Here is a 113947-nt window from a genome sequence, read left to right as displayed (position 1 = left end):
GCCGTTCGCGAGCGTCGTGGTATTGACGGTGTAGGGAGCGGTCGCGGTCTTGCCCGCAGCCATGAGACGAGCCTCGGGCGCGCTGCGCACGCCCGCGTAGGTCGGCGCACCGCCTAGCGACGCCCAGGCCGGCGACGCCGCGAGCAGCGATCCCGCGATAAGACAAGTAAGATTTTTCTTCATGTCGTAGTCCTTATTATTTATGGAAGCGCACGACGTCGCGCTCTGACCGTCAAGCGTCAAGAGTCTATGTCAAGCTGACGGACGGCCTACATGCAGAAAGTCGAAATTGCTTTTTGATATGTTTGGGTATGACGCGTCGTGCGGACCCGCATAGCCAGGTCAGCAGACAGCGGGGACTTCGCTATCCAATTGTTACAGGCAGGCGGCGCGCGTTTGCGCAAACAGGGACCGCGAAGCGAGCCGTTGCGCGCCGTTCACAACGCGGGCGGCCTTTGGCGCCTCGATCACGGCAAAACCTGTAACAACTCGAAAAATCGGTGCAACGCGCGTAATTGCATTGATCACGCCAATGTCATAGCGTTTCATAATTGGCGGGCCTGCGCCGTTGCCCCTGCCCGCCCGTTTCCGGAGATCCTGTGTGAGAAGGTCCAAACTGTTACTCGGCGCCGTTGCGACCGCGCTCGCCGGCGCGACGGGCGCGGCGCACGCGGCGCATGTCGGCGTGTTCGTCAGCGGCGGCGTACCCTACTACTACCCGGTTGCGCCCGCGCCCTACTACTACGGGCCGCCGCCCGTCATCGTCGCGCCGCCCGCGCCGCAGGCGCCCGACTATATCGAGCAGGGAGACCCGCAAGGCGGCGTGCCCGCAATGGACCCGCAAGGCCCCGATATGGCGGACAACCAGCAGGAAAACAGCGACACCTGGTTCTACTGCGACGCCACGAAAACCTACTATCCATATGTGAAGCAATGCACGTCGGGCTGGCGCGCGGTTCCCGCCCAGCCGGCGCCCTCGAACTGAACACCTTGACGATATCGAGCCGCACATGAAATACACCTATCTCACGCTACTCGCCGCGGCAGGGCTGCTGAGCGCGTGCGCCGTGGTCCCCACCGGGCCGAGCGTGATGGCGCTGCCGGGCACGGGCAAGACCTTCGACCAGTTCCGCGCCGACGACTTCAACTGCCGCCAGTTCGCCTTCCAGCAAGTGGGCGGCGTCTCCACCAACCAGGCGGCCACGGCCTCCGGCGTAGGCAGCGCCGTGGTCGGCACGGCGCTTGGCGCCGCCGCGGGCGCGGCATTCGGCGGCGGCCAGGGCGCGGCCATCGGCGCGGGCGCGGGCCTGCTCGCGGGCAGCGCGGTCGGCATGGGCAATGCACAGGGGTCGTCGTGGGACGTGCAACGCCGTTACGACTACGCTTATCTGCAATGCATGTATGCATCGGGCAACCGCATTCCCGCGCCCGGCAACATGGTGATGACGCAACCCCAGCAATTCCAGAGCGCGCCGCAGCAGCGCTTTTTGCCGCCGCCCCCACCAGGGTCGCCCCCGCCGCCGCCGAGCGGGTATTGACGCTGTAAAGGAAAACGCGAGGCAAGCGCGCATGCGCCGGCCTCGCGTTTCGTGCAGCGGGCAAACTCACGCGCGCCACGCTTGCCGCGAGCGCGCGTTTTACTTTGCATTCCGAATATTATTTCGCGGGTAAGTCGAGCGTCTTGCCGTTCCACACCACGCGGCGCATTTCCCCCGTTTGCGTATCGATGAGCGTCATCTGCTGGGCGGCATGCACGGCATCGAGCTTGCCGCCGCCGTCGGGTTTCGACTTCGTTTCGAGCAACGGCTGCAACACCGGCGCGAGCGATTTGAGCAACTGCACCGACAACGCGCTCGTGAACGTGTAGCGCGCCGCATACGGCTCATGCACCCAGGCCGTGAGCGTGCCGTAGAAGCGGTCGCCGATCACGAACACGAAGGTCGCGCTGCGGTTCACCTTGCGCGACTCGATGAGCCGCGCGCCCGGCGCATACACATTGAAGCGCTGGTCGCCGGTGCCGGTCTTGCCGTACACGGGCAGCGTCTTGCCGTCGGGCAGCGTCAAGCCTTCAGCGAGCCGCTTGGCCGTGCCGCCCTCCACCACGGATGTCAGCAACTCGCGCACCACCTGTGAAATCTCCGGCGAGACCAGCGGCTGCGGCGGCGTGGCCGCGTGCACGAAGCGGGTTTCGTACGGCGTGCCGCGCGCGAATTCGAGCGAGTCGAAACTATGCGTCGGCAGCTTTTCGCCGTTGCTGGAGATCAGGCCGATGAGCTGCGCCAACGCCGCCGGCCGGTCGCCCGATGCGCCGATCGCCGCGCCATACGAAGGCGTGATGCTGTCGAACGGATAGCCGAGCGCGCGCCATGACTTGCCGATTGCGTCGTACGCGCGCAACTCGATCATGTGGCGAATGCGCCGGTTCTGCGTGGCGTGGTACTTCGTCTTGAACAGCCACTTGTAGGTGTAAAGGCGCGTATCGTGGCTCTCCTGCTGAACTTGTGCGAGCGTCGCATCCGGGTGCGCGCGCAAATAATTCAGGAGCCACAGTTCGAGCGGATGAATGCCCGCGATATAGCCGCGATCATTGAGGTCGAATTTGTCGATCGCGTACTTGTCGTAATAGTGCGCGAGGTCTTCGTCGTCGAGCCACTGGAATTTCGTGTTCTTCAGTTGCGCGCGCATCTGTGCGTTGAACCACGGCTGCGTGCCGCCAGGGTTCACACTGCGCAACACGGTGGCGATGCGCGCCGGACCCTTGCGCGTGTGCTGCAACAGGGTCGCCAGCGCGTCGTCGTTGCTCTTGCCTGCGTAGCGCGTATAGAAGCGCTTCATGTAGACCTGGCTTTCTCCGTCGGCGAACTGCGTGAGGAAGCGGCTGCGCACGGCGGGGTCGTCGAGCCACTGCGCGGGCGGGCCCGAAGTCTGGATCATTTCGTAGTGCACGATATCGCGCATGAGCCGCACGAACACGAGGTTCACCGAGTGCTGGAACGCGCGGTGCACGGTGAGGATCTGCGCGTTGTCGCTCGACTCGAAATTGTTGAAGCTCTGCGCGCCGCCGCCCGTATAGAAGGTCTCGCCAGGGCTGGCCGAATACTTGCGCTCCACGGCCGCTTCGAGCATCGAGGGCAGCGAGCGGTCCGATGTCTTCGAGAGATAGTCGATCGCCCAGCGCGTGAGCGCATCGCTCGGATCGACCTGCGGCAGCGCGGCGCGCAGCGTCTTCGCGTCCTCGTCGGCGTACTTGTCGTGCAGCGCGGTCACGATCTGGAGATACGTCACGAGCGTGCGCAGCTTGGCCGTCGAGCCGAGGTTCAGCCGCGCGCCCGAGTTGATGTCGAACGGCTCGTTCACGCTATCCGTCTGCACGCGCACGAGGTTCTCGCCGTCGCTGCGCTCGAACAGCGTGAAGCTGTAGGCGATCTTCGACGGGTCGTCGGCGGGGCGCAGCATTTCGAAGCCCACGAGGCCCGCCTGGCGCGCGCCGTCCTTCGTCGCGGCGTCGGCAAGACGGTCGCTCACGGCCTGCTGCACGCTGTCGTTCAGCGTCGCCGTGGCGGAGAGATCGAGACGATCGAGGTCGTAGAGCGTCTTCAGACCGAGCGCCTGCATGAGTTGCGTGCGCAACGTCAGCACCGCCTTGCGCTCAACATACGAAACCGGCGCACGCGGTTGCGGCTTCGAGCGGTCGAGCGTGAGTTGCGCGGAGAGCGCGGCGTCGCGCAGCGCGGGAGGAATCACGCCGCCCGCGCCGAGCAGGCGCACGTAGCTGTCGGTGAGCTTCGCCAGCGCCTCGTTGTTCTTTTGCAGGAAGTACGAAGGCGCGCGCTGCGCGATCAGCAGCGAGAGCACCTGGCGGAATGCGAGCGCCTGCTCGTCGAGCGTGCCCTCCGAAATCGGCGCGCGCAGGATGCGGTTGACTTCGCGGAAGTCGCGCCCGTACCAGGCGGCGAGCCCGTCACCGAGACCGTTGACTTCGCCCACACCCGGCTTGGCCGAAAGCGGCACCGAGTTCAGGTAGTGCACGAGAATCTGCTGGCGCGCGGGCATGGTCTGCGGGCCGTCCAGATAGGCGCGCACCGAGGCCGACGCGATCTGGCGCAGCTTCTCCGGCGGCGTGGCGGTGCGCCCGCCCGCGGAGTGGCGGAACTTCTCGATTTGCGTGGCGAGTGTGCTGCCGCCCGGCGTCTGCTGATGGCGGTCGACGATGCGCACGCCCTGGTCGACGAGCGCGCGGCTAAAGCGGCCCCAGTCGATGGCGGGGTTGCGGTTCGGCTGGTCTTCGGCGAGCAGGTATTTGTCTTCGATGAAAAGCAGCGAATTGCGCACGACCGCCGGCACGGCGTCGAAATTCTCGTAGGCGCGCTGCGGATAGCGCGTATGGAACAGCATCGCGCCGGTCGAATCGCGCAGCACGATGCCGGCCTGATCCTTTTCTTCGTAAGGCAGGAAAAGCCCCTGGTCGGCCACGGCGATCATGCGATCCGAATCGCGCGCCTGGGCGGCGATCGTGAAACCGCGTTGGGCAAGCCGGCTCTCGAATACGGGCAATTGCGCGTAACCGAGCCGCACGTCATACGGGCCGTTCGTGGTGGGAAAACGGATGCTGTGGCTCGGTCCGCTCTCGACGGTGTAGCCGATGTCGCGCGTGAGTTCGGAGAGGTAGCGCGCCTGGAGGCGCGACGTGTCGATCTCGATCTGGACAATGCGCGCGACGATGATGAGGGCGGCCAGAAACGCGACGACGAATCCCCACTTGACCCACCGCAAGAGTGAGCCAGCGCCAGTGGCGCGGAGAGGAAAGCGTACCGACGGGCGGTTCATGCGTATTCTCCTGACGTCACGTCAGACTTCGAGACGGCACCCCTAAGATAGTCTATCTCGCTCCGTAAGTTCTTGCGTGCCGGTATGACGGGCGGCGCACGCACGTCGCACTGCCGCAACACCTATGCCTGGCGCGTGACAGTTTGACGTCGGGGACGTGGCACGCGAGATGCTCCCGATATAATGATCGGCTTCCCGTAGCCTTCGTACGAGATCAGAGAAATATGAAGAAGCTCGCCGTACCCCTTGCCCTCTCGCTCAGCCTCGGCGCGTGCGCGTGGTTCCAGAGCAATCCGGATGCAGGCCAGCCGGTCATCGATTCCACGACTAACCGGTCGGTTCAGGACGTGATCTCCTGCCTGACCGTGGAAGCGACGCACCACGGCGCCAGCTTCTCGACCTCGCCGCTGCCGCAAGGCCAGATGCTCGAGTTCGGCGACTCGAACGTGATCAAGATCCGCGCCGACAACGGCACGACCACCTACCGCTATTACGCGGGCAAGCGCCACGCCTCGAACCTGTGGATCGAGGGGGCGAGCAAAACCTGCGCGCCCTGAAATTTTGACGCCGGGCTTTCAGCGCGGCGCGGCGCGCCTGGTTCGATTACATCTTCTTACGTGACGTTACGCGCTGTAGCGCCGTGACACATTTTGGCGGGCGGTTTTAAGAATCGCTTAAGTCTTCGTCAGCATCATGCGCTGACCGAAAAGAAACGAACGCAGCAGGAGGTCCCGTGAACCAGCAAGAACCGCAGAACCAGGCAACGAGCGCCGCTACGCCGGCAGCGAAGCCCGCACGCCGCACGCTGCTGCGCCGGCTGCTGAGCCACCACGAGCTCGCCACGCTCCTGTTGCTGCTGCACGCGCCGATCGACGCGCAAGCGAAACCCGAGATTCCGATGCTACAGGAAGCGGGCCTCGTCGAGCCGGTCATGGACGACGCCGGCGCATCGCGTATCCGCCTCACTTCGGAAGGCAACGCGATCCTGCAAGGGCTCGGCCTCGCGCGCTGACGCGCCCTGCACCGCCCCGGCACACATTACGCAAAAGGGCGGCGGCACGCTTGACGTGCCGCCGCCCTTTTTGTTTGCTTGTTGTGTGCCTCAAGCTGCGCGAGCCGCGCTTGCCTGAACCCGGATCAGGCCGGCTCCAGTTCCTCGCCTTCGCTTGCGAGCGCCGCTGCCTCGTCTTGCAGGCGCAGCAGCCGGTAGCCGCTCTTGTATACCGGTTGCAGCCGGAAACCGTTCGGCTCGTCGATCTCGAGCAACAGGCGCAGGCGCGACACATGGCTGTCGATCGTGCGCGTGAGCGTGTGCAACTCGCGGCCCCACACCATCGCATAAATGTGGTCGCGCGAGAGCACCCGCCCGATGTTCGCGAAAAACAGCGAAGCAAGCCGGTATTGCGTGCTGGACAGCAGCACGGGCTTGCCGTGTACGCTGACCGCCTGGCGCCGCATGTCGAAGTGGTACGGCCCGGCGTGGATCGTGGTGTTGTCGTAGCGGTCGGGGAACGCGCGGCGCAGGAGCGCGTTCACGCGCGCGCGCAGCACGGAAGGACAAACCGGCAGGCACACATAGTCGTCGGCGCCGACCGAGAACGCGCGCACCACGCTCTCGTCCGACATGTCCTCCGAAACGAACAGCACCGGAATCTGGCTGCCGTTCACGGCGCGCAACGTTTTCACCAGTTCCGAGCCCGCCAGCCGCGAACCCTGCCAGTCGAGCACGAGCATGTCCACGGTCGATGCGGCGAGCGTCCGGGCAAGCATGAGCGGCTCGCTGAACGGCATGCACGCGTGGCCGCATTGCGTCAGAACCCGCTCGATTTGCTGGCGGTGTACAGCGTCGCGCTGAAAAATCGCGATACGCATGATGAAGTCCTCTCATGGATCGAAAATCAAGCCGGGCAATTCTGTGGATATGTGCAAAGGCTGCCCATCGGACGAGTCCGAATTGCACCCAGACTCGCCCTCACCCGGCTGATTTCCGACAACGATCGGCACACGCCCTGACGGCCGCCTACCCCGGCGTGCCTGGCCCCCTGCAAGCTTCCTGTAGAATTGCGCGCTGGCCTGAACTCGTCGGCGCGTCCGCCCACCCGTACGGACGCGCTGTTGCCGTGCCCCACCCTCGCGCCCACTTTCCGACGACCGCCGCCCCCGCGCCACGCGCGCACCAGGCAAATTCGGCCATCACGGACGTCCACACGCGTTCCTTACAACGTCGTACATAACAAACACCCTGGTTTTTCGGAAATGCAAGCAACAGACATCGACGTGCGCGCGCCAGCCGCCACGCGCGCGCTCACACGCAGCGACTACAAGACGCTGGCGCTCGCGGCGCTCGGCGGGGCCCTGGAGTTCTACGACTTCATCATCTTCGTGTTCTTCGCGCCGGCCATCGGCCAGTTGTTCTTCCCCGCAACGATTCCCGACTGGCTGCGTCAGCTCCAGACGTTCGGCATCTTCGCGGCGGGCTACCTCGCGCGCCCGCTCGGCGGCATCGTCATGGCGCACTTCGGCGACCTGCTCGGCCGCAAGCGCATGTTCACGCTCTCCGTGCTGCTGATGGCGCTGCCCACGCTCGCCATGGGCTGCCTGCCCACCTATGCGACGATCGGCGTGCTCGCGCCGGTGCTGCTCCTCACGCTGCGCGTGCTGCAAGGCGCGGCCGTGGGCGGCGAGGTGCCGGGCGCGTGGGTGTTCGTCTCCGAGCACGTGCCGCGCCGCCACATCGGCTATGCGTGCGGCACGCTCACGGCGGGCCTCACGTTCGGCATCCTGCTCGGCTCGCTGATCGCCGCGGCGGTCAACCATCACTACGCGCCGGGCGACATCGCCGCGTATGCCTGGCGCATTCCGTTCCTGATCGGCGGGCTGTTCGGCATGTTCTCGGTGTACCTGCGCCAGTGGCTGCACGAAACGCCGGTATTCGCGGAGATGCAGGCGCGCAAGTCGCTCGCCGACGAAATTCCGCTCAAGGCCGTGCTGCGCGACCACGGCCGCGCCGTGATCGTCTCGATGCTGCTCACGTGGATGCTGTCGGCCGCCATCGTCGTCGTGATCCTGATGACGCCGCCGCTCCTGCAAAAGCAGTTCCATCTCGACGCCACCACGTCGCTGCTCGCCAACTGCGTGGCGACGCTCTTCCTCACGGTCGGTTGCGTCACCGCGGGCGCGCTCGCGGACCGCTTCGGCGCGCGCCGCGTGCTCGCCATTGGCGGCATTGCGCTGGCCATCTCGTACTACACGCTGTTCCGCCAGATCGCCGTGGACAGCTCGCTGCTCATGCCGCTCTACGCGGTGGCCGGGCTGCTGGTCGGGACTATCGGCGCGGTGCCTTATGTGATGGTGAACGCGTTCCCGCCCGTGGTGCGCTTCTCGGGCATCTCGTTCTCGTACAACGTGGCGTATGCCGTGTTCGGCGGCCTCACGCCGATCGTCGTCGCGCTCATGATGAAGTCCGCGCCGCTCGCGCCCGCGTACTACGTCGCCGCGATCTGCGTGCTCGGCGCGATCACGACGCTGTTCTTCAAAGACCCGCAGCGCGACGAGTAAGCACGTACTCCGTGCGCCTTCAGTGCGCACTGAAGGCGCACGGGACGGCCCCGCCGTTCCGGCGCCATTTTTCCGGCGGCTTCGACGATTCACCCCAGGCCGAAACGTCGCAGCCGGCATGCGCCCTACGATGGGTGCATGAATACCTCACACCCCACCCCCGCCCCCGTCCACTTCACGCCCGCCCTCACGCGCATCGTCGCGACAGTCAGCGTGGGCTTCGTGGTCACGCAGCTCGACGTCACCATCGTCAATATCGCGCTCGCGCGCATCGCTACCGACCTCCACACGAGGGTCGCGGGCCTGCAATGGATCGTCGACGCCTACACGCTCGCCTTCGCGGTGCTGATGCTCTCGGGCGGCGTGCTCGGCGAGCGTTACGGCGCGCGCCGCCTCTATGCCGCCGGGCTCGTGGTGTTCGCGCTCGCCTCGCTCGCGTGCGGCCTTGCCGCCAATGCGGCGATGCTGGTCGCCGCCCGCGCGCTGCAAGGCGCGGGCGCGGCGGCCATGCTGCCGAACTCGCTTGCGCTGCTCAACGAGGCGTGCCGCCATGACCGGGCGCTGCGGGCACGCGCCGTGGGCTTCTGGACCGCCGCGGGCGCCATTTCGATCGCCGCCGGGCCGGTGGCGGGCGGCCTGCTGATCGCGGCTTTCGGCTGGCGCAGCATTTTTCTCGTGAACCTGCCGCTGTGCGCGGCCGGCCTCGCGGCCACGCTCGCCTGGATTCCGGCGCCGCGCCGCCATGCACGTGAACCCGGCGCGGCGGCCACGGCAGGGGTAGCGGCGGCCGCGCGCAGCCTCGACGTGCGCGGCCAGGTGCTCGCCGTGGTGGCGCTCACGGCGTTCACGGGCGCGGTGATCGAATGGCGTCCGCTCGGCTTCATGCACTGGGCGGTGGCGGGCGGCTTCGCGCTCGCGTTCGCCGCGGGCTTCGCCTTCGTTTCGCTCGAAGCGCGCGTGCGCGATCCGATGCTGCCGCTCGCCATGCTGCGCAACCGCACGTTCAGCGCGGCGGTGCTGTTCGGCATCTGCGTGAATCTCACCTATTACGGCACCGTGTTCGTGCTCGCGCTCTACCTGCAACACGCGCGCGGCGAGACGCCGTTGCAGGCGGGGCTCGCGTTCGTGCCGCTGACCGGCGGCTTCCTGCTGTCGAACATCGTGAGCGGGCATGTGGTGGCGCATTACGGCACGCGCCGGCCGATGGTCGTCGGCGCGCTCCTCGCCGGGGCCGGTTACGCGTTGCTAACGACGGTGGACGCCGCGACGCCGCTCGCCTTCGTGCTCCTCGCCTTCCTGCTGATTCCCTCGGGCATGGGGCTGGCCGTCCCGGCGATGACGACAGCGGTGCTCTCCTCGGTCGAACCGGCGCGCGCGGGCACGGCCTCGGCGCTGCTCAATACGGCGCGTCAGGCGGGCGGTGCGGTGGGTGTGGCGGCGTTCGGCGCGCTCGCGGGCGGCGCGTTCGCGGCGCAGGTGGTGGCCGGCCTGCGAGCGGAGGCCGCGATCTCGACGGCGCTCCTGCTCACGGCGGCGGGGCTGGCGTGGTTCGTGAGGACCGCTGCGGCGCACGCGGGGGCGCGCCCGGCTGCGGCGCCGCGCCTGAACGAGTCGCGCTGACGCCCTGCAAGGCGGCTACAGCGACGCCTCCTGAATCGCGCCGGAGTCGATCGCGCGTTCGATCAGCCCTTCGTTCTGCGCCTTGCGAATGGCGTGCGCGATGAGCTGGTCCGGCTCCTCCAGCTCGGCCTTGAGTGCGCCGAGCAGGCCGGTGGCGTCGAGGATCACGAGCGTCTTGGCCGTATCCGCATAACTGATGAACACGCGCCGCGTGCCGTCTTCGGCGAGGCTCGCGCAGAATTGCTCCGGCTTGCCCGCCACGTTGTAATCGAAGTTCTGTATCAAGGCCTGCTCCCTGGTCGTCCGGTTGCCCGGTGGTTGTGCCGTTTTGCCCGCTGCCGTGGGCGCCTAGCCGCGCAGGCCGCCGCGCGGCGCGCGCAAGCCATCGACAGAAGCACGTCCCGCGCCCGTTACGGTGAGCAGCAGGAAACCACCCGCGATCGCCACGTTCTTCCAGAAGTGCACCACTGCGTCCTGTTGCAACGCGGCTTGCGTCATGTTCCAGAAGTCATGTCCGAATATCGCCGTAACGACAGCGTACACGGCAAGCAGGAAGGCCACAGCGCGCGTGCGCATGCCCAGCACGAGCGCAATGCCGCCGAGCAGTTCGATGACCGTCGCCACGATCGCCGCATACGAGGCATAGGGCACGCCCTTCGAATGAAGGTAGCCGACGAACCCCGCATACCCCAGCAGCTTCATGGCCCCACCCCAAAGGAACAGGATGGCAAGGGCGACACGGGCGATGAAGATGATGAGGGAATCGGCGGGACGGGTCATGAAGGGCTCCGGTATGCAATATCGGAATGACCGTGGCGCTTGCGCTCAGTTCCCCCAACCTTCCCACAACATGAAACGGAGACAGCAGGCAAACCCCGATGGACGAACGCGGGCCGCGCACGATAGCGCCAACGGCTACGTGCGAATGCCACTCGGGACCACTCGGAAATTGATTCGGAATGCTATGGAATGGGAGCAGCGAGCCGGGCGGCGAAACCGTTGCGCGAGCGATCCGGCGAGGAGCCTGCGCGCACGCCGTCGCCGCTCTGGCACGCTCAATGCTTGTGACGCATGCCGTGCGGACGATGGGCGTCGAGCCAGCGCGTGAAGCGCTCCTCGAGCAAGCCCCTGCTGCGGCGCGACACGGCCCACATGGCCGCGCACACCAGCACCATCACGGCTGGTCCGAGCAGGTAAGCAGCAACGGTTTCCCTCATGGCGGTCTCCTCTGCGCGACGCCACAGCCACAGTACGTGAGACTTTTCATTCTAGGCGATCGCACGGTCCAGCGTATACGTCCTCCATAAATGCCGCAGGGGCTTGTTACGGAGGTTTTCATATATTCGATAACGGCCGCGCGCGGCGCGGACTTTACCTCAGACGTAATGGTCTTGCGCGCGCGTTTCGCTAGAATCGGCGGCATGAACACGCTCGCCTCCACACTGCCGGCCACCGCGGCCGGCGCCGCGCGCCGCAGCGTCGGCGAGATGCTGCGCGACTGGCGCATGCGCCGCCGCATGAGCCAGTTGCTGCTCGCCACGGAAGCGGAGATTTCGACCCGCCATCTGAGCTTCGTCGAATCGGGCCGCGCGCTGCCGAGCCGCGAAATGGTCATGCATCTCGCGGAGCAGCTCGACGTGCCGCTGCGCGAGCGCAACGCGCTGCTCATGGCGGCGGGCTATGCGCCGCTCTACCGCGAGCGCGCCCTGGACGACCCGCAGCTTGCCGCCGCGCGCGAGGCCGTCGATCTCGTGCTGCGCGGGCACGAGCCCTATCCCGCCGTGGCGGTGGACCGCCACTGGAACATCGTCGCCGCGAACGGCGCGCTCGCCCCCCTTATCGGCGATGCGTCGCCCGCCCTGCTCGACGCGCCGATCAACGCGCTGCGGCTTTCGCTGCATCCCGCAGGCATCGCGCCGCGCATCGTCAACTGGCACGCGTGGCGCGCGCATCTGCTCACGCGCCTGCAACGCCAGATCGATGCGAGCGGCGACCCCGCGCTTGCCGCCCTGCACGAAGAACTCGCGGCCTACCCGACGCCGCCCGGCGTGGCGGCCGCGAGCATCGAGCCGCTCACGCATCACATCGCCGTGCCGCTGCGCGTGCGCACGGCGCTAGGCGAGCTGGCGTTCTACAGCACGACCACCGTATTCGGCACGCCCGTCGACATCACGCTCTCCGAGCTCGCGATCGAAGCGTTCTTCCCCGCCGACCCGCAAACGGCGCAGGCGTTGCGCGACGCCATGCGCTGATGCGCAGGCGGTCGCTTTCCTCGCAACTTCAAGCGCGTGCCGCCAGCCACGGCCGAATCCAGCCAAGGCCCGCAGACGTATCGGCGCGCGGCCGGTATTCGCAGCCGATCCAGCCGTCGTAGCCCAGTTCGTCGATGCGCGCGAGCAACCACGGGTAATTGAGCTCGCCGCTGTCGGGTTCGTGGCGCTCGGGCACGCCCGCGATCTGAATGTGACCGATGCCCGCCATGTCGCGCGCGAGTTTCACGGCGAGATCGCCCTCGACGATCTGGCAGTGGTAGCAATCGAACTGCACGCGCAAATTCGGCGCGCCCACTTCCGCGCAGATCGCGTGCGCGTCGTCCTGACGGTTGAGCAGGTAGCCGGGCATGTCGCGTGTATTGATCGGCTCGATCAGCACGTCGATGCCGTCGGCCGCAGCCACGCGTGCCGCGTAGCCAAGACGCTCCAGGTACAGATCGCGCTGCGCCGCGCGCGACGCCTCATGCGCGACGAGTCCCGCCATCACGTGAATCTTGCGGTTGCCAAGGACGCGCGCATAGTCGAGCGCGGTGTCGATGCTGCGGCGAAACTCGTCCTCGCGCCCCGGCAGCGAAGCGATGCCGCGCTCGCCCGCCGCCCAGTTTCCCGGCGGCGCGTTGAAGAGCGCCTGGACGAGCGACGCGCCGTCGAGCCGCGCCTTGATTTGCGCGGCCGGATGTTCATACGGAAACAGATACTCCACGGCTTCGAAGCCGTCGCGCGCCGCGGCGGCGAAGCGGTCGAGAAACGCGTGCTCGTTGTACATCATCGAGAGATTGGCGGCAAAGCGCGGCATCGAAGTCACTCCAGTGGTTTGCATGACGGCTGATGCCGGTATTGTCGGGCAAAGCGGGGGCGCGCGTGAAGTTGGCCTCAGCCGTTGGCAGCCGGCCGATCTCGGGAATATGTCCACGTCATGAAATGAAACTGGAATAAAGATTCTGGATTCATGCGCACGCAACAATCGCCCCATTCATCCCAATCCAATTCTTGCCCTGGCGTATAACGCGCCTCATTTCCCGATGACAACCTCCACGTTTGATGCCGATTTACCACATGCTTCGAACTCCATATTTAAATCCCGGAAACACACAGCCTCACGATTCACTGCGTTTTCCCCAGAAATCCCACAACTTTCTTGCACTTGATGAAAAATTTGAAACACCATTCGTTTTCAAACATATTCATCGTTATTGTGCATATTGCATATCCGACATTTTGCCAACTTCCTGTCAATGATTTCTGGAATTCGTTATATCCATTCATATACGTCGAAATAGATTTCATTCATCCCCTTTACATCTTCTCAATCCTTCTCCTAAATTACGGTAGTCCCCGACGTACAAGCTGGAGATGACATGAGCCATTTTCTGGATCGTCTGCGTTACTTCACGGCGGCACGCACGCAATTCGCCGATGGTCACGGCGCCGTCACAGACGAAGACCGAAAATGGGAGGAGGCGTACCGCACGCGCTGGCAGCACGACAAGATCGTGCGCTCCACGCACGGCGTGAATTGCACGGGCTCGTGCTCGTGGAAGATCTACGTGAAGGGCGGTATTGTCGCGTGGGAAACGCAGCAGACCGACTACCCGCGCACGCGCCCCGACATGCCCAACCACGAACCGCGCGGCTGCTCGCGCGGCGCGTCCTATTCGTGGTACCTGTACAGCGCCAATCGGCTCAAGTACCCGCTCGTGCGCAGCGCGCTCGTGAAGTTGTGGCGCGAAAAGCGCCGCACGCTCGACCCCGTTGCCGCGTGGGCGGCCATTGTCGACGACGATGCCGCGCGCAAAAGTTATCAAACGCGACGCGGTCTGGGCGGCTTCGTGCGCGCGGACTGGAGCGAAGTGCTCGAAATCGCCGCCGCGGCAAACGTGCATACCATCAAACGCCACGGTCCAGACCGCGTGATCGGCTTCTCGCCCATTCCCGCCATGTCGATGGTGTCGTATGCGGCCGGCTCGCGCTATCTCTCGCTCATCGGCGGCGTGTGCCTCTCGTTCTACGACTGGTACTGCGACCTGCCTCCCGCTTCGCCGCAAACGTGGGGCGAGCAGACCGACGTGCCCGAGTCCGCCGACTGGTACAACTCCTCGTTCATCGTGATGTGGGGGTCGAACGTGCCGCAAACGCGCACGCCCGATGCGCACTTCATGGTGGAAGCGCGCTATCGCGGCGCGAAGATCGTTTCGATCTTCCCCGACTACGCCGAAGGCGCGAAGTTCGGCGACATCTGGCTGCATCCCAAGCAGGGCACCGACGCGGCGCTCGCGCTCGCCATGGGCCATGTGATCCTCAAGGAGTATCACCTCGCGGGCAAAAGCGCTTATTTCGCCGACTATTGCAGCCGATTCACCGACATGTCCTGCCTCGTCACGCTCGTCGAGCGCGACGGCCAGTACGTGCCCGACCGCTATCTGCGCGCCTCCGACTTCGACGGCGCGCTCGCGCAGGACAACAACCCCGAGTGGAAGACCGTAGTGATCGACAGCGCGACGAATGAATTCGCGGTGCCGCTCGGCTCGGTCGGCTTTCGCTGGGGCCAGCAGGAAGGCGCCGATCGCGGCAAGTGGAATCTGCGCGAGGAAGGCGTCAACGGCGCGCCGCTCAAGCCCGCGCTCTCGCTCGTCGAAAAGCACGACGATGTGGTGGACGTGCTGTTCCCCTACTTCGGCAACGTCGCGCATCCACATTTCCCGCACACCTCGCACGGGCCGGTGCTGAACCGTCGCATTGGCGTGCGGCGTGTCGCGACGGCCGCCGGCGAGCGGCTCGTGGCCACCGTCTACGATCTTTTCGTGGCGAACTACGGGCTCGACCAGGGCCTGGGCGGCAAGGACATCGCGCACAGCTACGACGACGACGTGCCCTACACGCCCGCGTGGCAGGAAGCGATCACGGGCGTGAAGCGCGCGGACGTCATCAACGTCGCGCGCCAGTTCGCCGAGAACGCCGACAAGACCGAAGGCCGCTCGATGGTCATCATCGGCGCGGGCATCAATCACTGGTTCCACATGGACATGGCGTACCGCGCCATCATCAACATGCTCGTGATGTGCGGCTGCATCGGCAAGTCCGGCGGCGGCTGGTCGCATTACGTGGGCCAGGAAAAATTGCGTCCGCAAACGGGCTGGACCGCGCTTGCTTTCGCGCTCGACTGGAGCCGGCCGCCGCGCCAGATGAACGCCACGTCGTTCTTCTACGCGCACACCGACCAGTGGCGCTACGATCCGATGAACCCAACGGATCTGCTTTCGCCGCTCGCGAACAAGGCCGACTTTCACGGCGCGCCGATCGACTACAACGTGCGCGCCGAGCGCATGGGCTGGCTGCCTTCGGCCCCGCAGCTCGCGAGCAATCCGCTGGAACTGGGCCGCTCGCTCGAAGACCCCGCGAAAGCCGGTGCCGAAGTGGCGCGACGCGTGAAGGACGGCAGCCTCAAGCTCGCCTGCGAAGACCCCGATAATCCCGCCGTATTCCCGCGCAATCTGTTCGTGTGGCGCTCGAACCTGCTCGGCTCGTCGGGCAAGGGGCATGAGTACTTCCTCAAGCATCTGCTCGGCACAACGAACGGTGTGCAAGGCGAGGAAGTGGTGAAAGACGGTGTACCGCGTCCCGAGGAAGTCGTCTGGCACGAAGAGGCGCCGCAAGGCAAGCTCGACCTGCTCTGCACGCTCGACTTCCGCATGTCGACGACGTGCATGTACTCGGACATCGTGCTGCCCACGGCCACGTGGTACGAGAAGGACGACATGAACACGTCCGACATGCACCCGTTCATTCACCCGCTTTCCGCCGCCGTGGACCCCGCGTGGCAAGCGCGCAGCGACTGGGACATTTTCAAGGCCATCGCGAAGCGCTTTTCCGAATTGAGCGTGGGCCATCTCGGCGTGGAGCGCGACGTGGTGCTCGCGCCCATTGCGCACGACGCGGCGGGCGAACTCGCCCAGCCCTTCGGCGTGGACGACTGGAAGCGCGGCGAATGCGAGCCGGTTCCGGGCAAGACCATGCCGGGCGTGGTGACGCTCGAGCGCAATTACCCCGAGACGTATCACCGTTTCACCTCGCTTGGGCCGCTCATGGACAAGCTCGGCAACGGCGGCAAGGGCATTAGCTGGAATACCGAGGACGAAGTCCACGAACTCGGCGCGCTGAACTATCGCGATCAGGCGGAAGACGCCGGCGACGCGAAGGGCCGCCCGCGCATCGAGACCGCGATCGATGCCGCCGAAACGATCCTCTCGCTCGCACCCGAAACCAACGGCGCGGTCGCGAAGAAGGCGTGGGAAGCGCTCTCGAAGTTCACGGGCATCGAACACGCGCATCTCGCCGACGCGCGCGCCGACGAAAAGATCCGCTTCCGCGATATCCAGGCGCAGCCGCGCAAGATCATTTCGTCGCCCACGTGGAGCGGCATCGAGTCGGAACACGTGTCGTACAACGCGGGCTACACGAACGTGCACGAGCTGATCCCCTGGCGCACGTTGAGCGGCCGCCAGCAGCTCTACCAGGACCACGCGTGGATGCGCGCGTTCGGCGAGGCGCTGTGCGTCTACAAGCCGCCTATCGACACCGGCAGCTACGAGAAGATGGCCGGTTCGCGCTCGAACGGCAATCCCGAGCTGGCGCTGAACTTCATCACGCCGCACCAGAAGTGGGGCATTCACAGCACCTACACCGACAATCTGCTGATGCTCACGCTTTCGCGCGGCGGCCCGATCGTGTGGATCTCGGAGAAGGACGCGGCACAGATCGGCGTGGTCGACAACGACTGGATCGAATGCTTCAACGCGAACGGCGCACTCTGCGCGCGCGCCGTGGTGAGCCAGCGCATTCCGCGCGGCATGGTCATGATGTACCACGCCCAGGAAAAAATCGTGAATACGCCGGGGTCCGAAATAACGGGCACACGCGGCGGCATTCACAACTCGGTCACGCGCATTTCGCTCAAGCCCACGCACATGATCGGCGGCTACGCGCAACTCGCTTATGGCTTCAACTACTACGGCACGGTCGGCTCGAACCGCGATGAGTTCCTCATCGTGCGCAAGATGAAGAACGTCGACTGGCTCGACGCCGAGGAAACACCCGTTGGCCCCCTGCCTGCCGCCGTCAGCGCGGCCGTTCGCGAAGGAGAAGGCTCATGAAAGTGCGTGCGCAGATCGCGATGGTCCTGAACCTCGACAAGTGCATTGGCTGCCATACGTGTTCGGTGACCTGCAAGAACGTGTGGACGAGCCGCGAAGGCATGGAATACGCGTGGTTCAACAATGTGGAAACCAAGCCCGGCATCGGCTACCCGAAGGAATGGGAGAACCAGGAGCGCTGGCGCGGCGGCTGGGTACGCAAGGCCGACGGCCAGATCGAGCCGCGCCTGGGCGGCAAGTGGCGGCTGCTCGCGCAAATTTTCGCCAACCCGCATCTGCCCGAAATCGACGACTACTACGAGCCTTTCACCTTCGATTACGCGCATTTGCAGGAAGCGGGCAACACGAAGGCCACGCCCGTTGCACGGCCGCGCTCGCTCATCAGCGGCCAGCGCATGGAGAAGATCGAGTGGGGGCCGAACTGGGAAGAGATTCTGGGCGGCGAGTTCGAAAAGCGTTCGAAGGACTATAACTTCGAGAACGTGCAGAAGGATATCTACGGGCAGTTCGAGAACACCTTCATGATGTATCTGCCGCGCCTGTGCGAGCACTGCCTGAACCCCGCCTGCGTGGCCGCCTGCCCTTCCGGTTCGATCTACAAGCGCGAGGAAGACGGCATCGTGCTGATCGATCAGGACAAGTGCCGCGGCTGGCGCATGTGCGTTTCGGGCTGCCCGTACAAGAAGATCTACTTCAACTGGCATAGCGGCAAGGCAGAAAAGTGCATCTTCTGCTATCCGCGTATCGAGGCGGGGCAACCCACGGTGTGCTCGGAAACATGCGTCGGGCGCATCCGTTATCTCGGCGTGCTGCTCTACGATGCCGACCGCATTCGCGACGCAGCAAGCGTGGCCGACGAGAAGGACCTCTACCAGGCGCAGCTCGACGTGTTCCTCGACCCGTTCGACCCGGCCGTGATCGAGCAGGCCGCGCGCGACGGCGTTCCGCAAGCGTGGATCGACGGCGCACAACGCTCGCCCGTCTACAAGATGGCGATCGACTGGCGCATTGCCTTCCCGCTGCACCCCGAGTACCGCACGCTGCCGATGGTCTGGTACGTGCCGCCGCTCTCGCCCATCAATTCGGCCGCCAACAGCGGCGAGCTGGGCATGAACGGGTGGCTGCCCGACGTGCACTCGCTGCGCATTCCGCTTCGCTACCTCGCGAACCTGCTCACGGCCGGCGACGAAAAGCCCGTGCAGCTCGCGCTGGAACGCATGCTCGCCATGCGCGCTTTCATGCGCGCGCGCAACGTGGACCGCGTGGACGCTCCGCAGGTGCTCACGCAGGTCGGGCTCTCGCTGGCCCAGGTGGAAGAGATGTATCGCTATCTCGCGATCGCGAACTACGAGGACCGTTTCGTGATTCCCACCACGCACCGCGAGTACGCGGAGAACGCCTTCGACCTGCGCTCGTCGTGCGGCTTCTCGTTCGGCAACGGCTGTTCGGACGGCAAATCGGAGGCAAGCCTGTTCGCGCCGAAAAGCGGACATCGCCAGATTCCCATTCAGGAGATCTGACCATGTTCGCGGCTCGTCCCCAGCCCATGACCTACCGGCTCGTTGCGTCGCTGCTCGAGTATCCCGATGTGCCGCTCGTCGAAGCGGTGCATGAACTGCGCGCGATCGTGCGCAGCGAGCGTGCGTTCGGCGCCGAGGCGCGCGAGAGGCTCGAACGCTTCATCGACTATCTCGGCTCGCGCGATCTGCTCGCGCTGCAAGAGAACTACGTTGCCTTGTTCGATCGCGGCCGCGCGACTTCGCTGCATCTGTTCGAGCACGTGCACGGCGAATCGCGCGATCGCGGCCAGGCGATGATCGACCTCGTTCAGACCTACGAGAAGCACGGCATGCTGCTCCAGCCGGGCCAGTTGCCCGACTATCTGCCCGTGTTCCTCGAATACCTCTCGATTCTGGAGCCGAACGAGGCGCGCGCACTGCTGGCCGAAACCACGGCGATTCTCCAGTCGATCACGGCCGAGCTGAGCCGCCGCAACAGCCATTACGCGTACGTGATCGGCGCGCTGCTGCCGCTCGCGGGCGCGGGCGGCGCCGACCTGCCCGACGCCGCGCACGACGACGACGCGGGCAAGCCGCACGACAAGGACCACCTGCAAGCGCTCGACGCGGCCTGGGCCGACGAACCGGTGCAATTCATGGGCGCGGAACGGCCTGCGGTTGCGCCTGTGGAGTTTCACCCGCGCCGCGCGCCGCGCTAGACAGCCGCCACCTGCAACACGCGATCCGGATACACCGTTCGAACGCCGTTGGCAAAAAAGCAAGCAAGGAGCCGTCATGGGCAACTACCTCCATCAGTTTCTGTTCGGCATCTATCCGTATATCTGCCTGGCCGTCTTGCTGTTCGGCTCGCTCGTGCGCTTCGACCGCGAGCAGTACACGTGGAAGAGCGACTCGTCGCAATTGCTGCGGCGCGGCTCGCTGCGCCTTGGCAGCAACCTGTTCCACTGGGGCATTCTGGTCGTGGTGATGGGCCACTTCGTCGGCTTTCTCGCACCGCACTGGCTGGTCGCGCCTTTCATCTCCGCCACCGTGCACCAGTTGCTCGCGATGGTGGCGGGCGGCGTGGCGGGCAGCTTCGCGATTGTCGGCCTCACGATCCTGATCGCGCGGCGGCTGGGCGACACGCGTATCCGCGTGAACAGCAAGACGTCGGATATCGTCATCGTGTTCATGCTGTGGGCGCAGCTCGCGCTCGGGCTCGCCACCGTGGTGCTCTCCGCGCGCCACATGGACGGCATGATGTTCGAACAGCTCACTGACTACGTGAAAGGCGTGGTGACCTTCCGGCCCAACATCGCGGGCCTGCTCGACGGCGTGCCGCTCGTGTACCAGACGCACATCGCGCTGGGCTTCACCATCTTCCTCGTTTCGCCGTTCACGCGCATGGTCCATATCTGGAGCGGCATCGCTTCGGTTTTCTATCTGATCCGCCCGTACCAGCTCGTGCGCAAGCGCTAATCCTCCCTCCACCGGAACCAGGAGCGCAATCGATGACGAACGCGGCCCCGCATGACCTTGCCCTCGACCAGCCCGCGCGTGTAAACGACGTCGAGATCGGCCTCGCGGCGATCGAGACCGAGCGCGGCAATCACACCGACGACCCTGACCCCGCGCTCGCCGCACGGCGCGCGCTCGTCGTGCACGAGCTGTTGCGCCAGCGCGCCACGGCGCTCGGCCTGATCGCGCCGGACGCCGAGCTCGACGACGCCGTGCTCGACACGCTGCTGGCGCGCGAACTGCGCGTGCCCGAGCCCACGCCCGAGGACTGCGAACGCTACTACGCGCAACACGCCAAACGTTTCGTTCGCAACGAACTGGTGTACGCGAGCCACATTCTCTTCGCCATCACCGAGCGTGTGCCGCTCGCGCTGCTGCGCCAGAAGGCGGAGGAAACGCTGCGCGAACTCCAGCAAACGCCCGACACCTTCGAGGCGCTGGCGCGGCAGTTCTCGAACTGCCCTTCGGCGGGCGTGGGCGGCAGCCTCGGCCAGCTCGCGCGCGGCGACACCGTGCCCGAGTTCGAAGCGGCGCTGTTCGACGCCACCGACATCGGCATCGTGCCGCGCCTCGTGCGCACGCGCTACGGCTTTCATCTCGTGCGCGTGGACCGGCGCGTGCCGGGCGACCCCGTAGCGTATAGCGAGGTGTCCAGCGACATCGCGCGCTTTCTCAGCGAGCGCGTGCGCCACAAGGCCATTCAGCAGTACGTATCGATACTCGCATCCGAAGCGACGCTCGAAAACGCGGCACTGGAAGCCGCAACGAGTCCCCTCGTCCAGTGACGTCGACGTGCACCCCCACGCGATGGAGGCAACATGAATCTGCGTAGCGAATCGGCGCGCCCCGTGACGGGCGCCGCGCAACCGGAGAAGGTCGGCGCGAAGGCCTGGTCCGTCCTGCTCGTGAGCACGCTCGCGTTTCTCGTATGTTTCGTGGTGTGGATGATGTTCGGCGTGCTCGGCGTGCAGTTGCGCGAGGAACTCCAGCTCAACAGCACCGAGTTCGGCCTGCTTACCGCCACGCCCGTGCTCACCGGCGCGATCATGCGTTTGCCGCTCGGCGCGTGGACCGACCGCTTCGGCGGGCGCATCGTCATGACCACGCTGCTCGTGGTGTGCGCGGTGCCCGTGTATATCGTCAGCTACGCGAGCGAGCTGTGGCAGTTCCTGCTCATCGGCCTCTTTCTCGGCTGCGTGGGCGCGTCGTTCGCGGTGGGCACGCCTTACGTCGCGCGCTTTTTCCCGCCCAGCCAGCGCGGCTTCGCCATGGGTTTCTTCGGCGCGGGCACGGTGGGCGCGGCCGTCAACCTGTTCGTCACGCCGCAGCTCGAAAATCTCTACGGATGGCGCTTCGTGCCGCGCGTCTACGCCGTCGCCCTGCTCGTGACCGCCGTCATTTTCTGGTTAGGCTCGGCGCGCGACCCCGGCGCGGGCAAGTCGGGCGGCTCGCTGCTGGACACATTCAAGGTGCTGGCCGACCCGCGCGTGTGGCGCCTGTGCCAGTATTACTCGATCACCTTCGGCGGCTTCACCGCCCTCTCGCTGTGGATTCCGCAATACCTGAAGGCCGAGTACGGCATGTCGCTCGTCATGGCTTCGGCCTTCGCCGCGGGCTTCTCGCTGCCAGGCTCGATCCTGCGGGCGGTCGGCGGCGTACTCGCCGACAAGCTGGGCGCGCATACGGTCACCTGGTGGGGCCTGTGGGTGGCGTGGATCTGCCTGTTCATCCTCTCGTACCCGCCCACGGACTTCGTGATCCACACGATCGATGGTCAGGCGGCGCTCCACATCAACATGCCGCTGTTCGGCTTCGTCGCGGTGGCCTTCGTGCTGGGCGCGGTGTTCGCGTTCGGCATGGCCTCGACGTTCAAGTACGTGGCCGACGACTTTCCCACCAACATGGGCGTCGTGACCGGCATTGTCGGCCTGGCGGGCGGCCTCGGCGGCTTTCTGCTGCCGATCCTGTTCGGCATGCTGCTCGACTGGCTCAAGATCCGTTCGAGCTGCTTCATGCTGCTCTACGGCATTGTCTGGGTCTCGCTGATCCTGCTCTACATCTCCGAGGTCAAGCGCACGCCGATTCTCGGCCAGAGCAGCGCCTGACACGCACGCGAGCCTTCGCCTCAGGCGGCGGCCGCTGCCGCCTGAGGCTCGGGCGCCGTTACGACGAGCACGCTGCACGACACCCGGTCGAGCAGCAGGCGGTCGTCGCGCCCGTCCCACCAACGCTTGAACGGCCCGCGCCGGTGGTGGCCCAGCACGATCAGGTCGGGCATGAGCTCGGCGCAGTAGCTCGCAATCACGTCGATAGGCCGACCCACCACGAAGTGCCCGGTCGCCGCGAGCCCCTTTTCCTGGAGGCACGCCACCCCGTCGCGCAGGATTTCGCGCGCCGCCTCCTCGGCGGCCTCGAACGGCACCGCCGAGGCGATATCCGTGCCCCATTGCAGCGGCGCCTGGTCGAGCACCGCGAGCAGGTGCGTCTGGGCGTGGCACTCGCGCGCGAGGTCGGCGCCCTCGCGCAACGCGCGCCGTCCTTCGCGCGTCGCGTCGTAGCACAGCAGAATGCGTTTAAACGAGGCCATGAGCTTTCTCCCTCGCGGTTCACCCCGGAATGATGCTTTCATTATGCCAGTTATATCATGTTGTGATATAACTGGCATATGGGCTTTCGCCAGATCGTCTTTAAGGAGGCGCCATGATCATCGACAATGATTTCGAGATCGCCTACCTGCTGGTCGCCTTCGCCCTGCTCGGGGCCATCCTGGTGGGCGCCCTCGTCAGCGCGATCCACCTCGACAAATGGCATCCACGGCTCGTCGGCGCGCTGGTCGGCCTGCTGCTGGGCGCCGCTCTCATCGAAGCGGTGCCGCTGCTCACCTGAATGAACGGATACCTCGCCGATTCATCTGAGCCACCGCACCGCTTTCGTCTCTTCTTTACCGGCTTTCTCGCCGGAGCCCAATTTGTAACCAAAGACGCTTTGATGCGTCCGTTTAATAAATATTTCCTCGTGCAAATCCCGGCTTTACTCACTGAGCATATCCCGCGATAGCACGCACTCGCGCTGGTTACACCTTAGTTACACATTCGGCTGTTACAATTGTTTTGGGGTCGAATCGGCTGTTACATATTAATCCTCATCTGAATTAATCCCCAGACACGTATTTTTTACCTGTCAACGTAATTCCTTTCAAAACGTTTATTCCTGCAAGCCCCCCTGCACGGCGCCCGCACATTCGTTGCGCATGCACCGGATGCCGGGACCGAGAGCCCAAGCACCAAGGCCTTCAGACCGAATTGCCGGGGCTGGGCGGGCGTTGCGGCAGATTGCCGCAAGCACGGCTTCAAATAGCAGAAAAAATTACCGAAAATAATTTACAACAGTTGATTATTTTTTGATCCGAGGGATTGATTTCTGAGATAAGCCCTCATACAATTCCCTCCAAGGTTGTTACGAGATGTAACAACCTGTATCAAAGAGTCAGGCCCAGCCAATGAGCTAGGGCCGGCCACAAGACCAGAAAAGATACACGGCGAAAAAGCCGGGGGGTTAAATTCGGGGCTTCGGAAACTAGAGAAATGGACCGCAGCAGCGAGACGCTGGATTCTATCCGCGAAATTAATTTGTCGTATCTGATGCTCGCACAGCGCATGCTGCGCGAGGACAAGCCGGTCGGCATGTTCCGACTGGGACTGTCGTCGGAATTGGCCGATCTGCTTGGCGGACTGTCGCTCGCGCAGATCGTCAGGTTGGCCTCTTCCGACCAGCTTCTCTGTTTTTTCCGCTTCGACGATCATGCGATGTTGTCCGCGCTCACGCAGACATCCAAACATGCCGACGTGGCGGCCACTCACGCGGCCATCCTGCTTGCAGGACAGCCGGCCGGCCAATTCGCCTGAGGGTGACGTCCATGACAACGCGGCGCAGCCTCACCGAAGACGCCCAGGAAGTGTTCCGCGCGATCGCGTTGATCGAGCTGGGCGCGCGCATGCAGGTGCTGGAAAGCGAACTCACGCTCTCGCGTGACCGCATGATCCGCCTGTATCGCGAGATTCGCGGCGTGTCGCCGCCCAAGGGTATGTTGCCGTTTTCGGCGGACTGGTACATGACGTGGCTGGCCAACATCCACGCCTCGCTGTTCTATAACACGTACCTGTTCCTGAAGAATGAAGCGCGTTGCTCGCATCTCGACGCGCTCACCAAGGGGTTCCGGCTGTATCTGGAACACTGCCGCCACAGCGGGGCCGAGCCGGTGCTCGACCTCACGCGTGCGTGGACCTTGGTGCGCTTTTTTGATGCCGATATTCTGCAGTTGACGCCTTGCTGCCGTTGCGGCGGTAAATTCGTCGCGCATCGCCACGACCTTCAGCACAACGTCGTGTGCGGCGCATGCCAGCCTCCATCGCGAGCCGGCAAGACGAAAAAGGCGGCTGCAGCGCGACGGGGCGCCGAGCAGACCGAGAGCGACCTTCCGGCAGTGGTAACGTCGGATGGCATTGCCGAGGCTGCATAAGCGTAGGAGAGCCAGATCCGGATCAACCGGACTCGAGACCAAGACGCGAAACCGTCCGGTGCCTGAGCGCACCGGACGGCGAAGCGCATTCTACTTGCCGCCACGTCAGGGCGCGCGCCAGCACCCCTCCCTCTTCTAGTTCCCGGCGAACGTCTGCCAGACGAGCCACAGGTTCGCAGCCGAGATCACCACGAACAGGAACCACGCGATCAGCCGTGTGGGCAGCCGGTTCACGAACTCGCCCATCAGTGCACGATCGTTCGTCATGCGAATGAGCGGCCAAAGCGCGAACGGCAGTTGCAGGCTCAGCACCACCTGGCTTGCCACCAGCAGCTTGCCCACCGCGCCGTTACCCAGCAGCGCCACGCCCGCCACCGCCGGGATCAGCGCGAGCACGCGCGTGATGAGCCGCCGCTGGTAGCACGGAATCTTCATGCGCAGGAAGCCTTCCATGATGACCTGGCCCGCCACGGTGCCCGTAAACGTCGAGCTCTGCCCGGAGGCGAGCAGCGTCACCGCGAACAGCACCGCCGCCAGGCCCGTGCCGACGATCGGCGCGAGCAGCTTGTAGGCTTCTTCGATATCGGTGACCTGGGTGTGCCCGTTGGCGTGGAACGCCGCCGCGGCCAGGATCAGGATGGCCGCGTTGATGAGCAGCGCGAGCAGGAGCGAGACGATCGTGTCCAGGCGCGAAAGGCTGATGGCTTGCGCGAGGCTCTGGCGGTCGCGCTTGACGGCGCGCGTCTGCACGATCGACGAATGCAGGTAGAGGTTATGCGGCATGACCGTCGCGCCGAGAATGCCGATCGCGAGATAAAGCGGCTCCGCCGAGGCAATGGCGTGCCACGACGGCACCGCGCCCGCGAACACGGCGGGCCAGTGCGGCTTCACGAGCGCGAGCTGGATCACGTAGCCCAGGCCGATGGTGGCGATGAGCCCGGCCATGATCGCTTCGAGCGAGCGGAAGTTCTTGCCCTTCAGGCCGAGCACGATGAGTGTGTCGAACGCGGTGAGCACCACGCCCACCATCAGCGAGCAGCCCAGCAACAGGTGGAATGCGAGCGCGCCGCCCAGCACCTCGGCGAGATCGCAGGCGATGATCGAAAGCTCGGCGAGCGCCCACTGGCCGAGCGCCACGGGTTTCGAGTAGCGCTCGCGCGAAAGCTCCGCGAGATCGCGCTGCGTGACGATGCCCAGGCGCATGGAGAGGCATTGCAACGCGATGGCCGCGAGGCTGGAGAGCACGACCACGAACAGCAGGCTGTAACCGTAGCGCGAGCCCGCCTCGATGTCGGTGGCCCAGTTGCCGGGGTCCATATAGCCGATCGACACCAGCAGGCCGGGGCCCGCGAACTGCCAGAACTTCTTCCAGAATGGCGCGCGCGGCGAAACCTCGATGCTGCCCTGCACTTCGGAAGGGCAAAACGGCGCCGTCGCCGTGGTCGGTAGTCGGAACTCCAACGGTTCGATCCTCAAGGGTTGACGTCAACGGTTGACGTGACGCGGCGCAACACGCCGCGATCGGGCCCTCAAGTGTACAGCGTCGGCTGCGGCAGTTCCTGCAAGAGCGTGTGGCGGCCCACGTCGCGCACGCGGTAGTCGAGCGGATCGTGCAGCGTGTGCACGCGCGCGTTGCGCCAGAAGCGGTCGAGCGCGAGCGCCGCGCCCGTGGCGCGCGCGCCGCACGCTTCGAACAACTGCTCGCCGGTTTCCAGCGCGGCGCGATGCGCAACGATCTTCGCCTCCGAAATCGCGAGCGAGACTTCCGCGCGCGTGGCCGCGCCCAGCGCCTCGCCCTCTAGCCACGCGGCATCGAGCAGCGCGCCTGCGCGGTCGGCAAGCACGGCCGCCGCGAGCGACTGCACGCGCATCTCGCCGAAGCGCTGCTGCAAATACGGGTCGTCGGCCACATGCTGCACGCCCGCGTTGATCCACGGCCGCCCGTTCGCGAGCACATAAGCGCGCGCTTCTTCGAGCGCGCCTTCCGCGAGACCCACAAACAGGTTCGTGAGCACCCCTTGCGAAACGAGCGTGCGCAGCGTGGCGCGCGGCGTGTCGGGCCGCTGGAGCACCTCGGCGGCGCGCACTTCGACGTTCTCGAACGACACCGTGCCGCTATCGGTCTGCCGCTGGCCGATCGGGTCCCAGTCGTCGTGCACGGTGATGCCCGCGCGCGTGGTGGGCACGACCGCGAACACCGGGTTGCCGGTGGCGGGATCGTGCGCGCTCACGGTCATCATCTGCGAGCCGTAGGTGCCCGAGCAGAATCCCTTCTTGCCGTGCAGACGCCAGCCGCCCGCGCCATCGGACTGCGCAACGAGCCGCGTGTCGAGCGGATTCACGGCGTTGCCCCACCACCAGCGGTGCTCGACCGTGCCTTGCAGCCAGTTCGCGCGCTGCGCCGGGCTGCCCCACAATTCGACGCTCGCCACTTGCAGGCACTGGAAGCCGAGCAGATGCGCAAGCGCGCTGTCGACGCGCGCGAGCTTGCGGATGATCGTGTAGACGTCGCTCCAGCACAGGCCGGCACTGGCCGTGTCGCCTGATTGCGCACCGGACGCCGCACCAAACTGCCCGCCGAACTCGCGCGGAACTGCAATGGTGAGCAGTCCGGCGTCGGCGATGCGCTGCTTTTCGGCCGCCGCGTGGCCGCCGGCCAGGTCGCGTTGCGGGGCGCTCGCGCGCAGCGCTTCCAGCAGCGCGGCAAGACGCGCCTCCTCCTGTTCCCGACCGCGCGGCCGCAGTGTTTCGTTCATACCCGTTTTTCCCGAAAGTGATGCCCAAAAAGCGAAGCGCGCAGCGATGGACTGCGCGCGTCATGTCGAACGGTTGCGCCCGTCAGGTTCGCCGCAAGAGACGCCGCACGAGCAGGTCGCCCACGAATTGCACGGCCGCCACGATTGCGATCAGCAAGACGATCACGGTCACCATGACCGTCGTGTCGAAGCGCTGGTAGCCGTAGCGTATCGCGAGATCGCCCAGGCCGCCCGCTCCGACGGCGCCCGCCATGGCCGAGGAGCCGATCATCGCCACCACGGTGATGGTGAAGCCACCCAGCATACCGGGCAGCGCCTCGGGCAACAACACGTGCCAGACGATGTGCCGGCGCTGCGCGCCCATGGCCTGGGCGGCTTCGATCAGACCGCGATCCACTTCGCGCAGGCTCACTTCGGCCACACGCGCGAAGAACGGAATCGCGGCGATGGAAAGCGGCACCACGGCCGCCCACACGCCGATGGTCGTGCCGACCAGAAAACGCGTGAGCGGCAGCAGCGCAACCAGCAAAATGATGAAAGGCGTGGAGCGGAACGCGTTGACGAGCGCACCGAGCGTCGTGTTGAGCGCGGGCCGCTCGAAAATGCCGCCGCGCGCGGTCGTGACCAGCAGCAGCGCGAGCGGAATACCGATCAGGAGTGCGAAGATCGCCGATACGCCGACCATCAGCACCGTGTCGCGAATGCCTTCGAGCAGTTCGGAAATCCACACATCAGACATAGCCCAGCACCTCCACGCGGCTCGCGTAACGGCGCGCCTGAACGGCCAGCGTGGCCGCCTCGTCGGCGCTCGCCACCGGCGCCGACACGATGAGCCGCCCTTGCGCACGCCCCTGGATGCGTTCGATGCCGCCGTGCACGAAGCGCACGCCCTGTGCGCCGAACGCCTGCGCCAGCGTGGCGATCTCGGGCTCCTCGTCGGACTCGCCGGTGAAGCGCACGTCGAACAACGCGTGCGCACCGGCTTGCGGTGTCGCGCGCAGTCGCGCGGCCAGGTCGTCGGGAAGCTCGTGGCCCGGCGTATGCAAGAGCGCACGCGTCGCCTCGTGCTGAGGATTGCCGAACACGCGCCACACGGGCCCCTGCTCGACCACTTCGCCACGCTCGATCACGGCAACCGTGTCGCACACGTCGCGGATCACTTCCATCTCGTGCGTGATGAGCACGATGGTGACGCCCAGGCGCCGGTTGATGTCGCGCAGCAACGCGAGAATGGCGCGCGTGGTTTCGGGGTCGAGCGCCGAGGTCGCCTCGTCGCAGAGCAGGATATCGGGCTCGTGCACGAGCGCGCGCGCAATGCCCACGCGCTGCTTCTGACCGCCCGAGAGTCGCGCGGGCCACGCATCGCGGCGCTCGCTCAAGCCCACGAGGTCGAGCAGCGTGTTCACGCGCGTTTCGATGGTCGCCTTCGGCACGCCCGCGATCTTGAGCGGCAGCGCGATGTTGTCGTACACCGTTTTCGCGGAAAGCAGGTTGAAGTGCTGGAACACCATGCCGATACGCCGCCGCAGCGTGACGAGCCCGCGCTCGTCGAGCGCGCCCACGTCCACGCCGTTCACGCGCACGCTGCCGGTCGTGGGCTTTTCCAGCCCGTTCACGAGCCGCAGCAGCGTGGACTTGCCCGCGCCGCTACGCCCGATGATGCCGAACACCTCGCCGCGCGCCACCTGAAGATCGACGCCGGAAAGCGCCGCGTGCGCAGCTTTCGACTGTGCACTCGCATAGACCTTGCCGACCTGCCCGAACACCACGGCGGGCTGCGAGTCCTGCGCGTTGCGCGCCGCATCGCCCGCCGCCGGGCCCGCCTCGATGAAGCGCGCCGTCCCGAACCATTTCATCATCGCTGCTCCTCGTGCGTGAATCGCGTGCGCGTCACCCGTTACCACGCGACCGCGTAAAGATTGCCGAAGGCCTTGTCGAGTTCCTTGCGCACGGCCGGCGAATGCTGATAGATGTCGATGAACTTGCGGATGCGCGGATCGTTCACGCTTTCGGGGCGCACGACGAACTGGATCGCGAACGCCTTGTTCTCCACGCCGTCGAAAAGCAGCGCGCTATTGGGATCGGTGGTGCCCGCGAGCTTGATGAAGCTCGGGTAGCCCTGCGCGAGATCGACGTCGTCGAGCGAGCGCGCGAGTTGCGACGCTTCGAGCTGCACGATCTTGAGATGCTTGGGGTTGGACACGATGTCGAGCGTCGTCGCGCGATAATCGACGCCCGGCTTGAGCTTGATGAGGCCCGCGCGTTGCAGCAGCAGGAGACCGCGCCCGCCGTTCACCGGATCGTTGGCGATGGCGACGGTCGCGCCATCCTTCAGGTCTTCGAAACGTTTTACCTTCTTCGAATACAGGCCGATCTTCATGATCGTGCCCGGCGCGATGGCGACGAACTTGTAGCCGCCCTGCTTCTCGGCGTTTTCCAGAAACGGCGTGTGCTGGAAGTAGTTGACGTCGATGTCCTTGTTCGCGAGCGCGGCGTTGGGCGTATTCCAGTCGGTGAATTCGATGATCTTTACGTCCACGCCCTGGGCCTTCGCCTCGCGCGCGGCTTCCTGGAGCGCGGGCGTTTGCGGCGTGGTGGCAATGCCGATCTTGAGCGTGGGCGTGTCCGCGTGCGCATTGAGCGTTGCCGCCGCGAGCGTCACGGCCACCGCCGTCAGCACGCCGAAACGTTGGAGAAGGGAATGGCGCCACACGGCGCGCACGGCACGTTTCATCGCGGTCCTCGAATGGAAGTTGCACTTCGTTCAGTGAGGAGCGACGCGATGAGGCCAACGGAAAGAACGCCCGCGCGCGGGACGCGCGCCGCCCATCGCGTTTGCTCCAGATGGGTCCAAGCGATGATAGGGGCGCGGCGGCGCGGGGTCTACGAACGGATTGCGCAAAGGAAATCGCCGCCCGCGATATATACGCGGGCGGCGAACGTGCTTCGGTTTTGCGGATTGACCCGGCTCTCGGCGCTCGGCTCAGCGCGCGGCGAGCGGCGCCGGCGGCGGTGCCGGGTCTCCCGGCGTGGCGTCGCCGGGCTTCGCGTCGCCCCAGCCCCCGCCCAGCGCGCGGATCAGGTTCACGGTCGCCACGGCCTGCGAGCCTTGCAGGTGGCTCGCCTGCAACTGCGACACGAGCACCGTGCGCTCGCTGTCGATCACGTTCAGGTAGCTCACCTCGCCTTCCTCGTACTGCGTGCGCGAAAGGTGCGCCGACTGCTGCGAAGCGCCCACCGCGTCGTTCTGTTCGCGGATCTGGTCGTCGAGCAGGTGCAGGTCGGAGAGATTGTCCTCGACCTCGCGGAACGCCACGAGCACCTGCTGGCGATACTGCGCCACGTCCTCGTCGTACTTCGCGCGCGCCTGAGCGAGATTGGCCTTGCGGCGGCCGCCGTCGAACAGCGGCAGCGTGAGCGCCGTGCCCGCGAGCGGCCCGAGCAGGAAGGCCCGGCTCGACCACATGAACAGGTCGCCAAGCGTAGCCGACTCATAGCCGAACGCCCCCGTGATGTCGAGCTTCGGGAAGAACGCCGACTTCGCAAGGCCCACGCGCGCGTTCGCGGCCGCCATCGCGCGCTCGGCGGCGGCAATGTCGGGGCGGCGCTCCAGCAGCGTGGAAGGCAGGCCCGGCGGCACCTGCACGAGCACCGGCGCAAGCGGCGTTTCCGGGAACGTGAAGTCGGCGGGCGCCTTGCCCAGCAGGATCGCGAGACTGTGCTCCGAGGCCGCGCGCTGGCGTGCGACGCCTACGGCGTCGGCGCGCGCGCTCGCCAGTTCATTGCGCGCCTGCGCGACGTCGAGCGCGCTGATGTCGCCCTCCTTGAAACGCCGCTCGACGAGCTTGAGCGCGTCTGCGCGCAGCGTCACCGTGCGGCGGTACAGATCGACGTCGGAGTCGAACTGGCGCAACTGGAAGTAGTTCTGCGCGACATCGGCCTGCAAGGCGAGTTGCACCGAACGGAACAGCGCTTCGCTCTGCTGCGCATCTGCCTGCGTGGCGTGCACGTTCGAACTCACGCGGCCGAACAGATCGACCTCGTAGCTCGCCGTGGCCTGCGCGCGCCACAGCGTTTGCGCGGGCACGTTGTAGTTCTGCGGCTGATACTGCGAAGCCGGCGAGGCGCGCTCGTAGGTCGGGCCGAAGCCCGCGTCGATCGACGGGAACCACGAGGCGCGCGCAGCCTGGGTCACGGCGCGCGCCTGCTGCACGCGCGCGGCTGCCGCCTTGAGGTCCTGGTTCGCGTCGAAGGCCTGCTGCTCGAGCTTGTCGAGCGTCGGATCGCCGAACACCGTCCACCATTCGCCGCGATGGGCGTCGTCGGCGGGCTGCGCGGGCGTCCACGTGCCCACGTCGTGCGGGTTCGCGCTCTGCGTCTGCTGCGGCGTTTCCTTGTACGCGGCGGGCACGCCCGCGTCGGGCGCCTTGTAGGTCGGCTCGACCGAGCACGCTGCAAGCCACGCGAACAGCGCCACGCTCGCCGCGATCCGTGCGAGACGCCAGCCTCCCGGCGTCTCGCTCGCGCTCTGGCGCAAGATGGATTCGTTAGTCATATTAATCATTCTCCCTTGGCGCCTCAGGCGTCCACCATCGACTGCGGCTTGTGCGCATTGTCCTTCTGCGCCACATGAATCTTGCCGCCCGCGAGCGTGCGCAGCACCACATAGAACACCGGCGTGAGCAACAGGCCGAAGGCGGTCACGCCCAGCATGCCGAAGAACACGGCCACGCCCATGGCATGACGCATTTCCGAACCTGCGCCGCTGGAGATCACGAGCGGCACCACGCCCATGATGAACGCGATGGACGTCATCAGGATCGGGCGCAAACGCAGGCGGCTTGCCTCGATGGCGGCGGAAAGCGGCGTGTGGCCGTCGTGCTCCAGCTCACGCGCGAACTCCACGATCAGAATGGCGTTCTTCGAAGCGAGGCCCACGAGCACCATCAGGCCGATCTGCGTGAAGATGTTGTTGTCGCCCTGCGTGAGCCACACACCGGTCAGCGCGCACAACACGCTCATCGGCACGATCAGGATCACCGCGAGCGGCAGCGTCAAGCTCTCGTACAGTGCGGCGAGCACGAGGAACACGAGCAGCACGCTGATCGGGAACACCCACACGCCCGCATTGCCCGCCAGCACCTGCTGGTACGTGAGGTCGGTCCATTCGAACTTCACGCCGCGCGGCAGCACTTCGGCCGCGATGCGCTCGGCCGCCGCCTGCGCCTGACCCGACGAGTAACCGGGCGCCGGGCCGCCGTTGATGTCGGCCGCGGTGTAGCCGTTGTAGCGCACCACCATTTCGGGGCCGTACGTGGGCGTGACCGTGACGAGCGACGAGAGCGGCACCATTTCGCCCGCGGCGTTGCGCGTCTTCAGTTGCAGAATGTCGTCGGCCTTCTGGCGGAACGGCGCATCGGCCTGCACGCGCACCTGGTACACGCGCCCGAAGCGGTTGAAGTCGTTCACGTAGAGCGAGCCGAGATAAATCTGCATCGTGTCGAACACATCCGTGACCGGCACGCCAAGCTGCTTGGCCTTCGTGCGGTCGAGATCGACATTCAGTTGCGGAACGTTGATCTGATAGTTCGTGAACGTCGGGCCCAGCTCCGGCGTTTGCGACGCGCGCTTGACGAAGTCCTGCGTTGCGCGGTTGAGCGCCTCATAACCCAGTGCGCCATGATCCTCCAGTTGCAGCTTGAAACCGCCGAGCGTGCCGAGGCCGAGCACCGGCGGCGGCGGGAACACGGCGACGAACGAGTCCTTGATGCCCGCGTACTGCTGGTTCAGCGCACCCGCGATCGCGCCGGCCGAAAGCGCCTTGCCCTTACGGTCCTTGAACGGCTTGAGCGTGACGAACACGATGCCCGCGCTCGAACTGTTGGTGAAGCCGTTCACCGAAAGGCCCGGGAACGCCACGGCGCTTTCCACGCCGGGCTGCTTGAGCGCAATGGCGCTCATGTCGCGAATCACGTTTTCGGTACGGTCGAGCGAAGCGCCGTTGGGCAGTTGCGCGAACGCGATCAGATACTCCTTGTCCTGCGCGGGCACGAAGCCGCCCGGCACCAGGCGCGCCATCAGTACCGTCGCGCCGATCAGCACCACATACACCGCGAGCATCGCGCCCTTGTGGCGCAGCACGCCGTTCACGCCGCGGCCATAGCTTTCCGAGCCGCGATGGAACACCTGGTTAAAGCGCCGGAAGAAGCCGCCGAGCACGCGGTTCATCACGCGCGTGAGCCAGTCTTCCTTCGCACCGTGGCCGCGCAGCAGCAGCGCCGAAAGCGCGGGCGAAAGCGTGAGCGAGTTGAACGCCGAGATCACCGTGGAAATGGCGATGGTCATGGCGAACTGCTTGTAGAACTGGCCCGTGAGACCGCTCATGAACGCGAGCGGCACGAACACGGCCACGAGCGTGAGCGCAATGGCGATAATCGGCCCGCTCACCTCCTGCATCGCCTTATAAGTCGCGTCGCGCGCGGATAACCCGCTTTCGATATTGCGCTCCACGTTCTCCACCACCACGATCGCGTCGTCCACCACGATGCCGATGGCGAGCACCATGCCGAACAGCGATAGCGCGTTGATCGAGAAACCGAACGCAAGCAAGAGCGAGAACGTCCCGACGATCGACACCGGCACCGCGATCAAGGGAATGATCGAGGCGCGCCACGTTTGCAGGAACACGATCACCACGATCACCACGAGCGCGATGGCTTCCAGCAGCGTATGCACGACGGCCTCGATACTGGAGCGCACGAACTGCGTGGGGTCGTAGACGATGCGGTAGTCCACGCCCGCCGGCATGTCCTGCTTGAGGTCCTTCATCGCCGCGCGCACCTGGTCGGAAATCGCGAGCGAGTTCGCGCCCGGCGCCTGGTTGATGGCGAGCGCCACGGCGGGCTTGTTGTCCAGGAGCGAGCGCAGGCCGTATTCCGAAGCCGCGAGCTCGATGCGCGCGATGTCGCGCAGATACGTCACGCCGCCATCGGGGTTCGTCTTGATGATGATGTTGCCGAACTCGCTTTCGGTACGCAGACGGCCGCGCGCGTTCACGTTGAGCTGGAACGGCGTGCCCGGCACGCTGGGCGACGCGCCGATCACACCGGCCGCCACCTGCACGTTCTGCTCGCGAATCGCATTGACCACGTCGTTGGCGGTGAGATCGCGCTGCGCCACCTTCTGCGGATCGAGCCAGATACGCATGGCATAGTCGCCCGAACCCCACAGTTGCACCTCGCCCACGCCCTGGATATTCGAAAGACGATCCTTCACGTTGAGCAGCGCGTAGTTGCGCAGGTACGTCATGTCGTACTGGTTGTTCGGCGAGATCAAGTGCACCACCATCGTGAGCGTGGGCGAGCTCTTGATGGTCGTGATGCCCAGGCGCTGCACGTCTTCCGGCAGGCGCGGCAGCGCCTGGTTCACGCGGTTCTGCACGAGCTGCGTGGCCTTGTCCGGATCGGTGCCGAGGCGGAACGTGACCGTGAGCGTGAGATTGCCGTCGCTATTGGCCTGCGACTGCATGTACAGCATGTTCTCCACGCCGTTGATCTGCTCTTCGAGCGGCGCGGCCACCGCTTCGGCGATCACCTTGGGATTCGCACCCGGATACTGCGCGTGCACGACCACCGAAGGCGGCACGACTTCGGGGTACTCGGAGATCGGCAACTGGAACAGCGCGATCACGCCGGCCAGCAGGATCAGCACGGACAGCACGCCCGCGAAGATCGGCCGGTCGATGAAGAATTTCGATATGTTCATGGGTTGCTCGTGTTCTTGAGGCTCTTAAGCGATTAGGGTTCCTTATCGTCTGGGGGACGCACCGTGATGCCAGGTGCGCCCGCCGTTCGTCAGGACGTCGTCTTCGCTGCCTTCGCGGCGGGGTTTGCCGCCGGGTTTTCTGCTGTCTTCGCCGCTGCATTCGCCGCCGCGTTCGCCGCATCGGCGTCGGGGTCGCCGTTCATCGGCACCATATGCGAGCGCACCGCCTCGCCGGGGCGCACACGCTGCGTGCCGTTCACGACCACGTGATCGCCCGCCTTCAGGCCGCCGAGAATCACGCGCAGGTTGCCCTGCTGGCCGCCCGTCTGCACGTTGCGGTACGAGACCTTGCCGCCGCCGTCCACGACGTACACGAACTTCTTGTCCTGATCGGTGCCGATGGCGGCGTCGTCGACCAGCAGCGCCGGGTGCGGGGCGCTGCCGCCCACCTTGATGCGTGCGTAGAGGCCCGGCACGAGCGCGCCGTCGGCGTTGTCGAAGCGCGCACGCACGCGGATCGTGCCCGACGAGGTGTCGAGGCGGTTATCCACCGACTCGATCGTGCCCTGGCGCGAGTAACCCGTTTCGTTCGCAAGACCCAGTTCGACCGGCACCTTCGAGCCATCCTTCATGCGGCTGATGTAGTCGAGATAGGTTTGCTCGTCGGCGTCGAACTCGGCGTAGATGGGCGAAACGGACACGAGCGTGGTGAGCGGCGCGGCGCTCGCCCCGGCCGACACGACGTTGCCCACGGTGATCTCGGCGCGCGACACGCGCCCCGCCACCGGCGCGACGATGCGCGTGTAGCCCAGGTTGATCTGCGCGGCTTCGAGCGCGGCCTGCGCGGCCTTGAGATTCGCGCTCGCCTCACGCGAGGCGTTCTGCTTCTCGTCGTAGTCACGCTTGGCGATGGCGTTGTCGCCAATGAGGCGCTGCGCGCGCTCCCAGTCGCTTTGCGCGTAGCCCGTGCGCGCCTGCGCGGCGGCAAGCTGCGCGGCAGCCTGATCGACGGCGGCCTGGTACGGGCGCGGATCGATCACGAACAGCGTATCGCCCTTGTTCACGAGCGCGCCGTCGCGGAAGTTCACCGAGACGATCGTGCCCGAAACCTGCGGACGTATCTCCACTTTCTCGACCGCGGCCATGCGGCCGGAATAACTCTGCCAGTCGGTAATCGTGCGATTGACCACGGCGGCGACATCGACTTCCGGCGCGGGCGGCGCTTCAGCGGCCACCGCGGGGTGCGAGTCGAGGCGGATCGCGCCGAGCGTGCCCAGCCCCGCGATGACCAGCACGCCGACTACCGCGAGCGCCATGCGCGAACGGGATTGCGAAAAAAGTGACATGTCGGACTCCAGAAATAATGGTTGGTTGTTCTTGACTGGTTCGGCAGCACCGCGGCTTCAGCGCTTCCCCTGCTTGTGCGCGTTGCCCGCTACACCGTGCCCGCGTCGAAGCAGCATTGGAAAAACCGGACGGCTTCGCTCAAGGCGGCCGGATGCGCGGCGAGATTCGCGTGCGAGACGCTCGGGTAACGCACCACCTGCGTGCGCACGCCAGCGTCGATCAGGCGGCTCGCGTACTTCTCTGCCTCGATGTGCAGCACGTCGTTCTGCGCGGTCACGATGAGCGTGGGCGGCAGACCGGCGAGGCGCAGCGATTCGAGCGGCGCCGCATACGGATGCAGGCGTTGCGACGCTTCGGGCAGGTACGCGCGATAACAGGCCGCGCACTCGCTCGCGGTGATGTCGGAGCCGAGGCGCGCCGCATCGCCAAGACGCGTGAGGCTCGGGTCCAGCATCGGCGCGAACAGCGCCTGCGCGGCGAGCCGCACATCGCCGCGATCGCGTCCCATGAAGGCGAGCACGTTGGCGATCTGGCCGCCCGCGTCATGGCCCGCCGCAATCAGCCGTTTCGGCGTGCCGCCAAACGCGCGGGCCCGCGTGAGCGCCCAGAGCGCCGCGCGGTGCGCGTCTTCGGGCGCGGCGGGAAACGGAAACTGCGGCGCGAGCGAATAACCCACGCTCACGACCAGCGCAGGTAAGCGTTCTGCGAGAAAACGCCCCGCCGTTTCCGCTTCTTCAATCGACCCTCGCACGAAACCGCCGCCGTGGAAATACAGCAGCACCGGCAGGCCGTTTGCGCCCTCGGGGCGGTACACGCGCAACGCAATCGGCTGGGCGTAGCCTTCGATCGTCACATCGGTCGTGACCAGCGTGCGCGCCGTGCCGGTTCTGGCCGGCGCGGCCGTGGGCACGGCCGCGGGCGCATCGGCAAACGGCATTTCCACGGCGGAGATCCACGACGTCGGGCGTTTAAAGGCATCCATGTCAAATCGGCGCAATGCGCGAGAGTAGATTCGAATGGAGCGAATTGTGGGTTCGGCAGACTTGCAAATAAATGCCTATAATCCGGCAACACAATTCGGCGCACCTGAACAATCTGTCTCCTCTTTGTGCGCGGGCGTTTGCTTCAAACGCCGCGCGCCGTGCGGCCGAAGCTTTTTGGAGAGTGGCAATGGACCGCCTTCAGGCCATGCAGGTGTTCACCCGCGTCGTCGATACGAACAGCTTCACGCGAGCCGCCGAAACGCTCGACATGCCGCGTGCTTCGGTCACGACGATCATCCAGAATCTCGAAGCGTTTCTCGGCGTGCGCCTCATGCACCGCACGACGCGGCGCCTCTCGCTCACGCCCGACGGCGCGGCGTATTACGAGCGCTGCGTGCGCATTCTCGCGGACGTGGAGGAAACCGAAACCACATTCCAGGATCGCAACCGCAAGCCGCACGGCAAACTGCGCATCGACATGCCCGGCTCGATCGGGCGGCTCATCGTGATTCCGTCGCTGTGCGAATTCCACCAGCGCTATCCCGACATCGACCTGCAACTCGGCTTGAGCGACCGTCCCGTCGATCTGCTCCAGGAAGGCGTGGATTGCGTGGTGCGTGTGGGTGCGCTTCAGGATTCGTCGCTCGTCGCGCGGCGCATCGGGATTTTCGAAGGCGTGTCGTGCGCGGCGCCCTCGTATCTGGAGCGCCACGGCACGCCGCAAACGCTCGAAGAACTGGCCGAGCATCGCGCCGTGAATTACTTCTCGTCGCGCACGGGGCGTGTGATCGACTGGGCATTTCTCGTCGACGGCAAGGAAGTGGAGATCAAGCTCAAGAGCATGGTCTCGGTCAATGATGCGGACGCCTACGTGACCTGCGGCATCGAAGGCTTTGGCCTGATTCAGGGGCCGCGCTACATGGTGCTGCCGCATCTGCGCTCGGGCGCGCTCGTCGAGGTGCTGCCCGATTACAAGCCGCTGCCGATGCCGATTTCGGCCGTCTACCCGCACAGCCGTCATCTGTCACCCAAAGTGCGCGTGTTCGTGGACTGGATTGCCGAAGTGTTCGACCGCTGCCCGCTCCTGAGCGGCCGCGCCTCGCTCGACAAGACGTGCACGATGCGCACGATCGAAGAGCGCGAAAACGCGCCGGCGCTCGAAACGCCGGTGATTTCGGAATGGGCCGCATAGGCCGGGCCGCATAGCGCGCGCCCTCAAAGCCGCGTCCGCAAAGGCTTTCGCGGGCGCGGCGCGGCGATTGTTCCGGATTTTCGACAATTGCTTTCGCAATAAGACCGTTTATCGCAAACGGCTGCGCAACTACATTTGCTCCTGTCGCCGCAACCTACGTGGCAACCGTACACAGGAGCAGATCATGAAACGCACTCTCGCAACCGCCCTTACAGCCACGCTGGTTCTTTCGCTCGCCGCAAGCGCCTCGGCTTTCGCACAATCGTCCAGCGCCGCGCCGAAAACGCGCGCCGAAGTGAAGGCCGAACTCGTCGCCGCGTATCGCGACGGCACGCTGCCCTCGCTGAACAAGACGAGCTACCCCGAGCAAAGCCTGATTGGTCGCACGCAAGCGCAACGCATCGCGCTTCAGGAAAGCCGCGCCAATAACGCCGCACACGTCGCGCAAGCCGGCGAATAAGCTCGGCAGCGCATTGATATCGATGGCAAGACGATAAACGTAGGAGTCCGATATGAAGCCGACCGTACCGTCCGAACTCGACGACTGGGACAACACCACGCCTGTGTGGGCGCCGTTCCGGCATTGAAGCAAAAAGGCCCGGCGGTCTCGCGACCGCCGGCCTCATGCATTACCGGTTCACGAAATCCGGCTCGAAAAACACCCAGCGCACCAGCGGAAAGCGCGCCTGCAAAGCGGCTTCGATTTCGTTGATCGCTTCGACCATCGTGCGGCTATGCTCGTAGTCGAGCATTTCGCACTGCACCGCGACCATCACCTCTTTACCCCATTGCAGGGTAATGAGGCTGATGATGCTGCGAATCTCCGGCCGCGCGCGCAGGAACAGTTCGATATCGCGGCGCATTTCAGGGCTTGCCGACTCGCCCACGATCATCGACTTCACTTCTCGTGCGATGAACCACGCGATCAGCATGAGCAGCACGCCCACGCCGATCGAGCCGCACGCGTCCCAGACCGGATTGCCGGTGATGACGGTGAGCAGCACCGCGGAGAATGCGATGGCGAGGCCCGCGAGCGCGGCGATGTCCTCGCCCGCCACGACGAGCAAATCCGAATCGCGCGTCTCGCGCGCCCAGCGCCACAGCGACTTTTTCGGCGAGCCCTTGCGGATCTCGCGCATCGCGCCGTAAAGCGAAAACGCTTCGAGCGCCACGGAAATGCCGAGCACGACCAGCGCGACATACACGTATTGCAGCGGCTCGCGAGCAATCAACCGGTGCACGCCCTCGTACACCGAAAACGCGCCACCCACGAAAAAGAGCAGCAGCGCCACGAGCAGCGAATAGAAGTTGATCGCGCGGCCCGTGCCCATGGGGTGCAAGGGCGTGGGGGGCTCGCGCGACTGGCGCAGGCCGAGCAACAGCAGCAGTTGATTACCGCAGTCGGCCGTGGAGTGAATCGCCTCCGCGAACATCGATCCCGAACCCGTGAACCCGGCGGCTGCGAACTTGCAGACCGCAATGCCGAAGTTCGCAGCGAGCGCGTAGAAGATGGCTTTCGGCGATTCTCCGCTCATAGCGCCTCGACGCGTGCCGGGCCTTCGCTCAACTCGCCGATCACGCGTGCGTCGCTGAATCCGTCCGCGCGGAAGATCGCCAGCACGTCGTCCACGCTCTCCGGTGCGCACGCCACGAGCAGACCGCCCGAGGTTTGCGGGTCGGTGAGCAGCGTGCGCGCGCTTTCGGGCAGGCCGGGCGCGAGCGTGACGGACTCGCCATACGAGGCCCAGTTGCGGCCCGACGCGCCCGTGAACACGCCCTCTTCCACGAACTTCTGAACGCCCGGCAGCCACGGCAGGTCCGCATACTGCACGCGCGCCGTGAGATTCGCGCCGCGCGCGATTTCGAGCGTGTGGCCAAGCAGGCCGAAGCCGGTCACGTCGGTCATGGCGTGCACGCCCGGCAATTCCGCGAGCGTGGCGCCCGGCTTGTTGAGCATCGTGGCGGCGCTCACCATCGCCTTGTAGCCCGCGTCGCCGAGGATCTCCTTCTTGAGCGCGGCCGAGAGCACACCCACGCCAAGCGGCTTGCCGAGCACGAGCACGTCGCCCGCGCGCGCCGACGCGTTGCGCTTCACGCGCTCCGGATGCACCACGCCCAGCGCCGCGAGGCCGTAGATGGGCTCCACGGAGTCGATCGAATGCCCGCCCGCCACCGGAATGCCCGCCGCCGCGCATACGTCCTCGCCGCCGCGCAGCACCTGCGCGATCACGTCGTGCGGCAGCACGTTGATGGGCATGCCCACCAGCGCGAGCGCGAGGATCGGCTTGCCGCCCATCGCGTAGACGTCCGAGAGCGCGTTGGTCGCGGCGATGCGGCCGAAGTCGTACGGGTCGTCGACGATCGGCATGAAGAAGTCCGTGGTCGCGACAATGGCCTGCTCGTCGTTGAGCTTGTAGACGGCGGCGTCGTCGGCGGTCTCGGTGCCGACCAGCAGGTTCGGAAACACGGTGGTGAGCGGCGTGCTGCGCGCGAGCAATGCCGAAAGCACGCCCGGCGCGATCTTGCAGCCGCAGCCGCCGCCGTGCGAAAGGCTCGTGAGGCGCGGCACGGCGGCGCCGATGGCGGGTTTGTCGTTCATGTCGGGGAATCGTCCTGAAAGTGCCGGATTAATCCCCACATTATGGGGCAATCGCCGCGAGGACGATGCGGGTTGCGCGCGCTCAGGCGCGCCCGGCGGCCGCGTGGGCGGTGACGTCGCCGGCGTGGAGCGCATCGGCCAGCCAGTGCGGATCGTCGTGCGGCAGGTCGTGCCCGGCCCACGGGTGCGCCACGTGCGGCGCGCCCCACGCCTGCGCGAGCCGCGCCGAGCAAACGGGATTCACGAGCCGGTCGCCGCGCGACGACACCACGAGCACCGCGCAGCGCGGTATGCCGCGCGCCTTGAAGCGCGCCGCGGCGGCCAGTTGGCGCATCGCGTTCGCGCGGCTCACGGGCGCGCTCGCGCGAATCGCGCGCCAGGCGTCGAGGTCGGCGGCGAGCGTGTCGCGCCGCGCGCACGTGAGGCCGTGGATCAGCGCTTCGGCCATGCCATCGGCGTCGCGGCCGTCCCAATGGCGCGCCGCGCGCGCGAGCGCGGGCCACGCCGAGGGCCGCAGCCGTTCATGCACGCGGCTGTACGGCCGCATGCTCGTGTTCACGAGCACGAGACGCGCGATCTCATCGGGATAGCGCAGCGCCCATGCCGTCGCCACCATGCCGCCCAGCGACATCGCCAGCACGCGGTATGGCGCGCGTGCACCGCGCCGCCGCGCTTCGTCGCGCAACGCGTCCACGTAGGCGTCGACGGCAAGCGGCGAGCGTACGTGCGCGGCCGCGCCGTTGCCGGGCAGGTCGATGGCCAGCGCGCCCTCGCGTGCGGCGAGCAGCGCGGCGAACGCGCCCCAGTGGCGCGACTCGCGCGTGAGGCCGCGCAGCAGGAGCCAGGGGCCGCTCATCCACCGGACCCTTGATACCAGTGGCTAATCGCGCTTTGCAACACCTGCTCGCGCGTCACGCCCTCGGGCAGCCAGCGCGGCGCGGAATACGCCGCGCGCGTGAGGAATTCGAACAGGTTCGCGTGGCGCCGCAAGACGCGCGCCGTGCGATGCGCCATCAGCGGATTGAACATGCCCTGGCGCGAGAAGATCTGGCGCGGGTTCTTCTTGATCCACAGCCACGAGCCGAGTTCGAGCGTGAGCGGCAAAAAGATGTTGCTCGCGGGCGCATGGTCGTATGCGCAGTCCCACAAGTCGCCGTGCAGCAGGTATTGATGGCTCTGCGGCTCGAACGTGTAGCCGTGATGGGGATGCGCGCGCTCGAACATCGTCTTGAGCACGTACATCTCGGGCAAATGACGCATGAGGCGGCGCGTGCGCGCATACGGAAACCAGATGCTGTCGCTCCAGCCGTAGCCCGAATGGCAGTCGAGCGCGAATGACAGCGGACGGCGCGTGAGTTCTTCGTCGACGATCTTCAGAAGCGCCTTCGCCTCGATCTCCATGGGCGCCCCGCGCCTGCCGCGATACCACGGCAGCCATGAGCCCACGCGCTGGCCGCCCGCAAGAAAGGGCACGTGTTCGTCGGCGTCCTGCGGCGCGTTGCGCATGAGGTCCACGCCGTTCGGATTCGCGCGGGTGGCCAGCCACATGCCGCCGGGATTGAGGATGGGCACGAACACGATGCGCACGGATTCGAGCTGGCTCATCAATAACTCGTCCCACGCGAGCCGCCCCACCAGCGCACGCATATAGTCGAGCACGAGCTGCGAGCCGATGCGCTCCAGCCCGTGAATGCCGCCGAAGAAGCCAATGGCGGGCGCCGCCGGATCGCGCGAGCCGATGGACGCCACATAGAGCGCGAACGTGCGGCCGCGCACCTCGACTTCGCCTTCGCTGCGAATGTCGAACCAGCGTGCGCCCGCATCGAGGATCGTCTTGAGGTCCTCGAATTCCGCAAAACTGTCGGGTAGAAAGCTCAGTGCCTGCATGGCGCCGGGTTTCGTTACTTGTTCGGATCGGGACCGTTGTGTGCGGCCGCATTGTCTACAACAGCATGAGTTTCGGCGCGTGTGTCAGCAATAAGTCAGCGAAACCAGGGACACCACACGCACTGCCGACAATATAGCCGCTTCCTCTGACATTAAGCATGACAGATGTTTTCCGTCATGTGTCTGTCACATCGTGCGCCTCAATTCCTCCGACCAAAAAATATAAGACGTGTAGTCGTCTAGACGTCGCGACACCTTCACTCAACCGTCACAGTCGCTTCCTAGAATGAGCCCTCGACTTCACCCGCGACGGATTGTTATGGAAGCCATACGCATCGAACGCCTATCGAAAAGTTTCGAGAGCGGCCGCAAGGCGCTCGACGAAATCAACCTGCGCATCGGCGAGGGCGAAATGGTCGCGCTGATCGGCGCATCGGGCTCGGGCAAATCGACCTTGCTGCGCCAGATCGCAGGCTTCACGGCCTCCGATCCGCAGCCGTCGCGCATCGACATTCTCGGCCGCCCGATCCAGCAGGACGGTCGCATCGTGCGCGAGGTGCGCCGCATTCGCCGCGACATCGGCTTCGTGTTCCAGCAATTCAATCTCGTGCATCGGCTCACCGTGGAAACCAATGTGCTGATCGGCGCGCTTTCGCGTTTGCCGCTGTGGCGCAGGCTCACGGGCCGCTTTCCGCGCGCGGAGCGCGAACTCATGCTGGCCGCCCTCGGCGAAGTGGGCATCGCGCACAAGGCTGCGGAACGCGCCTCGAATCTCTCGGGTGGCCAGCAGCAGCGCGCGGCGCTTGCACGCGCGCTCGTGCAACGCGCGCGCCTCATTCTCGCCGACGAGCCGATTGCTTCGCTCGACCCCGAATCATCGCGCCGCGTGATGGACATGCTGCGCATGCTCAACCGCGATCACAGTCTCACGGTGGTGGTCTCGCTGCATCAGGTGGATATCGCCATGCAGTATTGCCCGCGCACCGTTGCGTTGCGCGAAGGGCGCGTCGTGTACGACGGTCCTTCTGCGGCGCTCACGCCCGCGTTGCTGCAACAGCTTTATGGCAGCGCCGCGCGCGAATTGCTCGAACCCGATGCGGCGCCGTCCGCCGTACAGCGCTTTGGCGCACAACCCCGCGCGGCCTGACCCGGCCACGCATTCTCAACCCTTGACGTTCCTCTCTCCACGGACCGCTCCCATGAAACTGCTCCGCTCCATGCTCTCCTGGTGCGCCGCCGGCGCCGTCGCGTTTGCCTCGCTCGGCAGCGCGGCCGCCCATGCGGAAGACCTCAATTTCGGCATCATTTCGACGGATTCGTCGGCGGTACTCAAGCAGCGCTGGCAGCCGTTCATCGACGACCTGAACAAGCAGACCGGCCTCTCCGTGAAGGCGTTCTTCGCCACCGACTACTCGGGCATCATCGAGGCAATGCGCTTCAACAAGGTGCAGATCGGCTACTTCGGCAATGCTTCGGCCATGGAAGCCGTGGACCGCTCGAACGGCGAGATCTTCGCGAAAGTGCTTTACGCGAACGGCGACGCGGGCTACAAGTCGGTGCTCATCACCAACGTGAACAGCCGCGTGAAGACGATCGACGATGTATTCAAGAATACTAAGGATCTCACGCTCGGCTGGGGCGACCCCAATTCCACCTCGGGCACGCTCATTCCGGGCTACTACCTGTTCGCGCAGCACGGCGTTTCGGTGAACGGCTCGAACTTCAAGACGGTGCTGCCGTCGAGCCATGAAGCGAACCTGCTCGCCGTGGTCAACAACAAGGTGGACATCGCCACCAACAACACCATCGAACTCGCCACGCTCCAGCAGAAGCACCCGGATCGCTTCGCGCAGGTGCGCGTGCTGTGGACCTCGCCGATCATTCCGTCCGATCCGCTCGTGTACCGCAAGGACCTGCCTGAAGCCACCAAGCAGAAGCTGCGCGACTTCTTCTACCATTACGCCAAGACCGACCCGCGCGAGAAGAAGATCATGGCCGACATCACGGGCTATGCCGGCTTCGCGCCCGCCAGCGACGCGCAGTTGCAGCCGATCCGCCAGGTCGCGCTGTTCCAGCAGAAGGAAAAGATCGCCGCCGACACGCATCTCTCCGACGACGACCGCAAGAGCCAGATCGCGGCCATCGACGCGAAGATCGGCGCACTCGCCGCACCCGCGAAGCAGTAATGGGCGCGATGGATTTCGACAGCTCACGCGTCGCGGCGCACGGCACCGAGGCGCAATCCGCCACCGCCGCTGCGGCTCCCAGCCCGGCGGCGAGACCCACGGGCAAGCGCAGCTGGTCCTCGCTCGTGCTCTGGGCCATCGTGTTCGCGCTGCTCGGCGTGGCGTGGCGCGGCGCCGACATGCGCCCGCTCGACCTCTTCGCCGACTCGGCGAACATGGGCACGTTCGCGCGCGGCTTCTTTCCGCCCGACTTCACGGAATGGCGCACCTACGTGGGCGAAATGTGGGTGACGCTGGCCGTGGCGCTGTGGGGCACGGCGCTCGCCATCGTCTGCGCGGTGCCGTTCGGCCTGATGTCGGCGCACAATCTCGCACCCAACTGGGTCCTCCAGCCGGTGCGCCGGTTGATGGACGCCTGCCGCGCCATCAACGAGATGGTGTTCGCGATGCTGTTCATCGTGGCCGTGGGGCTCGGACCGTTCGCGGGCGTGCTGGCGTTGTGGGTCCACACCACGGGTGTGCTCGCGAAACTCTTCGCCGAAGCCGTGGAGGCCATCGACCCGCGCCCCGTGGAAGGCGTGCGCGCCACGGGCGCCTCGCCGCTCGACGAGATCATTTATGGCGTGCTGCCCCAGGTCATGCCGCTGTGGATCTCGTACGCGCTCTACCGGTTCGAGTCGAACGTGCGCTCGGCGATGGTGGTGGGCATGGTGGGCGCGGGCGGCATCGGCGTGGTGTTGTATGAGGAAATTCGTTCGTTCGACTATCCGCAAACCTGCGCCGTGCTCATCATGGTGATCGCCGTGGTCACGGTCATCGACCTGATTTCCGCGCGACTGCGCGCACGCGTGATCTGACGCACTCCCCCAAAGCCCGCGCGAGCCTCCACAGAATCACAATACGGGCTCGCGCCCGTTTTACTTTCTTTCTGGCGGACGTGCGCGTTCGCTGGAATAATCACACGATTGCGGCCGCAACGGCCCGCGCCTCCAACAAGTCGATTCGATTCGCAATCCCAATGGCCAGTTTCGTCGTCCTGCTGGTCCTGCTCTCGGCACTCATGCACGCGAGCTGGAACGCCTTCCTCCATCTTTCGGGCGACCGGCTCTGGCTGCTCGGCATGTTCTCGGTTCCGTACATCGTCGTGAGCGCGATCGGCGTGTGCGTGCTGCCGCTGCCCGCGCAGGCAAGCTGGCCGTATATCGCGGCTTCGGCGGTGCTGGAGTTCGCGTACTGCTTCACGCTGATTCGCGCTTATCGCAGCGGCGACTTCGGGCAGATCTACCCCATCGCGCGCGGGCTCTCGCCGCTGCTCGTGTTCGTGGGCGCGCTCGTGTTCGCGCATGAGGAACTGCATGGGCTCGCGGCCGCGGGCGTCACGCTCGTCTCGCTCGGCATCATGTCGCTCGCATTCCGGCGCGGCATGCGCTTTTCCGGCGAGAGCGTGCCCTATGCGCTGCTCACGGGCCTCTTCATCGCGATGTACTCGATCATCGACGGCCTCGGCGCGCGCCTCGCCGGCAACGCGCTCAGCTACATCATGTGGGTGTATCTGCTCTGGAACGTGCCGCAGTTTTTCGTGGTCTGCAAGCTGCGCGGCGGCGTGGCGCGGATGTTCACGTCAAAGGCCGAGGTCGCACGCGGCATGCTCGCGGGCGTGCTCGCGCTCACGGCGTATTGCCTCGTGATCGAAGCGTTCCGCTTTCTGCCTATCGCGATGGTTTCCGCGTTGCGCGAGCTCTCGTCGATCTTCGCCGTGCTGATCGGCTGGCTGTTCATGAACGAGAAGCTCACGGCGCGGCGCATGGTGGCGTGTGCGCTCGTCACGTGCGGCGCGGTGCTGATCCGGCTCTAGGCATAGAAGCGCTCACGCGAACGCGGGCAAGGTCGTATCGATCGCTTCGGCCAGCGTCTCGAACGCCGGCGCGATCTCCTCGTCGGGCACGCACGCGTAGCCGATCAGCAAACCCGAGGCCGCGCGCTCGCGCGCCGAGTAGTACCCCGAAAGCGGCCGCACGACGATATTGCGCGCGAGCGCGGCTTCGGCCACGGCGCGGTCGTCGCTGCCCTCGGGCAACTGCATGACGACGTGCAGGCCCGCGTCGCCGCCCATGGCGGGCAAGGCGTCGCCGTAGCGGCGCGACACAGCGTCGAGCAGCACCTGGCGGCGCTGGCCGTAGAGCGCGCGCATCTTGCGGATATGCGACGTGAAATGCCCCTCGGCGATGAATTCGGCGAGCACGGCCTGCTGGATCAACTGCCCCTCGCGATACAGCTCGGCGCTCGCGGTCGCGAAGCTTTCCGCGAGTGCTTGCGGCGCGACGAGATAGCCCACGCGCAAGCCGGGAAACAACGTCTTGCCGAAGCTCCCCACGTAGATCACCTGCCCCGCCGTATCGAGCCCCTGCAACGACGCGAGCGGGCGGCTGCCGTAACGGAACTCGCTGTCGTAATCGTCCTCGATGATCCAGCACTGATGCTGGCGCGCGTACTCCAGCAGCATGCGGCGGCGCGCGAGGCTCATCACCATGCCAAGCGGGTACTGATGCGAGGGCGTGACGAGCATGAGCTTGGGCGGCGGCGCGGCAAAGTCGGCGGGCGAGGGATTGAGACCTTCGCTGTCCACGGCGATGGGCCGCGCGCTGAGGCCCGAAACGTGCAGCACGCTGCGCACGCCCCAGTAGCACGGGTCTTCGGTCCAGATGGTGTCGCCGGGGTCGGAGAGCAGGCGCACGGCCAGGTCCACCGACTGGTGGATGCCCGTCGTGATGATGATCTGTTCGGGCGAGCAGCGCACCGAGCGCGAGGTGCGCAGATAGTCGGCGAGCACGTGGCGCAGGAGCGCGAGGCCGCCGCCAGGCGCGTAGGTCAGCAGGTCCGGACGCAGGCTGCGCCAGTACTTGTTGTGCAGGCGCGTCCAGATGCGCGCGGGGAAGCGCGAGACGTCGGGCACGCCGGGCATGAACGCGCCGCCCTGGCGCTTGGAAACGCCCGCGCCGGCAACCAGGCGCGCGCCGCGGGTGGAGAGCGCCCGAGCCGCCGCGCGCGGCGGCTGGGCGCCAACTGCGCCCACTGCCGGGCCGCCCGCCGCGATAGCGTGCACTCCCGTACCGCCCAAACTTGGGCTGTTAGTTGCGATCGCATTTTCGACGGCGACGGCTCCTGAATTACTCGCCTTTTTCACCGTTTCCATGGAGCCAATTTCCGCTGCCCCGACGATCTCGTCAGGCGACGTATCGGCCACGAAGGTGCCGCGCCCCGTTGCCGACGTCACATAGCCTTCGAGCACCAATTGTTCGTAGACCTGCGTCACGGTATTGCGCGCAATGCCAAGCTCCGCCGCCAGCAGCCGCGACGACGGCACCCGTGCGCCCGCCGGCAGCTCCCGGGAGAGGATCGCCTGCTGGAGCAGCTTGTGCAGTTGACGGTAGACCGGCTGGGCGCTTCCGCGATCGAGCCGTTGGGCCAGCCAGTCGGACAGGACACTCGCGCGCATCGAAATTGGCTCCTAAAGATTGCACTGAATGGCTCTGAAATTTAGAGCCAAACGTGAGTATAGTCGCGGCATGGACCTGATGTCTGGTCCGCCTGCCAACCTCAGAACTGACACTGATTCCGAAGGAGATGAACGTGAGCAAGAACGCCGATCTGCAAAGCCGCAAGAACGCCATTACCCCGCGTGGCGTGGGCGTGATGTGCGACTTCTACGCCGAGCGCGCCGAGAACGCCGAGCTGTGGGACGTGGAAGGCCGCCGCTTCATCGACTTCGCGGCCGGTATCGCCGTGTGCAACACGGGCCACCGCCATCCGAAGATCGTCGCCGCCATCAAGGCGCAGCTCGACCAGTTCACGCACACGGCCTACCAGATCGTCCCCTACGAGTCGTATGTCTCGCTGGCCGAGAAGGTCGCCCAGCGCGCGCCGGGCAGCTTCGCGAAGAAGGCCGCCTTCTTCACAACGGGCGCCGAAGCCGTTGAAAACGCCGTCAAGATCGCTCGCGCCCACACGGGCCGTCCGGGCGTGATTGCCTTCGCGGGCGGCTTCCACGGCCGCACGATGATGGGCATGGCGCTCACGGGCAAGGTTGCCCCGTACAAGCTCGCGTTCGGCCCGTTCCCGGCCGACGTGTACCACGCGCCGTACCCCAACTCGGTGCACGGCATCAGCACGGCTGATTCGCTCAAGCACATCGAGATGCTGTTCAAGGCCGACATCGATCCGAAGCGCGTTGCCGCGATCATCTTCGAACCGGTTCAGGGCGAAGGCGGCTTCTACCAGGCGCCGGCTGACTTCGTGCGCGGCCTGCGCAAGATCTGCGACACGCACGGCATCCTGCTGATCGCCGACGAAGTGCAAACGGGCTTCGCGCGCACCGGCAAGCTGTTCGCGATGGAACACTACGACGTCACGCCCGACCTCATGACGATCGCCAAGAGCCTGGCGGGCGGCATGCCCCTCTCGGGCGTGGTGGGCCGCGCGGAAGTGATGGACGCGGCAGCGCCTGGCGGTCTCGGCGGCACGTACGCCGGCAACCCGCTGGCCGTCGCTTCGGCGCACGCGGTGATCGAGATCATCGAAGAAGAAAAGCTGTGCGAGCGCGGCACGAAGCTCGGCGACAAGCTCAAGGCCAAGCTCAACGCGCTCAAGGCCGACGTGCCGCAAATCGCCGACGTGCGCGGCCCCGGCGCGATGAACGCCGTTGAGTTCTGCAAGCCGGGCACGAGCGATGCCGACGCCGACTTCACCAAGCGCGTGCAAACGGCAGCCCTGAATCGCGGCCTGCTGCTGCTCGTGTGCGGCGTGTACTCGAACGTCGTGCGCTTCCTGTTCCCGCTCACGATTCAGGACAACGTGTTCGACGAAGCGCTCGCGATTCTCGAAGAGTCGATCAAGGAAGCAGTGGGCGTGCCGGCGTAAGCCTTCACACAGACTGGCTCGCGTGCAGCGAGCCATCCTCGAAACGGCACACCGGCGCTTGCCGCTGTGCCGTTCGTCGTTCTAAACGATTCGAATTGAGTCCGGAGTTCCAGCATGAACCTGAAAGACGCATCGCTGCTGCAACACAACGCCTATATCAACGGCGAATGGCAAGGCGCTGAAGACGGCGCCACGCTCGAAGTGAACAACCCCGCCACCGGCGCGCTGATCGGCACGGTGCCGCGCATGGGCGCGGCCGAAACGCGTCGCGCGATCGCCGCCGCGAACGCCGCATGGCCCGCATGGCGCGCCAGGACCGCGAAGGAGCGCAGCGTCATCCTGCGCAAGTGGCACGACCTGATGATGGAAAACGCCGACGACCTCGCGCTCATCCTCACCACCGAGCAAGGCAAGCCGCTCGCGGAAGCCAAGGGCGAGATCGGCTACGCGGCGTCGTTCCTCGAATGGTTCGCGGAAGAAGGCAAGCGCATTTACGGCGACACGATTCCGACCGTCGCCAATGACAAGCGCATTGTCGTGACGAAGGAACCCGTGGGCGTGTGCGCCGCGATCACGCCGTGGAATTTCCCGGCCGCGATGATCACCCGCAAGGTCGGCCCCGCACTCGCGGCCGGCTGCCCGATCGTGCTCAAGCCTGCCGAAGCCACGCCGTTCTCGGCGCTCGCGCTGGCCGTGCTGGCCGAGCGCGCGGGCGTGCCGCGCGGCATCTTCAGCGTCGTGACCGGCGACCCGAAGGCGATTGGCGGCGAACTCACGGGCAACCCGACCGTGCGCAAGCTCTCGTTCACGGGCTCGACGCCGGTGGGCCGCCTGCTCATGAGCCAGTGCGCATCGACGGTCAAGAAGGTGTCGCTGGAACTGGGCGGCAACGCACCGTTCATCGTGTTCGAAGACGCCGATCTCGACGCAGCCGTAGCCGGCGCGATCGCTTCGAAGTATCGCAACAGCGGTCAGACCTGCGTGTGCACGAACCGCTTCTACGTGCACGACGCCGTGTACGACGCGTTCGCCGCGAAGCTGCGCGATGCGGTCGAAAAGCTCAAGGTCGGTCTCGGCACCGAGTCGGGCGTGACGCAAGGCCCGCTCATCAACGAAGCGGCCGTGCTGAAGGTGGAATCGCATATCGAAGACGCGCTCGCGAAGGGCGCGCAGGTGATCACGGGCGGCAAGCGCCACGCGCTCGGCCACGGCTTTTTCGAGCCGACCGTTCTGACCGGCGTCACGCCCGCGATGAAGGTCGCGCGCGACGAAACGTTCGGCCCGCTCGCGCCGCTGTTCCGCTTCTCGTCGGATGAGGAAGTGATCAGGATGGCGAACGATACCGAATTCGGTCTCGCCGCCTACTTCTACAGCCGCGATATCGGCCGCGTGTGGCGCGTGGCGGAAGCGCTCGAATACGGCATGGTGGGCATCAACACCGGCCTGATCTCGAACGAAGTCGCACCGTTCGGCGGCGTGAAGCAGTCGGGCCTCGGCCGCGAAGGTTCGCACTACGGCGTGGATGACTACGTCGTCATCAAGTACATGTGCATGGCAGGCATGTAAGCCAGACGAACGACGGGCGCCTGAAAAGGCGCCCGTTCGGGAAACGCTGTGAGCCGGCGCCTCGCGACTTCGTTGCGACGCGCCGGCTTTTTTGTGCGCGCTTACTGCGTGGCGCCAACCGGCGTCACCTGCGTTGCATAAGCGGAAACGAACACGGCGTGAATCGTGTCGCCGACCTTCAGATGCTTCAGATCGACGTCCGGCGTGGCCTGGAGCGTAACGGTCTGATACGCGCCGCGCAGCGTGACTTCACGCTTCTTCGCGTTGATGTGCTGCACGGTCGCCTGCACTTCGACCTGGCGCGCGGCGTCATAACCCGACGACGCCGGCAGATACACATTGGTATCGACACGCTTGCGAATGCCCTTGTCCTTGCCCGTGACCTTGTCGGCCGTGACGAGCAACGCGTTCTTGTAGAGCACGTCCACGGTGTCGCCCACGTTGAGCTGGTCGAAGTTGCCGACCTGCTGGCTGAGCGCGATATCGACGTCGTTGCCGCGCGGACCGCGCAGCGTGACCACGCGCGCGGCGCGATCGATGCCGACGATCTTCGCCTGAATATGCACCGGTTGCGCGTTGGCGACGATATCCTGTGCGGCGCTTGCAAGCGCCGATTGTGCTTGCGGCGCCGAAGCGGCCTGGTCGTTTTGCGCCAGCGCCGCCTGCGAAATGCCAACGCCCACCACCCATGCCGCTGCCAGAATCGCTGCCTTCCTCATTCACATTCTCCCGGTCTAGAGTTTCGAATTTGCTTTTGATGCATGGCATCGGCGTATCGTGCCTGTCACGCCGAAGTGCGACCGATTCTACGCGCGGCTTTTAAAAACAGGGCGCTAACTGGCCGGAGTCCGATCAAGTTATTCAGGGTGAATCACGCGAATTTCAGTGGGATTTGCTGGGCCGCAAATTCGCGTTCGATATTGAATTGAAACAAATCGCGAGTTTGTTGCGTTGCACGAAATACTGATTTCATGCGTCCCTTTGCGGTGAGGGGCGCACGCTGTCAGTACCACGCGTTCGACGGCCGTTGTGCGAGGCCTGGCGACGTGACGGCGCCAACGTCACTCGGCGTGGTGCCGCCTGCCCGTTCGCGGCGTTTTCGCCGGCGGATTTTTGCATGGAAATGTCCCGTGCTTCTCAGTGCTATATCGATGACGAATCAAGCATTAACGATATGAGCGTGCGTGCGAAATACACTCGCCAATGATTTTCAAAAGGCGGCGAAGGTGTATTGAGAATTATATGTATTTCAACCTTGATAGCAAAACGCAAGCACGGTGAAAGTCAGAACTCCTCATGGATTCCCGCCCGCCGGCGGCGACGCACGAGGACTTTCCGCAACAGCAGATACAGCACTTACACACGATTACACCTGTGCCATATCGAGCCGATGACGGCCCTCATACAATCGACGCATCGAAGGCGACTCTTTTGGGGAGACAACAATGAAAGCAGCACGAACGATGATTGTGGCGGCAGCGTGTTTGCTGGCGTACGCGACGGCGCCGGTTTATGCACACGGCGGCGGCGGGGGTAGCGGCGGCGGCAATGGCGGTGGCAACGGTGGCGGCGCCGGGATGGGCGCGGGCATGGGAGCCGGACACGCGGGCTTGGGCCATTCCGACGGCCAATCGCTGGGTCACATGAGCAGCGTGGGCTTCAGCAACACGAACAGCCACGTATCGGCGGACCGGGACAAGGGCCATGAGCGGGCGGCTGACCGCGCGGGACTGCACGCACGCGGCCACGGGCTTCACGCTGACGGGAAGTCAGCCAGCCACATGAGCGAGAAAGGATTGAGCAACACGAACAGCCACGTTGCCGCGGACCGCGACAAGGGCGTGGATCGCGCGGCGGACCGCGCGTCGTTGCAGGCGCAACCCCACATGGGTGTTCCGGGCTAACGGGAAAACGGGATAACGGCAGGGCTACGCGCCTGGGGTAAGCGCAATCAGGCGCGCTTCAGGACGTGCCCGCCCAAGAGACGCAAAACAAACGCAAAAAAAAGCCGCGAATCAAACGATTCGCGGCTTCCTCTATCGAAGCGAAACTAGCGCAAGCGGCGCTCAAACCCGCTCGATAGCAATCGCAATGCCCTGCCCCACCCCGATACACATCGTGCAAAGCGCGAAGCGACCTTGCGTGCGATGCAACTGATACATGGCGGTGGTCACGAGGCGTGCGCCGCTCATTCCGAGCGGGTGGCCCAGCGCAATCGCGCCGCCATTCGGATTGACGCGAGGATCGTCGTCGGCGACACCGAGCGCACGCAGCACGGCAAGACCTTGAGAAGCAAACGCTTCGTTAAGCTCGATAACGTCGAACTGGTCGATCGTCATGTTCAGTTGCGCGAGCAGCTTTTGCGTTGCCGGCGCAGGTCCGAAACCCATCACGCGCGGCGCAACACCGGCCGTCGCCATACCGAGCACACGCGCACGCGGCGTCAGCCCGAAGCGCTTGGCGTTTTCCGCATTGGCGAGCAGCAGGGCGCAAGCGCCGTCGTTCACACCCGAAGCATTGCCGGCCGTGACCGAACCGTCGGCGCGCACCACGCCCTTGAGGCGCGCGAGCGCTTCGAGGCTGGTTTCACGCGGATGCTCGTCGCGCGAAACGACAATCGGATCGCCCTTCTTCTGCGCGATCGTGACCGAAACGATTTCCTGCGCGAGCGTGCCGTCCGCTTGTGCGCGTGCCGCCTTCTGCTGGCTGCGCACCGCGAACGCGTCCTGATCAGCGCGGCTCACGTTATAGTCCACGGCGACGTTCTCGGCCGTTTCCGGCATCGAATCGACGCCATACTGCTGCTTCATGAGCGGATTGACGAAGCGCCAGCCGATGGTCGTGTCGTAAATCGCGGCGTCGCGCGCAAAGGCGCTAGCGGACTTGCCCATGACGAACGGCGCGCGGCTCATGCTTTCCACGCCACCCGCGATCATCAGCCCGGTTTCGCCGGACTTGAGCGCGCGCGCGGCGATGCCCACGGCGTCCATGCCGGAGCCGCACAGACGGTTCACGGTCGAGCCCGGCACGGCCTGCGGCAGGCCCGCCAGCAGCGACGACATGCGTGCGACGTTGCGGTTGTCTTCGCCGGCCTGGTTTGCGCAGCCGTAGATGACGTCGTCGATCGCCGTCCAGTCCACGTCCTTGTTGCGCTCCATCAGCGCCTTGAGGGGCACGGCCCCGAGGTCGTCGGCGCGAACCTGGGCAAGGGCGCCCGCGTAGCGGCCGATCGGCGTGCGAATCGCGTCGCAGATGAATGCTTCCGTCATGTGAGTCTCCAGATGATTGAGCTTGACGGACTGCGCGGGCGAAAAAAGGGCGATCGAACGCGCACGTCCTCGTGCGTTTTGTTCGACTGTCGAACCTATGATCGATAATCGAACATTTGGCGCCCATGATAGGCGTCGCGCGGGACGGGTGTCAAGCACGCGAAACTGGCGCCAGAAACGAAAAAGCCGCACGGAACACGAGTCCGTGCGGCCTTCAAACGCCAGGGAAAGCGCTTAACGCGACATCATGAGCATGCCGACGTTATGCATGACCCAGATCGTGCCGAAGATCAGGAACGCGGCGGCCAGCACCGTGTACGCGAGCGAGAGCACGTTCCAGCCCTGCCCCGGCGAGACGTTCAGGTGCAGGAAGAACACCAGGTGCACGACCACCTGCACGAACGCGAGCACCGCGATCACGATGATGGCCGTGGTGGCGTCGAGCGTGCCGTGCAGCACGACGCCAAACGCGCCTGCGGTCAGCAGCACCGCGAGGATGAAGCCCGCCACATAGCTGCCAAGGCTGCCGTGGGACTGAGCATGAGTATGTGCTTGAGCCATTTAGAGCACGCTCCCCAGATAGACAAAAGAAAACACGCAGATCCACACGACGTCCAGAAAGTGCCAGAACAGGCTCAGGCACGTGAGGCGGCGGACTTCCTGCTCGCCCAGTTGCGGCGCGCGAATCACCTGGATCATCATCACGAGCATCCACAGCAGGCCGAAGAACACGTGCAGGCCGTGCGTGGCGACGAGCGTGAAGAACGACGAGAGGAACGCGCTGCGCTGCGGACCGGCGCCGTCAGCGATCAGGTGCGAGAACTCGCGCAGTTCGAGCACGAGGAACGACGCACCCAGAACGAAGGTGACAGCCAGCCAGCCGAGCACGACACTGTTCTTGCGCTGGTGCGCGCCGAGCATCGCGAAGCCGTAGGTGATGCTCGAGAGCAGCAGCACCGCGGTTTCGAGCGCGACGCCCGGAATATCGAACAGGTCCTTGCCCGTCGGGCCGCCCGCGAACTGGTGGCCGAGCACGCCGAACGTGGCGAACAGCGCCGCGAACAGCAGGCAGTCGGTCATCAGGTAGACCCAGAAGCCGAATACCGAGTGCGACTCCGGGTGATCGTGATGATCGAGTTCGGCAAGGGTTGCCGCATTGGTTTTCTGTAACATCAGATTGCCTCCTCGGCGACCAGATCACGCTTGGCCACGGCAGCGCCGGCGCCAAAGCGCTTTTCCTCGATCTCGCGAACCTTCGCGGCCGGGATGTAATAACCGTCGTTGTTGCCGAAGCTCTTGATGATCACCGTCAGCACGACGCCGACGAAACCGAGCACGGCAAGCCACGTGATGTGCCACACGGCCGCAAAACCCAGCACGAGGCTGAACATGCCGATGATGAACCCCGCCGCCGTGTTGGACGGCATATGGATGTCGGTGTATTTCGCGGCGAGTCCCGGAGCACGGCCCGTTTCCTTCATGTGCGCGAAGGCGTCGATGTCGTCCACGTGCGGAATGACCGCGAAGTTATAGACTGCCGGCGGCGACGAAGTTGCCCATTCGAGCGTACGGCCGTCCCACGGGTCGCCCGTCACGTCCTTGCAGGCCGCCTTGTTGCGGTCCACGAAGGCCATCACCCACAGCAGCACCTGGAACACGATGCCGAGCGCGATGATCACGGCGCCCACTGCGGCGATCACGAAGTACGGATGCCATTCGGGCACGTCATAGTGGTTGGTGCGGCGCGTTGCGCCCATGAAGCCGAGCACGTAGAGCGGCACGAAGGCCACGTAGAAGCCGACGAACCAGCACCAGAACGACGCCTTGCCGAGCTTTTCGCTGGGCTTCAGGCCAAACACCTTCGGGAACCAGTATTGCAGGCCCGCGAGGTAGCCGAACACCACGCCGCCGATAATGGCGTTGTGGAAGTGAGCAATCAGGAACAGCGAGTTGTGCAGCACGAAGTCCGCGCCCGGAATAGCCAGCATCACGCCGGTCATGCCCGCGATCGAGAACGTCACCATGAAGCCCACGGTCCAGAGCACCGGTGCGGTGAAGTGGACACGGCCGCGATACATCGTGAACAGCCAGTTGAAGATCTTCACGCCGGTCGGAATGGCGATGACCATCGTCGCGATACCGAAGAACGCGTTGACGTCGGCGCCCGAGCCCATCGTGAAGAAGTGGTGGGCCCACACGAGGAACGCCAGCACCATGATCGCGCACGAGGCGTAGACCATCGTCTTGTAGCCGAACAGCGGCTTCTTGCAGAACGTGGCCATCACTTCCGAATAGATGCCGAACGCAGGCAGCACGAGGATGTACACCTCGGGGTGGCCCCACGCCCAGATCAGGTTCAGGTACAGCATGGCGTTGCCGCCGAGTTCATTCGTGAAGAAGTGCGTGCCGACGTAACGGTCGAGGCCGAGCAGCGCCACGGCGATCGTGAGGATCGGGAACGTGGCCATGATCAGCACGTTCGAGCACAGCGCCGTCCACGTGAACACGGGCATCTTCATGAGCGTCATGCCCGGCGCGCGCATCTTGATGATCGTGACGAAGAAGTTCACGCCTGTAATCAAGGTGCCGACGCCCGAGAGCTGGACCGCCCAGATGTAATAGTCCACCCCCACGTCCGGACTGAACTGCAACTCGGAGAGCGGCGGATACGCAAGCCAGCCCACCTTTGCGAATTCACCGATCACGAGCGACAGGTTGATGAGAATCGCGCTGATCGCCGTCATCCAGAACGAGAGCGAGTTCAGGAACGGGAACGCCACGTCGCGCGCGCCGATCTGGAGAGGCACCACGAGGTTGAAGAAGCCGACCATGAGCGCCATCGCCATGAAGAAGATCATGATGACGCCGTGCGCCGTGAAGATCTGGTCGAAGTGGTGCGGTGGCAGATAGCCCGGCGAATTGAACGCCATGGCCTGCTGGATACGCATCATGACCGCGTCGGCGAAGCCGCGCACGAGCATGAGCACCGCCACGATCATGTACATCACGCCAATGCGCTTGTGGTCCACGCTCGTGAGCCACTCGGTCCAGATGTACTTCCATTTGCCGGTCACGGTCACGAGACCGAGCACGCCGAGGACGAGCAGCGCCATGAACGCTGCCGCGCCCATGATGATGGGCTGATCGAACGGGATCGCCTCTAATGTGAGTTTTCCGAACATGCTGCTTACCCCTTGGTCACGCAGGACGGGTCAAAATTCGTCACGTGCCCGTTGTTGTACTTCGCGATGATGTTGTTGAAGAGCTTCGGGTCGACTGTCGAGAAGTACTGGACCGGCGCCTTCTCCTGCGGCTTCGAAACCGATGCGTACTCGTCCATCGAAAGCTGGGTGGACGACGTCTTCACCTTCTGCACCCAGGCGTCGAAGTCCTGCTGGCTCGTGGCGAGCGTGCGGAACTTCATGTCCGAGAAGCCCTTGCCGCTGTAGTTCGACGAGAGGCCGTCGAAATCGCCGGCTTCGTCGGCGATCAGGTGCAGGCGCGTTTGCATGCCCGCCATGGCGTAGACCTGGGTGCCCAGTTGCGGGATGAAGAACGAGTTCATCACCGAGTCCGACGTGATGCGGAAGTTGACCGGCGTGCCCACCGGCACGGCGAGCTGGTTCACCGAAGCGATGCCGAGGTCCGGGTAGATGAAGAGCCACTTCCAGTCGAGCGCGACCACTTCGACGTTGATGGGCTTCACGCTCGACTCCAGCGGCTTGTACGGATCGAGTTCGTGCGAGGTGCGCCACGTGAGGATGGCGAGGAACAGAATGATCGCGGCCGGAATGGCCCAGACCACCACTTCGATCGCCGTGGAGTGAGCCCACTTCGGCGCGTAGGTCGCGTTGCGGTTGGAAGCCCGGTAACGCCACGCGAACAGCAGCGTCAGGATGATGACGGGCACCACGACCAGCAGCATGGCCCACGTGGCCGTGAGGATGAGCGACTTCTCGGCCGCGCCCACGCTGCCCTTCGGGTCGAGCACGGCGAAATTGCCGCTGCACCCCGCAAGAGAAACGAGCAGCCCGCTGCCGAGGGGGATTAACCACCTTTTAAAGGCTTTTCTGTCTTTCATGTTTGCCTGTTCTTCCGTTGTCCACCAAAACGCGTAACACCCAACACATTTGCATCGCAAAATCGCCACGCAAAATGCACCCGTATCGTATGCAGCGCGATTTTACGGAAAGGAGTAATCGCGAAATTTGATCTTTGCTAAGGATTCGCGAGCGGGTCAAATCTCGCTCAGGCAAGCGCGGCGTAAAGCCGCAATTATCTTTCTAGAACCTTTCGGTTTTGCGGGCGCCCTGTGGGGCGCTGATTCCGGCCCGGCGGGACCTGCGCGCACGCGCGCTCAAAGGGCACGAAGGCGTGATTGGGTCAATTGCGAAATCTTCAGAAAGTGTTTCGATTCATTCGAATCCCTGTGCCGTTTTTTATTCGCAAATGAATGACACGGCGATCCGGATTGGAATCAATTCATTCAGATTTTCCGCCTATATATTTAGCGAGAATAAATTGATGGAAGTCAAATAAACGGAATCGAATGGGCATAATGCGCGCATTTGTCGCAAGCAGCAACAGACCGGTCGATCGTCGCGGGAAACGTCCGTCCCGCTCGTCCCCGTTGCCCCGCCCCCGGCGCGCCGCGTGTTGGCGAAACCGGTCGCTTGCGCTATCTTGACAGGTTCTCCAAGCGCCGCAGCCACACCGACCGCCACGCCCATGAATTCTGCTTCCAATGCCTCGCCCGACCGTTCCGCCGAACCGCCGGAGATCCCCGAAAAGCCGGGCGACTCCTATGTGCAGTCGTTCGCGCGCGGGCTTTCGGTGATCCGCGCGTTCAACGCCGAGCATCCCGAGCAGACCCTGACCGACGTCGCCGCCGCAACCGGCCTCACGCGCGCGGGCGCGCGCCGCATCCTGCTCACGCTCCAGACGCTCGGCTACGTCGAAGCCGAGGGCCGGCTTTTTCGCCTCACGCCGCGCATTCTCGATCTCGGCTTCGCCTACCTCACGTCGATGCCGTTCTGGAACCTCGCCGAACCGGTGATGGAGGAGCTCTCGCAGGAAGTGCACGAGAGCTGCTCGGCGGCCGTGCTCGATCGCACGGAGATCGTCTACGTGCTGCGCGTGCCCACGCACAAGATCATGACGATCAACCTCTCGATCGGCAGCCGCCTGCCCGCGTACTGCACCTCGATGGGGCGCGTGCTCCTCGCCTCGCTCGACGAAGGCGCGCTCGAGGAAACGCTCGGCTCCACGCCGCTCTACGCGCACACGCCGCGCACCGTCACCGATATCGGCGAGCTCAAGAAGATCATCGCACAGGTGCGCCAGCAAGGCTGGGCCATCGTCGATCAGGAACTGGAAGGCGGCCTCATCTCGATCTCCGCGCCCATTCGCAACCGCCACGGCCGCGTGATCGCCGCGATGAACATCAGCGGCAACGCGCAGCGCACCTCGGCCAAGCAGATGGTGAAGACCTTTCTCGAACCGCTTCAGCAAGCGGCCGCGCGCGTGTCGGGCATGGTCGCGCGGCGCACCTGAGCGCTCAGGCGACGTCGGCGAACACCTGCACGAGCCAGTCGGCGAAAGCGCGCACGCGCAGCGACAACTGGCGGTTCTGCGGATACAGCACCGAAACCGGCAAGGGCGGCGGCGGATGCGCCGGCAGCACGACGCACAGCTCGCCGCTCGCGAGATGCTCGCGCACGCGGTAGCGCGGCACCTGCACGATGCCCAGCCCCGCCAGCGCACCCGCCGTATAAAGCTCCGCGCCGTTGACGGCCACCGGCCCCGGCAGCGTCACACGGGCCACGCCCTCCGGCGTCGTGAATTCGAGCGGCAGCGCGCGGCCCGTGGCCGACGAGACATAATTCACGGCGCGATGCCCTGACCCGGACACGCTTGCTCCATTGTTCTCATGGTCCGCAACGCCCGCAGCCGCGCCGTCGAGCGCCTCGATCGTCGCCGGGTCGCCGTGCCGTTCGAGATAGGCGGGGCTCGCGCAAGTCACCTGCTCCAGCAGCGCCACGCGACGCGCGATCATCGAGGAGTCGGCCAGTTCGCCCGCGCGCAGCACGCAGTCCACGCCCTCGCGCACGAGGTCGACGAAATGATCGCCCGAGCCGATGAAGAGGTCGATGCGCGGATAACGCGCGAGAAAGTCGGGCAGGCGCGGCATCACGAAATACTGCGTGAGCGTGCCCTGCATGTTCACGCGCAGGCGCCCCTGCGGATCGGGGTCGCGAAAGGCCTCCTCGGTTTCCTCGAGGTCGGCGAGCAGGCGCGTGCAGCGCTGGTAATAGGCTTCGCCGTCGAGCGTCGGCTTCACCTGGCGTGTGGTGCGTTCGAGCAGGCGCACGCCGAGGCGTGCTTCGAGCCGCTTGATGGAGTTGGTGACCGTGGCGCGCGGCAGGTTCAGATCCTCGGCCGCCTGCGTGAAGCTGCGGCGGTCGACGATGCGCGTGAAAATCTGCATCTCCTGGAAACGGTCCAAGGGCATTCTCTATGAGTTCGCGAGTCGCCTTCATCTTCTCATGGCAACCGCCCTCGACCAAAAATCCCCCCTGCCTGCGCGAGCCCTTAAGCGGCTGTTAAGGCGAGGTTGCGGCGAAGTCGTACGCGCACCGCCCTGCGTTGGCGCTAGCCCGCAGCCACCTGCCTCACGAGTTCGACGAACGCCTCGCCCGCCTCCTCCAGCCGCCCCGAGTTGTCGATGCGCGAGAACGCCGCGCCCTGCGGCACTTCGAAGGGCGCGCGCCGCGCGAGGCGCGCCGCCACCTGCTCGGGCGTTTCGCGCGCCCGCGAGGCGAGGCGCGCGGCGAGCACGTGCTGTGCGGCCTCGACATGCACGAGCGTCATGCGCGCATAGCGCTCGAATGCCTCGCCCGCGTAGGCGCGCGAGCCATTCACCACCACGGTGCAGCCCAACGCCATCCACTGGTCGATCTCCACGCCCACGCCGTAGCGCAGCGCGTGGCTGCGCCATTGCAGCGCGAAGAGGCCGCGCTGCGAGCGCGCTTCGAATTCGGCCTCGTTGAGCGCGATGTGGTTCTCGCCGCCGCTGTCCTCGCGCGTGATGTAGCGATGCGCGAACACCACGCTTTCCCCGGCGAGACGCTCGCGCGCGTAGCGCAGCAGCGTGTCCTTGCCCGCACCCGAAGGCCCCATTACATAGATCAGGCCGCCCTTCATGCGCGCACCTGCGCGAACGCAAGACGGCGCCACAGCGCGAACGGCGCGCCCGGTTGCGGCTCGACGAAGAGGGCCGCGCCCTCCACGGGCAGCGCGCGCGCATCGCGCATCTGCGTGTTCCAGGCCTCGACGAGTTGCGCGCACGTTTGCACGTCGTTCAGCGAATCGGATAGCGTCATGTGAAAGCGGAATTCTTCGAACACGTACGGGTAGCCCCATTCTTCGACATAGGCGCGCTGACGCGGCGTGAGCGGCGCGTCCAGGCGCTTCGCAAGCTCGGCGGGCGTTTGTGGGGCGCGCAGCGAGCCGAGTGCGCGCAGGGCGCTCGCCGCGAGTTCGCGCAGCGCGGTTTCGCCGGCTTCGTCGGCCGGACGCAGCGCGACGAAGCGGCCGAGCGTCGCCGCCTCGACGTTGGCTTCGAAGCGCGCCTGCTCTTGCGCCCACTGCTGGGCGGCCGCGCACAGCGCTTCGGGGCTCACGCCTCGTGCGAGGCGAAACGGCGGCACGATCGTGCCGTGCCAGCCATATCGGCGGGGCGCGACGCTCAGGCCGGCGAGCGGTTGCGCGAGTCCCGCGATCCGCGGCGGCGCGAGCGTCTCGCCCGTTTCCGGATCGCGGCCAAGCCAGGCGCAGCCCGCCTGCCACCAGACCGACCCGCGCGGCGGCGCATAGTAAAGCGCGAAGCGCGTGGCTTCGCTCCAGTCCTGCTGCGGCACGCTCATAGGTCGTGCTCCACCATGAGCTGCACGCGATCGGCCGCGAAGTGGGTGACGCCGTACTTGATCGGCACGCCGTCGAGATCGACGTCGACGTTTTCCACCCACAGCACCGGCTGCTGCCGGTTGATGTTCAGGCGCCTCGCCACCTCGGCCTCGGGCAGCACGCTGCCGATACGGCTCCACTTGCGCAGATAATCCTTCACGCCGAATTCGGCGAGCGCCTTGGAGGTGCTGTCCACGCGCTCCATGACGGCGGGCAGGTCGGCGAAGCGTGCGGCCGGATACCAGCTGCGCGCGTAGGTGAGCGGCACGCCGTCCGACTCGTGCAGCGTTTCAAGCCGGTACACGAGCGCACCCGCGCGCAGGCCGAGCGCCTTGGCGACCGCGGGGTCCGCCTTCACGCGCGACGAGGCGAGCAGCTTGCCCGCCGCCGAATGCTGATGGCGCTTCAGGTTTTCGGTGAAGCGCGTGCGCTTGCCGATGGTGTAGTCGATCGCGCCGGGTTGCACGAAGGTGCCGCGCCCCTGCTCCACGCTCACGAGGCCGAGCGCCGCAAGGCCCAGCATCGCGCGCCGCACGGTATGGCGGTTCACGTCGAAACGGCGCGCGAGTTCGCCCTCGCTCGGCAGGCGGCCGTCCTCGCCGAAGCCCTTCGCCGCGATCTCGGCCGCGAGGATCTGCTCGATCTGCCGCCACACCGCCACGCCCGCGCCGCGTTCGAGCAGGCTGGCCGGCGCCTCGTCGTTCGATGTCATGGTGCTGTCATTCCTCTCGGTTCCAATAGCGTTTTGTGCATTGTAGTGCGCAGGGCGTGATGGAAATATGAAAACCTCGAATCCACCCGCGTGAAACAACTGTACCATTAAACGTCTAGACGTTTAGATGAATAGATGGTTCAATTGACCCGCTTCACAGAACCAGTTGCCATGTCCGCTCTCCCCTCGTTCACGACACAGGAACTCCGATGAACGCTTCCTCCACCTCGTCCTCCCCCGCCGCACGGCGCGCATGGATGGCGGTTCTCGCGCACACGCCGCGCGCCGAGCTCGAAGCGGCGCTGGGCGCGGCGCTCGCAGGCGTCCCCGCGCCCGCCTTCGACTGGCTGCGCCCGCCGCAAACCGGCCTTGCCATGGTGCGCGGGCGCATTGGCGGCACCGGCGACACCTTCAATCTGGGCGAGGCCACCGTCACGCGCGCCACGCTGCGCCTGCGCGCCTCGGGTGCCGTCGGCGCCGAAGCCGCACCCGCCTCGGAAGCCGCCGGGCGCGCCGATGCAAGCCTGCCCGGCCCGGTCGGCGTGGCCTGCCATCTGGGCCGCGACAAGCGCCGCGCCGAGCTGGCCGCGCTCGCCGACGCCCTGCTCCAGTTGCCCGCCCGCCACGAGCGGCTGCATGCGCAGTTGATCGAGCCGCTGGCCGCGCGCCTGGCCGCCCAACGCGACACGCGCCGCGCCAAAGCGGCCGGCACGCGGGTCGAGTTCTTCACGATGGTTCGAGGTGACGCATGAGCGACCAACGCAATGCCAACAACGGCGCCATGACGCCCGATTTGCTCGCGGCGCTCGCGCCCGGCTTCGGCGATCCCGTCCATGACACGCAGGCCGTGTTCCGCACGCTGCTAGACGCGCTCGCGCGCCCCGGCACGATCGGCTTGATCGAAACGCCGCTGCCGGGCGCCGCCGCCGAGGCCTCCACCACGCGCGCCGGTCTCGCCGCCTTCGCCTCGCTGCTCGCGCTGGCCGACTACGCCACACCGGTCTGGCTCGCGCAGCCCGACGCGGCGCTTGCCGCCGCACTGCGCTTTCACGCGGGCGCGCCGCTTGCACCGGAACCTCGCACGGCCGCGTTCGCTTACGTGCACGACGCCGCGGAGCTGCCGCCGCTCGAAGCCTTCGCGAGCGGCACACCCGAGTCGCCGGAACAGGCGGCCATGGTGTTCGTGCGCGTGAGCGCGTTCACGGGCGGCGCGCCGCTCTCGCTGCGCGGCCCCGGCATCGAAACGACTTGCAGCATCGCGCCGGTCGGCCTGCCCGAGCGCTTCTGGCGCGAACGCGCCGCTTTTGCGCCGCACTTCCCGTGCGGCATCGACTTCTATCTCGTGTGCGGCAGCCGTTTGATGGGCCTGCCGCGCACGACTCTCGTGGAGATGCACTGATGTACGTCGCCGTCAAAGGGGGAGAGCGCGCGATCGAAGCGTCGTGGCGTCTGCTCGACGAAGCGCGCCGTGGCGACACGGGCGTGCCGGAGCTGAGCGTCGCGCAGATCCGCGAGCAGATGCGCCTCGCCGTGGCGCGCGTGATGGCCGAAGGCTCGGTCTACGACGAAGAACTCGCCGCCCTCGCGATCAAGCAGGCTGCGGGCGATCTCGTCGAAGCGATCTTTCTGCTGCGCGCCTACCGCACCACGCTGCCGCGTTTTGGCTATACGGAGCCCGTCGAAACGGAAAACATGGTGGTGGAGCGCCGCATTTCCGCGACCTTCAAGGATGTGCCCGGCGGCCAGGTGCTCGGCGCGACCTACGATTACACGCAGCGCCTGCTCGATTTCGCGCTGCTCGCCGATGGCAACGATGGCACCGACGGCGAACACAGTGCAACGCATGCACCGCTCGCCACGCCGCCCGAGGAACCGATGCCGCGCGTGCTCTCGCTGCTCGACAAGGAAGGCCTGATCGAGCAGGAAACGCCCGCGTCCGGGGCGCGCGAGCCCGGCGACCTCTCACGCGAACCGCTGGCGTTCCCGGCCGATCGCACGCTGCGCCTGCAAAACCTCGCGCGCGGCGACGAAGGCTTCCTGCTCGCAATGGGCTATGCCACGCAGCGCGGCTATGCCCATTCGCACCCGTTCGCGGGCGAGATCCGCTTTGGTTCGGTGTGCGTAGAAATGGTGCTGGACGAATTCGATGAGGCCGTCGAGATCGGCGAAATCGAGTTGACCGAGTGCCAGATGATCAACCAGTTCGCGGGCGCGAAAGACGTGCCGCCGAAGTTCACGCAGGGCTACGGGCTAACGTTCGGCCATGCGGAGCGCAAAGCCATGGCGATGGCGCTGGTGGACCGCGCGCTGCGCGCCGAAGAACTGGGCGAGACGATCGCCTCGCCCACTCAGGACATCGAATTCATGCTCTCGCACAGCGACAACGTGGAAGCCTCGGGTTTCGTGCAGCATCTGAAACTGCCGCACTACGTGGACTTCCAGGCCGAGCTGGAACTCGTGCGGCGCTTGCGCGCGCAGCATGAGCAAGACGCCGGCGAGCCGAACCAGGAGGCCGCATGAACGCGCCCGATACCTTGCAGGCCAGCGCGGCCGCTGCCGCTTCGCCGGCCGCTTCCCGTCTCACCTCGCATCTCACCTCGCACGTCGCCTCGCACGAAACGCAGGCCGCGTCCGGCTACAACTTCGCTTATCTGGACGAGCAGACCAAGCGCATGCTGCGCCGCGCGCTGCTCAAGGCCGTGGCCGTGCCCGGCTACCAGGTGCCGTTCGCCTCGCGTGAAATGCCGCTGCCGTATGGCTGGGGCACGGGCGGCATTCAGGTGACGGCGGCCATCATCGGCGCGAACGACACGCTCAAGGTGATCGACCAGGGCTCGGACGACACCACGAACGCCGTGAACATCCGCCGCTTTTTCGCACGCACCACGGGTGTGGCCACCACGCGCCACACAACGCAAGCGTCGATCATCCAGACGCGCCACCGCATTCCCGAAACGCCGCTCACCGACAAGCAGATCCTCGTGTATCAGGTGCCGATGCCCGAGCCGCTGTTCCGTCTCGAGCCGCGCGTGGCCGAATGCAGGAAGCTGCACGCGCTCGCCGATTACGGCCTGATCAGCGTGAAGCTTTACGAGGACATCGTGCAGCACGGCAGCATCGCCACGACCTACGATTATCCGGTCACGGTGAACGGGCGCTACCTCACCTCGCCTTCGCCGATTCCGAAGTTCGACAATCCGAAACTCCACATGAACGCCGCGCTGCAATTGTTCGGCGCGGGCCGCGAGCGCCGCATTTACGCGATCCCCCCGTACACGCCGGTCAAGAGCCTCGACTTCGACGATCACCCGTTCGAAGTGCAGCGCTGGGAGCACGCGTGCGCGCTGTGCGGCTCGCGCGAGAGCTTCCTCGACGAGATGATCGTCGACGACGCGGGCAAGCGCATGTTCGTCTGCTCGGATAGCGACTACTGCCACGAGCGCCGCGCAGACGACGATGCAAGCGACGACGCAAGCGAAAACGACGTCGATGCGCGCGCAACGAACCAAGCCGGAGAAAACGCATGACGCCGCTGCTTAGCGCAAGATCGCTCACGAAGCAGTTTGGCGGCCGCAACGGCTGCCGCGACGTGAGTTTCGACCTGTACCCCGGCGAGGTGCTGTGCATCGTCGGCGAATCGGGCTCGGGCAAGACCACGCTGCTCAACACGCTCGCGCTGCGCACCGAAGCCGATTCGGGCGACTTGCACTACACGAGCGCGAACGGCGAAACGCTCGACCTGCGCACGCTTTCCGAGCCGCGCCGGCGCCTGCTTGCACGCACCGAATGGGGCTTCGTGCAGCAGAATCCGCGCGACGGGCTGCGCGCGGGCGTGTCGGCCGGGGCCAATATCGGCGAGCCGCTCATGGCCGTGGGCGCACGCCACTACGGGCAGATCCGCAACACGGCGCAGCAATGGATGCAGCGCGTGGAGCTGGACGCCCTACGCATCGACGAGCTGCCCTCCGCGTTTTCGGGCGGCATGCAGCAACGTCTGCAAATCGCGCGCAATCTCGTGACCGGGCCGCGCCTCGTATTCATGGACGAGCCCACGGCAGGCCTCGACGTGTCCGTGCAGGCGCGCCTGCTCGACCTGTTGCGCACGCTCACGACCACGCTGCATCTTTCGGTGCTGATCGTCACGCACGACATCGGCGTGGCGCGCTTGCTCGCGCATCGCCTGATGGTGATGCAAGGCGGCACGGTGGTCGAATCGGGCCTGACCGACCAGGTGCTGGACGACCCGCAACATCCCTATACGCAGACGCTGGTGGCATCCGTGCTGCCGGTCTAGGATGATCGACATGACTTTCACCTCAACACCGGCCGCCCCCGTCACGAAAGGCACGCGCGCCTTCATCGAGCGCCCCGCGCTCATGCTGCGCGCCGAGGACGTGCGCAAGACCTTCACGCTGCACGGCCAGGGCGGCATCGGCATCGAAGCGCTCGCGGGCGTTTCGCTCGATGTGGAGCGCGGCGAATGCATCGTGCTGGTCGGGCCCTCGGGCGCGGGCAAGAGCACGTTCCTGCGCTGCCTGTACGGCAACTATCTCGCGAGCGGCGGCTCGATCGCGATCCGCGACGAAGGCGCGCCGCTTGGCCACCTGGAAATCACGGGCGCGGCGCCCCACGACATCCTGCGACTGCGCCGCAACGTGATGGGCTACGTGAGCCAGTTTCTGCGCGTGATTCCGCGCGTGAGCGCGCTCGACATCGTGGCCGCGCCGCTCGTGTCACGCGGCGTGGAGGAAGACGAAGCCCGCGAGCGCGCGCAAACGCTGCTCGCGCGCCTGAATGTGCCGCGCCGCCTCTGGCCGCTCGCGCCGGCCACGTTCTCGGGCGGCGAGCAGCAGCGCGTCAACATCGCGCGGGGCCTGATCGCGCAGCATCGCGTGCTGCTGCTCGACGAGCCCACTGCTTCGCTCGACGCGGAAAACCGCGAAGTCGTGGCGAGCCTGATCGGCGAGGCGCGCGAACGGGGCGCTGCGATCGTCGGCGTGTTCCACGACGAGGACACGCGCGAGCGCGTCGCCACGCGTGTCCTCGAACTCACCGCGCCGCGCGCGCAAGCGCCGCTCACCGCCGCGGCCTGAATACCGCCAGAATGGCGCAAACCGATATCTGCGATTTCTGATTAGGGAGCCTGACGATGTTGATCAAAAACGCTCGCATCGTAACGCGAGACGACGTTTTCACCGGCACGCTAAGCGTGGAAGACGGCAATATCCGCGACATTTCGCGCGGCTCGACCACCGCGCCCGAGGCCGAGGACTGGGAAGGCGACTTCCTGTTGCCGGGCCTCGTCGAACTGCACACCGACAACCTGGAAAAGCATCTTGCGCCGCGCCCCGGCGTGCACTGGAACACCGACGCCGCCTTCGTCATTCACGACGCGCAGATCGCGGCGGCCGGCATCACCACGGTATTCGACGCGCTCGCCATCGGCACGCGTCTCGCCGTGGGCGTGCGCGGGCGCGACGTGCAGCTTGCCAGCGCCGCCGCGCTCAAGCGCTTTTCCGAACGCAAGCTGCTGCGCGCTGACCACTTCCTGCACCTGCGCTGCGAAATCGCCACCGAAGACGTGATCGAATTGTTCGACACGCTGAGCGACCATCCGCTGCTGCGCCTCGCCTCGGTGATGGACCACACGCCGGGCCAGCGCCAGTGGCACGACCGCGCGCAGTGGCGGCGCTTCCAGGAGCGCCACGGCAAATGGACCGACGAGCAGACGAACGCCATGCTCGCCGAAATGGCCACCGAACAGGAGCGTTACGCCGACGCGCACCGCCTTGAAATCGTGCAGCGCTGCCGCGCGCGCGGCATCCCGCTCGCGAGCCACGACGACACCCTCGTGGAACACGTGGAGCAGGCCGCCGCCGAAGGCATCGTGCTGGCCGAATTCCCGACCACGCGCGTGGCCGCCGAGGAAGCGAAAAAGCGCGGCATCGCCACGATCATGGGCGCGCCGAACGTGGTGCGCGGCGGCTCGCACTCGGGCAACGTCTCCGCACTGGAACTCGCGCAGGCCGGCCTGCTCGACATCCTCTCGTCCGACTACGTGCCGTCGAGCCTCCTGACCGCCGCGTTCGACCTCGTGACCCAGGCCGACTGGACGCTGCCGCGTGCGCTCGCCACGGTCTCGTGGGAGCCCGCTCACAAGTCGGGCCTGACCGATCGCGGCGCGATCGAGCCGGGCCTGCGCGCCGACTTCGTGCGCGTGACGATGCTCGACTCGCTGCCGGTGCCGCGCGCGACCTGGCGCGCGGGCGTGCGCGTGGTCTGAACGTCCGCTCTCGCCGCCTTTGCTGCTGCATTGCGGCAGCGAAGGCGCGCCGCAATTGCCCTCGTTTTTACGCGTAGCCAACAGCGCGCCATCAATTCGATTTCAACCACCCTTCAGCCCCCTGCCGGTGCCGCGCCGGCGGGATTTCGCATTCCTCCGACTGTTGCGGCGGAGCATCGCACGACGCGCCGGCGAGCCCCGCGGCGGGCCCGGCTCGCTTCCCCGCAAGCCTTGCCGGACAAGGCTTTGCGCCGCGTCGCACAAGCGCACGGGCGTACACTTATCCGCGCCCTTTCCCGCCATCCGGTATTACACTAGCGACGCAGCAATTTTGACCTGGTAAGCTTGCCGCGCTTCGCTGGCCGCAGGCCGGCGGGTCCAAAAAAAATCCCGGTGCGAGCCGCGCCGGACAATGCGCTGCGGTGGCACAACCGCACGCGGCGCGCCCTGAACCATCTCGAGGAGTACCCATAGTGAAGAAACTGCTTGCCACCCTCACGGTCGCCCTGCTCGCCGTCTCGGCCGGCGTCGCTCATGCGAAGGACTGGTCCACCGTGCGTTTCGGCGTTGACGCCAGCTACGCACCGTTCGAATCCAAAGCACCCGATGGCAAGCTGGTCGGCTTCGATATCGACCTTGGCAACGAGATCTGCAAGCGCCTGAACGCCAAGTGCGTGTGGGTCGAGCAGGACTTCGACGGCATGATCCCGGGCCTGAAGGCGAAGAAGTTCGACGGCGTGCTCTCCTCGATGACGATCACCCCGCAGCGTGAACAGCAGATCGCCTTCTCGGCGAAGCTGTTCAACACGCCGACGCGCCTCGTGGCCAAGAAGGGCTCGACCTTCCAGCCGACGGCCGATTCGCTCAAGGGCAAGTCGGTTGGCGTCGAACAAGGCACGATCCAGGAAACCTACGCCAAGGAAAACTGGGCGCCGAAGGGCGTGAACGTCGTGCCTTACCAGAACCAGGACCAGGTCTACGCCGACCTGATCTCGGGCCGTCTGGACGCCGCGCTGCAAGACGAAGTGCAAGCCGACCTCGGCTTCCTGAAGACCCCGCGCGGCGCGGGCTTCCAGTTCGCGGGCAAGGAAATCCCGACGGGCGCAGCGGCCATCGGCCTGCGCAAGGAAGACGCCGACCTGAAGGCGAAGATCGACCAGGCGATCGCCGACATGATCAAGGACGGCACGTACAAGAAGATCGAAGCCAAGTACTTCGACTTCGACGTCTACGGCGGCTAAGCACCGCGGTACGCAAGCCCGGACTTCGGTCCGGGCTTTTTTTCTTGCGATTTAATCCGGATTCCGAATCGTTTTGATTGCGCGCACGGCACCCACGGCATGCGCGGGCACGCGGGTTCCGGGCCAACGGCGAATCCGCTAAGATCGGCATATCGCCCGCTTAGCGCCACTCACGGGCCTCTCGTCAACCTGACCGCCATTCGCGGTCCCCCGCGCCTCGCGCATCCATCATGCAAACCCGAAACCATCCGTTGATCGCGCCCGCCCTCGGCACCGCCAGGCAAATCGCCAGCTTTCACTACGGCAAACCCGGCGGCAACCAGAAGGTCTATATCCAGTCGTCGCTGCACGCCGACGAACTGCCGGGCATGCTCGTCTCGTGGGCGTTGCGGCGCAAGCTCGCGGAACTGGAAGCCGCGGGCCGCATGCGCGGCGAAGTCGTCGTGGTGCCGGTGCCCAATCCGGTGGGCTTGAACCAGCATTGGCTCGGGCATCTGATCGGCCGCTTCGAATCGAACACGGCGCAGAACTTCAACCGCAATTTCCACGAACTCACGGCGCTCGTGCTGCCCGACATCGAGGCGAAACTCGGCCCCGACGAGGCCGCGAACCGCACCGCAATCCGCGCCGCCATGGGCGAGGCGCTGGCCGCGCAACAGCCGAAAACCGAGCTCGACTCGATGCGCCTCGCGCTGCAACGCCTCTCGTACGACGCCGATATCGTGCTCGACCTGCATTGCGACTGGGAGGCCGCCATGCACATCTACACGAACCCGGAGCTCTGGCCCGAGGTCGAGCCGCTCGCGCGCTACCTCGACGCCAAGGCGTCGCTGCTCGCGCTCAACTCGATCGGCAACCCGTTCGACGAGATCCACAGCTTCTGCTGGTCGGAGCTGCGCGAGCGCTTCGGCGCGCACTACCCCATTTCGCACGGCTCGATTTCGGTGACGGTCGAATTGCGCAGCCAGCGCGACGTGTCGCACGAATTCGCCGAGCATGACGCCCAGGCCATCATCGAGTATCTGATCGGGCGCGGCGTGATCGAAGGCACGGCCGCGCCGCTGCCGCCGCTCGCCTACCCGGCCACGCCGCTCGCGGGCACGGAGCCGATCGTCGCGCCCCAAAGCGGCGTGCTCGTGTTCCGCGTGGAATGCGGCACGTGGGTGGAACGCGGCGCGGCCATTGCGGACATCGTCGATCCGATCGCCGACACCGTGACCACGCTGCACGCCGGCGTGAGCGGCGTGGTATACGCGCGCCATAGCGCGCGCCTCGCGACGGCCGGCATGGAAGTCGCGCGCATTGCCGGTGAAAAGCCCATTCGCACCGGTTCGCTGCTCTCCCTGTAATGCCATCGCATTGAAAAGGGCTCGCGCCGCCAGCGCGAGCCCTTTTTCATGGATCTTCTCCCCATTTCATTTATTTTGGGTAACTAATTTTCGATTTCAGGAATGAACGCCAATAAGCCATGTAAATCGCGCATTGATCGGCCGTTAATGCGTTGCTGGTGTTAATCAATCCGAGCTTGAAGCCGGAATCAAAAGATCGATAATCGCGGTAAACAAGAAGAAGCTTAGAAAAAAATTTTATAAGGCCGTTTTTTCCAATCCGCCAAGCCGAATAACCCTCCATATTCGGCCGCAAGCCCAATAGCGGCGGGCATCGCGGGAAATCCGAAGGGCGCGCAACCCGGGTGTCGCATTCACACAACACAATGGCGACAATTTCCCTACATAGCCTTACTGTCACATTCCTTTCGTTATCGACCCTTAAATTGCAGCCGGTCGTATCCACCTGCCCGTTAGAGGCGGGGGTAGTCATCTTTCCTTTACCCGGAGAAACAGTTGAAAAAGAAAATTCTGACCACCGCTATTCTTGCGTCTATCGCGGGCGTGGCACACGCACAAAGCAGCGTCACCCTGTACGGCTTGATCGACGCCGGTATCAGCTACAACAGCAACGTCAAGAACTCGACGGGCGGCAGCAGCAGCCTGTGGCAATACGGCGACGGCGTTGCACAGGGCAGCCGTTGGGGCCTGCGCGGCACGGAAGACCTGGGCGGCGGCCTGAAGGCGATCTTCGTGCTCGAAAACGGCTTCAACAGCGGCAACGGCACGGCAGGCCAGGGCGGCGCGATGTTCGGCCGTCAAGCCTTCGTCGGTCTGACGCAGTCGAACATCGGTTCGCTGACGTTCGGCCGCCAGTACTCGTTCAGCACGGACGTGCTGGGCGCGAACTACTCGACCGGCGGCAACACCGTCGCGGGTAACTACGCTTACCACTTCAACGACGTCGACCAGCTCACGTCGAGCCGCATCAACAACTCGGTGAAGTTCCAGAGCGTGAACTTCTCGGGCCTCACGTTCGGCGCGCTGTACGGCTTCTCGAACTCGACCTCGTTCGCCGGCTCGCCGACGGGCACGTCGACGGCTTCGTCGCGCGCATACAGCTTCGGCGCGAACTACGGCTACGGCCCGTTCAGCCTCGGCGCCGCGTACACGAACATCACGTACCCGGGCGCAGCCACGCCGTCGATGTCGACCTCGATCTCGAACCTGCCGGCAACGGCGCTGACGATCCACGACCTGCGCTCGTTCGGCGTCGGTGGCCGCTACATCGTCGGTCCGGCAACGCTGTGGGCCCTGTGGACCAACACGCTGATCTCGCCGATCGCCGGTTCGTCGACGCTCTACAACGCATATGAAGCAGGCGGCAAGTACGCCTTCACGCCGGCTCTCTCGGGCGCGCTCGGCTACACGTACTCGCGCGCTTCGGGCAGCGCTTCGGCTCACTGGAACCAGATCAACGCAGCCGTTGACTACGCACTGAGCAAGCGCACCGACGTGTACTTCCTCACCGTGTACCAGGACGCTTCGGGCCGCGTCGGCACGACCAACGTGCAGGCACAGATCGGCGATTCGACCTCGAACATCTTCCCGACGTCGGGCACGGGTTCGCAGGATCAAGTCGCGGTGCGCGTCGCAATCCGTCACAAGTTCTAAGCAGCACACGCTACGCAACAGCGGCAGCGGGCGGCTCACGCCTCCCGCTGTGCTTTACCGGACGGGGCATCCCTTTGGGATGCCCCGCTTTTTTTGCGTGCGCGCCCGCCCTGCGACGTGATGACCGCCGTCGCCCCACCCTGGCCCCGCTTCTGGTACGCTGCGCTCTCTCACCTCGCAGCTATCGAACCGATGGAACTCCCTTTCAACGAAGCCGCCGTCTCGGTCACGCGCAGCGCGCTCACCGCCGCGGGCCAGGTCTTTCCCCTGCGCGACATCGAGGACGTGCGCATCGTCACGGGGCGGCGCAGCCGCGTGGTGCCGATCGCGATCAGCCTGCTCGGCGCGGCCGGCGCCGCCGTGGGCGGCGCGTTGGGCTCGGCGACGGGTCTTGCGTGCGGCGTGATGGTGATCGTGGTGGGCTGGCTCGCGTGGATCTGGCAGGAGACGATCCACCGGCTCTATGTCGTGACGGGCGGCGAATTGCGCGAAGCGGTCACGAGCGGCGACCGCGCGTTCCTCGATCGCGTGGAGCAGGCGGTGCGCGCCGCCAAGGCCGCGCAAGGCGCGCAGGCGGAAAGCGGCAAGGCGCGGCCGGCCGCGCCCTGAAGCCACTGAAGCCACTGAAGCCACTGAAGCCACTGAAGCTCACCACGCCGCCGCGGCGGCTTTTGCCTCACTCCATCTCGATCGACTTCACGTGCCAGATATCGCGGGCGTACTCCGCGATGGCGCGGTCCGACGAGAATTTCCCCATGCCCGCCACGTTCTCGATCGCGCTCGCGGTCCATGCGGGCACGTCCACGAACCGCTGGTCGGCGGCCTCCTGAGCCGCGACGAAGGCCGAGTAGTCGGCCAGCACGAGGTAGTGGTCGCCCCAGTCCACGAGCGTGTGGAAGATGTCCGTGTAGCGCGCCGTATCGCCCGGCGAGAAGAAGCCCGTGCGGATCTGGTCGAGCGCGCGGCGCAGTTCGGCGTTTTCCTCGTAGACCTGGCGCGGCCGGTAGCCGGAGGCGCGCAGCGCATCCACCTGGTCGGACGTGTGGCCGAAGATGAAGATGTTGTCCTGACCCACGGCCTCGCCGATCTCGATGTTCGCGCCATCGAGCGTGCCCATCGTGAGCGCGCCGTTGAGCGCGAGCTTCATGTTGCCCGTGCCCGAAGCCTCGGTGCCCGCCGTGGAAATCTGCTCGGAAAGATCCGCCGCGGGAATCAGCACCTCGGCCACGCTCACGCCATAGTTCGGCACGAACACCACCTTGAGCCGGTCGCCCACCACGGGGTCGTGGTTGATCTTCGCGGCCACGTCGTTGATGAGGTGGATGATCATCTTCGCCATGCGGTAGGCCGAAGCGGCCTTGCCCGCGAACAGCACGACGCGCGGCACCCAGTCGCGCCCGGGCGCTTCCAGAATGCGGTTGTAGCGCGTGATGACGTGCAGCACGTTGAGCAACTGGCGCTTGTACTCGTGAATGCGCTTGACCTGCATGTCGAACAGGGCGTCGGGATTGAACACGACGCCCGTGCGCTCCAGCGCGCGCTGCGCGAGGCGCACCTTGTTGCTGCGCTTGGCCGCGTGAAACGCGGCTTCGAATGCCGGGTCGCCGCGCAGCTTGCGCAGCGCGCCCAGTTCGAATAGATCGCTGCGCCAGCGCGGCCCGATCGCTTCGTCCACGAGTTGCGCGAGCGGCGGGCTCGCCTGCGCAAGCCAGCGGCGCGGCGTGATGCCGTTGGTCACGTTCGTGAAGCGCTCGGGAAAGAGGCGCGCGAAGTCCGCGAAGATGTCGCGCGTCATCAGTTGCGAGTGCAACTTCGACACGCCGTTGACCTTGTGGCTCGCCACGATCGCCAGATACGCCATGCGCACGCGGCGCTGGCCGTATTCGTCCACGAGCGAGATGCGGCGGATCAGGTCGAGGTCGTGCTCGCCACGGTCGCTCGCTTCGCGCAGGAACGCCGCGTTGATGTCGAAGATGATTTCGAGGTGGCGCGGCAACAGACGCGCCAGGAGTTCGACGTCCCAGGTTTCGAGCGCTTCGGGCATGAGCGTGTGGTTCGTGTACGAGAACACGCGGCGCACGTGACCCATCGCCTCGTCCCAGGGCAGGTGATGCACGTCCACGAGCAGGCGGATCAACTCGGGAATGGCCAGCACCGGGTGCGTGTCGTTCAGGTGCACCGCGACCTTGTCCGAGAATCGCCCGAAGGTGCTGTGCGTGCGCAGGTAGCGGCGAATCAGGTCCTGCATCGTCGCCGAGACGAAAAAATACTCCTGGCGCAGGCGCAGTTCGCGACCGGCCATCGTCGAGTCGTCGGGGTACAGCAGGCGCGATACGTTCTCCGAAATATTGCGTGCCTCCACCGCGCGCTGATAGTCACCCTGGTTGAACGCGGAAAGATCGAGTTCTTCGTCCGCGCGCGCGGACCACAAGCGCAACGTATTGGTCGCGCTCGTGGCGTAGCCGGGAATCACAGTGTCGTAGGCCATGGCGTTCACGTGCTGCGTGTCGACCCACTCGACATGGCCGTCGCGCTGCATGGTGCGCCCGCCGAAGTGCACGGGATACTGGACCTCGGGCCGCGGAAACTCCCACGGGTTGCCGTAGCGCAGCCAGTAGTCGGGCGCCTCGACCTGCTCGCCGTTCATGATCTGCTGGCGGAACATGCCGTAGTCGTAGCGAATGCCATAGCCGAAGCCGGGAATGCCGAGCGTCGCCATCGAGTCGAGAAAGCACGCCGCGAGGCGGCCCAGGCCGCCGTTGCCGAGCGCGGCGTCGGGCTCGTAGTCGACCACGGCGTCCATGTCCACGCCCACGCTTGCGAGCGCCTCTTTCATCTGCTCGCGAATGCCGAGCGCGATCAGCGCGTTCGAGAACGTGCGGCCGATGAGGAACTCCATCGAAAGGTAATAGACGCGTTTGACGTCCTGGTCGTACTGGCGGCGCGTGGTGATCATCCAGCGCTCGACGAGCCGGTCGCGCACGGCCAGCGCCGCGGCGTGCAGCCAGTCTTGCGGCCGCGCGGTCACGGCGTCCTTGCCGACGCCGTACATCAGACGGTTGGAGAGAGAGCGACGCAGCGCCTCGACGCTGCTTTGCAATTGATCGAACTCGAGGCCAACGGCTGTCATTTACGAACTCCTGTCGATCGCACCGGGCGCGTTAGCGCCTGGTGCGGTCCCACGCAGAGCGCTGGAAATGGCGGCGCGCCAACAACCAGTGCCAAGCGCGCGGTTGTTCCTGGGGCTGCGTCGCGGGAGGCGAGGCGCGGCGGCGGCACCTCGGCGTCGCGACGCGAAGCACCATCACCGCTGGCCGGCGAGCGCAGATCAGTTTGCAGAGTAGTGCATTTCTAAATGACGTGCGGCGGCGCGTCAGGAGCACGCCGGGCGCGCCCGCGCAGCGCCGGGAACCCACAGCCCGCCTCGATCCCTTGCCATGCGGACGGTTCCGCGCGCGCAGCGCGGCGGCACGCGGACGCGTGCCGGACTTGGCGGTTAGTTGCGATATGACCGCGCATACGCGCCGTCGGAAGCTCACTGCCGCCTTACAGACTCCCCACGCTTTGAAGCGTCTCCTGCAAAACCGGGCAGGCTCTGCAACAATCGCAGAATTCGCCCGCGCGGCCCGCGCCGCGGCCTTCATCGTCCTACCCGCCCGAGACCGTCTTGTCCGAAACATCTTCCGCGCAGCGCGAGGCCCACGAAATCGGCCACGCCGACGCGCCCATGACGGCGAAGAACCGCCGCGCCATGGGCGCGGTGATGCTCGCCGTCGCGCTCGCGACGCTCGACACCGCCATCGCCAACACCGCGCTGCCCGCCATCGCCACCGACCTGCACGCGGCCCCCGCCGCCTCGGTCTGGATCATCAACGCGTACCAGCTCGCGATGGTCGCGACCCTGCTGCCGCTGGCCGCGCTCGGCGACATCATCGGCCACCGGCGCGTCTATATCAGCGGGCTTGCGATCTTCACGGTCGCCTCGCTCGCCTGCTCGCTCGCGCCCACGCTCACCGCGCTCGCGGGTGCGCGCGTGCTACAGGGGCTGGGCGCGAGCGCCATCATGAGCGTGAACACGGCGCTGATCCGCTTTCTCTACCCGCCGCACCGGCTCGGGCGCGGCCTCGGCACGAACGCGCTGATCGTGGGCGTGTCGTTCGCCGTGGGTCCGACCATGGCCTCGCTGATCCTCTCGGCGGGCACCTGGCCGTGGCTCTTTGCGATCAACGTGCCGCTCGGCGTGGTGGCGCTCGTGTTCGCCCTGCCCGCGCTGCCGCAGACGGCGCGCGGCAAGCACGCCTTCGACCCGCTCGCGGCGCTGCTCAACGTGGTGACGTTCGCGGCGCTGATCTTCGCGCTCGGCGAAGCCGCGCAGCGCGCGCCGGGCTTCGAAGTGGGCATTGCGGCCGTGGTGGCGCTCGTGTTCGGCGCGCTGCTGATCCTGCGCGAGGCCGGGCATCCCGCACCCATGTTGCCCGTGGACCTGTTCCGCCGGCCGGTGTTCGCGCTTTCGTCGCTCACCGCCGTGTGCTCGTTCGCGGCCCAGGGCCTGGCGTTCGTTTCGCTGCCGTTCTATTTCGAAACCGTGCTGATGCGCAGCCAGGTGGAAACCGGCTTCCTGATGACGCCCTGGCCCGTGGTCGTGGCCGCCGCCGCGCCCATCGCGGGACGGCTCTCCGACCGCTATCCGCCAGGCCTGCTCGGTGCGATCGGCCTCGCCATTCTCTCGGCGGGCATGGCTTCGCTCGCGCTGCTGCCCGCGCACCCGTCGATTGTGGACATCACCGTGCGCATGGCGATTTGCGGCGCGGGCTTCGGCTTTTTCCAGTCGCCCAACCTGCGGGCGATCATGGCGAGCGCGCCGCCCGAGCGCAGCGGCGGTGCGAGCGGCACCATCGCCGTCTCGCGTCTGCTCGGGCAGACCACGGGGGCGGCGCTGGTGGCGTTGTGCTTCGGGATCGTGGGTCAGCGCGGCCCGGCGCTCGCGCTGGGCCTTGGCTGCGCCTTTGCGGGCGCGGCGGCCATTGCGAGCGGGCTGCGGCTGTTCGCGCCGTCGCACCGGGCGGTGCGGCGCGGGTGAAGCGCGGGCGGCAGCGCGCTGCCGCCCTTCTTGCGCCTGACTGCTAACGCTTAACGCGCGAAGTACCCCTTCACGGCCGCCACGAACGTATCGATATCGGCGGCGGTCACGTCGAGGTGCGTGACGAAACGCGAAGCGTAGAGCATCTGCGTGAGGATGCCGCGCTCTTTCAGGTACGCCTCCAGCGGCGCGCAATGCTCCTGCGGGAACTGCACGAACACCATGTTCGTGGCCTGCGACATCACTTTCACCTGATCGATCTGCGCGAGACCGGCGGCGAGGCGCGCGGCGTTCGCGTGGTCGTCGGCGAGGCGCGCAACGTTGTGATCGAGCGCGTAAAGGCACGCGGCCGCGAGCACGCCCGACTGGCGCATGCCGCCGCCGAGCACCTTGCGCCAGCGATGCGCGACGTCGATGAGCGCGCGGCTGCCCACGAGCACCGACCCCACCGGCGTGCCCAACCCCTTCGAAAAACAGATCGAGACCGAATCGAAGCCCGCCGTCACCGTGCTCAAAGACTGGTTCGAGGCGACGACCGCGTTGTACGCGCGCGCGCCGTCGAGGTGCGTGGAGAGACCGCGCTCATGCGCAAGCTGCGTGGCCTGGGCAACGTATTGCGCCGGCAGCACCTTGCCGCCGATGGTGTTTTCGAGCGCGAGCAGGCGCGTGCGCGCGAAGTGGTCGTCGAGCGGTTTGATCGCCGCGGCGATGCGCTCGAGCGGGAGCGTGCCGTCTTCGGCGTTGTCGAGCGGCTGCGGCTGGATGCTGCCGAGCACCGCGGCGCCGCCGCCCTCGTACTTGTAGGTATGTGCCGCCTGGCCGACGATGTACTCGTCGCCGCGCGCGCAATGCGCCATCAACGCGGCGAGGTTGCTTTGCGTGCCGCTCGGGAAGAAAAGCCCCGCCTCCTTGCCCGACTCCTCGGCCACGCGCGCTTGCAGGCGCAGCACGGTCGGGTCGTCGCCCCACACGTCGTCGCCGGTTTCGGCGCGGGTCATGGCGGCGAGCATGGCTTCGCTCGGACGGGTGACGGTGTCGCTACGCAGGTCGATCATTGCGATGAAATCCTCGTGGTTGGCGCTCGCGCGGGACGAATGGGCGCACCTTGTCGGCGCGCGCCGCGCGGCGTGAGAACCATCGAGTGTATTTTCAAACGGCGGGGCAGCGCAATGCCGGAGCGGACGCCCGGCCGGCGGCAAGCGGGGCGCGACGGCTGCGGAAAAAACCGCCGTCGCCCCTGGCGCTCTGGTTGGTGCGTTGATTAACGCGCAAGCAGCGGCAGCGGGTCGACGGGCTTGCCGTCGCTACGGACTTCGAACTGAACACCGGCAACGCCGCGCTCGTCCGTGCCCATTTCCGCGATCGGCTGGCCTTGCGTGACCGCGTCGTCTTCCTTCACGAGCAGCTTGCCGTTGTGGCCGTAGGCCGTCACGACCTGGTCGTTGTGCTTGATGATGACGAGCGGACCATAGGCCTCGATGCCCGTGCCCGCATAGACCACGCGCCCGGCGGCGGCGGCCTTGACCTGCTCTCCAGCCGTGCCGCCGATCACGATGCCCGTGGATTTGCCGGGCACGAAGCGCTGGAGGATCGGCCCGCGCGCCGGCCAGGCGAGCGCGATGGAAGGCGCGACCGGCGCGGGCGTCGCCACGCCGGCGGCCGCGGGCGCGCCGCCCGGCGCCTGCGGGGCGGCCGTGGCATAGCTTGGCGGCGGCGCGACGCGCAGCACCTGGCCCGGCAACACCTGGGCGTTGGCGCTGGAGAGCTGGTTCCAGCTCGCGATGTCCTGCGGGCGCTGGCCGTAGGCCGAGGCGATGCGCGAGAGCGTGTCGCCGGGATTGACGCGGTAGTAGCCTGCGGGCACGCCGCTCGACGACACGGTGTGCGCCGGCGTGGACTCGGCCCAAGGCGCGAAGGGGGTGCTACAGGCGCTACAGACGAGCGTGAGGGCGGCCAGCGCCGCATATGCGCCCGGATTTCGCCGTTGTCGATTCATGTTGCTGTTCCTCGCTTGGTCCTCGCGTACGTCGGAAATACGCATATTGGATGCGCGGCGGGCCGCAGGCGTTCGCTTGCGCGCCACATTCCGCGGATTAAGCCGGAATTGGCGAACGGCCCCCATTATATCGTTCATGCCCCGTCGGCCTTTTTTCGGCGTCATGCGCGCCCCGCCTACGTTTGCGCGGGGCAACGCCTATACTGGTTCACGCGTGACCCGATAATCAGATGAAAGGCCTCTCGCTTCAGTCCCATGGCCCTGAGGGATCCGAGAATGAACAAAGCCACCTTCCTTTCGTTGCAGCTCAATGTCGAAGACGTCGCGGCGTCGCCCGGCCTCGTCGAATTGTTGAACAACCATCTCATCTTCGCGGCCGATGTGGCCGAAGCCGCGGACGAACTGGTGCAGCATGCCAGCATCGCACGCCTTTCGGGCGCGACGCGGGCAAGCGTGGAAATTCCCGCCGTGGTGATCGAGCGTTTGCGCGATGCGCTCGACACGCTGAGCGGCTATGACGAAACCTGGCTGTTCGCGCTCGAACCCGGCCGTGCGCTCTTCGACGACATCGCGCGCCGGCCCCGCCTGCTGCACTAGGAAGCCAACCCGGAGCGGACGGCGCCCGCCTCGCATCGCCCGCCCCTTTTTGCCTGCGCGCCTGCGCAAAGGTCCACGCCGTCTCGCGCGGACCGTGTGGGCTTTGGCGCGCCAATCTGGGGGAACCGCCGTGAAATCCATTTTGAACCGCCGTAGCGCCGCATTGTCCGGCGGTCCGTCGCGCCTGCTCGCCGTGGCGCACGACGCGGCCGCACAACGCGCGCTCTCGCGCGACGCCGCCACCGCCGATGCCGATCCCGCCAACGCCGCCCATGCGGCCACCGAGTCCGTGGTCGACATCGAGTCTCGCACGGAACCGTCCGCAAGTGCTGCCATGCCGGCCGATGGCGGCCCGCGCCCGGTGTCCACGCTGCATGCGGTGCCGGTCATGCCCGCGCACCTGAACGGCCGCCCGGTGCAGATCGCCGACGGCGCCGCGTTCGAAGCGCTCGCAGCCGGTGAGGAACTGATGACGTTTCGCGTCTACCGCTGCTTCGCCTATAGCGTAAGCCTGTTTTTCCACCCGCCCACGCTCGGCTACTACGTCGCGCTCCATCAGGAAAGCATCCTCTGGCGCGCGCTCAAGGCCAACGACCTCGACGCGGCCGGCTCGGCGTTTCATCTCATGCAGGAGCAAGCCACGCGCCTTGCCGACGGCGAAGCGCGCCGCGCACAGCTCATCGCGCAGAATGCGGAGCTCACACGGCTGATCGAGGAATCGGAAGCGCAGGCCGAACGGCTGCGCGTGGACCTGCAACGGCACGCGGATCAGGAACAGACCGTGACGGGCCGCCAGCATCAGGTGCGCAAGGAAGTGGCGCAACTGGAGGCGCAGCGCATTGCCGCCCAGGCGCAACTGAACAAGGCGCACAGGTCGCTGCATCAGCTCAAGGTCGCGACGAGCGAGGGCGTGCCTCATCTGCGTGGCCGCTGAAAGCGCGAACGCGGCGCACAAATAAGTACGGGCCGGTGGAGAACCGGCCCGTGCTGGACTGCCTACTGCGTTACTGCCTGCAACAACAACTTGATGCGTACTGCTACTGCAAGGCTGCACCTCTCACTGCGCCAGCCAACTACATCCATCTACTGCTCTCTGCGTGCTTCTACTGCGTACTGCAACAACTCACAACGCTCACTGCAACTTCTCGACTGCAACGACTCACTGCGTGCTGCGGTACGGCTCCTGCAACTTCAACTGCAATAACTCACTGCGTGCTGCGGGTACGGCTCCTGCAACTTCAACTGCAATAACTCACTGCGTACTGCGTGCTGCAACTTCCACGACAACTACACACTGCGTACTGCAACGGCCTGGTGCAACAGCTCACTACCGACTGCGAGAACTCACAACACCTTCAAACTACGAGGATTTGCTGCAACAACGAACTGCAACATCAACTACAGGGGTTGGGGCGCCGGAGCCACTTGTGGCGGCCCCGGCCGGTCACCGCTTAGTGACCGAAATAAACCTGCTGGTGCGGCGCGAGGTGTGCAGGTTGCACTGCTGCGCCCGACTGCGACGTACCCACGGCCGGTGCGCCGTAGCCGCTGGTGTCGCCTGCGGCCAGCTTTTCCTGGGTCACGCGGGCTTGCGCGGCTTGCAGGTTTTCCGGGTAGTTCACATGGTCAGCCGACGGGTTGTAACCGGCGTGCTCGAGTTCGACCAGTTCCGCACGCACCTGGGCGCGGGTCAGGCCTTGCTGGCTCGACTGGGCAAACGAGATTGCCGGGATGGCAAGAGCGGCGGCAACAACAACTGCGGGGATAAGCTTGTTCATGATCGGACCTCCATCTGTTTTATTTCCGCTTCGGAACACGGTGTTCGTCAGCGATTGATTACAGTGTAGTAGCCCGACGCCTATAGGGAAAACCCTAATTCATAAAAACACCGTTGCAAATCCAGCAACAAAAAAAGGTGAGTCCACGGGACTCACCTTTCGATTCCAACAAAGACCGTAACGACAGTGCGGCCTTTTGACTTGCGATTTCCTTACGACCAGTCGGCGTGGAAGCTGCCCGGCTTGTCGATGCGCTCGAACGTGTGAGCGCCGAAGAAGTCGCGCTGCGCCTGCACCAGATTGGCGGGCACACGCTCCGAGCGGTAGCCGTCGAAGTAAGCAACCGCCGACGAGAACGCCGGCACCGGCACGCCCGCGCTCACCGCCTGGATCACCACGTCGCGCAGCGCCGACTGATAATTGGCCGCGATGTCACGGAAATAGGGATCGAGCAGCAGGTTGTCGAGCTGCGGGTTCTTCGCATAGGCGTCCATGATCTTCTGGAGGAAGCGCGCACGGATGATGCAGCCCGCGCGGAAGATCTTGGCGATCGTGCCGTATTGCAGATCCCACTTGTACTCGTCGGAGGCGGCGCGCAGTTGCGCGAAGCCTTGCGCGTACGAAATGACCTTCGAGAAGTACAGCGCGCGGCGCACCGACTCGATGAACGCCTTCCGGTCGCCCGAGAACGGCTTCGCGTCGGGGCCCGCAAGCACCTCGCTCGCGGCCACGCGCTGCGTCTTGAGCGACGAGAGCACGCGCGCGAACACGGCTTCCGTGATGAGCGGCAGCGGCGCGCCGAGATCCAGCGCGTTCTGGCTCGTCCACTTGCCGGTGCCCTTTTGCGCGGCTCGGTCGAGAATCACGTCGACGAGATCCTTGCCCGTTTCCTCGTCCTTCTTGGCGAAGATCTTCGAGGTGATTTCGATGAGGTAGCTGTCGAGCTCGCCTTCGTTCCACTCGGTGTAGACCTGGCCCAGTTCCTCGTTCGAGAGGCCGAGCACCTGCTTGAGCACCGCATAGCTTTCGGCGATCAGTTGCATGTCGCCGTATTCAATGCCGTTGTGCACCATCTTCACGAAGTGACCCGCGCCGTCCGGGCCCATGTAGGCCACGCACGGCTCGCCGTCCGGCGCCTTCGCGGCGATTTCGGTGAGGATCGGCGCAACCAGATCGTAAGCATCGCGCTGGCCGCCCGGCATGATCGACGGGCCCTTCAACGCGCCTTCTTCGCCGCCCGACACACCCGTGCCGATGAAGTGCAGGCCCGACTTGGCGAGTTCCTGGTTGCGGCGGATCGTGTCGGTGAAGTGCGTATTGCCGCCGTCGATCAGGATGTCGCCCTTTTCCAGCAGCGGCTTGAGCGCGGCAATGGTGTCGTCGGTGGGCGCGCCGGCCTTCACCATCATGAGAATGCGGCGCGGCTTTTCGAGCGAATCCACGAACTCTTCGAGCGTGTAAGCCGGCACGAGCTTGCGATCCGGATACTCAGCGATCAGCTCGTCGGTTCTCGCGCGGCTGCGATTGAACACCGAAACCGCATGACCGCGGCTCTCGATGTTGAGCGCCAGATTGCTACCCATCACGGCCAGACCCACAACGCCGATTGGCTGTTTGCTCATGTTGATTCTCCACTTCATTCATAGACGGCGCCGCAAAAGGCGCCAACCGTGCAAGCATAAGGGAAACGTCCGGGCGCTGCGCGAACGCGCGCACGCGCGGCTGACGTACCCCCGCCTGCGTTAGCGTTTGCGGAACACCAGGCTGAAATTGTTGGCCGGCATCGGCACGCGCGCCTCGCATACGAAGCCCTGCGCCAACGCCAGCGCCTCCACGTCTTCCATGTCGCGCACGCCCCATGCGGCGTCGCGCGCGCGCAAGTCGGCGTCGAAGGCCTCGTTGCTCGGCGCCGTGTGCGCGCCTTCGCGCCGGTACGGCCCGTAGAGCACGAGCGCTCCCCCTGAAGCAACGCGCGCGCCCGCGCCTTTCATGAGCGCCTTTGCCGCTTCCCACGGCGCAATGTGAATCATGTTGATGCAGACGATGGCGTCCACCGCGCCGATCGGCCAGGGCTCGCGGCGCACGTCGAGATCGAGCGGCTCGCGCAGGTTCGCGAGGCCCGTGTGGGCGCGCCATGCGGAAATCGAGGCGCGCGAGCGCGCGTCGGCGTCGCTCGGCTGCCAGGTGATGTCCGGCAACGCGGCCGCGAAGTGTACGGCATGCTGGCCGGTGCCGCTCGCGATTTCGAGCACGGTGCCATGCGCGGGCAACGCGCCGCGCAGCACGTCGAGGATCGGCGCGGCATTGCGCTCGGCGGCGGGCGCGCTGAGGCGCTGGGCGGCTTGCGGGTCGTTCATCGTCTAGCGTTCTTTCAACGTTCGGTCAGTACAGGGTGTGCTTGATGCGTTCGGCGAGACCGGCTTCGTAAGTCTCGCTGTCGAACGTCTCGCCATATTGCTCCTCGTTCACGCGGCGTAGCATGTCGCCCGCGCTGGGCAGTTGCGAGCGCTCGACATGGCGCGACGGGTCCCACAGCTTCGAGCGCACGATGGCCTTCGAGCAATGGAAGTACACGCTTTGCACGTCGATCACGAGCACCGAGCGCGGCGGCTTGCCGTCCACGGCGAAGCTCGCGAGCAGCGACGCTTCGGTGCTTACACGGCCGCGTCCGTTCACGCGCAGCATCTCGCCCACGCCGGGCACAATGAACAGCAGGCCCACCTGGGACGAGGCCACCACGTTGCGCAGGCTGTCCACGCGGTTGTTGCCGGGCCGGTCGGGCAGCGCGAGCGTGCGCTCGTCGAGAATGCGCACGAAACCCGGCGCGTCGCCGCGCGGCGAGCAGTCGAGCCCGTCGGCGCTACCCGTGGCCAGCACGACGAACGGCGAGCTTTCGATAAAGCGACGGTAGTCCGCGTTGACGTGATCGATTTCCTTGCGCAACGCGCGCTCGTGCGGCGTGCCGTAGTGCGCTTCGAGGTCGGCTAGCGTGTTCAGCATGGCGTCGGTTCCGTTGAATGGCGAATGGCGAGCGGGAGATCAGGCGCATAGCCGGGCGTCGAGCGCGTCGAGCACGGCCGCGCATGGTGCTTCCAGCTTCAGCGCGAGCAACGGGTCGGCGCGCGTCTTGCCCATGTTGATGGCGGCCACGGACTTGCCGCGCTGCTGCGCCCAGGCGCAGAAGCGATAGCCCGAATACACCATCAACGAGGAGCCGACCACGAGCACGGCGTCGGCTTCATCGAGCGCGTTCGAAGCGGCCGCCACGCGCTCGCGCGGCACGTTCTCGCCGAAAAACACCACCGATGGCTTGAGCATGCCGCCGCACGCCGCGCACGCGGGCACATGGAAGGCGTTGGCGCCGTCGAAGTCGAGATGGGCGTCGCCGTCGGCGGCGGGCTCCGCGCTTGCCGCCGCAACGGCGGGGTTGCGCGCGACGAGTTCCGGCTGGATCGACTCGCGCGAATACTGCGCGCCGCAGTCGAGGCAATGCACGTGCGCGATGCTGCCGTGCAACTCGATCACGTCGTGGCTGCCCGCGCGCTGGTGCAGTCCGTCCACGTTCTGCGTGACGAGCGTGCGCGCGTAGCCCGCCGCGCCCAGGCGCGCGAGCGCACGATGCGCGCCGTTGGGCTGCGCAAGCCCCACCGTGGGCCAGCCGATCAGGCTGCGCGCCCAGTAGCGCCGCCGCATGCCCTCGGAGCCGAGGAACTCCTGCAACGTGATCGGCGGCGAGCGCTTCCAGGCGCCGTTCTCGTCGCGATAGCCGGGAATGCCCGAGTCCGTGCTGATGCCCGCGCCGGTCAGAACGAAGAGGCGCGGGTGACGCTCAACGAAAGCTTGCAGCGCGTCGAGCGCGGCGGCGTCGAGAACAGGGGCGTTGGGTACGAGAGCGGATTCGGTCATGGCGGAGGGGCAATACGCTTCGGCGCGCTTCGGTGCAATTCAGTACGATTCGGCCCGGTCAGTGCGACTGGCGTGAGGCCTTGCCGTGCGGCGGTTCGGCCGAACCGGCGGCACCGGCGGCCGGCTTGGCCGCCACCTGCGTCTGCCGCTCGGCTTCGCGCGCTTCCCACGCAGCCAGCGCGGTGCGATACCGGCCGTACTCCTCGTCGTACAGGTCGAAGATGCAGGGGTCGCAGCCACTATGGCAGCAGTCGTCGTTATTGGGGCATTCGGGCGGCTGGGGGCGCGGATCGTCGTCCGGACGCGGGTGTGCAGGCATGGGCGCTCGGGCGTCGTGATGGTTCAGCGGCCAGTATACGGGAGGCGGCGCGCTCGCGTGCGCCAGCGTCTGCGCGCCCCCGCCGCTGTGTCCCGTCCAGTGCCCGGTCTTGCGCCCGGGCCGCCCCGTTCAGCCGCGCCCCACGAACGGCATCTTCGTCGCCATGATCGTCATGAACGGCACGTTCGCTTCCAGCGGCAGTTGCGCCATGTGCAGAAGCGCGTCGGCCACGAGTTCGACGTCCATCAGCGGCTCGATGGCGATCTCGCCGTTCGCCTGCGGCACGCCGCGCGCCATGCGCTCGGCCATCTCCGTCGCCGCGTTGCCGATGTCGATCTGCCCGCACGCGATGTCGTAGCGCCGCCCGTCGAGCGACACCGATTTGGTCAGCCCCGTGATGGCGTGCTTCGTCGCCGTATAGGCGATGCTGGAAGGCCGCGGCGCGTGCGCCGAAATCGAGCCGTTGTTGATGATGCGGCCGCCGCGCGGCGTTTGCCGCTTCATCAGCCCGAACGCCGCGCGCGTGCACAGGAACACGCCCGTCAGGTTGGTATCGACCACGGCGCGCCAGTCGTCGACCGAAAGCTCGTCGATGTCCACGCCCGGCGCGTTGCGGCCCGCGTTGTTGAAGAGCAGGTCGAGCCGGCCGTAACGCGCGCGGATCGTCTCGAAGAGCCCCTCGACGGCTGCCGCGTCGGTCACGTCGCAAGGCACGGCCAGCGCCTCTTCGCCGCGCGTGCGGGCTTCCTGCGCAAGCGCTTCGAGCGGCTCGGCGCGACGGCCCGTCAGCACCACGGCAAAGCCGTTCGCGAGCAGTCTGCGCGCGCACGCCCGGCCGATGCCGCTGCCCGCGCCCGTGACGAGCGCGATCTTGCGAGCGGGCGTGTTTGCGTCGGGTGTCACTGCGCGTTCTTGCGTTTCACTCATCGTTACGTCTCTCCATGCGTTGCGCCGCTTGATCGCTTTCGAGCGTTTTCGAGCGCTTTCAATCGAGCGGCTGGTCGTTGGGGTTTGCAAAAAGCGCCTTCATCTGCGCCGACATCGGATAGTCCAGGTTCACGCCCGCCGGCGGGATCGGCATTTCAAACCAGCGCCGGTAGAGCGCACGCGCTTCGCCCGAGCGCTCCATCTTCGCGATGGTGTCGTCGGCAATGCGCTTGAAGGCCACGTCGCCGCGCCGGAACATGCAGCCGTACACCGCGGGCCGCGCCGCGTCGCCGACGATCGCGAACGCCTGCGCGCCGTTCATGTTGCGCGCGCTTTGCGCGACGGCCGAGCCCGGCGTTTCGCTCGCCACGTAGCCGGTGGCGAGCGCGGCGTGCAGAAGCGGCTCGTCCATCACGAAGGCCGCGGCGCGGCCCGAGCGCACGGCTTCGACCGAATCGCCGTGCGTTTTGGCCACGACGATGTGCATGTTCATCGCGTGCTCGACGTTCCAGCGCCGCAGCATGCGTTCCTCCGACGTGCCCGCCGTCGTGACCACGGTGCGGCCCGCGAGATCGTCGAAGCCGCGCACCGGCGAACCGCGCTTCACGAGCATGCGCACGCCGAACACAAAAATACTGTCCGAGAACGTCACGTCGCTCTCGCGCTCACGCGTGTGCGTCGCGGTGCTGCATTCGAGATCGACGGTGCCGTTCTGCACGAGCGTGATGCGGTTTTGCGGCGTGACGACGAGCTCTCGCACCCGCAATGCAGGAAGCTGGAGCGAGTCGCGCACGGCCCCGGCGATGCGCTGCGCGATCTCGTACGAGTAGCCCGTGGCGTGCGCGCCGCCCGCCATGTACGAGAACGGCACCGCCGCTTCGCGCACGCCGATCACGATCGTGCCGGTGTCGCGGATCTTGCGCAGCGTGGGGCTTTCGAGCTCCTGCGCGTGGGCCGCGCCCGCCAGGATGCAGGCGCAGGCAAGCGCGCCGCACAACGTGACCGACAACGAACGCGCGGCCCTCGCGGCGCGCGCATGATGACGCGAACGTCTCGCGATGCCAAAGCACTTCAACACAGTCTCCATCCCGTTTCCCGATTGCATGAAGCACGCACGCGGCGAAGCCTCCCCTACGCCCGATTGTACCGGCGGCCCGCGCCGGATCCGATGCCCGACGCGCTCACGGCTGGCACGTTTTGGCGAGGCAGCCGCGCAGCACGTCGACGAACGCAGTGCCCGCCTGCGAGTCCATGCCGCCTTCGCGCCACATGGCGAACACGCCGATCGTGAGCGCGGGTTCCACGCGCCGTATCGCAACCGGCTCGCCCGCGCTGCACGCGGTGATCTCGTCGAGCAGCACGCGGCCGATGCCACGCGCCGCGAGCGCGCGCGCCACGTGCCACGTTTGCGCTTCGACGGCCGCGAGACGGTCGTCCACGCCCTCGGCCTCCAGCAGGTTGCCGATCGCCTCGCCAAGCGGGTCGACGTTGCCGATGCTGATCCATTCGCCGTCGACGAAATCGCGCAGCGCAAGCGCCTCATGTTCGGGCGAGGGCTCGTCGGGCGGCGCGACGCAGACCACGGCGGTGCGCGCCAGTTCGTGCGCGGCGATGCCGGGCCGCGCAGGCGGATTGAGCGCGACGGCGAGATCGAGCTCGCGCGTGAGCAATGCGTTGAGGAGTTCGGTGGTGTGGCGCGTCTGGATCTTCAGCGAGACCTCGGGATAGCTCGCGCGAAACGCCTGCACGGCGGGCGGCATCAGGCTCATGCCGAGGCTCGGCAGACAGCCGATACGCAGCAGCCCTTGCGGGCGCAGCGCGAGATTGCGCGCGAGGTCGCGAATGCCGTCCAGGTTCGACTGAAGCTTCTGCGTTTCGGCGAACAGCAGCTCGGCCTCGCGCGTGGGTTGCAGGCGGCCGTGCGCACGGCTGAAAAGCTTCAGGCCCGCGCTGCGCTCCGCGTGCGCGAGCACCTTGCTGACCGCCGGCTGCGAAACGCACAGCAGCTCGGCAGCCTTCGAAAGCGAGCCGGTGCGCATGATCGCGTGAAAGACTTCGATGTGACGTAGACGCATAAGGTCGCGTGCCGCGCAGGCGTAGCTCGCTCATGCGCGGCGAAACAAAAGCGCAAGCATAGCGCGTTCGGCGCGGCGCATTGGCCGCGCCTCGCGCTCGTCACCATCCGTCGCCCCCCGTCACCACGCGTCACACGCGGAAGTCCGCCGCCATGTCCTCGTCGCTACGCGCCATGATCGCGCCGCTGCGCGCCGCCTTCACGAACACGTCGTAGTCGCGCTCCACCTGGTCGGCATAGGCGAACGCGTAGCTCGTCAAGGCCTCCCCGAACTGGTCGTTGCGGCCGATATACGAGGAAATTTCGATGGCCGCGCTGCCCGACTTTGCATGCGCGCGCGCGAGCGCCCAACCGCAAAGGCGCGCGTAGCCGATAAGCAGCGTGCTGTCGAGCAACTGGAGATCGACCGAGAGTTTCATGTCGCGCAACTGCCGCACGTAGAAGTTGCGGCCGGAAGGGCCCGTGGTCCAGCCAAGAAAGATATCGCTCGCGGCTTGCAGCAGCCGCTGGCCACGCACGACCCGTTCGCCCTCGTGTTTCGGCGATTGCGACTTGAAGTACTGCGAAATAACTGAACGCCGTGCCTCTTTCACCTGAAGGAACAGCGGCTTCTCGTGATGGTCGACGAGCAGCATCACGAGGCAGCGCGTGCCCACGCTGCCCACGCCCACCACCTTGAACACGAGATCCTGGATGGCGAAGTGGTCGAGCAGTTCGCGCCGGTCGGGCGCGAGCGTTTTCGCATAGGCCGCGTACATCGGCTCGATCAGCGTGCGCCAGTCGCCGAGCGTGAACCAGTCGTCCTCGGGTTCGAACAGCGTGTTCACGCCGTGAACGTGAAAGAGCGCGGGCGGCGCGTCGCGGATCGTCCAGTGGTCGCTGTGGCGCTCGGCGAGCTTTTCGAGCAGGTTTTCGTGCGTGCGGTTGGCGGCCTTTTCCATGCCGCGCCGGATCAGCCGCCGGCCTTCGGGCGTGAGCGCCGTCTCGACCATGCGGTCGAAGGTGATCTTGTCGTACCAGAGATCGAGCGCGCCGTACTCCGCATACTGGCGCAGCCGGTCGCGATAGTGCGTCACGGCGGTCATCACGAGTTCTTCGGCCACGCCGCGCGAATACCGCATGTGCCGCGCCGCCACGACGAAGCTCGCCACGAGGCGCTTGAGGTCCCACTCCCACGGACCGGGCGCCACCTCGTCGAAGTCGTTCAGATCGAACACGAGCTGGCGCTCGGGCGTGGCGAAGGCGCCGAAGTTCAGCAGATGTGCGTCGCCGCAGATCTCCATCGTCATGCCGGTGTTCGGCACGCCCGCGAGATCGTGCGCCTGGAGAATCGCGCTGCCGCGAAAGAACGTGAAGGGCGAGACGATCATGCGACCGTAGCGCAACTGCACGAGGTTGGGCACGCGGCCTTCGCTGCTCAGGCGCAGCAGTTCGAGCGGGTCGCGCCGGATCTCGCCCACTTCCTTGTGGCTCGAACGTTTCGAGCGCTCGCGCGCGGCACGCCCGGCCGCCTCGCGTTCAGCAACGGTGCTCCCATTCATGACCTTCTCCGGTTCTTGTACGGTCTCGCACCTGCCTCGCGGCAACGTGCATCGCGGGGAATACGGGGAAATTCGTTCTGCATACGCGGCGGCCTTGCGCGCCGTGGCCGCAGCCTGCGTATTTAAGCGTGCGGCCCCGTTTCGTGCAAGCCACGTGGCCGGCGGCGGCGAACGATTGCGCCCGAAGGCACATCATCAGGCACCCGATTGCGCACCATGAGCGCAACGCCCGCGCGCCTGGTGTACCGTGACGCGGAGATGCGTCCCCGCTATTGCAGGCGCAGCCCCCGGCAGCCCAACGCGTTCCGCTGCCGCCCTGCGAGACCTCGAATGAGACCTCGGTCATGAACGTCAAAGTCTATGGAACGCTCGTTGTCGCTTCGCTCGTGCTGCTGGTCGGCCAGTGGCTCGTCGCCGCCGTGCCGCTGCTGCGCAAGTGGACGATTCCGGAGCCCGTGGCGGGCGGCATCGTCGCGGCGCTGATCGTGTTCGGCCTGCACAGCTACGCGCACGTCGACGTGGTCTTCGACACCTCGCTGCAAGCGCCGCTCATGCTCGCGTTTTTCGCCACCATCGGCCTGAACGCGAACATCGCCAACCTGAAGCACGGCGGCCCGGTGCTCGTGCGCTTTCTCGCCCTGGTGGTCGGCCTGCTCGTGCTGCAAAACGTGCTGGGGATCGCGCTCTCGCTGGCGTTCGGGGTCGATCCGCTGTTCGGCTTGCTGGGCGGGTCGGTGTCGCTCGCGGGCGGGCACGGCACGGGCGCGGCATGGGGCGCGGTGTTCACCGAGCATCACGGCTTGCAGTCGGCCACCGAGGCGGCCATTGCGTGCGCCACGTTCGGTCTCATCATGGGCGGCATACTCGGCGGCCCGGTCGCGCAGCATCTCATGAAGCGCCTCGGCGCGCGGGGCGATACCTCGGGCACGGCAGTCCCGCAAAGCGCCCCCGACCCTTACGCGTTCGAAGAACCCAAGGCCGAGCAGCCGACCACGCCGGGCGCGTTCATCAACACGCTCACGCTCATCGCCATCAGCCTCGCGGTGGGCGACGCGCTCTCAGAACTCATCGCCGGGACCGCGTTCGAGCTGCCCACGTTCGTGTGCGTGCTGTTCGTGGCCGTGCTGCTCGCCAATGGGCTTGCCTTCGCGGGACGCCCCGTGGCCGAGCACGCCGTCGCGCTCATCGGCAACGTGAGCCTCGCGCTCTTTCTCGCCATGGCGCTCATGACGCTGCGCCTGTGGGACCTCGCCTCGCTCGCACTGCCCGTGTTCACGATCCTCGCTGCGCAAACCGTGCTCATGGTGGTCTATGCGATTTTCGTCACGTTTCGCGTGATGGGATCGAACTACGACGCCGTCGTGCTCTCGGCGGGGCACTGTGGCTTCGGCCTTGGCGCGACGCCCACGGCGATTGCGAACATGCAGGCCGTGACGGCGCGCTTCGGCCATTCGCATCTCGCGTTTCTCGTCGTGCCGATGGTGGCCGCCTTCTTCATCGACATTGCCAACGCCATCGTCATCAAGCTCTTTCTCGCGTTGCCGATATTTCACTAGAAAACGCCACAGATGGGCGCGCCAGGCGGCGCGCGCCAGTCGCGCTAGAATGACGCGATTCACCGCGGATTCATCGAGCGCCGTTGCGCGGCGCAAACCTTCGAGCGTCATCATGTCCTTCACCGCCTGGCTCTTTTTCCTGCCCGCCTGCTTCGCGCTGAACATGGCGCCGGGGCCGAACAACCTGTTGTCCATCAATGTGGCCGCGCGTCACGGCTTTTTGCGCGCGTTCCTCGGCGGCACCGGACGGCTGGTCTCGTTTGCCGCGATGATCGCGCTCGCGGCCACGGGCCTCGCCGTCGTGCTGCGCGCGTCCGAAGCCGTGTTCTTCGTCATCAAACTCGCGGGCGCCGCGTACCTCGTATGGCTCGCCGTGCAGCTCTGGCGCAGCGACGCCAACCCGGTGGGCATGACGCTCGACGCCGACGCCTCGCTTGCGCGCATTGCGTGGCGCGAGTGCCTTGTGGCGGCGGGCAACCCCAAGGCGATTCTCGTGTTCACGGCGTTCCTGCCGCAATTCGTCGATGTCGCAAGACCCATCGCGCCGCAGTTCGGCGTGCTCGGCGCGAGCTTTCTCGTGCTCGAATGCGTGGCCATCGCGCTCTATTCGCTCGCGGGCATGTACCTTGGCCGCTGGCTCACGCGCGCCACGGTGCGCCGCTGGTTCAATCGCACCTGTGGCGCATTTCTCGGCCTGATCGGCGTGAGTTTTCTGCTCGTGCGGCGCGCTTGATCGTGCTGCAAAAAGTGCTGCACTGCGGGTCGAATCCATAAGCTTCTCTTGATGATTTTCACGAGAAACTTTAACTGTCGTTAATCGACAGCACCCCCTATGCTCAAACCATCGTCCGGCGCCGCGGCGAGCGGGCTGCTTTTCCCCAACGCTCGCACACGATCATGAAACGCGCCGCCAGGGACACGCGGTTTTCAACGTCATTGGGGTTTCAACATGAAGATCTGCATCTATGGAGCGGGCGCTATCGGAGGCATGATGGGCGTGCAACTCGCGCGCGCGGGCGCCGACGTGAGCTTCATCGCACGCGGCCCGCATCTGGCCGCCATGCGCGAGAACGGCGCGCGCCTCTTGATGGACGGTGAGGAGTATGTGGCGAAGGTCCGCTGCACGTCCGACCCGCGCGAGCTGGGCGTGCAGGATGTCATCATCGTCACGCTCAAGGCGCATTCGGTGGCGGGCGTGATCGACGCGATGCAGCCGCTCATCGGCAAGCACACCGCCATCGTCACGGGCACCAACGGCATTCCCTACTGGTACTTCTACCAGCACGGCGGCAAGTTCGCGGGCACGCGGCTCGAAAGCATCGACCCGGACGGCTCGCAATGGACCCGCCTCACGCCGGAGCGCGCGATTGGCTGCGTGCTCTATCCGGCCGCCGAAATCGACGCGCCCGGCGTGATCCGCCACGTGTACGGCAAAAAGTTTCCCATTGGCGAGCCTTCGGGCGAGCGCACGCCGCGCATCGTCGCGCTGCACGAAATCATGCAGGCGGCCGGGTTCGACGCGCCGATCCGCGAGAATATCCGCGACGAAATCTGGCTGAAACTGTGGGGCAATCTCTGCTTCAACCCGATCAGCGCGCTCACGCACGCCACGCTCGACGTCATCACCGGCGACCCGGCCACGCGCGCCGTTGCGCGCACGATGATGCTGGAAGGCAAGCGCATTGCCGAGCGGTTCGGCGTGAACTTCCGCGTGGATGTGGAGCGTCGCATCGACGGCGCGGGCGCAGTGGGCGCGCACAAGACCTCGATGCTCGTCGACCTCGAAACCGGTCGGCCGATGGAGATCGATCCGCTGCTCACCGTCGTGCAGGAAATGGGCGCGCTGGTGGGCGAGCCCACCCCGACGATCGACACGGTGCTCGCGCTGGTGAAGCAGCGTGAACGCATGGCGATGCAACCGGCGTAATGCAGGGCGAAGGGCGGCAGGACTAAGGGCGGCGCGCAGGCCGCCCTGAATGGATGGAAGACAAAACGGATCGCGCGAGGGCGATCCGTTTTGCTTTTCTGGCGATGAAACGATGATGTGCGCAGCGCGCGCTATTCAATGCGCGCGTGGGTGTGCGTGGTCTGGAGCGTGGGCGCGGAGCCATCGCGCAAGGTGACGCGCATGGGCGCGCCATGCGTGTTGCGCGCGGACGAGCCATCGAGTGAAGACTCCGGTGCCGTGTCGTGCGCGACCGAGCCGTCCGGCATGAACTGCGACCACGCTGCCTGAGCGCTCGGCCGCAGCGAGCGATGACGACGCCGCACGAGCATCGTCGTGACGTTGACGACCGGATGCAGCAAGCGCGTGACGAGCGGGCCCGCAGGCGCGGGCCAGTGACACGCGGCGTGCGCGCCGTCCACGCACACCGGCAGCACGCCGATGCCCATGCCGAGCTGCGCCATGCGCGCCACGCCCGCGACGTGCGCGAACTCTTGCAGCGGCCTCCCCTCGGGCCGCAAGCCGTCCAGCGCGCGCATCACCGCGCCCCTGCAACCCGCGTCGCGATTGAGCGTGACAAGCGGCTCGCGCGCGAGATCGTCCCATCGCAGCGCCCCCTGTAGCGCCAGCGGATGGTGCGCGGGCAACAGCGCGCAAAGCGGCGTGGCCGAAAGCGGCTGCACGTCGAGATTGCCGCTCGCGAACGGCACGGTTTCGGCGATCACGCCGAAGTCGGCCTCGCCCTGCTCGACCGCCTGAAGCACGGCCGCTTGCGGCAAGTCCTGCAATTGCAGCGTGAGTGACGGAAAAGCCGCCGCGCAGCGCGCGAGCGCGGCGGGCACCCAGGTGGACGAAAGCACCGGATTGCTCGCCACGAGCACCACGCCGCTATGCGCCTGGTGCGCGTCGCGGCCTTCGCTGAGCGCCATCTCGATCTCGTCGAGCAGGCGCCCGATGCGCCGCTCGAAGCCGCTGCCCGCAAGCGTGAGTTCGACCTGGCGCGTGGTGCGATCGAACAGCTTCAGCTCGACCGCTTCTTCCAGTTCGCGCACGCAGCGGCTCACCGCCGACTGCGTGAGACCGAACTCGCGCGCGGCGCGCGTGAAGCTGCGCGCCCGCGCCACTGCGACGAACACCTTGAGTTGCTGGAGGGATACGTTCATCGACATGGCGGGCTCGCGCGCCTCATTCGCCGCGCGGGTTGGACCACGGCTGCAAGCCCGGGCCCGTGCTGGTGGCGAGCGTGACGGAAGGCTCGTTGCTCTCCTCGACGCTCTGCTCGATCAAGCGCTTGCGCATGGGCGCGACAATGAACTTGGCGCTCACGCCCGCCGCGATCGTGATGACCGCCGCCGCGATGAACACGGCGCTCCAGCCGCCCGTGGCCGAGAGTACGGACGCTACCGGTACGAGCAGGGCAGCGGTGCCCTTGGCGGTGTACAGCGTGCCGGCGTTCGATGCGGCGTACTTGCTGCCGAAGGTGTCCGCGCAGATCGCCGGGAAGATCGAGAAGATCTCACCCCAGAACAGGAAGATGAGCGCGGCGAACGTCATGAACGCATACGGGTTCGTGCCGAACTGCATCATGCCGAGCAGCGCGAGCCCTTCGCCCACGAAGATGATGAACATGGCGTTTTCACGGCCGATCTTGTCGGAAATGAAGCCGCACAGCGGACGCGTGAAGCCGTTGCAGATGTTGTCGATCGAGAGCGTGAGCGTGAGGAGCGGCAGCGTCGCGCCGAACACCGTCATCGGAATGGTGGCGAGACCCCAGTCCTTCGCGATCGGCCCGATTTGCGCCGTTGCCATCAGGCCGCCGGCGGCCACCGCGACGAAGCAGACGTAGATCACCCAGAATACCGGCTGCTTGACCATCTGCCCCGGCGTGTAGTCGACGCGCGAGACGAGACGGCGGCCAGCCGCGGCGACGGCGCGCGGCACGGGCTTCACGAGCAGGAACGAGAGCACGAGAATCGACACGCCCTGGAGGATGCCGAAGAAAAAGAACGTGTGCTCATAGCCCGAGCGCGTGATCATGTTCGCAATCGGAATCACCGTGACGGCGGCACCAGCGCCGAAGCCCGCGGCCGTGAGGCCGGCGGCGAGGCCGCGGCGGTCCGGGAACCACTTGAGCGCGTTGCCCACGCAGGTGCCGTACACGCCGCCCGCACCAATGCCCGCGATCACCGCCGAGACATAGAGCATCGGCAGCGTCGTGATGTACGCGTTCATCACCCAGGCAAGACCCGCGCAAACCGCGCCGCCCGCCACGACCGGACGCGGACCGAACTTGTCGACGAGCCAGCCTTCCACCGGCACGAGCCAGGTTTCGGTCAGAATGAAGATCGAGAACGCCAGTTGAATCTCGGCCTGGCCCCAGTGGTGCCGCGCGTTCATCGGTGCGACGAACAGCGTCCATGCGTATTGCAGGTTGGCAACGAGCGCCATGCATAGCATGCCCACCACCAGTTGAAACCAGCGGTTCGTCCAGAACGGACCGCCCTCGCTCCTCTGACTGATTGCATTCATCTCGCTTGTCTCCGCTATCTATTCATTGCAGCCTGCCTGATTGCCGGTCTGCATAAATATCAACTTATGGTCTTTAAATTTTGCTGCGCTGCACTCTGTCTTTTATTCGCCGGATGAATGAAAAATGCGAATGGAAATTCGCCAATCCCCGTTCACCCGACTCATACGTCACATCCCTTAAATCATCGTTAAACAAGGGTTTTTCTACGCGTTACCCCTTATGAAATCGTATTTCCGAGCGTTAACCCGGACATCGTTTCGGGCATTCCACGCGGCATTCGGACTCCTTTCAACTCATGCTAGGGTGATTGCTGAATTACTCACAATTAAAGTTTGTTATTATGTGGATTCAGTATCCTTTATGGTTCGGCCATGACGATGCGAAACGCCACGCTGCGCCAGCTCAAGGTCTTCGAGACCGTGGCGCGTCACCTCAGTTTTTCGCGGGCCGCGGAGGAGCTGCATCTCACACAGCCGGCCGTCTCCACGCAGGTTCGGCAGCTCGAAGACCACGCGGGCTTGCCGCTCTTCGAGCAGCTCGGCAAGAAGATCTATCTCACGCCCGCGGGCACGGAGATGCTTCACTACAGCCGCGCGATCATCCAGCAGTTCCATGAAGTCGACGAGGCGATGAGCCAGCTGAAGGGCGTCTCGGGCGGCAAGCTCAACGTCGCCGTGATCAGCGCGGGCGACTACTTCTTTCCGCGCCTGCTGGCCGAATTCACGCGCCGCTACAAGGGCGTCTCGCTCAATCTCTCCGTGCACAACCGCGAGCAGTTGCTCCACCAGCTCGCCAGCAACCAGACCGATCTCGCCGTCATGGTGCGGCCGCCCCACGCGACCGACGCCATCAACGAGCCGTTCGCGCCGCACCCTTACGTGATCGTCGCCGCGCCCACGCATCCGCTCGCGAACAAACGCGGCATCAAGCTCAGCACGCTCGCCAACGAGGCGTTCATCGTGCGCGAGCGCGGCTCGGACACGTGGAATTCAATGGAAGAAGGCTTCGCGGGCAAGATCACGAACCTCAAGATCGCCATGGAGATCCAGAGCACGGAGACGATCAAGCAGGCCGTGATTGCGGGCATGGGCATCGCGTTTCTTTCGGCGCACACCATCAGCCTCGAATTGCAGGTCGGCCACCTCACGGTGCTCGATGTCGAAGGCTTCCCGGTCATGCTCAACTGGTACGTCGTGCACCGCAAAAACAAGCGGCTGCCCCCCGTCGCGCTCGCGTTCAAGCGCTTCCTCATGGAGGAAGGCGCGCCGCTCATCGAGAACATTACACGGGTGTCAGAAGCGAGCCTCCATAAGTAAGGTGCTATGGATACGCGCCTTACCTTCAAGGATAGCTAATCGTTCGTCCGTTTCGCGCAGGACTCGCGCCCTCGAATGGCGGGCACAGCGCATCGGCGTGCGGCCTCGGTGCGGACTCAGCGCGATCTCAGTGCGGCCCTTGCCGCTGCCGCAACGCGCCATGCCGGCTGCGCCGCCGACGCGGCAAGTCCTGCGACGCGTGCTGGCCCGAGCGCCCCGCCCCGCCGGGTGACGCGTCGCCCGGCGCGAGCCACGCGGGCTCGAACGCACCGCTGCCGCAGGCCGCGACCAGTAATTCGTCCGGCACGCCCGCGAAGCTCGCGTTGAACGTCGCGCCAAAGGGCTCAAGCGATTCACGAGGCTGCGCACCCGTGCGCACGGGCCGAGGCTTGCGGGCGCCGCTCATCAACCGGGCGCCCAGAGCCGCAGCCAGAACGCTCGCGGCCACCAGCACGGAGAGCTCGAAATCGGCTGAGGCGCGCGCGCTCACGAAGCCATAGCCGAGCGCGACGCCGAGCAGCAGCGCCAGGAGATGAATCGCACGATCGCCGCGCCCGAACGGCACGCGCCTGCGCACCGGGCCGCGGCCAAGAAGGCTCAACGCGCCGCCAACCAGCAGCGCGCCTGTCGCCACTGCGATGAACAGCACGGCACGTTCGAAAGGCGCGCGACCGGGCTCGAGCAGGCAGCTCGCGAAGCCGCAGGTCAGCGCCGCCGCGCCCAACGCGCCGCCCGCCAGCGCGGCCGTGCGCGCCCGCCGCGTGAGATCGCGCCGACCCGCAACGTAAAGCCCGGCCAGCACGCCGGCTTCGACGGCCACCGCCGCCTGGGTTGCGTGCGAGCAGCCGGCCGCCAGCACACCCGGCGGCACGGTAAGTAGCAATGCGAACGAAATTGCGAAACCGAAGCGACGCTTGTGCGGCGCCCCAGCACGCTGCGCACAACGCGGCGCGGCGTGCGAGCGGCGCGAGCGCACCGGCGCGAGCGCGGCCAGTTGTGCAAATGCACAGCCGAGCCATGCGAACAGCGCGCCGGCGCCCAGCCATGCCAGGTCGCCAGCCAGTAGGTCCGGCATCTCTCCTCCTCACGCGCGGCATGCGAGCCGCGCGCGTTTCCGGTTCACTCGCTCATGCCGCGCCCTCTACGGCGGCTAGCGGCTGCGTTTCGCCGCGTGCGGCGGCCAGCGTATTGCTCAACGTGCCAATGCCTTCGATCGTGACCTCGACGGTTGCGCCATCAACGATCGAGCCTACGCCGAGCGAGGTGCCGCACGCAATCACATCGCCGGGTTCGAGCGTCAGATCCTGCGAAATGAGGCTCACCTGCTGCGCCGGCGAAAACACCATGTCGTCGAGCGGATAATTCTGCCGCTCCACGCCGTCGAGTTGCGTGACAACGCGCGCGCGCCGCCAGTCGAAGCCCGAAACGATCGCCGGGCCCAGACAACAGAACGTATCGAAACCTTTGGCGCGGCACCATTGCGGGAAGTGCGGATTCTCGGTGATGAGGCCCGCCGCCGTGACGTCGTTGACGACCGTGTAGCCGAAGATCGAGGCCTCGGCCTCTGCCACGCTCACGTCGCGGCAGCGCTTGCCGATCACGATGCCAAGCTCGCCTTCGAACACGATTTTTCCCGCATAGTGGGCAGGACGCCGAATCGATTCCGACGAACCGATCACCGAAGCCGCCGGCTTGATGAGAAAAAGCGGGTGCGCGGGCACCGGCTTTTCCAGCTTCGCGGCGAGCGCGTGAAAGTTGTTCCAGAGCGCCACGACCTTGCCGGGCGCACAGGGCGCAAGCGGCGTGAGCGCGCGCAGCGACAACACCGCGCCAGTCGGAACGGGCTGATCCAGTCCTTCGTACTCGTGCAGGTAACCGTTCTCGACGCGACCGAACACAATGCTGCCGTCGCTCGCCATTAAACGCATCCACGTTTCCATGCTTCGCTCCTTTCGTGTCAGACGGCGCCAGAAGCACGCAGCGATTGAATCTCGTCTTTCGTGTAGCCGAATTCCGCGAGCACCTCGTCCGTGTGCTCGCCGAGCAGCGGCGAGCGCGTGACGTCGGTCGGGCTGTCGGAGAGCTTGATCGGGTTGCCGACCGTGAGGTACTTGCCGCGCACCGGGTGCTCGACCTCGACGATCGTGCCGCTCGCGCGCAGCGACTCGTCGCCGGCGATCTCCTTCATCGAGAGAATCGGGCCGCACGGAATGTCGTAACGGTTGAGCACGGCCATCGCCTCGAACTTCGTGCGATGCATGGTCCAGTGCTCGATCTCGCCGAAGATTGCCTTCAGGCGCGGCAGGCGCGCGTTCGGCGTCGCATAGTCCGGATCGTCGATCCACTCCTCGCGCCCGATCAGCTTGCAGATGCGGTCCCACACGGGGGCCTGCGCGATGAAGTAGATATAGGCGTTCGGATCGGTCTCCCAACCCTTGCACTTGAGGATCCAGCCCGGCTGGCCGCCGCCGGACGCATTCCCGGCGCGCGGCACGGCTTCGCCGAAACCGTCGTTCGGGTACTGCGGGTACTCCTTCATGACGCCGGTGCGTTCGAGGCGCTGCTGATCGCGCAGTTTCACGCGGCACAGGTTGAGCACGCCGTCCTGCATGGCCGCGAGCACCTTCTGGCCGCGCCCCGTATGCGTGCGCTGATAGAGCGCCGTGACGATGCCGAGCGCGAGATGCAGGCCCGTGCCGCTGTCGCCGATCTGCGCGCCGGAAACCACGGGCGGCCCGTCGTCGAAGCCCGTCGTGGAAGCCGCACCGCCCACGCACTGCGCCACGTTCTCGTAGACCTTGCAGTCCTCATAGGGCCCCGCGCCGAAGCCCTTCACAGAAGCGACGATCATGCGCGGGTTCAGCGTCTGGATATGCTCCCAGCTAAAACCCATGCGCTCCAGCGCGCCGGGCGCGAAGTTCTCCACGAGCACGTCGCAGTCGCGAATGAGCCGCTCCAGCACGCGCTTGCCTTGCGGGTTCTTCGTGTCGAGCGTGAGCGAACGCTTGTTGCCGTTGAGCATCGTGAAGTAGAGGCTGTCCGCGTCCGGCAGGTCACGCAACTGCTCGCGCGTGATATCGCCGCCGCCTACGCGTTCTACCTTGATCACATCCGCGCCAAACCAGGCGAGCAGTTGCGTGCAGGTGGGTCCCGACTGCACGTGCGTGAAATCGAGGATACGCACGCCGTTCAATGCCTTGCCCATGTCATGTCTCCTTGTTTAATCGTCGTGGCCGGGCGAGTTTTCAGAAATCGGTGGGGTTGCGTGGGCAGAGGCGAGTCATCTGCGTCCTTGAACAATACGGTATGTGATATATCACAGCGAGGCAAGAGGGGATTTGCCCATCAGGAATGCCTTTAGAAATGCGCCAAAGCCTTACGCGGCGTGGCTTTGCTGTGATTTCGCAGGCTTTGATGCGGTGCACACAAGGGAAAACACCGAGCGTGCAGCGGGTCTGATATGCCAGATTCCGTGTGAAGGATGGCGGCAACGGTTGCCGGTTTCGGCCGGCTAATTTGTCAGGGATGCCAGGGGTTGATGCGCATAAAGTCGGACGCTGCGAGGGCTTCGGCCACCGGCCGTAGGCCGGTAAACGCGAAACGGGAGACCCGAAGGTCTCCCGTTTTGCTGTGGTTCGGGCGGTTGCCGCCCGCCTCAGTCGAGGAAGTCGCAGTTCTTTTCGACGTAGACCGCGAGATCGAGCGAATGCTGGCGTACGAGCTTTTCGGCCAGTTCGGTATCGCGCTTTTCCAGCGCTTCGATAATGCGCAGATGGTCGACGATCGAGCGCGAGGCGCGGTCGCTCTGCGAGATCGTCATGCGGCGGATGGCGCGCACATGCACGAAGATGTTCTTGATCGTGTCGAGGATGATCTGAGACCTGGAGAGCTCGACAATCGCCTGGTGAAACGCGATGTTGGCGTCCGAATACTCGGCGATATGCTCTGCGGGCGTGCTGTCGCGGAAGTCGTCGAACATGTGACGCAGCCGCGCGATTTCCTCGTCGGTGGCGTGGATCGTGGCGAGACGCGCTGCCATGCTTTCCAGCGCCCCCCACATCTGGATCATTTCGACGATCTCGCGCTTGCTCTTGCGCACGATATAGATGCCGCGGCGCGGCACCATGCGCAGAAAACCTTCCTGTTCCAGCAGCGTCATGGCCTCGCGCACCGGCGTACGGCTCACGCCGAGCGTCTCGCTCAGCACGCGCTCGTCGAGCCGGATTTCCTCGCGCGACTGGTAAATGTCGGCGTCGGCAATGGCCTGGCGCAGCATCGCATAAGCCTGATCGCGCAGGCTCAGCGTTGCGTTGATGGGTTGCAGCGCCAGCTTCAGGGGCGCCGCGTCCCGGGTTGCTACCGCTTCTTCAGTGTGTTCTGACGACATTGATTGCCTCTTTTCCGACCTGCGGCCGGATTCGCGGACCGAATTGTGCACCAGGTTTCGCGCGCCGCGCCGTCGCAACGCGCGGCGCCTCGCCCAAACCTGCGTACCGGCCATGCCGCGCAGCCTGCTCAATAGCCGACTGCGGCAGCCACCTGGCGATCAGGACCGTAGCGGCGGCGCCCAGAGCCACGACTGCCGCCCCGAAGAGTGTGAGAGAAACGAAATCCATTTGAAGCTCCGCAAGATTGAGTCATCGAATGACTCAATCATATGTTGCGTCGCGACAAAAAGCAATATTCTGTATGTGATATATCAGATATAGTCGTTCCCGCACAACACGCCGATGGAACTACGGGCTGGTCTGCCTTGAAAACAACCAATGCTAGTGAGAAACCGGTGCTGTCGGCAAGTGGCAATAGCGTCGAAGGGCACGATCGCGTGATGCAATGTTGCGAGTGCGCCTTGTGCGCAACACAAAGCATACGTCGGCGGCACTTCAAATCATTTCCGGTTGACAGCGCAAGCCGGAGCCCCGCACACTCGACCCATGCACACCTCCTACACCCTCCTCATCGTCGCCAACGCGATGAATCATCCGTGGAAAACCCATACGGGCGATCCTCGGGGATGGTGTGCGTACTAGCAGTCTGTCGTCACGCAAATCAAAAGCCCCGCCGGCATCGACGGGGCTTTTTGCATTTCTGGGTAATAGCGCTCCGTTCGTCGGCTCCAAAAACTGGAGAAAACGATGGATGACGCTTCACAGTCCGCTTCACAAGCCGTTTCACAGGCCGCCCGCGCCACGCTCGCTCATTTCGCCGACGAAGCCAGCCGCTTCGACGACCCGTTGCCCACGCAATCGATCCATTTCGCCGTGCCGCCCATGCGCACGCTCACATGGCGTGTGAACGCGTCGGCCACGCTGCGCATCCATGCCGCTCACGTCTGGGTCACCCGTGCGTGCTCGCCGTACGACCACTGGCTACAGCCGGGGGAGACGCTGCGGCTCGAACGCGGCGAGCGCATCTGGCTCAGCACAGAGGCCGCCGTGCCGGCTCGCGTGAGCGTCACCAGCGCGTGGCGTCCGCCGTATGCGGGCGTGCGGCGCGGCATCGAGCGCATGGGCGCCTGGCTTGCATTGCTCACGCTGCGGCGCGCAAGCCAGACATAAGGTCAGGCAGGAAACCGGCGCTTGCCGGTCCGTAAACGGCAAAACGCCGGATGCACCAACTGGCGCATCCGGCGTTGTACGGAGCCCGCACAGATTCAGAACTTGTGCCGCAACCCGAGGTTGACGATCGTCTGGTTCGAGGTGCCCGCGTAGCCATACGAACCGATCGAGGCCTCGGCCGGCATCGAGCCGCCTGCGCCGTCGCCGGTGTCGCCGCTCGCGTGCTGCCACGCCGCCGTCATGTAGAGGTCGGTACGCTTCGACAAGCTGTAGTCCGCGCCGAGCGAGACCTGGTGGTAGCTCGCCGTCGTATCGCCGTTGGCGTGCGTGTAGCTGTAACCCAGGCCGAGCAGCAGCGCCGGGCTCAACTGGTAGTTCATGAAGCCCTGCCCGGTGTTGTACTTCTGCGTATCGCGGAACACCGAACTGCCGTCGGGCGCGTAGCGCGCATTGCTGTAGCCCAGACCAAACGTGAACTGGCCGAGCTGGTACTGCGCCGCCGCGCGCGCGATCGCCAGCGAGTGCGCCGTGGTATAGCCGGAGTTGATCGGGCCGTCGAACGTGCCGTCCGAGGTGCTCGACCAGCCGTCGGTACGAATGGCGTTCGTGGCCTGGCTGTTGGTCGCGTAGAAGTAACCGCCCGCCAGCGCGAGCGGACCGTTGGTGTAGTTGATCGCCGCCGAATACGACTGCTCCGCGCCCGTCGAGCCCGCCACCCCGCCAAACGAGTACATCGCCGCCACCTGCAAGCCGCTCCACACGGGCGTGGTGTACTTGACGGCGTTGTTCACGCGGAAGCTGTTGTCGTAGTTGTCGACGTCGCCCGCCGTCGCGAACACGGAACCGAAATAGTTGTCGGCCGTGATGCCCTGCACGAGGTCGATGAGCGGGTCATACTGCCGGCCGAGCGTGAGCGAGCCGTACTGCTCGGCGGTCAGCCCCACATAGGCCTGGCGACCGAACAGCTTGCCGCCCTGCCCGAGCGAACCCGTGGACGGGTTGAAGCCGTTTTCCAACTGGAAGATCGCCTTGAGGCCGCCGCCGAGGTCTTCGGCACCCTTCAAACCCCAGCGCGAGCCGGAGAGATTGCCATAGCTGCTGTTGCCGAGCGTCCAGAGGTTCTTGTTGTCGTTGGCGTGGTTGACGTACGTGATCGAGGTGTCGATGGTGCCGTAGAGCGTCACGCTGGTCTGTGCCTGAGCCAGGCCGGCAGCCCCGAGCGCGGCGAGCGAAAGGGAAGTCAAGGCGAGTCTTTTCACGTCATTCTCCTGGCGCAGTAAAACAACTCTTGACCAAAGCAGACTAACTCTCCGTTCGAGGCTTGTAAAAGGATTAAACGAGGTGTCTCGAATTAGTAACAGCGATTTCTGAAACCGCATTCAGCCGCCCCCGAGCTTTCGCTCCCGGAGTGAAACAATGCGCGCAGCATCGGCGGCAATCGTCCGTTCTATAAGGCTTGTAGCGCGCGGGCGCTTGCGGGCGGCGTTGCTGCAACGACCATGATTCGGGACGCCGCGGCGGACTCGCGTTTCAATGCCTCAGCGAATGGTGCTTTACAATCCGCTTTGCAAACATCAATCGTCGGAACATTTTCCGCCGCTGGAATCCGCGAACTTCCTCCCCGCAAACCCGCCGCGCGCATGCGCACCCATCCGTACCCAATAACAGATTCTTGCCTTGGGGCGTCAACCGCTGGCGAGTCCTATGCGTTTCCTGAGTTTTACCAGCCCTTTACCAAACGTTTACGTTTTGGCTCGAATTCCGGGATCGGCGCGCCAGGTGTGCGCAGCCGCTTCGAAAGTACATAACGAATAGACGCGATGTCACCGCCGGGGAAGCTGTAACAGCTACGGCGACACCGCAGAGAGTCACCAGGCCGATCCATGTCTCAATCGCATTCTTCGCGCGCGGCGCGTGCCCTCGGGGCACTGCGCCGCCGTGCCGGCGCGTGGCGCCCGCAGCGCTTCGTCGCGCCGGTGCTCGCACTCGGCATCTGCGCGCTGCTGCTGCTCGTATTCCAGCATCTCTCCAGCTCGGTCGACTACCACTCGGTGATCCGCCAGCTCTGGACGCTCACGCCCGCGCAGTGGAGCGGCGCGCTCGCCGCCACGGCCGTGAGCTTCCTCGCGCTCGTCGGGCGCGACGCCGTGGGCCTGCGCTACCTCGGCGTGCGCGTCTCGCGCGGCGCACTGTGGGCGGGCGCGATCGCCGGCTCGGCGCTCGGCAACGTCACCGGCTTCGGCGCGCTCACGGGCGGCGCCGTGCGCTGCCGCGTGTACGGCGGCGCGGGCGTCACCGCCGCGCAGGTCGGCCGCATGACCGTCTTCACGAGCGTCACGCTCGCCCTCGCGCTCGTGTTCATGACCGCGCTCGGCATGGTCGGCGCCGCCGGCACGCTCGCCGGCCTGCTGCACCTGCCGCCCGACGCGCTGCGCGTGATCGGCGGCGCGCTGCTTGGCTGCGGTGCCGTCCTTGTCGCGCTGTGCCCCGCCAGCGCGCGCGAGATCGAGCCGTTCGGGCGCGCCTGGCTGCGCTTTTCGCTGCCCGCGCGGCGCGACCTCGTCGCGCAGTTGCTGCTCGCCGCACTCGACGTGGTCGGCGCGGGCCTCGCGCTCTGGTCGGTGATGCCGCACGCGCAGATCGGCTTCACCGATTTCCTGACCGTCTACAGCGCCGCCATGCTGCTCGGCCTGATCGGCCATACGCCGGGCGGCATCGGCGTGTTCGAAGCCGCCATGGTCTACGCGCTCGGCCCGAGCGTGCCCACCTCGAAGGTGCTGGCCGCGCTGCTCGCCTATCGCGCGATCTACTTCGGCGCGCCGCTCGCGCTCGCGGCGGCCGTGCTCGCCGTGTTCGAAGGCCGCGCGCTCAAGACGCCGCTCGGCGCGCGCTTCGCAAAGCGCGGCGCGGACGGCGTTTCGCAGCTCGCGCCGCTCTTTCTCGCCATCGTCACATTCGTCACGGGCAGCATGCTCGTGATCTCGGGCGCGACACCCGCGTTCTCCAAGCGCATCGCGCTGCTGCAAACCTTCCTGCCGCTCTGGGTGCTCGAAAGCTCGCAGTTGATGGGGAGCCTGTTCGGCGTGCTGCTGCTGTTCGTCGCGCGCGGCCTGCTGCGGCGGCTGGACGCCGCGTGGTGGCTCGCGCTCGTGATCGCCGTGGCCAACCTCGCGCTCTCGCTCGCCAAGGGCCTCGCCTTCGTCGAAGCAGGCGTGCTCTGCGTGCTGATCGTGCTGCTCATCGCCACGCGCAAGCGCTTCAACCGCCACTCGTCGCTCTTTGCCGAACGCTTCACGCCCGCCTGGCTCGCCTCGGTCGGCTGCGTGATCGCGCTCGCCGTGTGGATGCTGCTGTTCGCGTTCCGCGATGTGCAGTATTCGCAGCATCTGTGGTGGCAATTCGCCTTCCACAGCCGCGCTCCGCGCGCGCTGCGCGCCACGCTCGGCGCGGGCGTGTTCGCCGCCGCGCTCGCGCTGTGGCAACTGCTGCGCCCCGCCGCGGGCCGCTTCGTCATGCCCGCGAGCGAAGACCTCGAACAGGCCGCGCTCATCGTGCGCGCGCAGGAACGTAGCGACGCGGGCCTCGCGCTGATGGGCGACAAGAGCTTCCTCTTCTCAGCGTCGCGCAAAGCCTTCCTGATGTATGCGAAGCGCGGGCGCACGTGGGCCGCGCTGCACGATCCGGTCGGCCCGCGCGAAGAGTGGCCCGCGCTGATCCGCGAATTCGTCACGCTCGCCCATGCGCACGGCGGACGCGCGGCGTTCTACCAGGTACGCGCCGACGCGCTGCCGCTCTATCTCGACGCGGGGCTCACGCTCATGAAGCTCGGCGAGGAAGCGCGCGTGATGTTGCAGGAGTTCGACCTGAAGGGACCGCAGCGCGCGCATCTGCGCTACGCGCTCAAGCGCGGCGAGCGCGACGGCTTTTCGATCGAGCATATCGAGCCCGCGCAAATGAGCGCGAGCCTGCCGGTGCTGCGCGCCATCTCCGACGCCTGGCTCGAAGACCGCGAAGCACGCGAAAAGAGCTTCTCGGTGGCCGCGTTCGACGACGACTATCTCGCCGCGCAGTCGGTGCTGCTCATCCGCCAGAACGGCGAACCGCTCGCCTTCGTCACCTTCATGACAACGGATCTGAACACCGACGCGACAGTGGGCGTGATGCGCCATCTGCCGGGCGCCTCGCCCTATGCGATGGAGTATCTGTTCACGCAGCTCGCGCTGCATCTGAAGGACGCGGGCTACCAGTCGCTCTCGCTCGGCATGGCGCCGCTCTCGGGCATGGGACCGTCGCCGCTCGCTTCGTCGTGGCACCGGCTCGCGGGCTTCATCTGGCGCTTCGGCGGCCGCTTCTACAATTTCCGGGGCCTGCGCGGCTTCAAGAACAAGTTCGCTCCGCGCTGGGAACCGCGCTATCTGGCCGCTTCGGGCTCGATCAGCGTGTTCATCACCCTCGCCGATCTATCGCTGCTGGCAGGAGGCTGGCGCTCATGACATTCCGTATTCCCAGGCTGCCGCGCATTGCAGGCACGGCAGCGGGCGCCGTTGCGCTCGCGTTTTGCGCGGCCCACGCCAACGCGGCTTCCATGCCCGCCTCGACGCCGGCTTCCGGCGCGACGATGCACGTTCCCGGCGGCCGTTACGGCGAAGTCGCGGTGACGAAGCCGAGCGGCGCGATGCGCGGTTTCACCGTGCTGTTCTCCGCGGACAAGCACTGGAGCGCCGCCGACCAGACGCGCGCCGACGCGCTCGCGCAGCATGGCGCGCTCGTCGTGGGCGTGGATAGGGAGCGCTACGCGACGAACCTCGCAGCGGTGAAGAACGAAACCTGCCACAAGCTCTACAGCGACGCTGAAGCGCTGAGCCATCAGCTCGAACGCCAACTGGGGTCAAGCGAGTATTACGCGCCGATCGCCATCGGCAGCAGCGAAGGCGCGCTCATCGCCCAGCGCATGCTCTCGCAGGCGCCCGCGAACACGATGGCGGGCGCCGTATCGCTCGATCCGGCCGCCACGCTCGACGCGCGCTTCGCCCCGTGCCCCGGCGACCCCACGCTTTCGCGCGGCAAGGGCCTGCCCGGCTTCCTGGAGCAAGGCGTGACGGCGAAAGATGTGCGCGCAACCAACACAACCAACGCGGCAAACGCAAGCACTGCCGCCTTGCACACGTTCGCCCCGACGACCGCCGATGCCGACAAGATCGTTGCGCTCGCATCGAGTCATCTGCGCGTCGCGACCGAAAGCGAAGAGGACGTGTCGGACCTGCCGCTCGTCGAACTGCCCGCGGCACACCCCACCGACATGCTCGCGGTGGTGATCTCCGGCGACGGCGGCTGGCGCGATCTCGACAAGACGATTGCGGAAGCGCTCCAAAAGCAGGGCGTTTCGGTGATCGGCTGGGACGCGCTGCGCTACTTCTGGAGCGAAAAGACGCCCGCGCAAACGAGCCACGATCTCGCGCGCGTGCTCAAGACCTATGGCTCGCGCTGGCATGCGCAGCACATTGCGCTCGTGGGTTACTCGTTCGGCGCGGACGTGATGCCGTTCGCCTACAACCGGCTGCCCGACGCGCTGCGCGCGAAGGTGTCGTACATGTCGCTGCTCGGCTTCGCACCGGACGCCGACTTCCAGATTCGCGTGACCGGCTGGCTCGGCATGCCCGCCAGCGACAAGGCGTTGCAGGTGCGCCCGGAACTCGCGAAGGTGCCGCCTTCGATCGTGCAATGCGTGTACGGTTCGGGCGAAAAGGACACGCTGTGCCCGGCGCTCGCGAACACCGGCATCGACGTCGTCAAGACGAGCGGCGACCACCACTTCGACGGCGACTACAACGCGCTGGCCGGAAAGATCATCGCGGGCTGGAAGAAGGAGATCGCGTCGCGGGGGTGAGGACGCGGGGCGTTATTCGTCGTTGGCTTGACGGCGGGCAGTGTATCGCCCACTATAACGCCATGCGTCATATGACGCATGGCGTTATGCTTTGGCATGGCGATCCAGAACTTCTACGACAGGGAAACGGCACTGATCTGGTCCGGTGCGCGGTCGCGCCGGTTGCCGGCGGAAATTCAGCAGGTGGCGCGCCGTAAGCTGCGCATGCTGAACGCTGCGCAAGATCTCGCGGATTTGCGCATTCCGCCGGCCAACCGGCTCGAAGCGCTAAAGGGTGAGCGCGCCGGCCAACACAGTATCCGTATTAACGACCAGTGGCGGATATGTTTCGAGTGGCACGGCGGCCACGCCCATGACGTGGAAATCGTCGACTACCACTGAGGTGCGGACTATGAAAAAACTCCGGAACGTCCATCCCGGCGAAGTGCTACAAGAGGAATTCCTCACGCCCATGGAGATGAGCCAGAACGCACTCGCCCGCGCGATGAAAGTGCCTCCGCGGCGCATCAACGAAATCGTCCATGGCGCGCGCAGCGTGACAGCGGACTCCGCACTGCGTTTGTCGATCGTGTTCGGCACCACGCCGCAGTTCTGGATGACACTCCAGAGCGACTACGATCTCGAGGAAGCCGCGCGCAACACCGATCTATCGGATCTGCGCCCCCTGGCGGCATAGGCGCTGCGCGAGTTCACTTCCTCCCCACGAGATACTGCACGCCCTGCGGCCCGTAGCGCTCGGCGTGCGGCAGGTTGGCGGCAAGATGAAACACGTCGCCGGCCTCGTAGCGCCGTTCTTCGTCGCCCACGCGTATGTGCATTTCGCCCTCGACGATCAGCGCCTTCGCTTCGAACGGATGCGTATGAACTTCCATGACGCCGGCTTCCCGCGTCACGACCACGGGTTCGGGAAAGCCTTCGTCGGCCAGGCTGCGGATGAATGCGTCGCGCTGCATGATGCGTCTCCTCGCTCGACGGCGTCGAGCCACCGGTCGTCCACCGGCAGCCAGTTTGGCACGCGCGCGGGAGCGCTGCATGACCTCGTTTCGTGCCCGGCCGCCGCCTGGCCAGCAAAGATCCCCGTCAACCTTTCATAAAAACAAAAATGAAAGGCTTTCGAAAAATTTCCCCTTACATTACCAAAAGCTTTCATCTATAACGGCATCACATGCCGCGATTTCCGCTATCTCGCGCATGCCTCCACCCGCCAGGTCTGACCGGCGGGTTTTTTTTCGGGTGCGCGCAGCATCGACATGAAGCTTTCAAAAGCCATACTCATCAATGCATCGCCCTAGTGGAAACACTGAGGTGGCTTTGACTTGACTCCATTGATATATCACATATTGTGTAAACGACTGTCAGCTAAACGACAGGATTTGCGGACCGCGAGTCGGGCAACAACCTTCGGGCAAAAAGCCCCTCGCAGAAGGCCATTCATTCGAAAAAACCGGAGACACACATGGAGCATCGGCAAGGAGGGGCGTCGCGATTCGCGTCGCCGTGGGTGCAGCTCGTGTTCGGCGTGATCTGCATGGCGATGATCGCCAACATGCAGTACGGCTGGACGCTGTTCGTCAATCCGATCAACGAGAAGTACCACTGGGGGCGCCCCGCGATCCAGGTCGCGTTCACGATTTTCGTCGTCACCGAAACCTGGCTCGTGCCCGTGGAGGGCTGGCTCGTCGACAAGTACGGGCCGCGTCCCGTCGTGGTGAGCGGCGGGCTGTTGTGCGCGCTCGCGTGGGTGCTCAACTCCGTCGCCGCGTCGCTGCCGCTGCTCTATATCGCGGCGGCCGTCGGCGGCCTGGGTGCGGGGGCCGTGTACGGCACCTGCGTCGGCAACGCGCTCAAGTGGTTTCCGAACCGCCGCGGCCTCGCGGCCGGGATCACGGCGGCGGGCTTCGGCGCGGGGTCGGCGGCGACCGTCGTGCCCATCGCCAACATGATCAAGAACAGCGGCTACGAGTCCACCTTTCTCTGGTTCGGCCTGGGGCAAGGGATCGTCGTGCTCGTGCTCGGCTTCGCGCTCAGCGCGCCCGCTTCGCACGGCGTTGCCGCGGCCAAACGCGCGATCGGTCAACTGGGACACGCGGCGAAACAGGTCGCGCAAAACGCCAGCGCCGTCTACAACGCAGGCCCGCGCGAGGTGGTCAGCTCGCCCATCTTCTGGGTGATGTACGCGATGTTCGTGATGATGGCCGCCGGTGGCCTGATGGCGACCGCGCAGCTCGGCCCGATCGCGAAGGACTTCGGACTGCACGACTCGCCCGTTTCGCTGCTCGGCCTCACGCTGCCCGCGCTCACGTT

Annotated in this window: 105 protein-coding genes (2 of these 105 cut by a window edge); 50 read left to right on the top strand and 55 right to left on the bottom strand. The window is 65.8% G+C overall.

From position 1 onward, the window contains the following. Nucleotides 1-183, bottom strand: the 5' portion of a protein-coding gene (locus tag C7401_RS08705) for a DUF2844 domain-containing protein (RefSeq protein WP_112170967.1). 282 nt of this gene lie to the left of the window's left edge; 183 of the gene's 465 nt are visible here — the first part of the coding sequence; it begins with the start codon at nucleotides 181-183; the stop codon falls past the left edge of the window. 192 nt (nucleotides 184-375) lie between these two features. Beyond that, on the bottom strand, nucleotides 376-549 hold the full coding sequence (locus C7401_RS44905; protein ID WP_181565527.1) for a hypothetical protein: 174 nt from the start codon (nucleotides 547-549) through the stop codon (nucleotides 376-378). Between the two features lie 52 nt (nucleotides 550-601). On the opposite strand from C7401_RS44905, the gene C7401_RS08700 reads away from it, so the two are divergent. Both C7401_RS08700 and C7401_RS08695 read left to right on the top strand, forming a co-directional pair. Further along, a complete protein-coding gene (locus tag C7401_RS08700; protein WP_112170966.1) occupies nucleotides 602-985 on the top strand; it encodes a hypothetical protein in 384 nt (127 codons plus the stop codon). A gap of 25 nt (nucleotides 986-1010) precedes the next feature. After that, on the top strand, nucleotides 1011-1538 hold the full coding sequence (locus C7401_RS08695; protein ID WP_112170965.1) for a YMGG-like glycine zipper-containing protein: 528 nt from the start codon (nucleotides 1011-1013) through the stop codon (nucleotides 1536-1538). A 118-nt stretch (nucleotides 1539-1656) separates the two neighbouring features. Here the strand turns inward: C7401_RS08695 and C7401_RS08690 are convergent, their stop codons facing one another. Continuing rightward, entirely contained in the window at nucleotides 1657-4827 is a 3171-nt protein-coding gene (locus C7401_RS08690; RefSeq protein ID WP_112170964.1) for a transglycosylase domain-containing protein, read from the bottom strand. Nucleotides 4828-5051: 224 nt separating this feature from the next. Between C7401_RS08690 and C7401_RS08685 the strand changes: the two genes are divergently transcribed. Together C7401_RS08685 and C7401_RS08680 are read left to right on the top strand one after the other, a co-directional pair. After that, nucleotides 5052-5384: a hypothetical protein gene (locus tag C7401_RS08685; RefSeq protein ID WP_112170963.1), complete on the top strand. Its 333-nt coding sequence runs from the start codon at nucleotides 5052-5054 to the stop codon at nucleotides 5382-5384. Nucleotides 5385-5560: 176 nt separating this feature from the next. Next, nucleotides 5561-5839: a hypothetical protein gene (locus C7401_RS08680; RefSeq protein WP_112170962.1), complete on the top strand. Its 279-nt coding sequence runs from the start codon at nucleotides 5561-5563 to the stop codon at nucleotides 5837-5839. A 125-nt stretch (nucleotides 5840-5964) separates the two neighbouring features. Here C7401_RS08680 and C7401_RS08675 read toward each other — a convergent pair whose 3' ends face one another. Beyond that, nucleotides 5965-6699: a response regulator transcription factor gene (locus tag C7401_RS08675; RefSeq protein ID WP_112170961.1), complete on the bottom strand. Its 735-nt coding sequence runs from the start codon at nucleotides 6697-6699 to the stop codon at nucleotides 5965-5967. A 384-nt stretch (nucleotides 6700-7083) separates the two neighbouring features. On the opposite strand from C7401_RS08675, the gene C7401_RS08670 reads away from it, so the two are divergent. Both C7401_RS08670 and C7401_RS08665 read left to right on the top strand, forming a co-directional pair. Beyond that, complete coding sequence (locus C7401_RS08670) at nucleotides 7084-8385, top strand: MFS transporter (protein WP_112170960.1); 1302 nt, start codon at nucleotides 7084-7086, stop codon at nucleotides 8383-8385. 138 nt (nucleotides 8386-8523) lie between these two features. Beyond that, nucleotides 8524-10005 carry an MFS transporter gene (locus tag C7401_RS08665; RefSeq protein WP_112170959.1) on the top strand — a complete coding sequence of 494 codons (1482 nt, stop codon included), beginning with the start codon at nucleotides 8524-8526 and terminating at the stop codon, nucleotides 10003-10005. Between the two features lie 15 nt (nucleotides 10006-10020). Here C7401_RS08665 and C7401_RS08660 read toward each other — a convergent pair whose 3' ends face one another. The 3 genes from C7401_RS08660 to C7401_RS44900 all read right to left on the bottom strand — a co-directional run bounded on the left by C7401_RS08660 (nucleotide 10021) and on the right by C7401_RS44900 (nucleotide 11222). Beyond that, on the bottom strand, nucleotides 10021-10290 hold the full coding sequence (locus C7401_RS08660) for a hypothetical protein (protein ID WP_112170958.1): 270 nt from the start codon (nucleotides 10288-10290) through the stop codon (nucleotides 10021-10023). Nucleotides 10291-10353: 63 nt separating this feature from the next. Next, nucleotides 10354-10785 carry a DoxX family protein gene (locus C7401_RS08655; RefSeq protein ID WP_112170957.1) on the bottom strand — a complete coding sequence of 144 codons (432 nt, stop codon included), beginning with the start codon at nucleotides 10783-10785 and terminating at the stop codon, nucleotides 10354-10356. Nucleotides 10786-11060: 275 nt separating this feature from the next. Then, the gene (locus C7401_RS44900) at nucleotides 11061-11222 is read right to left on the bottom strand and encodes a hypothetical protein (protein ID WP_165842001.1); all 162 of its coding nucleotides are present in this window, start codon (nucleotides 11220-11222) and stop codon (nucleotides 11061-11063) included. Nucleotides 11223-11426: 204 nt separating this feature from the next. On the opposite strand from C7401_RS44900, the gene C7401_RS08650 reads away from it, so the two are divergent. Further along, nucleotides 11427-12257, top strand: a complete 831-nt coding sequence (locus tag C7401_RS08650; protein WP_258396940.1) for a helix-turn-helix domain-containing protein — start codon at nucleotides 11427-11429, stop codon at nucleotides 12255-12257. A 28-nt stretch (nucleotides 12258-12285) separates the two neighbouring features. Here the strand turns inward: C7401_RS08650 and otnI are convergent, their stop codons facing one another. Continuing rightward, on the bottom strand, nucleotides 12286-13074 hold the full coding sequence (otnI, locus tag C7401_RS08645; RefSeq protein WP_112170955.1) for a 2-oxo-tetronate isomerase: 789 nt from the start codon (nucleotides 13072-13074) through the stop codon (nucleotides 12286-12288). A 562-nt stretch (nucleotides 13075-13636) separates the two neighbouring features. On the opposite strand from otnI, the gene C7401_RS08640 reads away from it, so the two are divergent. The 6 genes from C7401_RS08640 (at nucleotide 13637) to C7401_RS08615 (ending at nucleotide 22550) form a co-directional block, all read left to right on the top strand. Further along, nucleotides 13637-17428: a nitrate reductase subunit alpha gene (locus tag C7401_RS08640; protein ID WP_112170954.1), complete on the top strand. Its 3792-nt coding sequence runs from the start codon at nucleotides 13637-13639 to the stop codon at nucleotides 17426-17428. Next, a complete protein-coding gene (narH, locus tag C7401_RS08635) occupies nucleotides 17425-18948 on the top strand; it encodes a nitrate reductase subunit beta (RefSeq protein ID WP_112170953.1) in 1524 nt (507 codons plus the stop codon). Before C7401_RS08640 ends, narH begins: the two co-directional genes overlap by 4 nt. A gap of 2 nt (nucleotides 18949-18950) precedes the next feature. Then, entirely contained in the window at nucleotides 18951-19646 is a 696-nt protein-coding gene (narJ, locus tag C7401_RS08630; RefSeq protein WP_112170952.1) for a nitrate reductase molybdenum cofactor assembly chaperone, read from the top strand. A 76-nt stretch (nucleotides 19647-19722) separates the two neighbouring features. Continuing rightward, a complete protein-coding gene (narI, locus tag C7401_RS08625) occupies nucleotides 19723-20406 on the top strand; it encodes a respiratory nitrate reductase subunit gamma (RefSeq protein ID WP_112170951.1) in 684 nt (227 codons plus the stop codon). A gap of 32 nt (nucleotides 20407-20438) precedes the next feature. Further along, nucleotides 20439-21230, top strand: coding sequence for a peptidylprolyl isomerase (locus C7401_RS08620; protein WP_112170950.1), 792 nt, complete (start codon nucleotides 20439-20441; stop codon nucleotides 21228-21230). Nucleotides 21231-21263: 33 nt separating this feature from the next. After that, nucleotides 21264-22550, top strand: a complete 1287-nt coding sequence (locus C7401_RS08615; RefSeq protein ID WP_112170949.1) for an MFS transporter — start codon at nucleotides 21264-21266, stop codon at nucleotides 22548-22550. 20 nt (nucleotides 22551-22570) lie between these two features. On the opposite strand, the gene C7401_RS08610 is transcribed toward C7401_RS08615, so the two are convergent. After that, a complete protein-coding gene (locus tag C7401_RS08610; RefSeq protein ID WP_112170948.1) occupies nucleotides 22571-23032 on the bottom strand; it encodes a universal stress protein in 462 nt (153 codons plus the stop codon). Nucleotides 23033-23145: 113 nt separating this feature from the next. Between C7401_RS08610 and C7401_RS08605 the strand changes: the two genes are divergently transcribed. The 3 genes from C7401_RS08605 to flhC all read left to right on the top strand — a co-directional run bounded on the left by C7401_RS08605 (nucleotide 23146) and on the right by flhC (nucleotide 24964). Beyond that, nucleotides 23146-23331 carry a hypothetical protein gene (locus tag C7401_RS08605; RefSeq protein ID WP_112170947.1) on the top strand — a complete coding sequence of 62 codons (186 nt, stop codon included), beginning with the start codon at nucleotides 23146-23148 and terminating at the stop codon, nucleotides 23329-23331. Between the two features lie 698 nt (nucleotides 23332-24029). After that, complete coding sequence (gene flhD / locus C7401_RS08600; RefSeq protein ID WP_112170946.1) at nucleotides 24030-24350, top strand: flagellar transcriptional regulator FlhD; 321 nt, start codon at nucleotides 24030-24032, stop codon at nucleotides 24348-24350. Between the two features lie 11 nt (nucleotides 24351-24361). Beyond that, complete coding sequence (gene flhC, locus C7401_RS08595) at nucleotides 24362-24964, top strand: flagellar transcriptional regulator FlhC (RefSeq protein WP_112170945.1); 603 nt, start codon at nucleotides 24362-24364, stop codon at nucleotides 24962-24964. Nucleotides 24965-25099: 135 nt separating this feature from the next. Here flhC and C7401_RS08590 read toward each other — a convergent pair whose 3' ends face one another. From C7401_RS08590 to C7401_RS08550, 9 genes are all read right to left on the bottom strand, one after another. Beyond that, entirely contained in the window at nucleotides 25100-26425 is a 1326-nt protein-coding gene (locus C7401_RS08590) for an Nramp family divalent metal transporter (protein WP_112170944.1), read from the bottom strand. A gap of 68 nt (nucleotides 26426-26493) precedes the next feature. Further along, nucleotides 26494-27720, bottom strand: coding sequence for an acyl-CoA dehydrogenase family protein (locus C7401_RS08585; RefSeq protein ID WP_112170943.1), 1227 nt, complete (start codon nucleotides 27718-27720; stop codon nucleotides 26494-26496). A gap of 82 nt (nucleotides 27721-27802) precedes the next feature. After that, nucleotides 27803-28459, bottom strand: a complete 657-nt coding sequence (locus C7401_RS08580) for a methionine ABC transporter permease (RefSeq protein ID WP_112170942.1) — start codon at nucleotides 28457-28459, stop codon at nucleotides 27803-27805. Beyond that, nucleotides 28452-29579 carry a methionine ABC transporter ATP-binding protein gene (locus C7401_RS08575; RefSeq protein ID WP_112170941.1) on the bottom strand — a complete coding sequence of 376 codons (1128 nt, stop codon included), beginning with the start codon at nucleotides 29577-29579 and terminating at the stop codon, nucleotides 28452-28454. The genes C7401_RS08580 and C7401_RS08575 overlap by 8 nt, the downstream gene beginning before the upstream one ends. A 38-nt stretch (nucleotides 29580-29617) precedes the next feature. Next, entirely contained in the window at nucleotides 29618-30454 is an 837-nt protein-coding gene (locus C7401_RS08570) for a MetQ/NlpA family ABC transporter substrate-binding protein (protein WP_112170940.1), read from the bottom strand. A gap of 249 nt (nucleotides 30455-30703) precedes the next feature. Next, on the bottom strand, nucleotides 30704-32275 hold the full coding sequence (locus C7401_RS08565; RefSeq protein WP_112170939.1) for an efflux transporter outer membrane subunit: 1572 nt from the start codon (nucleotides 32273-32275) through the stop codon (nucleotides 30704-30706). A 23-nt stretch (nucleotides 32276-32298) separates the two neighbouring features. Next, nucleotides 32299-35484: an efflux RND transporter permease subunit gene (locus tag C7401_RS08560; RefSeq protein WP_112170938.1), complete on the bottom strand. Its 3186-nt coding sequence runs from the start codon at nucleotides 35482-35484 to the stop codon at nucleotides 32299-32301. A gap of 89 nt (nucleotides 35485-35573) precedes the next feature. After that, on the bottom strand, nucleotides 35574-36830 hold the full coding sequence (locus tag C7401_RS08555; RefSeq protein WP_112170937.1) for an efflux RND transporter periplasmic adaptor subunit: 1257 nt from the start codon (nucleotides 36828-36830) through the stop codon (nucleotides 35574-35576). A gap of 89 nt (nucleotides 36831-36919) precedes the next feature. Next, nucleotides 36920-37813: an alpha/beta hydrolase gene (locus C7401_RS08550; protein WP_258396939.1), complete on the bottom strand. Its 894-nt coding sequence runs from the start codon at nucleotides 37811-37813 to the stop codon at nucleotides 36920-36922. 188 nt (nucleotides 37814-38001) lie between these two features. On the opposite strand from C7401_RS08550, the gene C7401_RS08545 reads away from it, so the two are divergent. Both C7401_RS08545 and C7401_RS08540 read left to right on the top strand, forming a co-directional pair. Next, entirely contained in the window at nucleotides 38002-39006 is a 1005-nt protein-coding gene (locus C7401_RS08545; RefSeq protein ID WP_112170936.1) for a LysR family transcriptional regulator, read from the top strand. Nucleotides 39007-39190: 184 nt separating this feature from the next. After that, a complete protein-coding gene (locus C7401_RS08540) occupies nucleotides 39191-39466 on the top strand; it encodes a DUF4148 domain-containing protein (protein WP_112170935.1) in 276 nt (91 codons plus the stop codon). A 169-nt stretch (nucleotides 39467-39635) separates the two neighbouring features. On the opposite strand, the gene C7401_RS08535 is transcribed toward C7401_RS08540, so the two are convergent. From C7401_RS08535 to C7401_RS08520, 4 genes are all read right to left on the bottom strand, one after another. Further along, the gene (locus C7401_RS08535) at nucleotides 39636-40541 is read right to left on the bottom strand and encodes a cation diffusion facilitator family transporter (RefSeq protein ID WP_112170934.1); all 906 of its coding nucleotides are present in this window, start codon (nucleotides 40539-40541) and stop codon (nucleotides 39636-39638) included. Beyond that, nucleotides 40538-41605 carry a selenide, water dikinase SelD gene (gene selD, locus C7401_RS08530; protein ID WP_112170933.1) on the bottom strand — a complete coding sequence of 356 codons (1068 nt, stop codon included), beginning with the start codon at nucleotides 41603-41605 and terminating at the stop codon, nucleotides 40538-40540. The genes C7401_RS08535 and selD overlap by 4 nt, the downstream gene beginning before the upstream one ends. Nucleotides 41606-41687: 82 nt before the next feature. Next, on the bottom strand, nucleotides 41688-42461 hold the full coding sequence (locus tag C7401_RS08525) for an alpha/beta fold hydrolase (protein ID WP_112170932.1): 774 nt from the start codon (nucleotides 42459-42461) through the stop codon (nucleotides 41688-41690). Beyond that, complete coding sequence (locus C7401_RS08520) at nucleotides 42458-43492, bottom strand: M14 family zinc carboxypeptidase (RefSeq protein WP_112170931.1); 1035 nt, start codon at nucleotides 43490-43492, stop codon at nucleotides 42458-42460. Before C7401_RS08520 ends, C7401_RS08525 begins: the two co-directional genes overlap by 4 nt. A 319-nt stretch (nucleotides 43493-43811) precedes the next feature. Here C7401_RS08520 and phnC point away from each other — a divergent pair, with 319 nt between their 5' ends. The 4 genes from phnC (at nucleotide 43812) to C7401_RS08500 (ending at nucleotide 47533) form a co-directional block, all read left to right on the top strand. Then, nucleotides 43812-44639, top strand: coding sequence for a phosphonate ABC transporter ATP-binding protein (gene phnC, locus C7401_RS08515; protein ID WP_112170930.1), 828 nt, complete (start codon nucleotides 43812-43814; stop codon nucleotides 44637-44639). 52 nt (nucleotides 44640-44691) lie between these two features. Next, nucleotides 44692-45678 (top strand): phosphonate ABC transporter substrate-binding protein, encoded by a 987-nt coding sequence (gene phnD, locus C7401_RS08510; RefSeq protein WP_112170929.1) that lies wholly within the window; start codon nucleotides 44692-44694, stop codon nucleotides 45676-45678. A gap of 8 nt (nucleotides 45679-45686) precedes the next feature. Continuing rightward, entirely contained in the window at nucleotides 45687-46535 is an 849-nt protein-coding gene (phnE, locus tag C7401_RS08505; protein ID WP_112171121.1) for a phosphonate ABC transporter, permease protein PhnE, read from the top strand. A gap of 161 nt (nucleotides 46536-46696) precedes the next feature. Beyond that, nucleotides 46697-47533: an EamA family transporter gene (locus C7401_RS08500; protein WP_112170928.1), complete on the top strand. Its 837-nt coding sequence runs from the start codon at nucleotides 46697-46699 to the stop codon at nucleotides 47531-47533. A gap of 12 nt (nucleotides 47534-47545) precedes the next feature. On the opposite strand, the gene pdxR is transcribed toward C7401_RS08500, so the two are convergent. Then, nucleotides 47546-49174: a MocR-like pyridoxine biosynthesis transcription factor PdxR gene (pdxR, locus tag C7401_RS08495; RefSeq protein WP_112170927.1), complete on the bottom strand. Its 1629-nt coding sequence runs from the start codon at nucleotides 49172-49174 to the stop codon at nucleotides 47546-47548. A gap of 128 nt (nucleotides 49175-49302) precedes the next feature. Between pdxR and gabT the strand changes: the two genes are divergently transcribed. Both gabT and gabD read left to right on the top strand, forming a co-directional pair. Continuing rightward, a complete protein-coding gene (gene gabT, locus C7401_RS08490; protein WP_112170926.1) occupies nucleotides 49303-50595 on the top strand; it encodes a 4-aminobutyrate--2-oxoglutarate transaminase in 1293 nt (430 codons plus the stop codon). Nucleotides 50596-50709: 114 nt separating this feature from the next. Then, the gene (gene gabD / locus C7401_RS08485; protein WP_112170925.1) at nucleotides 50710-52161 is read left to right on the top strand and encodes an NADP-dependent succinate-semialdehyde dehydrogenase; all 1452 of its coding nucleotides are present in this window, start codon (nucleotides 50710-50712) and stop codon (nucleotides 52159-52161) included. A 101-nt stretch (nucleotides 52162-52262) separates the two neighbouring features. Here the strand turns inward: gabD and C7401_RS08480 are convergent, their stop codons facing one another. Then, nucleotides 52263-52880, bottom strand: a complete 618-nt coding sequence (locus C7401_RS08480; protein WP_112170924.1) for a hypothetical protein — start codon at nucleotides 52878-52880, stop codon at nucleotides 52263-52265. Between the two features lie 726 nt (nucleotides 52881-53606). On the opposite strand from C7401_RS08480, the gene C7401_RS44895 reads away from it, so the two are divergent. After that, nucleotides 53607-54065, top strand: a complete 459-nt coding sequence (locus C7401_RS44895) for a hypothetical protein (protein WP_181565526.1) — start codon at nucleotides 53607-53609, stop codon at nucleotides 54063-54065. A 162-nt stretch (nucleotides 54066-54227) separates the two neighbouring features. Here the strand turns inward: C7401_RS44895 and pcaF are convergent, their stop codons facing one another. The 5 genes from pcaF to cyoA all read right to left on the bottom strand — a co-directional run bounded on the left by pcaF (nucleotide 54228) and on the right by cyoA (nucleotide 59511). After that, nucleotides 54228-55430 (bottom strand): 3-oxoadipyl-CoA thiolase, encoded by a 1203-nt coding sequence (gene pcaF, locus C7401_RS08465; protein WP_112170922.1) that lies wholly within the window; start codon nucleotides 55428-55430, stop codon nucleotides 54228-54230. 234 nt (nucleotides 55431-55664) lie between these two features. Next, nucleotides 55665-55991, bottom strand: a complete 327-nt coding sequence (gene cyoD / locus C7401_RS08460) for a cytochrome o ubiquinol oxidase subunit IV (RefSeq protein WP_112170921.1) — start codon at nucleotides 55989-55991, stop codon at nucleotides 55665-55667. After that, the gene (cyoC, locus tag C7401_RS08455; protein WP_112170920.1) at nucleotides 55992-56603 is read right to left on the bottom strand and encodes a cytochrome o ubiquinol oxidase subunit III; all 612 of its coding nucleotides are present in this window, start codon (nucleotides 56601-56603) and stop codon (nucleotides 55992-55994) included. It abuts the gene before it with no gap. Continuing rightward, a complete protein-coding gene (gene cyoB, locus C7401_RS08450) occupies nucleotides 56603-58612 on the bottom strand; it encodes a cytochrome o ubiquinol oxidase subunit I (RefSeq protein WP_112170919.1) in 2010 nt (669 codons plus the stop codon). The genes cyoC and cyoB overlap by 1 nt, the downstream gene beginning before the upstream one ends. Nucleotides 58613-58617: 5 nt before the next feature. Beyond that, nucleotides 58618-59511, bottom strand: a complete 894-nt coding sequence (cyoA, locus tag C7401_RS08445) for a ubiquinol oxidase subunit II (protein WP_112170918.1) — start codon at nucleotides 59509-59511, stop codon at nucleotides 58618-58620. Nucleotides 59512-60158: 647 nt separating this feature from the next. Between cyoA and C7401_RS08440 the strand changes: the two genes are divergently transcribed. Then, nucleotides 60159-60983 carry an IclR family transcriptional regulator gene (locus C7401_RS08440; protein WP_112170917.1) on the top strand — a complete coding sequence of 275 codons (825 nt, stop codon included), beginning with the start codon at nucleotides 60159-60161 and terminating at the stop codon, nucleotides 60981-60983. A gap of 4 nt (nucleotides 60984-60987) precedes the next feature. Here the strand turns inward: C7401_RS08440 and C7401_RS08435 are convergent, their stop codons facing one another. The 4 genes from C7401_RS08435 to phnF form a co-directional block, all read right to left on the bottom strand. Next, a complete protein-coding gene (locus tag C7401_RS08435) occupies nucleotides 60988-61935 on the bottom strand; it encodes a LysR family transcriptional regulator (RefSeq protein WP_112171120.1) in 948 nt (315 codons plus the stop codon). Between the two features lie 146 nt (nucleotides 61936-62081). Next, the gene (phnN, locus tag C7401_RS08430) at nucleotides 62082-62633 is read right to left on the bottom strand and encodes a phosphonate metabolism protein/1,5-bisphosphokinase (PRPP-forming) PhnN (RefSeq protein ID WP_112170916.1); all 552 of its coding nucleotides are present in this window, start codon (nucleotides 62631-62633) and stop codon (nucleotides 62082-62084) included. After that, nucleotides 62630-63355, bottom strand: a complete 726-nt coding sequence (locus C7401_RS08425) for a DUF1045 domain-containing protein (protein WP_112170915.1) — start codon at nucleotides 63353-63355, stop codon at nucleotides 62630-62632. Before C7401_RS08425 ends, phnN begins: the two co-directional genes overlap by 4 nt. Beyond that, on the bottom strand, nucleotides 63352-64107 hold the full coding sequence (gene phnF, locus C7401_RS08420) for a phosphonate metabolism transcriptional regulator PhnF (RefSeq protein ID WP_112170914.1): 756 nt from the start codon (nucleotides 64105-64107) through the stop codon (nucleotides 63352-63354). The genes C7401_RS08425 and phnF overlap by 4 nt, the downstream gene beginning before the upstream one ends. Before the next feature lie 209 nt (nucleotides 64108-64316). Here phnF and phnG point away from each other — a divergent pair, with 209 nt between their 5' ends. The 9 genes from phnG (at nucleotide 64317) to C7401_RS08375 (ending at nucleotide 72980) form a co-directional block, all read left to right on the top strand. Continuing rightward, nucleotides 64317-64859, top strand: coding sequence for a phosphonate C-P lyase system protein PhnG (phnG, locus tag C7401_RS08415; RefSeq protein WP_112170913.1), 543 nt, complete (start codon nucleotides 64317-64319; stop codon nucleotides 64857-64859). After that, nucleotides 64856-65506 carry a phosphonate C-P lyase system protein PhnH gene (gene phnH, locus C7401_RS08410; RefSeq protein ID WP_258396935.1) on the top strand — a complete coding sequence of 217 codons (651 nt, stop codon included), beginning with the start codon at nucleotides 64856-64858 and terminating at the stop codon, nucleotides 65504-65506. The genes phnG and phnH overlap by 4 nt, the downstream gene beginning before the upstream one ends. Beyond that, nucleotides 65506-66627, top strand: coding sequence for a carbon-phosphorus lyase complex subunit (locus C7401_RS08405; protein WP_112170912.1), 1122 nt, complete (start codon nucleotides 65506-65508; stop codon nucleotides 66625-66627). The genes phnH and C7401_RS08405 overlap by 1 nt, the downstream gene beginning before the upstream one ends. After that, the gene (locus tag C7401_RS08400; protein WP_112170911.1) at nucleotides 66624-67634 is read left to right on the top strand and encodes an alpha-D-ribose 1-methylphosphonate 5-phosphate C-P-lyase PhnJ; all 1011 of its coding nucleotides are present in this window, start codon (nucleotides 66624-66626) and stop codon (nucleotides 67632-67634) included. Before C7401_RS08405 ends, C7401_RS08400 begins: the two co-directional genes overlap by 4 nt. Beyond that, nucleotides 67631-68401 carry a phosphonate C-P lyase system protein PhnK gene (gene phnK, locus C7401_RS08395; protein ID WP_112170910.1) on the top strand — a complete coding sequence of 257 codons (771 nt, stop codon included), beginning with the start codon at nucleotides 67631-67633 and terminating at the stop codon, nucleotides 68399-68401. The genes C7401_RS08400 and phnK overlap by 4 nt, the downstream gene beginning before the upstream one ends. A gap of 10 nt (nucleotides 68402-68411) precedes the next feature. Then, nucleotides 68412-69200 (top strand): phosphonate C-P lyase system protein PhnL, encoded by a 789-nt coding sequence (phnL, locus tag C7401_RS08390; RefSeq protein ID WP_112171118.1) that lies wholly within the window; start codon nucleotides 68412-68414, stop codon nucleotides 69198-69200. Nucleotides 69201-69256: 56 nt separating this feature from the next. Continuing rightward, complete coding sequence (locus tag C7401_RS08385) at nucleotides 69257-70390, top strand: alpha-D-ribose 1-methylphosphonate 5-triphosphate diphosphatase (protein ID WP_112170909.1); 1134 nt, start codon at nucleotides 69257-69259, stop codon at nucleotides 70388-70390. A 473-nt stretch (nucleotides 70391-70863) separates the two neighbouring features. Beyond that, the gene (locus C7401_RS08380) at nucleotides 70864-71631 is read left to right on the top strand and encodes an ABC transporter substrate-binding protein (protein WP_112170908.1); all 768 of its coding nucleotides are present in this window, start codon (nucleotides 70864-70866) and stop codon (nucleotides 71629-71631) included. Between the two features lie 230 nt (nucleotides 71632-71861). Beyond that, nucleotides 71862-72980 carry a succinylglutamate desuccinylase/aspartoacylase family protein gene (locus tag C7401_RS08375; protein ID WP_112170907.1) on the top strand — a complete coding sequence of 373 codons (1119 nt, stop codon included), beginning with the start codon at nucleotides 71862-71864 and terminating at the stop codon, nucleotides 72978-72980. A gap of 70 nt (nucleotides 72981-73050) precedes the next feature. On the opposite strand, the gene C7401_RS44290 is transcribed toward C7401_RS08375, so the two are convergent. Then, nucleotides 73051-73452 carry a hypothetical protein gene (locus tag C7401_RS44290; RefSeq protein WP_146757893.1) on the bottom strand — a complete coding sequence of 134 codons (402 nt, stop codon included), beginning with the start codon at nucleotides 73450-73452 and terminating at the stop codon, nucleotides 73051-73053. A 23-nt stretch (nucleotides 73453-73475) separates the two neighbouring features. Between C7401_RS44290 and C7401_RS08370 the strand changes: the two genes are divergently transcribed. Continuing rightward, nucleotides 73476-74633: a porin gene (locus C7401_RS08370; protein ID WP_112170906.1), complete on the top strand. Its 1158-nt coding sequence runs from the start codon at nucleotides 73476-73478 to the stop codon at nucleotides 74631-74633. A 192-nt stretch (nucleotides 74634-74825) separates the two neighbouring features. Then, complete coding sequence (locus tag C7401_RS08365; protein WP_112170905.1) at nucleotides 74826-75242, top strand: DUF6232 family protein; 417 nt, start codon at nucleotides 74826-74828, stop codon at nucleotides 75240-75242. Between the two features lie 67 nt (nucleotides 75243-75309). Here the strand turns inward: C7401_RS08365 and C7401_RS08360 are convergent, their stop codons facing one another. After that, nucleotides 75310-77763 (bottom strand): glycogen/starch/alpha-glucan phosphorylase, encoded by a 2454-nt coding sequence (locus C7401_RS08360; protein ID WP_112170904.1) that lies wholly within the window; start codon nucleotides 77761-77763, stop codon nucleotides 75310-75312. A 597-nt stretch (nucleotides 77764-78360) separates the two neighbouring features. Here C7401_RS08360 and C7401_RS08355 point away from each other — a divergent pair. Next, a complete protein-coding gene (locus C7401_RS08355; protein ID WP_244314949.1) occupies nucleotides 78361-79713 on the top strand; it encodes an MFS transporter in 1353 nt (450 codons plus the stop codon). A 50-nt stretch (nucleotides 79714-79763) separates the two neighbouring features. On the opposite strand, the gene ltaE is transcribed toward C7401_RS08355, so the two are convergent. Further along, the gene (gene ltaE / locus C7401_RS08350; protein WP_112170902.1) at nucleotides 79764-80768 is read right to left on the bottom strand and encodes a low-specificity L-threonine aldolase; all 1005 of its coding nucleotides are present in this window, start codon (nucleotides 80766-80768) and stop codon (nucleotides 79764-79766) included. Between the two features lie 206 nt (nucleotides 80769-80974). Further along, nucleotides 80975-81709 (bottom strand): LysM peptidoglycan-binding domain-containing M23 family metallopeptidase, encoded by a 735-nt coding sequence (locus tag C7401_RS08345; protein WP_224041813.1) that lies wholly within the window; start codon nucleotides 81707-81709, stop codon nucleotides 80975-80977. Nucleotides 81710-81985: 276 nt separating this feature from the next. Here C7401_RS08345 and C7401_RS08340 point away from each other — a divergent pair, with 276 nt between their 5' ends. Both C7401_RS08340 and C7401_RS08335 read left to right on the top strand, forming a co-directional pair. Next, the gene (locus tag C7401_RS08340; RefSeq protein ID WP_112170900.1) at nucleotides 81986-82306 is read left to right on the top strand and encodes a hypothetical protein; all 321 of its coding nucleotides are present in this window, start codon (nucleotides 81986-81988) and stop codon (nucleotides 82304-82306) included. 130 nt (nucleotides 82307-82436) lie between these two features. Continuing rightward, the gene (locus tag C7401_RS08335) at nucleotides 82437-83240 is read left to right on the top strand and encodes a DUF2968 domain-containing protein (protein ID WP_112170899.1); all 804 of its coding nucleotides are present in this window, start codon (nucleotides 82437-82439) and stop codon (nucleotides 83238-83240) included. Between the two features lie 517 nt (nucleotides 83241-83757). On the opposite strand, the gene C7401_RS08330 is transcribed toward C7401_RS08335, so the two are convergent. The 10 genes from C7401_RS08330 to C7401_RS08285 form a co-directional block, all read right to left on the bottom strand. Beyond that, complete coding sequence (locus C7401_RS08330; protein WP_112170898.1) at nucleotides 83758-84084, bottom strand: DUF4148 domain-containing protein; 327 nt, start codon at nucleotides 84082-84084, stop codon at nucleotides 83758-83760. 212 nt (nucleotides 84085-84296) lie between these two features. Further along, a complete protein-coding gene (gene gnd, locus C7401_RS08325) occupies nucleotides 84297-85706 on the bottom strand; it encodes an NADP-dependent phosphogluconate dehydrogenase (protein ID WP_112170897.1) in 1410 nt (469 codons plus the stop codon). A gap of 120 nt (nucleotides 85707-85826) precedes the next feature. Next, nucleotides 85827-86441, bottom strand: coding sequence for a DUF938 domain-containing protein (locus tag C7401_RS08320; protein ID WP_112170896.1), 615 nt, complete (start codon nucleotides 86439-86441; stop codon nucleotides 85827-85829). Nucleotides 86442-86466: 25 nt separating this feature from the next. Then, entirely contained in the window at nucleotides 86467-87084 is a 618-nt protein-coding gene (locus C7401_RS08315; protein WP_112170895.1) for a pyridoxamine 5'-phosphate oxidase family protein, read from the bottom strand. Nucleotides 87085-87123: 39 nt separating this feature from the next. Continuing rightward, nucleotides 87124-87990, bottom strand: coding sequence for an NAD-dependent protein deacetylase (locus tag C7401_RS08310; protein WP_112170894.1), 867 nt, complete (start codon nucleotides 87988-87990; stop codon nucleotides 87124-87126). 58 nt (nucleotides 87991-88048) lie between these two features. After that, nucleotides 88049-88309, bottom strand: a complete 261-nt coding sequence (locus C7401_RS08305) for an oxidoreductase-like domain-containing protein (RefSeq protein WP_112170893.1) — start codon at nucleotides 88307-88309, stop codon at nucleotides 88049-88051. 129 nt (nucleotides 88310-88438) lie between these two features. Then, nucleotides 88439-89236: an SDR family oxidoreductase gene (locus tag C7401_RS08300; protein WP_112170892.1), complete on the bottom strand. Its 798-nt coding sequence runs from the start codon at nucleotides 89234-89236 to the stop codon at nucleotides 88439-88441. Between the two features lie 58 nt (nucleotides 89237-89294). Then, complete coding sequence (locus tag C7401_RS08295) at nucleotides 89295-90323, bottom strand: transporter substrate-binding domain-containing protein (RefSeq protein WP_112170891.1); 1029 nt, start codon at nucleotides 90321-90323, stop codon at nucleotides 89295-89297. 94 nt (nucleotides 90324-90417) lie between these two features. Next, complete coding sequence (locus C7401_RS08290; protein ID WP_112170890.1) at nucleotides 90418-91311, bottom strand: LysR family transcriptional regulator; 894 nt, start codon at nucleotides 91309-91311, stop codon at nucleotides 90418-90420. A 130-nt stretch (nucleotides 91312-91441) separates the two neighbouring features. After that, nucleotides 91442-92851 (bottom strand): DUF2252 domain-containing protein, encoded by a 1410-nt coding sequence (locus C7401_RS08285; RefSeq protein WP_112170889.1) that lies wholly within the window; start codon nucleotides 92849-92851, stop codon nucleotides 91442-91444. A gap of 344 nt (nucleotides 92852-93195) precedes the next feature. Here C7401_RS08285 and gltS point away from each other — a divergent pair, with 344 nt between their 5' ends. From gltS to C7401_RS08270, 3 genes are all read left to right on the top strand, one after another. After that, entirely contained in the window at nucleotides 93196-94407 is a 1212-nt protein-coding gene (gltS, locus tag C7401_RS08280; protein ID WP_112170888.1) for a sodium/glutamate symporter, read from the top strand. Between the two features lie 112 nt (nucleotides 94408-94519). Further along, nucleotides 94520-95140, top strand: coding sequence for a LysE family translocator (locus C7401_RS08275; protein WP_112171117.1), 621 nt, complete (start codon nucleotides 94520-94522; stop codon nucleotides 95138-95140). Between the two features lie 216 nt (nucleotides 95141-95356). After that, a complete protein-coding gene (locus tag C7401_RS08270) occupies nucleotides 95357-96334 on the top strand; it encodes a 2-dehydropantoate 2-reductase (protein WP_112170887.1) in 978 nt (325 codons plus the stop codon). Nucleotides 96335-96465: 131 nt separating this feature from the next. Here the strand turns inward: C7401_RS08270 and C7401_RS08265 are convergent, their stop codons facing one another. Together C7401_RS08265 and oxlT (C7401_RS08260) are read right to left on the bottom strand one after the other, a co-directional pair. After that, nucleotides 96466-97515 (bottom strand): LysR family transcriptional regulator, encoded by a 1050-nt coding sequence (locus C7401_RS08265; protein WP_112171116.1) that lies wholly within the window; start codon nucleotides 97513-97515, stop codon nucleotides 96466-96468. A gap of 22 nt (nucleotides 97516-97537) precedes the next feature. Continuing rightward, nucleotides 97538-98881 carry an oxalate/formate MFS antiporter gene (gene oxlT, locus C7401_RS08260; protein WP_112170886.1) on the bottom strand — a complete coding sequence of 448 codons (1344 nt, stop codon included), beginning with the start codon at nucleotides 98879-98881 and terminating at the stop codon, nucleotides 97538-97540. A gap of 372 nt (nucleotides 98882-99253) precedes the next feature. On the opposite strand from oxlT (C7401_RS08260), the gene C7401_RS08255 reads away from it, so the two are divergent. Further along, nucleotides 99254-100198 (top strand): LysR family transcriptional regulator, encoded by a 945-nt coding sequence (locus tag C7401_RS08255; protein ID WP_112170885.1) that lies wholly within the window; start codon nucleotides 99254-99256, stop codon nucleotides 100196-100198. Nucleotides 100199-100325: 127 nt separating this feature from the next. Here C7401_RS08255 and C7401_RS08250 read toward each other — a convergent pair whose 3' ends face one another. From C7401_RS08250 to C7401_RS08235, 4 genes are all read right to left on the bottom strand, one after another. After that, nucleotides 100326-101273: a hypothetical protein gene (locus tag C7401_RS08250; RefSeq protein ID WP_112170884.1), complete on the bottom strand. Its 948-nt coding sequence runs from the start codon at nucleotides 101271-101273 to the stop codon at nucleotides 100326-100328. A 52-nt stretch (nucleotides 101274-101325) separates the two neighbouring features. Then, nucleotides 101326-102138 (bottom strand): fumarylacetoacetate hydrolase family protein, encoded by an 813-nt coding sequence (locus C7401_RS08245; protein WP_112170883.1) that lies wholly within the window; start codon nucleotides 102136-102138, stop codon nucleotides 101326-101328. A 17-nt stretch (nucleotides 102139-102155) separates the two neighbouring features. Then, nucleotides 102156-103403, bottom strand: a complete 1248-nt coding sequence (gene frc / locus C7401_RS08240) for a formyl-CoA transferase (protein WP_112170882.1) — start codon at nucleotides 103401-103403, stop codon at nucleotides 102156-102158. Nucleotides 103404-103853: 450 nt separating this feature from the next. Further along, the gene (locus tag C7401_RS08235; RefSeq protein WP_112170881.1) at nucleotides 103854-104585 is read right to left on the bottom strand and encodes a GntR family transcriptional regulator; all 732 of its coding nucleotides are present in this window, start codon (nucleotides 104583-104585) and stop codon (nucleotides 103854-103856) included. A 748-nt stretch (nucleotides 104586-105333) separates the two neighbouring features. Between C7401_RS08235 and C7401_RS08225 the strand changes: the two genes are divergently transcribed. Then, nucleotides 105334-105756, top strand: coding sequence for a DUF2917 domain-containing protein (locus C7401_RS08225; protein WP_112170879.1), 423 nt, complete (start codon nucleotides 105334-105336; stop codon nucleotides 105754-105756). Between the two features lie 95 nt (nucleotides 105757-105851). Here the strand turns inward: C7401_RS08225 and C7401_RS08220 are convergent, their stop codons facing one another. Then, entirely contained in the window at nucleotides 105852-107015 is a 1164-nt protein-coding gene (locus C7401_RS08220) for a porin (protein WP_112170878.1), read from the bottom strand. A gap of 624 nt (nucleotides 107016-107639) precedes the next feature. Here C7401_RS08220 and mprF point away from each other — a divergent pair. The 4 genes from mprF (at nucleotide 107640) to C7401_RS08200 (ending at nucleotide 112319) form a co-directional block, all read left to right on the top strand. Next, nucleotides 107640-110249, top strand: a complete 2610-nt coding sequence (gene mprF / locus C7401_RS08215) for a bifunctional lysylphosphatidylglycerol flippase/synthetase MprF (protein WP_112170877.1) — start codon at nucleotides 107640-107642, stop codon at nucleotides 110247-110249. Nucleotides 110250-110341: 92 nt separating this feature from the next. Further along, on the top strand, nucleotides 110342-111643 hold the full coding sequence (locus C7401_RS08210) for a virulence factor family protein (RefSeq protein WP_112171115.1): 1302 nt from the start codon (nucleotides 110342-110344) through the stop codon (nucleotides 111641-111643). A 96-nt stretch (nucleotides 111644-111739) separates the two neighbouring features. Next, on the top strand, nucleotides 111740-112024 hold the full coding sequence (locus C7401_RS08205; protein WP_112170876.1) for a type II toxin-antitoxin system RelE/ParE family toxin: 285 nt from the start codon (nucleotides 111740-111742) through the stop codon (nucleotides 112022-112024). A 10-nt stretch (nucleotides 112025-112034) separates the two neighbouring features. Beyond that, nucleotides 112035-112319, top strand: coding sequence for a HigA family addiction module antitoxin (locus C7401_RS08200; RefSeq protein ID WP_112170875.1), 285 nt, complete (start codon nucleotides 112035-112037; stop codon nucleotides 112317-112319). 13 nt (nucleotides 112320-112332) lie between these two features. Here C7401_RS08200 and C7401_RS08195 read toward each other — a convergent pair whose 3' ends face one another. Beyond that, entirely contained in the window at nucleotides 112333-112596 is a 264-nt protein-coding gene (locus tag C7401_RS08195; protein WP_112170874.1) for a cupin domain-containing protein, read from the bottom strand. Nucleotides 112597-113099: 503 nt separating this feature from the next. On the opposite strand from C7401_RS08195, the gene oxlT (C7401_RS08190) reads away from it, so the two are divergent. After that, nucleotides 113100-113947, top strand: partial view of an oxalate/formate MFS antiporter gene (gene oxlT, locus C7401_RS08190; protein WP_112170873.1) — the 5' portion only. Its footprint extends 496 nt past the window's final position; only the first 848 of its 1344 coding nucleotides appear in the window; its start codon is at nucleotides 113100-113102; the stop codon falls past the right edge of the window.

Source organism: Paraburkholderia unamae (genome assembly GCF_003268775.1).
Taxonomy (GTDB): domain Bacteria; phylum Pseudomonadota; class Gammaproteobacteria; order Burkholderiales; family Burkholderiaceae; genus Paraburkholderia; species Paraburkholderia unamae.
The sequence above is the reverse complement of the archived record's forward strand: the minus strand, read 5'-3'. Positions and strand labels throughout refer to the sequence as shown.

Coding starts and splice junctions, on each gene's coding strand:
- C7401_RS44905 (WP_181565527.1), bottom strand. CDS start 549: ATGAAACGCTATGACATTGGCGTGATCAATGCAATTACGCGCGTTGCA.
- C7401_RS08695 (WP_112170965.1), top strand. CDS start 1,011: ATGAAATACACCTATCTCACGCTACTCGCCGCGGCAGGGCTGCTGAGC.
- C7401_RS08690 (WP_112170964.1), bottom strand. CDS start 4,827: ATGAACCGCCCGTCGGTACGCTTTCCTCTCCGCGCCACTGGCGCTGGC.
- C7401_RS08685 (WP_112170963.1), top strand. CDS start 5,052: ATGAAGAAGCTCGCCGTACCCCTTGCCCTCTCGCTCAGCCTCGGCGCG.
- C7401_RS08675 (WP_112170961.1), bottom strand. CDS start 6,699: ATGCGTATCGCGATTTTTCAGCGCGACGCTGTACACCGCCAGCAAATC.
- C7401_RS08670 (WP_112170960.1), top strand. CDS start 7,084: ATGCAAGCAACAGACATCGACGTGCGCGCGCCAGCCGCCACGCGCGCG.
- C7401_RS08665 (WP_112170959.1), top strand. CDS start 8,524: ATGAATACCTCACACCCCACCCCCGCCCCCGTCCACTTCACGCCCGCC.
- C7401_RS08655 (WP_112170957.1), bottom strand. CDS start 10,785: ATGACCCGTCCCGCCGATTCCCTCATCATCTTCATCGCCCGTGTCGCC.
- C7401_RS44900 (WP_165842001.1), bottom strand. CDS start 11,222: ATGAGGGAAACCGTTGCTGCTTACCTGCTCGGACCAGCCGTGATGGTG.
- C7401_RS08650 (WP_258396940.1), top strand. CDS start 11,427: ATGAACACGCTCGCCTCCACACTGCCGGCCACCGCGGCCGGCGCCGCG.
- otnI (WP_112170955.1), bottom strand. CDS start 13,074: ATGCCGCGCTTTGCCGCCAATCTCTCGATGATGTACAACGAGCACGCG.
- C7401_RS08640 (WP_112170954.1), top strand. CDS start 13,637: ATGAGCCATTTTCTGGATCGTCTGCGTTACTTCACGGCGGCACGCACG.
- narH (WP_112170953.1), top strand. CDS start 17,425: ATGAAAGTGCGTGCGCAGATCGCGATGGTCCTGAACCTCGACAAGTGC.
- narJ (WP_112170952.1), top strand. CDS start 18,951: ATGTTCGCGGCTCGTCCCCAGCCCATGACCTACCGGCTCGTTGCGTCG.
- narI (WP_112170951.1), top strand. CDS start 19,723: ATGGGCAACTACCTCCATCAGTTTCTGTTCGGCATCTATCCGTATATC.
- C7401_RS08620 (WP_112170950.1), top strand. CDS start 20,439: ATGACGAACGCGGCCCCGCATGACCTTGCCCTCGACCAGCCCGCGCGT.
- C7401_RS08615 (WP_112170949.1), top strand. CDS start 21,264: ATGAATCTGCGTAGCGAATCGGCGCGCCCCGTGACGGGCGCCGCGCAA.
- C7401_RS08610 (WP_112170948.1), bottom strand. CDS start 23,032: ATGGCCTCGTTTAAACGCATTCTGCTGTGCTACGACGCGACGCGCGAA.
- C7401_RS08605 (WP_112170947.1), top strand. CDS start 23,146: ATGATCATCGACAATGATTTCGAGATCGCCTACCTGCTGGTCGCCTTC.
- flhD (WP_112170946.1), top strand. CDS start 24,030: ATGGACCGCAGCAGCGAGACGCTGGATTCTATCCGCGAAATTAATTTG.
- flhC (WP_112170945.1), top strand. CDS start 24,362: ATGACAACGCGGCGCAGCCTCACCGAAGACGCCCAGGAAGTGTTCCGC.
- C7401_RS08585 (WP_112170943.1), bottom strand. CDS start 27,720: ATGAACGAAACACTGCGGCCGCGCGGTCGGGAACAGGAGGAGGCGCGT.
- C7401_RS08580 (WP_112170942.1), bottom strand. CDS start 28,459: ATGTCTGATGTGTGGATTTCCGAACTGCTCGAAGGCATTCGCGACACG.
- C7401_RS08575 (WP_112170941.1), bottom strand. CDS start 29,579: ATGATGAAATGGTTCGGGACGGCGCGCTTCATCGAGGCGGGCCCGGCG.
- C7401_RS08570 (WP_112170940.1), bottom strand. CDS start 30,454: ATGAAACGTGCCGTGCGCGCCGTGTGGCGCCATTCCCTTCTCCAACGT.
- C7401_RS08565 (WP_112170939.1), bottom strand. CDS start 32,275: ATGACTAACGAATCCATCTTGCGCCAGAGCGCGAGCGAGACGCCGGGA.
- C7401_RS08560 (WP_112170938.1), bottom strand. CDS start 35,484: ATGAACATATCGAAATTCTTCATCGACCGGCCGATCTTCGCGGGCGTG.
- C7401_RS08555 (WP_112170937.1), bottom strand. CDS start 36,830: ATGTCACTTTTTTCGCAATCCCGTTCGCGCATGGCGCTCGCGGTAGTC.
- C7401_RS08550 (WP_258396939.1), bottom strand. CDS start 37,813: ATGGATGCCTTTAAACGCCCGACGTCGTGGATCTCCGCCGTGGAAATG.
- C7401_RS08545 (WP_112170936.1), top strand. CDS start 38,002: ATGGACCGCCTTCAGGCCATGCAGGTGTTCACCCGCGTCGTCGATACG.
- C7401_RS08540 (WP_112170935.1), top strand. CDS start 39,191: ATGAAACGCACTCTCGCAACCGCCCTTACAGCCACGCTGGTTCTTTCG.
- C7401_RS08535 (WP_112170934.1), bottom strand. CDS start 40,541: ATGAGCGGAGAATCGCCGAAAGCCATCTTCTACGCGCTCGCTGCGAAC.
- selD (WP_112170933.1), bottom strand. CDS start 41,605: ATGAACGACAAACCCGCCATCGGCGCCGCCGTGCCGCGCCTCACGAGC.
- C7401_RS08525 (WP_112170932.1), bottom strand. CDS start 42,461: ATGAGCGGCCCCTGGCTCCTGCTGCGCGGCCTCACGCGCGAGTCGCGC.
- C7401_RS08520 (WP_112170931.1), bottom strand. CDS start 43,492: ATGCAGGCACTGAGCTTTCTACCCGACAGTTTTGCGGAATTCGAGGAC.
- phnC (WP_112170930.1), top strand. CDS start 43,812: ATGGAAGCCATACGCATCGAACGCCTATCGAAAAGTTTCGAGAGCGGC.
- phnD (WP_112170929.1), top strand. CDS start 44,692: ATGAAACTGCTCCGCTCCATGCTCTCCTGGTGCGCCGCCGGCGCCGTC.
- phnE (WP_112171121.1), top strand. CDS start 45,687: ATGGATTTCGACAGCTCACGCGTCGCGGCGCACGGCACCGAGGCGCAA.
- C7401_RS08500 (WP_112170928.1), top strand. CDS start 46,697: ATGGCCAGTTTCGTCGTCCTGCTGGTCCTGCTCTCGGCACTCATGCAC.
- pdxR (WP_112170927.1), bottom strand. CDS start 49,174: ATGCGCGCGAGTGTCCTGTCCGACTGGCTGGCCCAACGGCTCGATCGC.
- gabT (WP_112170926.1), top strand. CDS start 49,303: ATGAACGTGAGCAAGAACGCCGATCTGCAAAGCCGCAAGAACGCCATT.
- gabD (WP_112170925.1), top strand. CDS start 50,710: ATGAACCTGAAAGACGCATCGCTGCTGCAACACAACGCCTATATCAAC.
- C7401_RS08480 (WP_112170924.1), bottom strand. CDS start 52,880: ATGAGGAAGGCAGCGATTCTGGCAGCGGCATGGGTGGTGGGCGTTGGC.
- C7401_RS44895 (WP_181565526.1), top strand. CDS start 53,607: ATGAAAGCAGCACGAACGATGATTGTGGCGGCAGCGTGTTTGCTGGCG.
- pcaF (WP_112170922.1), bottom strand. CDS start 55,430: ATGACGGAAGCATTCATCTGCGACGCGATTCGCACGCCGATCGGCCGC.
- cyoD (WP_112170921.1), bottom strand. CDS start 55,991: ATGGCTCAAGCACATACTCATGCTCAGTCCCACGGCAGCCTTGGCAGC.
- cyoC (WP_112170920.1), bottom strand. CDS start 56,603: ATGTTACAGAAAACCAATGCGGCAACCCTTGCCGAACTCGATCATCAC.
- cyoB (WP_112170919.1), bottom strand. CDS start 58,612: ATGTTCGGAAAACTCACATTAGAGGCGATCCCGTTCGATCAGCCCATC.
- cyoA (WP_112170918.1), bottom strand. CDS start 59,511: ATGAAAGACAGAAAAGCCTTTAAAAGGTGGTTAATCCCCCTCGGCAGC.
- C7401_RS08440 (WP_112170917.1), top strand. CDS start 60,159: ATGAATTCTGCTTCCAATGCCTCGCCCGACCGTTCCGCCGAACCGCCG.
- phnN (WP_112170916.1), bottom strand. CDS start 62,633: ATGAAGGGCGGCCTGATCTATGTAATGGGGCCTTCGGGTGCGGGCAAG.
- C7401_RS08425 (WP_112170915.1), bottom strand. CDS start 63,355: ATGAGCGTGCCGCAGCAGGACTGGAGCGAAGCCACGCGCTTCGCGCTT.
- phnF (WP_112170914.1), bottom strand. CDS start 64,107: ATGACATCGAACGACGAGGCGCCGGCCAGCCTGCTCGAACGCGGCGCG.
- phnG (WP_112170913.1), top strand. CDS start 64,317: ATGAACGCTTCCTCCACCTCGTCCTCCCCCGCCGCACGGCGCGCATGG.
- phnH (WP_258396935.1), top strand. CDS start 64,856: ATGAGCGACCAACGCAATGCCAACAACGGCGCCATGACGCCCGATTTG.
- C7401_RS08405 (WP_112170912.1), top strand. CDS start 65,506: ATGTACGTCGCCGTCAAAGGGGGAGAGCGCGCGATCGAAGCGTCGTGG.
- C7401_RS08400 (WP_112170911.1), top strand. CDS start 66,624: ATGAACGCGCCCGATACCTTGCAGGCCAGCGCGGCCGCTGCCGCTTCG.
- phnK (WP_112170910.1), top strand. CDS start 67,631: ATGACGCCGCTGCTTAGCGCAAGATCGCTCACGAAGCAGTTTGGCGGC.
- phnL (WP_112171118.1), top strand. CDS start 68,412: ATGACTTTCACCTCAACACCGGCCGCCCCCGTCACGAAAGGCACGCGC.
- C7401_RS08385 (WP_112170909.1), top strand. CDS start 69,257: ATGTTGATCAAAAACGCTCGCATCGTAACGCGAGACGACGTTTTCACC.
- C7401_RS08375 (WP_112170907.1), top strand. CDS start 71,862: ATGCAAACCCGAAACCATCCGTTGATCGCGCCCGCCCTCGGCACCGCC.
- C7401_RS44290 (WP_146757893.1), bottom strand. CDS start 73,452: ATGACTACCCCCGCCTCTAACGGGCAGGTGGATACGACCGGCTGCAAT.
- C7401_RS08365 (WP_112170905.1), top strand. CDS start 74,826: ATGGAACTCCCTTTCAACGAAGCCGCCGTCTCGGTCACGCGCAGCGCG.
- C7401_RS08360 (WP_112170904.1), bottom strand. CDS start 77,763: ATGACAGCCGTTGGCCTCGAGTTCGATCAATTGCAAAGCAGCGTCGAG.
- C7401_RS08355 (WP_244314949.1), top strand. CDS start 78,361: ATGACGGCGAAGAACCGCCGCGCCATGGGCGCGGTGATGCTCGCCGTC.
- ltaE (WP_112170902.1), bottom strand. CDS start 80,768: ATGATCGACCTGCGTAGCGACACCGTCACCCGTCCGAGCGAAGCCATG.
- C7401_RS08345 (WP_224041813.1), bottom strand. CDS start 81,709: ATGAATCGACAACGGCGAAATCCGGGCGCATATGCGGCGCTGGCCGCC.
- C7401_RS08340 (WP_112170900.1), top strand. CDS start 81,986: ATGAACAAAGCCACCTTCCTTTCGTTGCAGCTCAATGTCGAAGACGTC.
- C7401_RS08330 (WP_112170898.1), bottom strand. CDS start 84,084: ATGAACAAGCTTATCCCCGCAGTTGTTGTTGCCGCCGCTCTTGCCATC.
- gnd (WP_112170897.1), bottom strand. CDS start 85,706: ATGAGCAAACAGCCAATCGGCGTTGTGGGTCTGGCCGTGATGGGTAGC.
- C7401_RS08320 (WP_112170896.1), bottom strand. CDS start 86,441: ATGAACGACCCGCAAGCCGCCCAGCGCCTCAGCGCGCCCGCCGCCGAG.
- C7401_RS08315 (WP_112170895.1), bottom strand. CDS start 87,084: ATGCTGAACACGCTAGCCGACCTCGAAGCGCACTACGGCACGCCGCAC.
- C7401_RS08310 (WP_112170894.1), bottom strand. CDS start 87,990: ATGACCGAATCCGCTCTCGTACCCAACGCCCCTGTTCTCGACGCCGCC.
- C7401_RS08305 (WP_112170893.1), bottom strand. CDS start 88,309: ATGCCTGCACACCCGCGTCCGGACGACGATCCGCGCCCCCAGCCGCCC.
- C7401_RS08300 (WP_112170892.1), bottom strand. CDS start 89,236: ATGAGTGAAACGCAAGAACGCGCAGTGACACCCGACGCAAACACGCCC.
- C7401_RS08295 (WP_112170891.1), bottom strand. CDS start 90,323: ATGGAGACTGTGTTGAAGTGCTTTGGCATCGCGAGACGTTCGCGTCAT.
- C7401_RS08290 (WP_112170890.1), bottom strand. CDS start 91,311: ATGCGTCTACGTCACATCGAAGTCTTTCACGCGATCATGCGCACCGGC.
- C7401_RS08285 (WP_112170889.1), bottom strand. CDS start 92,851: ATGAATGGGAGCACCGTTGCTGAACGCGAGGCGGCCGGGCGTGCCGCG.
- gltS (WP_112170888.1), top strand. CDS start 93,196: ATGAACGTCAAAGTCTATGGAACGCTCGTTGTCGCTTCGCTCGTGCTG.
- C7401_RS08275 (WP_112171117.1), top strand. CDS start 94,520: ATGTCCTTCACCGCCTGGCTCTTTTTCCTGCCCGCCTGCTTCGCGCTG.
- C7401_RS08270 (WP_112170887.1), top strand. CDS start 95,357: ATGAAGATCTGCATCTATGGAGCGGGCGCTATCGGAGGCATGATGGGC.
- C7401_RS08265 (WP_112171116.1), bottom strand. CDS start 97,515: ATGAACGTATCCCTCCAGCAACTCAAGGTGTTCGTCGCAGTGGCGCGG.
- oxlT (WP_112170886.1), bottom strand. CDS start 98,881: ATGAATGCAATCAGTCAGAGGAGCGAGGGCGGTCCGTTCTGGACGAAC.
- C7401_RS08255 (WP_112170885.1), top strand. CDS start 99,254: ATGACGATGCGAAACGCCACGCTGCGCCAGCTCAAGGTCTTCGAGACC.
- C7401_RS08250 (WP_112170884.1), bottom strand. CDS start 101,273: ATGCCGGACCTACTGGCTGGCGACCTGGCATGGCTGGGCGCCGGCGCG.
- C7401_RS08245 (WP_112170883.1), bottom strand. CDS start 102,138: ATGGAAACGTGGATGCGTTTAATGGCGAGCGACGGCAGCATTGTGTTC.
- frc (WP_112170882.1), bottom strand. CDS start 103,403: ATGGGCAAGGCATTGAACGGCGTGCGTATCCTCGATTTCACGCACGTG.
- C7401_RS08235 (WP_112170881.1), bottom strand. CDS start 104,585: ATGTCGTCAGAACACACTGAAGAAGCGGTAGCAACCCGGGACGCGGCG.
- C7401_RS08225 (WP_112170879.1), top strand. CDS start 105,334: ATGGATGACGCTTCACAGTCCGCTTCACAAGCCGTTTCACAGGCCGCC.
- mprF (WP_112170877.1), top strand. CDS start 107,640: ATGTCTCAATCGCATTCTTCGCGCGCGGCGCGTGCCCTCGGGGCACTG.
- C7401_RS08210 (WP_112171115.1), top strand. CDS start 110,342: ATGCCCGCCTCGACGCCGGCTTCCGGCGCGACGATGCACGTTCCCGGC.
- C7401_RS08205 (WP_112170876.1), top strand. CDS start 111,740: ATGGCGATCCAGAACTTCTACGACAGGGAAACGGCACTGATCTGGTCC.
- C7401_RS08200 (WP_112170875.1), top strand. CDS start 112,035: ATGAAAAAACTCCGGAACGTCCATCCCGGCGAAGTGCTACAAGAGGAA.
- C7401_RS08195 (WP_112170874.1), bottom strand. CDS start 112,596: ATGCAGCGCGACGCATTCATCCGCAGCCTGGCCGACGAAGGCTTTCCC.